97 protein-coding genes, 16 tRNA genes and 1 other RNA gene (2 of these 114 running past the window's edge) are annotated in these 114,673 nt (G+C 60.6%); 51 read left to right on the top strand and 63 right to left on the bottom strand.

Annotated features, from left to right (window positions below):
* From DFO48_RS25325 to DFO48_RS18805, 7 genes are all read left to right on the top strand, one after another.
* Window positions 1–272, top strand: partial view of a hypothetical protein gene (locus DFO48_RS25325; protein ID WP_158545682.1) — the 3' portion only. 82 nt of this gene lie to the left of the window's left edge; the window shows 272 of its 354 coding nt (coding positions 83–354); its start codon lies off the left edge, out of view; the stop codon is at window positions 270–272.
* Between the two features lie 113 nt (window positions 273–385).
* Window positions 386–1,645: a TolC family protein gene (locus DFO48_RS18830; protein ID WP_233506454.1), complete on the top strand. Its 1,260-nt coding sequence runs from the start codon at window positions 386–388 to the stop codon at window positions 1,643–1,645.
* Complete coding sequence (locus DFO48_RS18825) at window positions 1,642–2,253, top strand: hypothetical protein (protein ID WP_233506453.1); 612 nt, start codon at window positions 1,642–1,644, stop codon at window positions 2,251–2,253. Before DFO48_RS18830 ends, DFO48_RS18825 begins: the two co-directional genes overlap by 4 nt.
* Window positions 2,250–3,368 (top strand): efflux RND transporter periplasmic adaptor subunit, encoded by a 1,119-nt coding sequence (locus tag DFO48_RS18820; protein WP_114864423.1) that lies wholly within the window; start codon window positions 2,250–2,252, stop codon window positions 3,366–3,368. Before DFO48_RS18825 ends, DFO48_RS18820 begins: the two co-directional genes overlap by 4 nt.
* A 15-nt stretch (window positions 3,369–3,383) precedes the next feature.
* On the top strand, window positions 3,384–6,527 hold the full coding sequence (locus tag DFO48_RS18815; RefSeq protein ID WP_114864422.1) for an efflux RND transporter permease subunit: 3,144 nt from the start codon (window positions 3,384–3,386) through the stop codon (window positions 6,525–6,527).
* 59 nt (window positions 6,528–6,586) lie between these two features.
* On the top strand, window positions 6,587–6,958 hold the full coding sequence (locus tag DFO48_RS18810) for a hypothetical protein (protein ID WP_019042592.1): 372 nt from the start codon (window positions 6,587–6,589) through the stop codon (window positions 6,956–6,958).
* Between the two features lie 38 nt (window positions 6,959–6,996).
* A complete protein-coding gene (locus DFO48_RS18805) occupies window positions 6,997–8,046 on the top strand; it encodes a DMT family transporter (RefSeq protein ID WP_114864421.1) in 1,050 nt (349 codons plus the stop codon).
* Window positions 8,047–8,344: 298 nt separating this feature from the next.
* On the opposite strand, the gene DFO48_RS18800 is transcribed toward DFO48_RS18805, so the two are convergent.
* Window positions 8,345–9,298 carry a LysR family transcriptional regulator gene (locus DFO48_RS18800; RefSeq protein WP_158545681.1) on the bottom strand — a complete coding sequence of 318 codons (954 nt, stop codon included), beginning with the start codon at window positions 9,296–9,298 and terminating at the stop codon, window positions 8,345–8,347.
* A 105-nt stretch (window positions 9,299–9,403) separates the two neighbouring features.
* On the opposite strand from DFO48_RS18800, the gene DFO48_RS18795 reads away from it, so the two are divergent.
* Together DFO48_RS18795 and DFO48_RS18790 are read left to right on the top strand one after the other, a co-directional pair.
* The gene (locus tag DFO48_RS18795) at window positions 9,404–10,390 is read left to right on the top strand and encodes a tripartite tricarboxylate transporter substrate binding protein (RefSeq protein WP_158545680.1); all 987 of its coding nucleotides are present in this window, start codon (window positions 9,404–9,406) and stop codon (window positions 10,388–10,390) included.
* A 9-nt stretch (window positions 10,391–10,399) separates the two neighbouring features.
* On the top strand, window positions 10,400–11,587 hold the full coding sequence (locus DFO48_RS18790; protein ID WP_114864418.1) for a M20 aminoacylase family protein: 1,188 nt from the start codon (window positions 10,400–10,402) through the stop codon (window positions 11,585–11,587).
* Between the two features lie 959 nt (window positions 11,588–12,546).
* Here DFO48_RS18790 and DFO48_RS18785 read toward each other — a convergent pair.
* The 5 genes from DFO48_RS18785 to ompA form a co-directional block, all read right to left on the bottom strand.
* Window positions 12,547–13,791 (bottom strand): integrase arm-type DNA-binding domain-containing protein, encoded by a 1,245-nt coding sequence (locus DFO48_RS18785; protein ID WP_114864417.1) that lies wholly within the window; start codon window positions 13,789–13,791, stop codon window positions 12,547–12,549.
* Between the two features lie 283 nt (window positions 13,792–14,074).
* Window positions 14,075–14,451: a transfer-messenger RNA gene (gene ssrA / locus DFO48_RS18780) on the bottom strand.
* A 19-nt stretch (window positions 14,452–14,470) separates the two neighbouring features.
* Window positions 14,471–15,130 carry an HAD-IA family hydrolase gene (locus tag DFO48_RS18775; protein ID WP_003077023.1) on the bottom strand — a complete coding sequence of 220 codons (660 nt, stop codon included), beginning with the start codon at window positions 15,128–15,130 and terminating at the stop codon, window positions 14,471–14,473.
* A gap of 5 nt (window positions 15,131–15,135) precedes the next feature.
* Window positions 15,136–15,849: a bifunctional 2-polyprenyl-6-hydroxyphenol methylase/3-demethylubiquinol 3-O-methyltransferase UbiG gene (gene ubiG, locus DFO48_RS18770; protein WP_003077022.1), complete on the bottom strand. Its 714-nt coding sequence runs from the start codon at window positions 15,847–15,849 to the stop codon at window positions 15,136–15,138.
* A gap of 83 nt (window positions 15,850–15,932) precedes the next feature.
* On the bottom strand, window positions 15,933–16,577 hold the full coding sequence (gene ompA, locus DFO48_RS18765; RefSeq protein WP_003077020.1) for an outer membrane protein OmpA: 645 nt from the start codon (window positions 16,575–16,577) through the stop codon (window positions 15,933–15,935).
* A 229-nt stretch (window positions 16,578–16,806) separates the two neighbouring features.
* Between ompA and gyrA the strand changes: the two genes are divergently transcribed.
* From gyrA to lapB, 9 genes are all read left to right on the top strand, one after another.
* Window positions 16,807–19,506 carry a DNA gyrase subunit A gene (gene gyrA / locus DFO48_RS18760; RefSeq protein ID WP_003077016.1) on the top strand — a complete coding sequence of 900 codons (2,700 nt, stop codon included), beginning with the start codon at window positions 16,807–16,809 and terminating at the stop codon, window positions 19,504–19,506.
* A gap of 129 nt (window positions 19,507–19,635) precedes the next feature.
* The gene (gene serC / locus DFO48_RS18755; RefSeq protein WP_114864416.1) at window positions 19,636–20,745 is read left to right on the top strand and encodes a 3-phosphoserine/phosphohydroxythreonine transaminase; all 1,110 of its coding nucleotides are present in this window, start codon (window positions 19,636–19,638) and stop codon (window positions 20,743–20,745) included.
* Between the two features lie 122 nt (window positions 20,746–20,867).
* Window positions 20,868–21,968 (top strand): prephenate dehydratase, encoded by a 1,101-nt coding sequence (pheA, locus tag DFO48_RS18750; protein WP_114864415.1) that lies wholly within the window; start codon window positions 20,868–20,870, stop codon window positions 21,966–21,968.
* The gene (locus DFO48_RS18745; protein WP_003077012.1) at window positions 21,968–22,864 is read left to right on the top strand and encodes a prephenate dehydrogenase/arogenate dehydrogenase family protein; all 897 of its coding nucleotides are present in this window, start codon (window positions 21,968–21,970) and stop codon (window positions 22,862–22,864) included. The genes pheA and DFO48_RS18745 overlap by 1 nt, the downstream gene beginning before the upstream one ends.
* A 106-nt stretch (window positions 22,865–22,970) precedes the next feature.
* Window positions 22,971–25,031, top strand: a complete 2,061-nt coding sequence (locus DFO48_RS18740; protein ID WP_114864414.1) for a bifunctional 3-phosphoshikimate 1-carboxyvinyltransferase/cytidylate kinase — start codon at window positions 22,971–22,973, stop codon at window positions 25,029–25,031.
* Between the two features lie 199 nt (window positions 25,032–25,230).
* Window positions 25,231–26,913, top strand: a complete 1,683-nt coding sequence (gene rpsA, locus DFO48_RS18735; RefSeq protein WP_003057144.1) for a 30S ribosomal protein S1 — start codon at window positions 25,231–25,233, stop codon at window positions 26,911–26,913.
* A 109-nt stretch (window positions 26,914–27,022) separates the two neighbouring features.
* Window positions 27,023–27,343, top strand: a complete 321-nt coding sequence (locus DFO48_RS18730) for an integration host factor subunit beta (protein ID WP_003077008.1) — start codon at window positions 27,023–27,025, stop codon at window positions 27,341–27,343.
* A gap of 109 nt (window positions 27,344–27,452) precedes the next feature.
* Window positions 27,453–27,788: a lipopolysaccharide assembly LapA domain-containing protein gene (locus tag DFO48_RS18725; protein WP_003077005.1), complete on the top strand. Its 336-nt coding sequence runs from the start codon at window positions 27,453–27,455 to the stop codon at window positions 27,786–27,788.
* On the top strand, window positions 27,778–28,935 hold the full coding sequence (gene lapB, locus DFO48_RS18720; protein WP_003077003.1) for a lipopolysaccharide assembly protein LapB: 1,158 nt from the start codon (window positions 27,778–27,780) through the stop codon (window positions 28,933–28,935). Before DFO48_RS18725 ends, lapB begins: the two co-directional genes overlap by 11 nt.
* Before the next feature lie 63 nt (window positions 28,936–28,998).
* Here the strand turns inward: lapB and DFO48_RS18715 are convergent, their stop codons facing one another.
* From DFO48_RS18715 to DFO48_RS18685, 7 genes are all read right to left on the bottom strand, one after another.
* Window positions 28,999–30,192 (bottom strand): MFS transporter, encoded by a 1,194-nt coding sequence (locus DFO48_RS18715; protein WP_114864413.1) that lies wholly within the window; start codon window positions 30,190–30,192, stop codon window positions 28,999–29,001.
* Window positions 30,189–31,799: a DNA recombination protein RmuC gene (rmuC, locus tag DFO48_RS18710; RefSeq protein WP_199407032.1), complete on the bottom strand. Its 1,611-nt coding sequence runs from the start codon at window positions 31,797–31,799 to the stop codon at window positions 30,189–30,191. Before rmuC ends, DFO48_RS18715 begins: the two co-directional genes overlap by 4 nt.
* 276 nt (window positions 31,800–32,075) lie before the next feature.
* On the bottom strand, window positions 32,076–32,483 hold the full coding sequence (locus DFO48_RS18705) for a tautomerase family protein (RefSeq protein WP_003076998.1): 408 nt from the start codon (window positions 32,481–32,483) through the stop codon (window positions 32,076–32,078).
* Between the two features lie 136 nt (window positions 32,484–32,619).
* A complete protein-coding gene (locus DFO48_RS18700; protein ID WP_114864411.1) occupies window positions 32,620–33,597 on the bottom strand; it encodes a D-glycerate dehydrogenase in 978 nt (325 codons plus the stop codon).
* A 64-nt stretch (window positions 33,598–33,661) separates the two neighbouring features.
* Window positions 33,662–35,080, bottom strand: a complete 1,419-nt coding sequence (locus DFO48_RS18695; protein WP_114864410.1) for a sodium:proton antiporter — start codon at window positions 35,078–35,080, stop codon at window positions 33,662–33,664.
* A gap of 81 nt (window positions 35,081–35,161) precedes the next feature.
* Complete coding sequence (gene pncB, locus DFO48_RS18690; protein WP_114864409.1) at window positions 35,162–36,397, bottom strand: nicotinate phosphoribosyltransferase; 1,236 nt, start codon at window positions 36,395–36,397, stop codon at window positions 35,162–35,164.
* A 230-nt stretch (window positions 36,398–36,627) separates the two neighbouring features.
* On the bottom strand, window positions 36,628–37,107 hold the full coding sequence (locus tag DFO48_RS18685; RefSeq protein WP_114864408.1) for a thioesterase family protein: 480 nt from the start codon (window positions 37,105–37,107) through the stop codon (window positions 36,628–36,630).
* Window positions 37,108–37,116: 9 nt separating this feature from the next.
* Between DFO48_RS18685 and DFO48_RS18680 the strand changes: the two genes are divergently transcribed.
* From DFO48_RS18680 to DFO48_RS18670, 3 genes are all read left to right on the top strand, one after another.
* Window positions 37,117–37,389: a hypothetical protein gene (locus DFO48_RS18680; RefSeq protein WP_233506452.1), complete on the top strand. Its 273-nt coding sequence runs from the start codon at window positions 37,117–37,119 to the stop codon at window positions 37,387–37,389.
* 70 nt (window positions 37,390–37,459) lie between these two features.
* A complete protein-coding gene (locus DFO48_RS18675) occupies window positions 37,460–38,008 on the top strand; it encodes a phasin family protein (RefSeq protein WP_003076988.1) in 549 nt (182 codons plus the stop codon).
* A 272-nt stretch (window positions 38,009–38,280) separates the two neighbouring features.
* Complete coding sequence (locus DFO48_RS18670) at window positions 38,281–39,039, top strand: 3-hydroxyacyl-CoA dehydrogenase (protein WP_003057163.1); 759 nt, start codon at window positions 38,281–38,283, stop codon at window positions 39,037–39,039.
* Between the two features lie 95 nt (window positions 39,040–39,134).
* Here DFO48_RS18670 and DFO48_RS18665 read toward each other — a convergent pair.
* The 25 genes from DFO48_RS18665 to folC form a co-directional block, all read right to left on the bottom strand.
* A tRNA-Asp gene (locus tag DFO48_RS18665) sits at window positions 39,135–39,211 on the bottom strand.
* Between the two features lie 48 nt (window positions 39,212–39,259).
* Window positions 39,260–39,335, bottom strand: a tRNA-Glu gene (locus DFO48_RS18660).
* Window positions 39,336–39,377: 42 nt separating this feature from the next.
* Window positions 39,378–39,453, bottom strand: a tRNA-Ala gene (locus DFO48_RS18655).
* A gap of 149 nt (window positions 39,454–39,602) precedes the next feature.
* Entirely contained in the window at window positions 39,603–39,938 is a 336-nt protein-coding gene (locus DFO48_RS18650) for a P-II family nitrogen regulator (protein ID WP_003080347.1), read from the bottom strand.
* A 20-nt stretch (window positions 39,939–39,958) separates the two neighbouring features.
* On the bottom strand, window positions 39,959–43,048 hold the full coding sequence (locus DFO48_RS18645; protein WP_114864407.1) for an efflux RND transporter permease subunit: 3,090 nt from the start codon (window positions 43,046–43,048) through the stop codon (window positions 39,959–39,961).
* 4 nt (window positions 43,049–43,052) lie between these two features.
* Window positions 43,053–44,258: an efflux RND transporter periplasmic adaptor subunit gene (locus DFO48_RS18640; RefSeq protein ID WP_114864406.1), complete on the bottom strand. Its 1,206-nt coding sequence runs from the start codon at window positions 44,256–44,258 to the stop codon at window positions 43,053–43,055.
* 46 nt (window positions 44,259–44,304) lie between these two features.
* Window positions 44,305–45,591: a TolC family protein gene (locus tag DFO48_RS18635; RefSeq protein ID WP_003080341.1), complete on the bottom strand. Its 1,287-nt coding sequence runs from the start codon at window positions 45,589–45,591 to the stop codon at window positions 44,305–44,307.
* A gap of 331 nt (window positions 45,592–45,922) precedes the next feature.
* Complete coding sequence (locus DFO48_RS18630) at window positions 45,923–46,321, bottom strand: hypothetical protein (protein ID WP_003080339.1); 399 nt, start codon at window positions 46,319–46,321, stop codon at window positions 45,923–45,925.
* A gap of 277 nt (window positions 46,322–46,598) precedes the next feature.
* Window positions 46,599–46,675, bottom strand: a tRNA-Asp gene (locus DFO48_RS18625).
* Window positions 46,676–46,723: 48 nt separating this feature from the next.
* Window positions 46,724–46,799, bottom strand: a tRNA-Glu gene (locus tag DFO48_RS18620).
* Between the two features lie 42 nt (window positions 46,800–46,841).
* Window positions 46,842–46,917 (bottom strand) — tRNA-Ala (locus tag DFO48_RS18615).
* A gap of 9 nt (window positions 46,918–46,926) precedes the next feature.
* A tRNA-Asp gene (locus DFO48_RS18610) sits at window positions 46,927–47,003 on the bottom strand.
* Between the two features lie 48 nt (window positions 47,004–47,051).
* Window positions 47,052–47,127, bottom strand: a tRNA-Glu gene (locus DFO48_RS18605).
* Between the two features lie 46 nt (window positions 47,128–47,173).
* Window positions 47,174–47,249 (bottom strand) — tRNA-Ala (locus tag DFO48_RS18600).
* Window positions 47,250–47,258: 9 nt separating this feature from the next.
* A tRNA-Asp gene (locus DFO48_RS18595) sits at window positions 47,259–47,335 on the bottom strand.
* 48 nt (window positions 47,336–47,383) lie between these two features.
* Window positions 47,384–47,459 (bottom strand) — tRNA-Glu (locus DFO48_RS18590).
* Window positions 47,460–47,545: 86 nt separating this feature from the next.
* A tRNA-Asp gene (locus DFO48_RS18585) sits at window positions 47,546–47,622 on the bottom strand.
* A 48-nt stretch (window positions 47,623–47,670) separates the two neighbouring features.
* Window positions 47,671–47,746, bottom strand: a tRNA-Glu gene (locus DFO48_RS18580).
* A 46-nt stretch (window positions 47,747–47,792) separates the two neighbouring features.
* Window positions 47,793–47,868: transfer RNA gene (locus tag DFO48_RS18575), tRNA-Ala, on the bottom strand.
* A 68-nt stretch (window positions 47,869–47,936) separates the two neighbouring features.
* Window positions 47,937–49,343, bottom strand: coding sequence for a glutamate--tRNA ligase (gltX, locus tag DFO48_RS18570; protein ID WP_114864405.1), 1,407 nt, complete (start codon window positions 49,341–49,343; stop codon window positions 47,937–47,939).
* A gap of 147 nt (window positions 49,344–49,490) precedes the next feature.
* Window positions 49,491–50,702 (bottom strand): O-succinylhomoserine sulfhydrylase, encoded by a 1,212-nt coding sequence (locus tag DFO48_RS18565; protein ID WP_003061097.1) that lies wholly within the window; start codon window positions 50,700–50,702, stop codon window positions 49,491–49,493.
* Window positions 50,703–51,002: 300 nt separating this feature from the next.
* A complete protein-coding gene (gene purF, locus DFO48_RS18560; RefSeq protein ID WP_114864404.1) occupies window positions 51,003–52,511 on the bottom strand; it encodes an amidophosphoribosyltransferase in 1,509 nt (502 codons plus the stop codon).
* 196 nt (window positions 52,512–52,707) lie between these two features.
* Window positions 52,708–53,205, bottom strand: coding sequence for a CvpA family protein (locus DFO48_RS18555; RefSeq protein ID WP_114864403.1), 498 nt, complete (start codon window positions 53,203–53,205; stop codon window positions 52,708–52,710).
* A gap of 28 nt (window positions 53,206–53,233) precedes the next feature.
* Window positions 53,234–54,184 carry an SPOR domain-containing protein gene (locus DFO48_RS18550; protein ID WP_114864402.1) on the bottom strand — a complete coding sequence of 317 codons (951 nt, stop codon included), beginning with the start codon at window positions 54,182–54,184 and terminating at the stop codon, window positions 53,234–53,236.
* A gap of 58 nt (window positions 54,185–54,242) precedes the next feature.
* Window positions 54,243–55,568 (bottom strand): bifunctional tetrahydrofolate synthase/dihydrofolate synthase, encoded by a 1,326-nt coding sequence (gene folC / locus DFO48_RS18545; RefSeq protein ID WP_003078158.1) that lies wholly within the window; start codon window positions 55,566–55,568, stop codon window positions 54,243–54,245.
* Between the two features lie 100 nt (window positions 55,569–55,668).
* Here folC and DFO48_RS18540 point away from each other — a divergent pair, with 100 nt between their 5' ends.
* The 4 genes from DFO48_RS18540 to argG all read left to right on the top strand — a co-directional run bounded on the left by DFO48_RS18540 (window position 55,669) and on the right by argG (window position 58,823).
* Window positions 55,669–56,031 (top strand): ArsC family reductase, encoded by a 363-nt coding sequence (locus DFO48_RS18540; RefSeq protein WP_114864401.1) that lies wholly within the window; start codon window positions 55,669–55,671, stop codon window positions 56,029–56,031.
* Between the two features lie 125 nt (window positions 56,032–56,156).
* On the top strand, window positions 56,157–56,912 hold the full coding sequence (locus DFO48_RS18535) for a glycine zipper 2TM domain-containing protein (RefSeq protein WP_114864481.1): 756 nt from the start codon (window positions 56,157–56,159) through the stop codon (window positions 56,910–56,912).
* Window positions 56,913–57,061: 149 nt separating this feature from the next.
* Window positions 57,062–57,379, top strand: coding sequence for a pyrimidine/purine nucleoside phosphorylase (locus DFO48_RS18530; RefSeq protein WP_003057202.1), 318 nt, complete (start codon window positions 57,062–57,064; stop codon window positions 57,377–57,379).
* A gap of 106 nt (window positions 57,380–57,485) precedes the next feature.
* Window positions 57,486–58,823 carry an argininosuccinate synthase gene (argG, locus tag DFO48_RS18525; RefSeq protein ID WP_003057205.1) on the top strand — a complete coding sequence of 446 codons (1,338 nt, stop codon included), beginning with the start codon at window positions 57,486–57,488 and terminating at the stop codon, window positions 58,821–58,823.
* Between the two features lie 107 nt (window positions 58,824–58,930).
* Here the strand turns inward: argG and DFO48_RS18520 are convergent, their stop codons facing one another.
* Entirely contained in the window at window positions 58,931–59,386 is a 456-nt protein-coding gene (locus tag DFO48_RS18520) for a LapA family protein (RefSeq protein WP_114864400.1), read from the bottom strand.
* 141 nt (window positions 59,387–59,527) lie between these two features.
* The gene (acs, locus tag DFO48_RS18515; RefSeq protein ID WP_114864399.1) at window positions 59,528–61,522 is read right to left on the bottom strand and encodes an acetate--CoA ligase; all 1,995 of its coding nucleotides are present in this window, start codon (window positions 61,520–61,522) and stop codon (window positions 59,528–59,530) included.
* A 357-nt stretch (window positions 61,523–61,879) separates the two neighbouring features.
* Between acs and DFO48_RS18510 the strand changes: the two genes are divergently transcribed.
* The 6 genes from DFO48_RS18510 to proX (DFO48_RS18485) all read left to right on the top strand — a co-directional run bounded on the left by DFO48_RS18510 (window position 61,880) and on the right by proX (DFO48_RS18485) (window position 69,267).
* Complete coding sequence (locus tag DFO48_RS18510) at window positions 61,880–62,518, top strand: YqhA family protein (RefSeq protein ID WP_003078168.1); 639 nt, start codon at window positions 61,880–61,882, stop codon at window positions 62,516–62,518.
* Between the two features lie 719 nt (window positions 62,519–63,237).
* Entirely contained in the window at window positions 63,238–64,533 is a 1,296-nt protein-coding gene (proV, locus tag DFO48_RS18505) for a glycine betaine/L-proline ABC transporter ATP-binding protein ProV (RefSeq protein WP_147282756.1), read from the top strand.
* A gap of 15 nt (window positions 64,534–64,548) precedes the next feature.
* Entirely contained in the window at window positions 64,549–65,793 is a 1,245-nt protein-coding gene (gene proW / locus DFO48_RS18500) for a glycine betaine/L-proline ABC transporter permease ProW (protein WP_003078175.1), read from the top strand.
* A 20-nt stretch (window positions 65,794–65,813) separates the two neighbouring features.
* Window positions 65,814–66,869 carry a glycine betaine/L-proline ABC transporter substrate-binding protein ProX gene (gene proX, locus DFO48_RS18495; RefSeq protein WP_114864398.1) on the top strand — a complete coding sequence of 352 codons (1,056 nt, stop codon included), beginning with the start codon at window positions 65,814–65,816 and terminating at the stop codon, window positions 66,867–66,869.
* A gap of 173 nt (window positions 66,870–67,042) precedes the next feature.
* Entirely contained in the window at window positions 67,043–68,113 is a 1,071-nt protein-coding gene (gene proX / locus DFO48_RS18490) for a glycine betaine/L-proline ABC transporter substrate-binding protein ProX (protein ID WP_114864397.1), read from the top strand.
* 107 nt (window positions 68,114–68,220) lie between these two features.
* The gene (gene proX, locus DFO48_RS18485; RefSeq protein WP_114864396.1) at window positions 68,221–69,267 is read left to right on the top strand and encodes a glycine betaine/L-proline ABC transporter substrate-binding protein ProX; all 1,047 of its coding nucleotides are present in this window, start codon (window positions 68,221–68,223) and stop codon (window positions 69,265–69,267) included.
* A 76-nt stretch (window positions 69,268–69,343) separates the two neighbouring features.
* On the opposite strand, the gene DFO48_RS18480 is transcribed toward proX (DFO48_RS18485), so the two are convergent.
* A complete protein-coding gene (locus DFO48_RS18480) occupies window positions 69,344–69,856 on the bottom strand; it encodes a hypothetical protein (protein WP_114864395.1) in 513 nt (170 codons plus the stop codon).
* A 124-nt stretch (window positions 69,857–69,980) separates the two neighbouring features.
* Between DFO48_RS18480 and DFO48_RS18475 the strand changes: the two genes are divergently transcribed.
* Entirely contained in the window at window positions 69,981–70,679 is a 699-nt protein-coding gene (locus DFO48_RS18475; RefSeq protein ID WP_003078189.1) for a DUF3334 family protein, read from the top strand.
* Window positions 70,680–70,753: 74 nt separating this feature from the next.
* On the opposite strand, the gene DFO48_RS18470 is transcribed toward DFO48_RS18475, so the two are convergent.
* Window positions 70,754–72,817 carry a PQQ-dependent dehydrogenase, methanol/ethanol family gene (locus DFO48_RS18470; protein WP_233506450.1) on the bottom strand — a complete coding sequence of 688 codons (2,064 nt, stop codon included), beginning with the start codon at window positions 72,815–72,817 and terminating at the stop codon, window positions 70,754–70,756.
* Between the two features lie 307 nt (window positions 72,818–73,124).
* Here DFO48_RS18470 and DFO48_RS18465 point away from each other — a divergent pair, with 307 nt between their 5' ends.
* The 3 genes from DFO48_RS18465 to DFO48_RS18455 are packed head-to-tail and all read left to right on the top strand — an operon-like array spanning window position 73,125 to window position 75,488.
* Window positions 73,125–73,607, top strand: coding sequence for a MarR family winged helix-turn-helix transcriptional regulator (locus DFO48_RS18465; RefSeq protein ID WP_003078193.1), 483 nt, complete (start codon window positions 73,125–73,127; stop codon window positions 73,605–73,607).
* Between the two features lie 52 nt (window positions 73,608–73,659).
* Complete coding sequence (locus tag DFO48_RS18460) at window positions 73,660–74,856, top strand: multidrug effflux MFS transporter (RefSeq protein ID WP_114864394.1); 1,197 nt, start codon at window positions 73,660–73,662, stop codon at window positions 74,854–74,856.
* Between the two features lie 53 nt (window positions 74,857–74,909).
* Window positions 74,910–75,488, top strand: coding sequence for an SMI1/KNR4 family protein (locus DFO48_RS18455; protein WP_114864393.1), 579 nt, complete (start codon window positions 74,910–74,912; stop codon window positions 75,486–75,488).
* Here the strand turns inward: DFO48_RS18455 and DFO48_RS18450 are convergent.
* The 3 genes from DFO48_RS18450 to fumC all read right to left on the bottom strand — a co-directional run bounded on the left by DFO48_RS18450 (window position 75,443) and on the right by fumC (window position 79,248).
* Entirely contained in the window at window positions 75,443–77,110 is a 1,668-nt protein-coding gene (locus tag DFO48_RS18450) for a SulP family inorganic anion transporter (protein ID WP_114864392.1), read from the bottom strand. The two genes, DFO48_RS18455 and DFO48_RS18450, sit on opposite strands and share 46 nt — an antisense overlap.
* Window positions 77,107–77,751 carry a ParB-like protein gene (locus DFO48_RS18445; RefSeq protein WP_003078201.1) on the bottom strand — a complete coding sequence of 215 codons (645 nt, stop codon included), beginning with the start codon at window positions 77,749–77,751 and terminating at the stop codon, window positions 77,107–77,109. Before DFO48_RS18445 ends, DFO48_RS18450 begins: the two co-directional genes overlap by 4 nt.
* Before the next feature lie 105 nt (window positions 77,752–77,856).
* On the bottom strand, window positions 77,857–79,248 hold the full coding sequence (fumC, locus tag DFO48_RS18440; protein WP_114864391.1) for a class II fumarate hydratase: 1,392 nt from the start codon (window positions 79,246–79,248) through the stop codon (window positions 77,857–77,859).
* 245 nt (window positions 79,249–79,493) lie between these two features.
* On the opposite strand from fumC, the gene DFO48_RS18435 reads away from it, so the two are divergent.
* From DFO48_RS18435 to DFO48_RS18405, 7 genes are all read left to right on the top strand, one after another.
* Window positions 79,494–81,680 (top strand): bifunctional diguanylate cyclase/phosphodiesterase, encoded by a 2,187-nt coding sequence (locus DFO48_RS18435; RefSeq protein WP_233506449.1) that lies wholly within the window; start codon window positions 79,494–79,496, stop codon window positions 81,678–81,680.
* A gap of 135 nt (window positions 81,681–81,815) precedes the next feature.
* Window positions 81,816–83,369 carry a fumarate hydratase gene (locus tag DFO48_RS18430; protein WP_003061052.1) on the top strand — a complete coding sequence of 518 codons (1,554 nt, stop codon included), beginning with the start codon at window positions 81,816–81,818 and terminating at the stop codon, window positions 83,367–83,369.
* A 135-nt stretch (window positions 83,370–83,504) separates the two neighbouring features.
* A complete protein-coding gene (locus tag DFO48_RS18425) occupies window positions 83,505–84,005 on the top strand; it encodes a GNAT family N-acetyltransferase (protein ID WP_114864389.1) in 501 nt (166 codons plus the stop codon).
* 248 nt (window positions 84,006–84,253) lie between these two features.
* Window positions 84,254–84,973: a hypothetical protein gene (locus DFO48_RS18420; RefSeq protein ID WP_114864478.1), complete on the top strand. Its 720-nt coding sequence runs from the start codon at window positions 84,254–84,256 to the stop codon at window positions 84,971–84,973.
* A gap of 190 nt (window positions 84,974–85,163) precedes the next feature.
* Complete coding sequence (locus tag DFO48_RS18415) at window positions 85,164–85,748, top strand: hypothetical protein (protein WP_003078210.1); 585 nt, start codon at window positions 85,164–85,166, stop codon at window positions 85,746–85,748.
* 79 nt (window positions 85,749–85,827) lie between these two features.
* Window positions 85,828–86,460 (top strand): DUF938 domain-containing protein, encoded by a 633-nt coding sequence (locus DFO48_RS18410; RefSeq protein ID WP_003078211.1) that lies wholly within the window; start codon window positions 85,828–85,830, stop codon window positions 86,458–86,460.
* 11 nt (window positions 86,461–86,471) lie between these two features.
* The gene (locus DFO48_RS18405; protein ID WP_114864388.1) at window positions 86,472–86,993 is read left to right on the top strand and encodes a DUF2199 domain-containing protein; all 522 of its coding nucleotides are present in this window, start codon (window positions 86,472–86,474) and stop codon (window positions 86,991–86,993) included.
* A 122-nt stretch (window positions 86,994–87,115) separates the two neighbouring features.
* Here the strand turns inward: DFO48_RS18405 and DFO48_RS18400 are convergent, their stop codons facing one another.
* The 8 genes from DFO48_RS18400 to DFO48_RS18365 all read right to left on the bottom strand — a co-directional run bounded on the left by DFO48_RS18400 (window position 87,116) and on the right by DFO48_RS18365 (window position 95,009).
* Window positions 87,116–87,994 carry a TIGR00730 family Rossman fold protein gene (locus DFO48_RS18400; RefSeq protein ID WP_003078213.1) on the bottom strand — a complete coding sequence of 293 codons (879 nt, stop codon included), beginning with the start codon at window positions 87,992–87,994 and terminating at the stop codon, window positions 87,116–87,118.
* A 217-nt stretch (window positions 87,995–88,211) separates the two neighbouring features.
* Window positions 88,212–88,589, bottom strand: a complete 378-nt coding sequence (gene crcB, locus DFO48_RS18395; RefSeq protein ID WP_043005880.1) for a fluoride efflux transporter CrcB — start codon at window positions 88,587–88,589, stop codon at window positions 88,212–88,214.
* 53 nt (window positions 88,590–88,642) lie between these two features.
* Window positions 88,643–89,071: a monovalent cation/H(+) antiporter subunit G gene (gene mnhG, locus DFO48_RS18390; RefSeq protein WP_003078215.1), complete on the bottom strand. Its 429-nt coding sequence runs from the start codon at window positions 89,069–89,071 to the stop codon at window positions 88,643–88,645.
* Window positions 89,068–89,346, bottom strand: coding sequence for a K+/H+ antiporter subunit F (locus DFO48_RS18385; protein ID WP_003057255.1), 279 nt, complete (start codon window positions 89,344–89,346; stop codon window positions 89,068–89,070). The genes mnhG and DFO48_RS18385 overlap by 4 nt, the downstream gene beginning before the upstream one ends.
* Window positions 89,343–89,843 carry a Na+/H+ antiporter subunit E gene (locus DFO48_RS18380; protein ID WP_114864387.1) on the bottom strand — a complete coding sequence of 167 codons (501 nt, stop codon included), beginning with the start codon at window positions 89,841–89,843 and terminating at the stop codon, window positions 89,343–89,345. Before DFO48_RS18380 ends, DFO48_RS18385 begins: the two co-directional genes overlap by 4 nt.
* The gene (locus DFO48_RS18375; RefSeq protein WP_114864386.1) at window positions 89,840–91,672 is read right to left on the bottom strand and encodes a monovalent cation/H+ antiporter subunit D; all 1,833 of its coding nucleotides are present in this window, start codon (window positions 91,670–91,672) and stop codon (window positions 89,840–89,842) included. The genes DFO48_RS18380 and DFO48_RS18375 overlap by 4 nt, the downstream gene beginning before the upstream one ends.
* The gene (locus DFO48_RS18370) at window positions 91,669–92,034 is read right to left on the bottom strand and encodes a Na+/H+ antiporter subunit C (protein ID WP_003057261.1); all 366 of its coding nucleotides are present in this window, start codon (window positions 92,032–92,034) and stop codon (window positions 91,669–91,671) included. Before DFO48_RS18370 ends, DFO48_RS18375 begins: the two co-directional genes overlap by 4 nt.
* Complete coding sequence (locus DFO48_RS18365) at window positions 92,034–95,009, bottom strand: monovalent cation/H+ antiporter subunit A (RefSeq protein ID WP_034349476.1); 2,976 nt, start codon at window positions 95,007–95,009, stop codon at window positions 92,034–92,036. The genes DFO48_RS18370 and DFO48_RS18365 overlap by 1 nt, the downstream gene beginning before the upstream one ends.
* A 224-nt stretch (window positions 95,010–95,233) precedes the next feature.
* Between DFO48_RS18365 and DFO48_RS18360 the strand changes: the two genes are divergently transcribed.
* The 4 genes from DFO48_RS18360 to murI all read left to right on the top strand — a co-directional run bounded on the left by DFO48_RS18360 (window position 95,234) and on the right by murI (window position 97,950).
* Window positions 95,234–95,698 carry a GNAT family N-acetyltransferase gene (locus DFO48_RS18360; protein WP_114864385.1) on the top strand — a complete coding sequence of 155 codons (465 nt, stop codon included), beginning with the start codon at window positions 95,234–95,236 and terminating at the stop codon, window positions 95,696–95,698.
* Between the two features lie 49 nt (window positions 95,699–95,747).
* Window positions 95,748–96,338, top strand: a complete 591-nt coding sequence (locus DFO48_RS18355) for a hypothetical protein (RefSeq protein WP_114864384.1) — start codon at window positions 95,748–95,750, stop codon at window positions 96,336–96,338.
* Window positions 96,339–96,575: 237 nt separating this feature from the next.
* Window positions 96,576–96,968: a hypothetical protein gene (locus tag DFO48_RS18350; protein ID WP_233506448.1), complete on the top strand. Its 393-nt coding sequence runs from the start codon at window positions 96,576–96,578 to the stop codon at window positions 96,966–96,968.
* Window positions 96,969–97,053: 85 nt separating this feature from the next.
* A complete protein-coding gene (murI, locus tag DFO48_RS18345; RefSeq protein WP_114864382.1) occupies window positions 97,054–97,950 on the top strand; it encodes a glutamate racemase in 897 nt (298 codons plus the stop codon).
* Between the two features lie 9 nt (window positions 97,951–97,959).
* On the opposite strand, the gene DFO48_RS18340 is transcribed toward murI, so the two are convergent.
* The 9 genes from DFO48_RS18340 to DFO48_RS18300 form a co-directional block, all read right to left on the bottom strand.
* Window positions 97,960–98,577, bottom strand: coding sequence for a M48 family metallopeptidase (locus tag DFO48_RS18340; protein WP_199407028.1), 618 nt, complete (start codon window positions 98,575–98,577; stop codon window positions 97,960–97,962).
* Between the two features lie 73 nt (window positions 98,578–98,650).
* On the bottom strand, window positions 98,651–99,280 hold the full coding sequence (locus DFO48_RS18335; RefSeq protein WP_114864380.1) for a DUF6806 family protein: 630 nt from the start codon (window positions 99,278–99,280) through the stop codon (window positions 98,651–98,653).
* 226 nt (window positions 99,281–99,506) lie between these two features.
* Window positions 99,507–99,595, bottom strand: a tRNA-Leu gene (locus DFO48_RS18330).
* Between the two features lie 99 nt (window positions 99,596–99,694).
* Window positions 99,695–99,770, bottom strand: a tRNA-Gly gene (locus DFO48_RS18325).
* 99 nt (window positions 99,771–99,869) lie between these two features.
* On the bottom strand, window positions 99,870–101,492 hold the full coding sequence (locus DFO48_RS18320) for a FadD3 family acyl-CoA ligase (RefSeq protein ID WP_114864379.1): 1,623 nt from the start codon (window positions 101,490–101,492) through the stop codon (window positions 99,870–99,872).
* A gap of 3 nt (window positions 101,493–101,495) precedes the next feature.
* Window positions 101,496–102,563 (bottom strand): ferredoxin--NADP reductase, encoded by a 1,068-nt coding sequence (locus DFO48_RS18315; protein WP_114864378.1) that lies wholly within the window; start codon window positions 102,561–102,563, stop codon window positions 101,496–101,498.
* Between the two features lie 84 nt (window positions 102,564–102,647).
* The gene (locus DFO48_RS18310; RefSeq protein WP_114864377.1) at window positions 102,648–104,384 is read right to left on the bottom strand and encodes an FAD-binding protein; all 1,737 of its coding nucleotides are present in this window, start codon (window positions 104,382–104,384) and stop codon (window positions 102,648–102,650) included.
* Between the two features lie 15 nt (window positions 104,385–104,399).
* Window positions 104,400–106,130, bottom strand: a complete 1,731-nt coding sequence (locus tag DFO48_RS18305; protein ID WP_114864376.1) for an FAD-dependent oxidoreductase — start codon at window positions 106,128–106,130, stop codon at window positions 104,400–104,402.
* Between the two features lie 104 nt (window positions 106,131–106,234).
* A complete protein-coding gene (locus DFO48_RS18300; RefSeq protein ID WP_114864375.1) occupies window positions 106,235–107,422 on the bottom strand; it encodes an acyl-CoA dehydrogenase family protein in 1,188 nt (395 codons plus the stop codon).
* 288 nt (window positions 107,423–107,710) lie between these two features.
* Here DFO48_RS18300 and DFO48_RS18295 point away from each other — a divergent pair, with 288 nt between their 5' ends.
* The 5 genes from DFO48_RS18295 (at window position 107,711) to tesG (ending at window position 112,408) form a co-directional block, all read left to right on the top strand.
* Complete coding sequence (locus tag DFO48_RS18295; protein WP_114864374.1) at window positions 107,711–108,688, top strand: flavin reductase; 978 nt, start codon at window positions 107,711–107,713, stop codon at window positions 108,686–108,688.
* 79 nt (window positions 108,689–108,767) lie between these two features.
* The gene (locus DFO48_RS18290) at window positions 108,768–109,607 is read left to right on the top strand and encodes an alpha/beta fold hydrolase (RefSeq protein WP_114864373.1); all 840 of its coding nucleotides are present in this window, start codon (window positions 108,768–108,770) and stop codon (window positions 109,605–109,607) included.
* A 20-nt stretch (window positions 109,608–109,627) separates the two neighbouring features.
* Window positions 109,628–110,422 carry a 2-hydroxyhexa-2,4-dienoate hydratase TesE gene (gene tesE, locus DFO48_RS18285; RefSeq protein WP_114864372.1) on the top strand — a complete coding sequence of 265 codons (795 nt, stop codon included), beginning with the start codon at window positions 109,628–109,630 and terminating at the stop codon, window positions 110,420–110,422.
* Between the two features lie 6 nt (window positions 110,423–110,428).
* Window positions 110,429–111,352, top strand: coding sequence for an acetaldehyde dehydrogenase TesF (tesF, locus tag DFO48_RS18280; protein WP_114864371.1), 924 nt, complete (start codon window positions 110,429–110,431; stop codon window positions 111,350–111,352).
* A 15-nt stretch (window positions 111,353–111,367) separates the two neighbouring features.
* A complete protein-coding gene (tesG, locus tag DFO48_RS18275; RefSeq protein ID WP_114864370.1) occupies window positions 111,368–112,408 on the top strand; it encodes a 4-hydroxy-2-oxovalerate aldolase TesG in 1,041 nt (346 codons plus the stop codon).
* Window positions 112,409–112,586: 178 nt separating this feature from the next.
* Here the strand turns inward: tesG and DFO48_RS18270 are convergent, their stop codons facing one another.
* Window positions 112,587–114,673: the 3' portion of a TonB-dependent siderophore receptor gene (locus tag DFO48_RS18270; RefSeq protein WP_114864369.1), read on the bottom strand. 13 nt of this gene lie beyond the right edge of the window; only the last 2,087 of its 2,100 coding nucleotides appear in the window; its start codon lies beyond the right edge, outside the window; it ends in the stop codon at window positions 112,587–112,589.

Here is a 114,673-nt window from a genome sequence, read left to right as displayed (position 1 = left end):
TCTCGTCTCATGAAGAACTCGAGCACGCGGCGATGCATCTGCAAGAGGAAGGTCACCACCACCATGATGATGGTGTCGTGGAGCTCGATGACTCCTCTGACTCCAAACTGCACATGATGGCCGATGGAATGCCATCCGCAGCGCTCGAGGTGTTTGCCTTGAACGTTACTGCACCGGACTGGGGCAGCTCTCCGCCCAGCCCAACCCTCGATTCCATACTCCCATATCCCATCTTGGAAGGCCTTCGACGGCCTCCCAGACATACAGCCTAGCTCTCTTTAGGTCGGCTTCATTCGCCTGAAGCCATCCCTTCGTTCGTGCATGCCATGTCTGTCGCGGTACATAGCGACGGCGTTTCATTGCACTCAGAGCATCTAGAGGCTTTGTGAACCCCAAATTCAAATGGAGGCTCTGCATCCTTGCAGGGCTAACGTCGGCGTGCACTTCTTATGCACAGCCGGTGGAAGGCGTTGCTGCGTCCAGTTTGAGCAGCAACATTCAAAAAACAACCCTAGCATCCGCCGTTGAGGCGGCCTGGAATCGCGCCGTTGCCTCTGCGGAGGCAGCAGGCATTTCTCGGCAGGCCATTGCAGAAAAGACAGCATCAAGTGCTCTCTGGGCGGCGCCTCCCTCAGTGGAGTTGGGCCACCGAAACGATCGTCTGCAAAGCAACAACGGTGTCCGCGAGACGGAAGTCGCGTTGGCCGTCCCTCTTTGGCTGCCTGGGCAGAAAAGCGCCAAACAGCAGGCCGCGGACTCGCTGTCCTCTCTCTCACATTTGTCTGAAGCTGAGGGGAAACTGCGTGTTGCAGAGGTCGTCCGTGAGCTGCATTGGCAGATTGCGGAGCTGCAAGCCAACCAATCTTTGTCGAAGCAGCAGACCAGCACATTTGCGGCCATTGCAGCAGACGTGGATAAACGGGTCAAAGCTGGTGATCTAGCAAGAGCAGATGCCTTGGCAGCCAAGGGGGAGCTTTTAAGCGCACAAGCAGCTCAGTCCCAGGCAGAAACCCAGCTTGAAGCAGCAAAGCGACAGTGGACAGCCCTGACCGGACTGGCCCAAGCACCTGACGCTACGTCTGCGAGTGTTGAAAGCCCGTCTCCTCGCCAGTTGGTGGAGCATCCCGAGTTGTTACGCGCAGAACAACATGTAGACCTAGCACGTAAGCGTTTGGATTTGGTTGCCAAATCGAATCGCAGTGCTCCAGAGCTGATCACCAAGCTCAGGCAAGACATGCCAGGCCATGGCCAGGGTTCTGCCTACAGCCTGGGGCTTGCTGTTCGTATCCCGTTTGGCACAGACGATAGAAATGCGCCTCTGCAAGCTGCCGCCTTGACAGAGCTGGAAGTGGCTCAAAGCAAGGAGCAGCTGCTTCACGCTCAGTTGTCTGCTCGCCTGGAGAGCGCCAAGGCTGCAGCAGAGGCAAGCCAGTTGCAATTGCAGACCGAGCGTGAAAAGGCCACTTTGCTCAACGAGAGATCCAAGTTGATTCGCGCCTCATTCAACGCAGGCGAAACATCTCTCCCAGAGCTCCTGCGCGCAGCCAGTGCCGCAGCTCAAGCCGACTACAGCGCTGCTCGCCAGGAGGCCGCATTTGGCCTCTCACGTGCGCGTCTTCAACAAGCCTACGGACAACTGCCATGAATTCCCTGTTTTCAATTCCTCGCGTTGCCAAACGCATGCTCTTACTGGGTGGCTTCGCCCTTTCTTCGGGGATCGCCTTGGCATCCCCTGGTGCTCACGGTCCCAATGGAGAGCATCTAGACGCAGCCCCCACGGCAGGAGCCACCTCTTCTGCACCCAGGTTCGAGACTAAGTCTGAAAACTACGAGCTGGTCGGTCGCTTGCAAGGTGGCGAGTTTTCGATGTTCATCAACCGATTCGCTACCAATGAGCCTGTCGATCAGGCCAAGGTGGAAGTCGAGCTGGGCCAGCTGAAAGCCTCTGCGCCTTATCACTCGGACCAGGGCGACTATGCAGTCGCTGACGAGAAGTTTTTGGCGGAACTCGGCAAGAAAGGGTCACACGCGCTGGTGATCACGATTCTGGATGGCAAAGAGTCTGACCTGCTAGACGGCACTTTGGAAGTCGGCGCGACCCAGGCTGCGGCTGAGGCCACCCATGCCCATGGAGAAGAAAACGCTTTGCTGTTTGGCGCTTTGGCAATTGCGGCATTGGCCGCAGTGGGCGGATTGGGATGGCTCTTGGGCCGTGGCTCTAACAGCAAAGTAGCAAAGGGAGGCGCCCAATGAAGCGCATCATCATCATGTCTGCGGTCTTGGTAGTCACCATGGCTCAAGCCTCTCCGGGCGCTCACGGCCCCAACGGAGAGCATCTGGATACGGCCTCGGCCACTCCATCGGCAGCAGGATTGAGTCGCCTGCCTGATGGCAGCGTGAACGTACCCATGCTGTCACAGCGTCGATTGGCAATTCGCACGGAAATTGCCTTGATGTCCGAAGCAAGCACAACCACCGAACTGCCAGCCAAAGTCATTGCGGACCCCAATGCAAGTGGCCTGGTGCAGACGGTTGTGGGTGGAAAGATTGAGGCCGGAGCCCAAGGCTTGCCATTCGCTGGCAAGACTGTGCGCAAAGGGGAAGTCCTGGCGGTCGTAGCCCATCACGCAGAGCCACTTGCCTTGTCTGGACAGCGTGCCCAGTTGGCCGAGCTCAGAGGTGCCCGAGAAATCGCGCAAAAACGTGTGGAGCGACTCAAAGGACTTGAAGGCACTGTCCCACGCAAAGAGATCGAAGCAGCTCAGACAGAGCTTGCCAGTTTGAAAGCGCGTGAAAGCGCAATCGGTGGCGGCCTGGCTGCCAAGGAAAGCGTGGTGGCACCCGTCTCTGGTGTCATCGCCAGTGCCAATGTGGTGCTTGGCCAGGTTGTCGAATCCAAGGATGTCTTGTTTGAGATTACCGATCCATCCAAGGTCATGGTGGAGGCCACAACCGCAGATCCTGCTCTAGCAGCCAACATCAGTGCAGCAACGATCAAAGCGACGCCAGGTGTCCGTTTGGAACTCATTGGTGCTGGTCGAAGCCTGCGTGACGGCGTGCTGCCATTGACCTTCAAGGCGGTCGCAGCCGATGGTACTCAGCAACTGCCGATTGCCATCGGTCAGCCTGTCACCGTCATTGCTAACTCCAAGCAAAGTGTCAAGGGCTTTGTTCTGCCTGCACAGGCTGTCACTCGCAACCCTGCCAATGAGCCAGTCGTCTGGATCAAGTCAGGAGCGGAGCGCTATATCCCGCAACCCGTGCAGTACCAAGCGCTGGATGCGAACCGGATAGTCGTCACCAAAGGACTTGGCGATGAAAACCGAGTCGTGGTTCAAGGTGCGGCACTGATCGCACAAATCCGCTGAACTGTGAGGTGACACATGTTCAACTGGATTGTTCGCAACAGCCTGCATAACCGGCTGTTTGTATTAGCGTTCGCTGCGATATTGATGGTCTACGGGATCATCACGGCAGTCAAAACGCCTGTCGATGTCTTCCCGGACCTCAACAAACCTCTGATCACTGTTCTGACCGAAGCCGGGGGCATGGCCCCTGAAGAAGTCGAACAGCTTGTAACTTTCCCCATTGAAACAGCATTGAATGGCATGCCGGGGGTCACTCGCGTGCGCTCCATGTCTGGGGTCGGCTTGTCGATTCTCTATGCCGAGTTTGACTGGGGCACTGACATCTACCGTAATCGCCAGTTGGTGGCGGAGCGGCTTGCCCTTGTGCGAGAACGACTTCCCGCTGATGTGGTGCCTGTGATGGGACCTGTGTCCTCCATCATGGGTGAGGTCATGCTGCTGGCCTTGCCCTTGAATGTGAGCGAAAAAGGCGCATCGGCCGCAACCCCCATGCAGGCTCGGGAGTATGCGGACTTTGTGCTGCGCCCCCGCTTGCTGGCTGTCCAAGGTGTTTCGCAAGTCATTCCCATTGGGGGTGAGGTACGTCAATTGCGTGTGGAGCCTGACACCGCCCGGATGGCTCAGTTCGGCGTCACCCTTTCTCAACTGGAAACGGCTCTCAAGGGGTTTGCTGGCAACGCAGGCGGTGGTTTCATCGACCTCAATAGCAAGGAGTATCTGATCCGCCACATTGGGCGCACCAACAAGGTCGAGGACCTGCAGTCAGCTGCAGTGGCCTGGCGCGATGGCCGTCCGATCCGCCTGGAGCAAGTTGCCAATGTCCGGTTCGCTGCAGCCATGAAGCGCGGTGACGGTGGCTACAACGGCTCTCCTGCGGTCATCGTCAGCGTTCAGAAGCAGCCTGAAGCCGATACCGTTCGCGTGACTCGTGACATCGAGCAAGCGCTTCGTGAACTGAGTAAAGGTCGCCCCGAAGGAATTAGCGAACCCAGAGCCTTGTTCCGGCAGGCAGACTTCATTGAAGCCTCGATTGGCAATGTGACAGAAGCACTGCGTGACGGGGCCATCATGGTCGCCATCGTGCTGTTTGCCTTCCTGCTTTCAGCCAGAACCACGTTGATCTCACTGGTCGCGATCCCTCTGTCGCTGGCTGCCACGGCGCTGGTATTTCACTGGTTGGGCCAATCCATCAATGTGATGACCTTGGGTGGACTTGCCATTGCCATCGGAGAGCTGGTTGACGATGCCGTGGTGGACGTGGAAAACATTCTTCGCAGACTCAAGCAGAACCGGGAGCTGGAGCACCCGGCGCCTACTCTGGAGGTTGTCCGCAAAGCCAGCGTGGAGGTTCGCTCCGGCATCGTCTATGCCACGGCCATCGTGGTGCTGGTGTTCGTGCCGCTGTTTGCTCTGCCCGGGGTCGAAGGCCGCTTGTTCTCACCGCTGGGGATCGCCTACATCATCTCCATCCTGGCGTCCATGCTGGTGTCGATGACGGTGACGCCGGTGCTGTGCTCCTACCTGCTGCCAAGGATGAAGCGCATCGATCATGGGGACAGTCCCATCGTCAAACGCCTCAAGCACTGGGATGAAAAGCTGCTGGCCTGGTCTTTCCCAAGAAGCAAGGCGTTGATGGCTGCGGCCTTGGCCGCAGTAGTGATTGCAATGGCCAGCGTTCCCTTCTTCCCAAGGGCGTTCCTGCCAGCTTTCAATGAGGGCTCGCTGGTTCTGGGCATGGTGTTCAATCCGGGGACATCATTGGCAGAAGCCAATCGAATGGGTTCTTTGGCTGAGACCTTGATCATGGAGGTGCCCGAGGTCACCCAGGTTGGGCGCCGAACAGGTCGCGCAGAGCTGGATGAGCATGCCGAAGGGGTCCACTCCGCAGAGATCGACGTTGATCTGAAGCGCAGCGAGCGTGATCGTGAAGCCGTGATGGCCGATATTCGCGCAAAGCTGTCTGTGCTGCCCGCACAAGTCGCTGTAGGCCAGCCGATTTCTCACCGCCTGGATCACTTGCTGTCTGGTGTCCGCGCTCAGATCGCCCTGAAGATTTCCGGTGACGATACCGACACGCTGCGTGGTTTGGCCGAGCAGATGCGCCAAAGTCTTTCGAGCATCCCTGGCCTGGTTGACCTGACCGTTGAGAAGCAAGTGCTGATTCCCCAGATTACAGTGCGTCTTGACCATCAGAAGGCAGCTCAGATGGGCTTGGCTCCTGGAGAGGCGATCCGTGTGCTGCAAGCACTGACGGATGGTGCTCATGGTGCACAGATCGTGGATGGCCCGCGTCGTTATGAGCTGGTGTTGCGTTTGCCTGATGAAGGTCGTAGCCCACAAGACCTGGCTCGAACCCTGATCGACACACCGGCCGGCCGGATTCCCGTCTCAGCGATTGCGACGGTTTCAGAGACAGACGGACCCAACCAGATCGGACGGGAAAACGGTCGTCGTCGCATCGTGGTTTATGCCAACACGGACGGTTCAGACATGAGCCGTATTGTGCGTGACATCCGTATGGCTATAGATCGCACCCCGCTGCCGACAGGCAATTCCATCTCCCTAGAAGGTCAGTTCCAGGCGCAAGAGCAAGCTACACAGAAGATTGTGTGGCTCTCGCTGATGTCTCTGGCATTGGTGTTCCTGGTGCTATACACGCGCTATCGCTCGACAACGCTCGCCTTGATCATCATGGCAAACATACCCTTGGCACTGGTCGGCAGTGTGATTGCCATGTGGCTTTCAGGGATCACGCTTTCCGTTGCGTCCATGGTGGGCTTTATTACCTTAACAGGTATTGCGGTTCGCAACGGCATCCTCAAGGTGAGCCACTACATCAACCTCTGCAAGTTTGAAGGGGAGCAGTTCGGCCAGCCCATGGTTGTCCGAGGCTCGCTGGAGCGCTTGACGCCTGTGCTGATGACTGCGCTGGTAGCTGCGTTTGCCCTGACGCCTTTGCTGCTATCTGCAGATGCCGCAGGCAAGGAAATCTTGCACCCTGTCGCGGTGGTCATATTCGGTGGCTTGGTGAGCTCCACTCTCCTCGACACCTTGTTGACCCCCTTGATGTACCTAGCGTTTGGCAAAAAAGCCACCGAAAAGCTTCTGGCATCAAATCTAGATGCCGAGGGCACACCTGAGCAGCAAGAAGCGTTTTAAAGCAATGACGGGCTTTGAGGCGCAGCCCTTGATGCGCCTCGCTTTAGCTAGGAATAGTTATGAAAAAACTGCTGTCTGCAGCTGTACTGGGCCTCTCTCTGATCAGCATGAACGCCATGGCGCATGGCACTGCCAAGCCTCAGCACGGCGGCATTGTCCAATCGGCCAGCGATCTGTCCTTTGAGCTGGTTCCACAAGCCAATGGTGCTGCCATCTACGTAATCGATCACGACGATCCTGCTGACGTGAGCAAGATGGGCGGCAAACTGACTGCGCTCAATGGTGCGGAAAAATCTGAAGCCGACATCAAGCCTGCCGGTGGCAACAAACTTGAAGCAACGGGTATTAAGGTTGCCAAAGGCAGCAAAGTCGTTGCGACCATCACCGGCGTTGAGGGCCAAACTGTCACCGTGCGCTTTTCGGTGAAGTAATACCCAGCTCGACTAAGCATAGGTAAGACGAGGTAGTTATGAATGTTTTGGCAAACCGTGGAGTTGTCGCCGCACTCAGCGCAGCAGTTCTATTTGGAGCAGGTACACCAGCAGTCAAGATGCTGCTGGAGCATGCCAGTCCCTGGTTGATGGCAGGCATTCTCTACCTCGGCTCTGGCATCGGCTTGCTGATCTACAGGCTGGTGACGAACGCTCCTGCCGTAACCCTGAAACGTAGTGAGATGGGGTGGTTGGCCGGAGCCGTCGTAGCAGGCGGCATGATGGGTCCGCTGCTCTTGATGACAGGCTTGTCCGGGATGGCAGCGACCGACGCCTCTTTGCTGCTCAATGCAGAGGGGGTGCTGACGGCTGTTCTGGCCTGGTTTGTGTTCAAAGAAAACTTTGATCGCCGCATCGCCTTGGGTATGGTGGCAATCGTCGCGGGTGCCGTCGTGCTTAGCTGGCCGAGCCAAACGGGTTCCGCGAGTCTTTGGCCCACGCTTGCAGTGCTTGGGGCTTGCCTGTCTTGGGCCATTGACAACAATCTGACCCGCAAGGTGTCGATTGCAGATGCCTCGTTCATTGCAATGATGAAGGGCCTGGCTGCCGGTGCCACCAATTTGCTACTGGCTCTAGCGACGGGTGCAGTCTGGCCATCACCAGGAATCGTGGCCTTGGGTACGGTGATCGGCTTCCTGAGCTATGGAACGAGTCTGGTCTTGTTCGTGATCGCTTTGCGCTATCTGGGTACAGCTCGCACAGGTGCTTACTTCTCGATCGCACCATTTTTTGGAGCCTTGCTGGCCATCGTTTTCCTGGGAGAGCCTGCATCGCCTCGATTGCTCGTTGCAGGCGTTCTGATGGGGATCGGGGTTTGGCTACACCTTACTGAAACCCATCAGCACGAGCACACCCATGAATGGGTTGAACATAGTCATGAGCACGAGCATGATGAGCATCATCAGCATGTCCATGCGGATGGGCTGCCGGCAACCGGTAAGCACGCGCATTTGCACACTCATGAGCCCTTGACTCACACCCATGAGCATTTCCCGGACATTCATCATCAGCACGACCACAAACATTGACTATTGCACTCGTGCTCTTGAATGCACTTGGAGGATGATCCGCGGGAAGGTACGCAATCCTGCCCAATGCAGTCATTTACTTGAAATGCACCGACTTCCGCTTAGGGTCGTGAGCAGCCTTCGGTGGCTGGCTGCTACCGGCCAATAGCGGCCGGTCAATGCGATTATTTGGTGGGCGGCTTTAGATTGAAGAGGTCCTCAAGCTTTGACTGCTCAACGGCTCCTGTTGGCCAATAGTCACAAAAGAAAATGAGCCCTCTACGAGGCACAGCGCAATCGAAATAGGAAGACATGTTCCTTACCGCGATCTGTCCACCAAGTACTCAGTCAACAGATCCACGCCATGCTTTTCGGGTGTTTCTGGCACCAGCAAGCCAATTGCGGCCAGTGTGGAAGGAAACTGTAGCGCCAACACTTGCAGCCAGCCTGCCTGTACAAAGGGCTGAACCACGCTGAGCGGTGTTAGCGCCACCGCATCCGTGGTGCGCAGGTACTCCAGCAGCATGGGCAGAGAGCGTGTGATAAGAGGTGAGTGCTGAGGCAATTGCTCGCAGGCTTCGAACAAGCGCTCGAAAGCTTCATGCATCTGCGTGGACAGGGGAGCCAGAACCCATCGCTGCCCGAGCATCTGGTTTGCATGCAATACACGCTTGCGTTGCAACGGATGGGTGGGCCCGGCTACTGCAACCACCTTGTCCTCCAGCAGTGGCACAAAACGTGTTCCGCTGGCTAGCGTTGCGGGCTCGCGCACGAGCACCATATCGAGCGTGCGCGCCGCCAGCCCAGCTAGCAGAGCATGGTGACTGTCTTCCACCACCTCCACACGCAATTGCGGATTCTGTTGAAGGAATGGACCAAGCTCTCGGCCTAGAAAGCCCGACAAGGCGCCTGTAATGGCCCCCACGCTGAGCACACCTTGCGCGCCTTCCGCGGCCGCAGCCAACATCTCTGCGCAGCCAGTGAGTGAGCCCAGCATGCTGCGCAACAGCGGTAGTAGGTCGCGGCAGATCAACGTGGGACGCACTCCGCGTGCATGACGCTCGAAAAGCGGTAAACCCACCATCCGCTCAAGCTCCGACAAGGCTTTGGTTGCTGACGACTGTGTTTGCCCCACAACCTCGGCAGCGCGCTGGATGCTGCCCAGGTCGGCAATCAACACGAGCAGTTGCAACTGTCGCAGCCGCGTGCGTGCCAACAGACGATTGAGCAAGGCAGAAGAACGCCCGGCGCTGGGTGAGTGTGAGGTAGTCATGGATTGCATAGCTCAATGCAATTTAGCACTTAAAAGATGGATGTTCTGCCCCAGACTTCTCCTTACCCGCTATCGAGTTTCGCCATCAATAAAAGGAGACATGTCATGACCTCTGCGCCTCACTCATTGGCTCGTACCCTGATTCGCACTACAGCTACCGCCTGCACCGCATGGGCATTGGCTGCCTCTGCCATGGCGGAAAGCTTTCCAGAGAAGCCCATTACCTTGGTTGTTCCGTTCGCCTCGGGCGGCTCCATCGATGCTGCCATCCGTGTGGTGCAGCCCAGGCTGTCGGCTGAACTGGGCCAGCCTGTGGTCATTGAAAACCTGGGTGGCGCTGGCGGAGCTCTGGGCGCAGCCAAGGTAGCCAATGCCGCCAAGGATGGGTACACGCTGCTGGTTGGCTCCATCAACGATGTGGTGCTGGTGCCCATGCTCAATAAAAACGTGCGCTATGGCACCAAAGACTTCGCACCTGTCGGTCCTATCAGCTCGAACTCGCCGCTGCTGGTCGCCCGCAAGGATTTACCCGCGAATGACCTAGATGGCGTGATCTCTGCATTGCGAGCCAAGCCAGATTCGATCAGCTATGGCAGTCCCGGCATAGGCACCATGCAGCATCTGGTGATGGAGGATCTGCAGCAACGAGCCAATGTGCGGATGCTGCATGCGCCATACAAAGGCGCAGGCCCCCTGCTGACGGACTTGCTGGGTGGCCAGATCGACTTGGCCGTAATGGTGCCCGCTACGGCTCTGCCGCATATCGAAGCCGGGCGCATCAAGGTTCTGGGTGTGGCGAGTCTGCAGCGACAACCCATGATCAAGAATATTCCCACGCTCAACGAAGGCAAGGTCGTCAAGGGCCTGGAGATGAATGGCTGGATGGGGCTCTTGGCTCCCAAGGGCGTAGCACCAGATCGTCTCGCTCGTCTGAAGACGGCGTTGGAAGCTGCTCTTGCATCAAAAGGCGTTCCCGAGCAACTGACCGCCATGGGCATGCAAGTGGCGACAGTAGCGGAGCAGAGCCAGTTTGCCGATCAAATCGCGCGTGACCAGGCCAAGGCCCGTAGCTTGAGCTTGAAATTGCAATAAGAGCGCACCATGCCAATTATTCAAGCCATTGCCGACAATCCTGAATTCCGTCAGATCCGCCGTGACCTGCATGCCCATCCTGAGCTGGGCTTTCAAGAGGAGCGCACGAGCGCGCTGGTAGCCGACTACTTGCAGCACTGGGGCTATGAAGTCACACGCGGCGTGGGCGGCACGGGCGTAGTCGGCACACTCAGGCGCGGATCGGGAGGACGCAGCATAGGTCTGCGTGCCGACATGGATGCTCTGCCCATGCAGGAACTCAATACCTTCGAACACCGTTCGCAGCACGCAGGCCGTATGCATGCCTGTGGCCATGACGGTCACACGGCAACATTGTTGGCCGCTGCCTGGCATCTAGCCCAAAGCGGCAAGTTTGACGGCACGCTGCACTGCATATTCCAACCCGCTGAAGAAGGTGGGCAGGCCGGCGCCCGCGCCATGATTGAAGATGGCCTCTTTGAGCGCTTTGATTGTGATGCCGTCTTCGGGCTGCACAATGCACCAGGACGCGCTGTAGGTAGCTTTGGCGTGCGAGCGGGTCCGTTCATGAGCTCCAGCAATCGCTTTCGCATTGATGTCCAAGGCAAGGGAGCCCATGCCTCGCAGCCCGACACCGGTGTGGATCCGCTGATGTGTGCAGGCCAGATCCTTATCGGTTTGCAGACCATCATTTCGCGCAACCGCACACCTGACGACGCAGCCGTGCTATCCGTTACCCAGATTCACGGCGGTGATGCCGTCAACGTGATCCCAGACAGCGCCTGGCTGGGTGGCACCGTGCGCACGCAAAGCGCCAGTACATTGGACATGATCGAGCAGCGCATGATGGATATTGTGCAAGGCTCGGCCACGGCCTATGGCTGCGAAGCACAGCTGCACTTTGAGCGAAGCTATCCGGCGCTGGTCAATGACCCCGAGCAGACTGCGTTTGCGGTATCGGTCATGCAGGAGGTCGTGGGGACCGAGCGGGTGAACGCCCAGGCCCCCCGATTGACCAATTCCGAGGACTTTGCCTTCATGCTGCAGCAACGTCCCGGCTGCTATGTATTGCTGGGCAATGGCGAAGGCGGCCACCGCCTGCCCGGCCATGGTCCTGGTCCCTGCCAGGTGCACAACCCATCGTATGACTTCAACGATGCGCTGATTCCCGTTGGGGCCAGCTATTTTGTGCGACTGGTGGAGCGCTTCCTGAAGTGAAATGCTGCAAGGCAAACATTGATACTGAGATCAGTTGCTGGATCGTCGTCCGCGTCGGTACTTGGATGACTGCTGTGGAAGCATGACTAGGAAGTGACGATACAGTCACGACCGACTGCATTTGCTAAAAGCAGTCTTCGCTGGCCCAGAATCGAAGGACTGCAATGGGTCGAGACCGTCAGTTCGAATCTGCTAACAGCAGACATTCGACGATCAATCGACGGCATAACCACTGTCCGCCGGCGGAAAGACCGCTGCGCCTCCGAGACCTGTCATTGAAACCGGTGGCCGCTCGGATGATCCAATGACTGCTTCGTACCACGCACCGTGAACTCCGGTCCGGGATGCGAACAGCGGAAACCGCTTCCAAGCAGTCTTTGCACAGCAAGGTTTAAAGGCCCGCGATAAGTCGGTTGCCGACTCATGTGAAATTCGACCGCTCATCTAAAGCCAAGCCCTTCAGAGCAAAACATTGGCCAACTGCGCGCCAAGAGAGGGGGCACCAAGGGACACCCCTTGCGCTGCATTCCCTCACCTTCCGCTCGCATCCACCACTGGCCCCGCACCGAATGCTCGCGCCTAGGCAGCACCAGGCCGACCAGTGCAGCAGCTCTACGCCAGCGTTCTGTCGCAGTTTTCAAGACATAGCGATCACAAGTAAAAGACGGGCTGAAAGTAGAAAAGAGTTCTCAGTATTTCATATAGCGAAATATTTTTATATTGTTCCCAAAACGTTCCCACTTTGTTCCCAATTTGTTCCCACAACTTTTAGGAGCACCTAGCGCTCTACCCATAAGCGTTTGGAGACAATTCGGCTTCAAAAAATGCAGTGTTCCCACGTTCCCAAGAAAAATCATCTCCTGACTCGATTAGCTTGCACTTTCGCGCCCTCTTTCGGCTATGCGCCAGGCGCAAAAAAGCCGCCTCGGCGGGCGGCCGATGAGAGCGTTTGATGCGGCCTAGCTGCTGCGTTGATGCAGCTCGATCACATCGGCACCGCGGCGCAGCTTGTCCAGGTAGTCGGCCCACTGCTGAACCAGATCGAAGCGCTTGGACAGGTACTTGGTACGGTTGTAGCTGCGGCCGTTGGCATCTTTCACGGCATGGGCCAGGTTGGCCTCGATGGCCAGCGGGTCCAGATCCAACTGATCCACCAGCATGGTGCGGGCGCTGGCTCTGAAGCCATGCCAGCTTTGCTCCGTGCCAAAGCCCAGCCCATAGAGGGCGCTGCGCACGGAGTTGTCGGACAAGGGGCGGTCTTGGTTGCGCTGGCCGGGGAACACATAGCGACCGTGGCCTGTGAGTGAGTGCAGCTCACGCAGCAGATCCACCGCCTGCACGGGCAGGGGCACCACATGCGGTTCGCCGTTTTCTTTCTCCTGCCTGGTGCGCTTCATCTTTTCGCTGGGAATGGTCCACAGGCCGGCATCCAGATCCAGCTCGGCCCACTCCATCATGCGCAGGTTTCCGGGGCGCTGGTACAGCAAGGGCGCCAGCAGCAAGGCAGTGCGCACCAGCGGCCCGCCTTTGTAGGCGTGCATGGCCCGCAGCAGCTCGCCAAAGCGCTGCGGTTCGACGATGGCGGCAAAGTTCTTTGCATGGTACGGGGTGAGGCGGCTTTTCAGGCCTTCGGTAATGTCGCGCTGGCTGTTGCTGGCAGTGGGCAGCCAGTAGCGCCATATCTGGCGGGCCAGCATGAGTGCCCGGTCGGCCGTTTCCAGTGCGCCGCGCTCTTCCACCTTCTGCAAGACGGACAGCAGCTCCATGGGCTCGATGCCGGCCATGGGCCGTTGGCCCAGCCAGGGAAACAGGTCGCGCTCCAGCTGCCTCAAGGTGCGCTCAGCATGCCCGGCACTCCAGCCAGCTACCTGCTTGCCGTGCCAGTCCAGCGCCACGGCCTGGAAGCTATCCCCGCGATCAAGCCCGCCTTTGAGCTTTTCCAGCTTGCGGGCCTCGATAGGGTCGCTGCCCTGCGCACGTTGCATCTTGGCAACATCACGCGCTTTGCGGGCTGCCGTCAGCCCCACGGCGGGGTAACTGCCCAAAGCAAGCTGCTTTTCTTTTCCGTCGGTACGGTATTTGTAAAACCAGCGCTTGGAGCCGCTGGGGCTGACTTGCAGGTACAGCCCGCCAGCGTCGGTGAAGCGTGCCTGCTTACGATCAGGTGGGCAGATGGCGTTGCGGCAGTGGGCATCGGTCAGCATGGGGTACAGCCTTCCTAGGTGGGGGTACAAATTCCCGCTCTCGGCCCCAGGGTGGGGGTACAACGCATGGGCCGCCAGGCCCCATGGTTGCTGGGTTTGGCCTGAAAGTGGGGGTACAACTGAGCCAAAGTATAGGCTTTTGGCGAGTTGTACCCCCACTTGTACCCCCACTTGGCCTCGGATGCCCGCGAACCTTGGCGGACGACTACGGAAGGCAAGTCGTTGATTTACCAAAGAAAAAGGGCGTTCACTGGACTTCAGTGAACGCCCTTGGACGTTATGGTGGTGGAGCTGGCGGGAATTGAACCCGCGTCCGTAAGCCTTCGCCGGACAGATCTACATGTTTAGTGCTCTGTTTTAAATCTCGCCACCCAAACCCCGCAGGCACACGCTGCTTGGGTAGCCAGCTTCCTAAAATCTCGCCAAATACCAAGAAGCCCGGTATCCAGCCAGCTAATGAAAATTCCCTTGCAGCCGGGAGGTATTGCTACCCCCTTGCCCAGCCCACTAGCGTGCTGTTGCAAGGCTCACCGGATTAAGCGGCGAGTGCGAAACGTTCGTCGTTTGCAGTTAGTTTTTTGAATGGAGATTTACGAGCGTCACTCAAGCTCGACATGCACCGCACCGGTTCCGAACCCACGTCGAAACCAGGACAGCCCCTTAGTCGCCTATTCTAGCCTCATCCCAGCAACTTCAACAGCTCAAGTGGTGAATTGATATGCGCATCGGCACCCCAATGAACCGTATCTGCTGTCGCACCCAGGTAGCCATAGCGTGCAGCTACAGTTTTCATGCCCGCTGCTGCACCCGCCTGGATATCGCGCTCATCATCTCCGACATAGATGCAATGCTCGGGAGCAATCTGCATGCGTCGCGCGGCTTCAAACAGAGGCTCGGGGTGCGGCTTGGAATGCGGCGTCGTGTCCCCGCTCACCACGGCCGCAGCCTGAGCAAACAAGGGCATCTGACGGGTCAACGGGTCAGTGAAGCGCATGGACTTGTTGGTCACAACCCCCCACAACAACGGGCCAGCCTCCAATGCCTGGATCAGCTCCGGTACGCCCTCAAAAGCATAGGTGCGCTCGGTCATGCATTGCTCGTAATTGCGAAAGAACTCCTCGCGCATTTCCGCAAATCCTGCAGACTCTGGCGTCATACCGAACGCAATACCCAGCATTCCACGAGCCCCAGCCCCGGCCATATGGCGGTAGGCATGGAGCGGCAGCGACGGCATGCCGCGATCCACACGCATCTTGTCCGCTGCAGCACCCAGATCAGGAGCGCTGTCGATCAAAGTGCCATCCAGATCAAAAAGAACGGCTCTAACGTGCTTCCACATGGCTGTCACTCCTGAGGGCGGCGTGTTGCCAGCATGTAATTGACCGAGGTGTCATTGCTGAGCCAATAGCGGCCCGAGATTGGGTTGTGCTCCATGCCTTTGCTGCCTTGCACATCCAGGCCGGCTTCGCGCACAAAGCGAGCCAACTCGCTGGGGCGCAGCAACTTGGCGTACTCATGAGTGCCTTTGGGAATCATCTTGAGCATGTATTCGGCAGCCACGATCGCCAGCGCAAAAGCCTTGGCATTGCGATTGATGGTGGAAAAAAACACCCAGCCGCCAGGCTTGACCAGCTGTGCACATGCCCGCACGATGGACGCAGGATCGGGCACATGCTCCAGCATTTCCATACAGGTCACCACATCAAAACTGGCCGGCTGCTCCTGCGCCAGCTGCTCGACACTGACCTCATGGTATTGAATATTGGGCGTTCCCGCCTCCAGAGCATGCAACTGCGCGACGCGCAAAGCCTTGGTTGCCAGATCGATACCCACCACCTTGGCACCTTTGCGCGCCATGGAGTCCGCCAAAATGCCTCCGCCACAGCCCACATCCAGAACACGCTGGTTCGCCAGGGGCGCCTGGGCGTTGATCCAGTCCAGTCTCAGGGGGTTGATCTGATGCAGTGGCTTGAATTCACTCTCGGGATCCCACCAGCGATGGGCCAAGCTGGAGAATTTTTCCAGTTCTGCCGGGTCGGCATTGATAGTGTTGCTCATGGTGCAATTGTCCGCGATTACCGCGATGGATCAGGCATAAAAAAAGCCCCGTTACCGGGGCTTTTTGTGTAGCAATCGAAAGATTACTGAGCAGCCTTGGTGCCCACAACTTCGATTTCCACGCGACGGTTTTGAGCGCGACCAGCAGCAGTCTTGTTGTCTGCCACGGGTTGCTTCTTGCCCTTGCCTTCGGTGTACACGCGGCTCTTTTCGATGCCCTTGGACACCAGATAAGCCTTCACAGCTTCAGCGCGACGCACCGACAGCTTTTGGTTGTAAGCATCGGAACCGATGGAGTCGGTGTGACCCACGGCGATGATGACTTCCAGGTTGATGTCCTTGATCTTGCCGGTCAGGTCATCCAGCTTAGCCTTGCCTGCGGGCTTCAGCACGGACTTGTCGAAGTCGAAGAAAGCGTCAGCAGAGTAGGTAACCTTAGATGCCACTGCAGGCTGGGGAGCCACAGGAGCGGGAGGCACAACGGCGGGAGCGGGAGCAGCAACCTGGGCCTTCAGAGCACCGTCGCAATCAACAGCGGCAGTAGCAGGAGTCCAGTTGGCATCGCGCCAGCACAGTTCGTTCGTGCCGTTCTTCCACACCAGTTCGCTGGTGCCGTTTTGCCAGTTGTCGATAGTCTTGCCACCGTCAGCAGCCTTCACTTGTGCGCCAGCGGCTGTCACGAGGGCAGCAGAGGCAAACAACATCGCCACTTTGTTCAGTTTCTTCATGGTTCTCCTCTTGGGGAAAAAGCCGCAGCAGGGCTGCGAATCTGTGGACGTCATCAGTGACCATCACCAAAAACGTTGAAATGATTGTGCCATACGTAACATGCAAGAGTGTTGTCAACTAGGCACCAACAAGTAGGACAGCTATGTAATTCCTCAGTTATGTTGCTCTGCTGCCACACGCCATTCGACCTAAAATGGCTGTTTTCCAGCCGTCAAAGTATCACTAGACATGACCCAGTTTGCTAAAGAAACTCTGCCCATCAGCCTTGAAGAGGAGATGCGTCGCAGTTATCTCGATTACGCCATGAGCGTGATCGTGGGCCGGGCGCTTCCTGATGCGCGTGATGGCCTCAAGCCCGTGCACCGCCGCGTTCTGTACGCCATGCACGAACTCAATAACGACTGGAACCGCCCCTACAAGAAGTCGGCGCGTATCGTCGGTGACGTGATCGGTAAATACCACCCTCACGGCGACAGCGCGGTATATGACACCATCGTGCGTATGGCGCAGGACTTCTCGCTGCGCCACATGCTGGTCGATGGCCAGGGCAACTTCGGCTCGGTGGACGGCGACAGCGCCGCCGCCATGCGTTACACGGAAATCCGCCTCTCCAAGATCGCTCATGAAATGCTGGGCGACATCGACAAGGAGACCGTGGACTTCGGCCCTAACTACGACGGCTCCGAGAGCGAGCCACTGGTGCTGCCAAGCCGCCTGCCTAACCTGCTGGTCAACGGCTCCTCGGGTATTGCCGTGGGCATGGCCACGAATATCCCGCCGCACAACCTCAATGAGGTAGTGGACGGCTGCCTGCATTTGCTGCAGAACCCCGAGGCTTCCATCGACGAGCTGATGGAGATCATTCCCGCGCCCGACTTCCCCACGGCCGGCATCATCTACGGCATCAACGGCGTCAAGGAAGGCTACCGCACCGGCCGTGGCCGCGTGGTGATGCGTGCCAAGTGCCACTTCGAGGACATCGACAAGGGCCAGCGCCAGTCCATCATCGTTGACGAGCTGCCCTATCAGGTCAACAAGAAGACGCTGCAGGAGCGCATGGCCGAGCTGGTGCACGAAAAGAAGATCGAGGGCATCAGCCATATTCAGGACGAGTCGGACAAGTCCGGCATGCGCCTGGTGATCGAATTGAAGCGCGGCGAAGTGCCCGAGGTGGTGCTCAACAACCTCTACAAGCTGACCCAGCTGCAAGACACCTTCGGCATGAACATGGTGGCGCTGGTCAACGGCCAGCCCAAGCTGTGCAACCTGAAGGATCTGATCCAGGTCTTCCTGGAGCACCGCCGCGAAGTGGTGACCCGCCGCACCGTGTTCGAGCTGCGCAAGGCGCGCGACCGCGGCCATGTGCTGGAAGGTCTGGCCGTCGCACTGGCCAATATCGACGACTTCATCGCCATCATCCGCAACGCTCCCACACCTCCTGTGGCCAAGGCCGCGCTGATGGAAAAATCCTGGGACAGCAAGCTGGTGCGCGAGATGCTCACCCGCACGCGCACCGACGGCGGTGTGGTCAATGCCGACGACTATCGCCCCGAGGGCCTGGAAGTCGAATTCGGCATGCAGCAAAACGGCCTGTACCGCCTGTCCGAAACCCAGGCCCAGGAAATTCTGCAGATGCGTCTGCAACGCCTGACAGGCCTTGAGCAAGACAAGATCGTGGCCGAGTACAAGGACGTCATGTCGGTCATCGAAGACCTGCTGGACATCCTGGCCAAGCCCGAGCGCGTCTCCATCATCATTGGCGAAGAACTCAACGCCGTGAAGGCCGAGTTCGGTCAGTCCAAGAAGGGCGAGCGTCGCTCCACCGTGGAGTACAGCGCGCAGGACCTGTCCACCGAAGACCTGATCACGCCCACCGACATGGTGGTGACGCTCTCGCACACCGGCTACATCAAGAGCCAGCCCTTGTCCGAGTACCGCTCGCAAAAGCGCGGCGGCCGCGGCAAGCAGGCCACGGCCACCAAAGAAGACGACTGGATCGACCAGCTCTTCATTGCCAACACGCACGACTACCTGCTGTGCTTCTCCAACCGCGGCCGTATGTACTGGCTCAAGGTCTGGGAAGTGCCATCGGGCTCGCGTGGCTCGCGTGGTCGCCCCATCGTCAACATGTTCCCGCTGCAGGAAGGCGAGAAGATCAACGTGGTGCTGCCGCTGACCGGCGAAAACCGCAGCTTCCCCGAAGATCACTTCGTCTTCATGGCCACCAGCATGGGCACCGTCAAGAAGACGGCGCTGACCGAGTTCAGCAACCCGCGTAAGGCCGGCATCATTGCCGTGGGCCTGGACGAAGGCGACTACCTGATCGGCGCCGCACTGACCGACGGCAAGCACGATGTGATGCTGTTCAGCGACGGCGGCAAGGCCGTGCGCTTTGACGAGAACGATGTGCGCCCCATGGGCCGCAATGCGCGCGGCGTGCGTGGCATGAACATCGAAGAGCATCAGAACGTGATCGCCATGCTGGTTGCCGAGGCCGACGACGGCACGGGCAACGTGGTGGCGGGTTCGCAAAGCGTGCTGACCGCCACCGAAAACGGCTACGGCAAGCGCACTGCCATTAGCGAATACACCCGTCACGGCCGTGGCACCAAGGGCATGATTGCAATCCAGCAGTCCGAGCGCAACGGCAAGGTCGTGGCTGCCACCCTGGTGGCGCCCGAGGACGAGATCATGCTGATTACCGACACCGGCGTGCTGGTGCGTACCCGGGTTGCGGAAATCCGCGAGCTGGGCCGCGCCACACAGGGCGTGACGCTGATCAATCTGGACGAAGGTGCCAAGCTCATCGGTCTGCAGCGCATCGTCGAAAATGATGCCAACGACAGTGCCGGCGAGGATGGCGAAGCCGAGGACTCCGGCAGCGCCGGCTCCGAAGAAGGCACAGCCGAGTCCGGCGACGCATCCTGATCGGCCAACCCCGGGCTGCCCCGATACGGACCGGACGCCACGGGCATGATCCATGCCCGTGGCCCAATGTTTTGATAGCTGAAAGCGCAAGCTAGACAAGCGCTTTCACATGTTTTGAGCGTAAATCTGATGAACCGCCCTTTTAACTTCTCCGCAGGCCCCGCCGCCATCCCTGAAGAAGTGCTGCAAACCGCAGCCGCCGAAATGCTGGACTGGCACGGATCCGGCATGGGGGTGATGGAAATGAGCCACCGCGGCAAGGAATTCATCAGCATCTACGAAGCCGCCGAAGCCGATCTGCGCGAGCTGCTGGCCGTGCCCGCCCACTTCAAGATCCTGTTCATGCAGGGCGGCGGCATTGCCGAAAACGCCATCGTGCCCATGAATCTGTCGCGCGCCGGCGTGGTGGACTTTGTGGTGACCGGCAGTTGGAGCCAGAAGTCGGCCAAGGAAGCCGCCAAGTACGCCAGCGATGCCAATGTGGCCGCAAGCGCCAAGGACAGCGACTACACCACGATTCCCGCCGCAAGCAGCTGGAATCTGAGCCGCGGCGCCAGCTATGTGCACATTTGCAGCAACGAGACCATTCACGGCGTGGAGTTCCATGAGCTGCCCGACCTCCAGGCCCTGGGCTCGGATGCTCCGCTGGTCATCGACTTTTCCTCGCACGTAGCCTCGCGCTCCATCGACTGGAGCCGCGTGGGCCTGGCCTTTGGCGGCGCGCAGAAGAACATCGGCCCCGCAGGCCTGACCATCGTCATCGTGCGCGAAGACCTGCTGGGCCATGCCCTGCCCGTCTGCCCCTCGGCGTTTGATTACAAAACCGTGGCCGACAACGGCAGCATGTACAACACGCCTCCTACCTGGGGCATCTACATGGCCGGACTGACCTTCCAGTGGCTCAAGCGCCAGACCGAAGGCTGCCTCAGCGGCGTGGCCGCCATGGAAGCGCGCAACATCGCCAAGGCCAAGCTGTTCTATGACTATGTGGACCAGTCCTCGTTCTATGTGAACAAGGTGGCCGCGAACTGCCGCTCGCGCATGAACATTCCGTTCTTCCTTCATGATGAGTCGCGCAACGACGCCTTCCTGGCCGGCGCCAAGCAAGCCGGCCTGCTGCAGCTCAAGGGCCACAAGTCCGTGGGCGGCATGCGTGCCAGCATCTACAACGCCATGCCCATCGAAGGCGTGCAGGCGCTGGTCGACTACATGCGGGACTTCGAGCAACGTCAGGCCTGAGCCCCGCTCTTAGCCTTGTAAAAAGATGAGCTGCCAGCGCTTTATCTGCAAGTACTTCACCAAGGTTTTGGTCTGAAATCCTTGTACAGCTTGCGCTAGCAGCTACGAAATTTGAGAGATTCATGAGCCAAGAACCCCAAGCCAGCCCCGAGCTGTTGTCGCTGCGCAACCAGATCGATTCCCTGGACCGCCAGTTGCTGGAGCTGGTCAACCAGCGCGCCCATGTGGCCGAGCAGGTGGGCGAGCTCAAGAAAGCAGAAGGCTCGGCCTTCTTCCGCCCGGACCGGGTGGCCCAGGTGATCGAGAAGATCAAGTCCAACAACCCCGGCCCGCTCAAGGGCGCGCATGTGGCAGCCATCTGGCGCGAGATCATGTCGGCCTGCCTGGCGCTGGAATCGCCCCAGCGCGTGGCCGTGCTCGGCCCGGCCGGCACCTTCTGCGAGGAAGCCGCAATCCAGTACTTCGGCGGCGCGGCCGACCTGATGTACTGCAACAGTTTCGAGGAAGTCTTTCACGCCACGGCCGCCGGCAGCGCACAGTATGGCGTGGTGGGCGTGGAGAACTCCAACGAAGGCGTGGTCACGCGCTCGCTGGACATGTTCCTACACACGCCCTGCCATGTGGTGGGCGAAGTCAGCATGCTGATCCGCCACAACCTGATGCGCACCAGCAACACGCTGGACGGCATCGAGGTCGTGGCCGCCCACCCCCAGGCTCTGGCCCAATGCCAGGGCTGGCTGTCCAAGCATCTGCCCCATGCCGAACGCCGCCCCGTGGAGAGCAATGCCGAAGGCGCGCGCCTGGCGGCCCTGCACCCCAACTGGGCCGGCATTGCCGGCGAACGTGCCGCCCAGCAGTTCGGCCTGCACATCGTCAGCCACGCGATCCAGGACGACGCCTACAACCGCACGCGTTTTGCCGTCATCTGTCTGCCGCACACGCTGGCCACGGCCGCACCCAGCGGCAGCGACTGCACCAGCCTGGTGGTCTCGGTGCCCAACACGGCCGGCGCCGTGCATGACCTGCTGGTGCCGCTGAAGAAGCATGGCGTCTCTATGACGCGCTTTGAGTCGCGCCCGGCCCGCACCGGCCAATGGGAGTATTACTTCTACATCGACATCGAAGGCCACCCAGCCCAGGCCAATGTGGCCGCCGCCCTGCAGGAGTTGCAGGGCCTGTGTGCGTTCTACAAGGTGCTGGGCACCTACCCGGTGAGCAAGTGATGGCGACTCAGGAATTGCAGCCGTTCGAGCAGCTCGGCTTGATCGGCTGCGGATTGATGGGTGGCTCGTTCGCCCTGGCACTCAAGAAGGCCGGTCTCGTCAAGCGCGTGGTGGGCTACAGCAAATCGCCCTCGACTACCGAGCGCGCCCGCCAGATGGGCGTGATCGATGTGGAAGCGCCCTCCGCCCTGCTGGCGGCGGCCGGTGCCGATCTGGTGCTGCTGGCCGTGCCCGTGGCGGCCACCGAGGCCACGCTCAAGTCCATCAAGCATCTGGTCACGCCCCAGATGATGATCATGGACGTGGGCTCCACCAAGGTCGATGTGGTGCAGGCCGCGCGCTCCGCACTGCGCGACCAGATCGGCAGCTTTGTGCCGGCCCACCCCATCACCGGCAAGGAAGTGGCTGGCGTGGAGCATGCCGACGTCAACCTCTACCAGCGCGCCCAGGTCGTACTGACCCCGACGGAGCGTACGCTGACCGCGCATCTGGCCAAGGCTCAGGCGCTGTGGCAGGCCCTGGGCTGCAAGGTCACAGCCATGTCGCCCGAAGCCCATGACAGTGCACTCGCCACCGTCAGCCACCTGCCCCATCTGCTGGCATTCGCCATGATGCAAAGCGTGCTGAACCAGCCCGGTGCCGACGATATGCTGTCGCTGGCCGGACCAGGCTTTCGCGATTTCACCCGCATCGGCGCCGGTGACCCCAAGCTCTGGCGCGACGTGTTGCTGGCCAACCGCGATCAGGTGCTGGCCCAGTCGCGCCAGTTCCGCCAGGCGCTGGAGCAGCTCGAAGGGCTGATGCAGGCCAACGACGGCCAGGGCCTGCAGGACCGCCTGACCCTGGCCAGCGCCGCTCGCGCCGAATGGACCATGGGCGGCAAGCGGGGCTCTTAAACTAGCGGCGTCGATCTATTCACCCAACCGCCACGGACACCCGGCCACGCCCGCAGCGCAGCCCGGTGTCGAAGCAGCCAGGCTGCGCAGGGGCTACGAGAGTTTTATGTTCACCACTGAATTTCTGGATCTGCCCGCACTGGACTCCGCCAACGGCAGCGTCAGCTTGCCCGGCTCCAAAAGCATCTCCAATCGCGTGCTGCTGCTGGCGGCGCTGAGCCAGGGCACCACCACCATTCACGACCTGCTGGATTCGGACGACACCCGCGTCATGCTGGCCGGACTCAAGCAGCTGGGCTGCAGCATCACCCCCGATGCCGTCACACCCGGCCAGGCCATTGACGTCACCGGCATCGGTGGGCAACTGCCACCCGGCACTGCGGCGACGCTCTTCCTGGGCAATGCCGGCACGGCCATGCGCCCGCTGACTGCGGCGCTGTCGGTGCTGGGCGGCGACTTCGAGATGACGGGCGTTCCCCGCATGTACGAACGCCCTATCGGCGACCTGGTCGATGCGCTGCGCCAGCTGGGCTGCAAGATCGACTACCTGAAGGATGAAGGCTTTCCGCCCCTGAAGATCGGCCAGCCCGATTTCAGCCAGCTGAGCAGCGAATCCATCAAGGTGCGCGGAGATGTCTCCAGCCAGTTCCTGACCTCGCTGCTGATGGCCCTGCCCCTGCTGGCCAAGGAGCGCGACATCACCATCGAGGTGGTGGGCGAGCTGATCTCCAAGCCCTATATCCACATCACGCTGGAGCTGCTGGCGCGCTTCGGCATTGCCGTGAAAAACGACAACTGGCAACGTTTCGTGATTCCCGCAGGCTGCCGCTTCCAGTCGCCCGGAGCCATCCATGTGGAGGCAGACGCCTCGTCTGCCAGCTATTTCATCGCGCTGGGCGCGATTGCCACCGGCACGACCGATGAGGCAGATGCCGACAACGCGCCGCAGCCCAAGAGCATCCGCATTCTGGGTGTGGGCCAGGACTCGATCCAGGGCGATATCCGCTTCATCGAGGCCGCCCAGGCCATGGGCGCACAGATCGAAAGCGGCCCCAACTGGCTGCAGGTCAGCCGTGGCAGCTGGCCTCTGAAAGCCATCGACCTCGATTGCAACCATATTCCCGACGCGGCCATGACGCTGGGCACCATGGCGCTGTATGCCGACGGCGTGACCACGCTGCGCAACATCGCCAGCTGGCGCGTCAAGGAAACCGACCGCATTGCCGCCATGGCGATCGAGCTGCGCAAGCTCGGCGCCTCGGTAGAAGAAGGCGCGGACTACATCCGCATCACCCCCCCGGCCGGCAAGGCCGCCTGGAAAGCGGCCAGCATCCACACCTATGACGACCACCGCGTCGCCATGTGCTTCTCTCTGGCGGCCTTCAACCCGGCCAAGCTGCCCGTGCGCATCGAAGACCCCAAATGCGTGGCCAAGACCTTCCCCGACTATTTCGAGGCGCTGTTCTCCGTCAGCGAAGCCGAGCGCGAGCATATCCCCGTGATCTGCATCGACGGGCCCACGGCCTCCGGCAAGGGCACGATTGCCGCAGAAGTCGCCAGGGCCCTGGGCTACCAGCTGCTGGACTCCGGTGCGCTGTATCGCATCACCGGCCTGGCCGCATCGCGTGCCGGCATGACGCTTGACGAGTCGAACGAGGAAACCATTGCCGAGATGGCGCTGGACATGCCCGTGCGCTTCGATGCGCAGCAGCGTGTCTGGCTGGGCGACGAGGACATCAGCCTGGCCATTCGCAGCGAAGAAGCCGGCATGAACGCCTCGCGTGTTTCGGCCTTGCCCGCCGTGCGCACCGCGCTGGTGGATCTGCAGCTGTCCTTCCAGGCCCTGCCCGGGCTGGTTGCCGATGGCCGCGACATGGGTACGGTCATCTTCCCTCGCGCCCCGCTAAAGGTCTATTTATGGGCGTCTGCCCAGTGCCGCGCCGAGCGCCGATATAAACAGTTGATTTCCAAAGGAATTTCAGCTAATATGTCCACCCTTTTGGCAGACCTTGAGGCACGCGACGCCCGCGACATGAATCGCGCCACCGCTCCGCTCAAGCCCGCCGAGGATTCTTTGCAGCTCGACAGCTCCGAGATGACCATTGAAGAAGTGGTTGCCCAGGTGCTGTCGTGGTGGCAGGAACGCCAGCCGTTTGGCCGTCCTTGAAATTTCTCACTTGAAGTTTCCAGGGCAGCCCTGCATCTGGCTTGTTGGCCCTTGATGTCAGGCTTTCGCAGACCGCGAACCGGCAGCAAGGTTGTTAACCTTTAACCCCCGTGGGCCTCAAACCCACAACCTCCGCAGTCAGTCTTAAAAACGCTTGGCAATGGTGCCGACGGAAACCTGATTGCGGGCAAGGAACTACATGTCTGAATCTTTTGCCGCCCTTTTTGAAGAGTCGTTGACACGCACCGAAATGCGTCCTGGCGAAGTTATCACCGCTGAAGTCGTGCGCGTTGAGCACAACTTCGTGGTGGTGAACGCCGGCCTGAAGTCGGAAGCCTACGTGCCCCTCGACGAGTTCAAGAACGACCAGGGCGAAGTCGAAGTCCAAGTGGGTGACTTCGTGTCCGTGGCCATCGGCTCCATCGAAAACGGCTACGGCGACACCATCCTGTCCCGTGACACCGCCAAGCGTCTGGCTTCCTGGCTGTCGCTGGAAAAGGCTCTGGAATCCGGCGAATTCGTGACCGGCACCACTTCCGGCAAGGTCAAGGGCGGCCTGACCGTTCTGGTCAACGGCATCCGCGCTTTCCTGCCCGGTTCGCTGATCGACACACGTCCTATCAAGGACCTGACTCCCTACGAAAACAAGACCCTGGAATTCAAGGTCATCAAGCTGGATCGCAAGCGCAACAACGTGGTGCTGTCGCGCCGCGCTGTGGTGGAAGCCTCCATGGGCGAAGAGCGCGCCAAGCTGATGGAAACCCTGAAGGAAGGCGCTATCGTTCAGGGCGTGGTCAAGAACATCACCGAATACGGTGCGTTCGTGGACCTGGGCGGTATCGACGGCCTGCTGCACATCACCGACATGGCATGGCGCCGCGTGCGTCACCCCTCCGAAGTGGTGACTGCCGGCCAGGAAATCACTGCCAAGATCCTGAAGTTCGACACCGAAAAGAACCGCGTGTCGCTGGGTCTGAAGCAAATGGGCGACGATCCCTGGATGGGCGTGGCTCGCCGCTACCCCTCCGCTACCCGTCTGTTCGGCAAGGTCACCAACATTGCCGACTACGGCGCATTCGTGGAACTGGAACCCGGCATCGAAGGCCTGGTGCACGTTTCCGAAATGGACTGGACCAACAAGAACATTGCTCCCACCAAGCTCGTGTCCCTGGGCGACGAAGTGGAAGTCATGGTTCTGGAAATCGACGAAGACAAGCGTCGCATCTCCCTGGGCATGAAGCAGTGCAAGGCTAACCCCTGGCAAGAATTCGCCCAGAACACCAAGCGCGGCGACCGCGTGAAGGGCCCCATCAAGTCCATCACCGACTTCGGCGTGTTCGTGGGTCTGGCTGCCGGTATCGACGGCCTGGTGCACCTGTCCGACCTGTCTTGGAACGAAGCCGGCGAAGCCGCTGTTCGTAACTACAAGAAGGGTCAAGAAGTCGAAGCCATCGTGCTGGCCGTTGACGTTGAGCGCGAGCGCATCTCCCTGGGCATCAAGCAGCTGGACAGCGACCCCTTCACGACCTTCGTGACCGTGAACGACAAGGGCCAAGTTGTGACCGGCAAGGTCAAGACTGTGGACGCCAAGGGCGCTGAAATCGACCTGGGTGAAGACATCATCGGCTACCTGCGCGCTTCCGAAATCTCGCAAGACCGCGTGGAAGATGCTCGTTCCGTCCTGAAGGAAGGCGACGAAGTGACTGCCGTGGTGGTGAACGTGGATCGCAAGAGCCGCAACATCCAGCTGTCCATCAAGCAAAAGGATCACGCTGAACAGCAAGTCGCCATGGCTTCCCTGTCGGCTCAGTCCTCCAAGGAAAACGCTGGCACCACCAGCCTGGGCGCCCTGCTGCGCGCCAAGCTGGACGCTGACAAGTAAATCTTGCATCAGCCGGTCAGCCAGCTCGTCTGACTGACCGCCAAGCGTCAAAGACAACGGGCGCCCTGTGCGCCCGTTGTTGTTTTCAACCTAGAGCCTCCGCCACCCGATGACCCGATCCGATCTCGTCGAAGAACTTGCCGCCCAATTTGGCCAACTCAACCAACGTGATGCCGAGCAGGCCGTCAAAACCATTCTGGATGCCGTCAGCGATGCCCTGGTGCGCGGTCACCGTATTGAAATTCGCGGCTTTGGCAGCTTTGCCATCAATCACCGCCAGCCCCGCATAGGCCGAAACCCCCGCTCGGGCGAGTCCGTTCAGGTTCCTTCCAAGCGCGTTCCCCATTTCAAGCCAGGCAAGGCCCTGCGCGAAGCCGTGGACAATCTCAAGGCCGAAGACTCCGCCGCCCAGCAGCCGCAGACGGCCTGAAGTCCATGGGCACCGTCAGCCCAATCAGGGCTGAGCATGCCGCCGTTTGCCAGTCCGCGCATGGGCTGGCCTAAAATCTTCCCGTCACACAAGGCGCATAAAGGGAAGCATGAAATACCTGCTGTGGCTGCTCAAGGCAGCCATTTTTTTCACTCTGTTCGCATTCGCACTCAACAACCAGCAAGACGCCACCGTGCATTTCTTCTTTGGCACGGCCTGGACTGCACCTCTGGTGCTGGTGGTGCTGGCGGCCTTTGCGCTGGGTCTTTTTGTCGGGGTGCTGGGCATGGTGCCGCGCTGGCTCAAACATCGCAGCGCAGCGCGCGAGGCACAGGCCACTCAACAGGCACCGGACGCCGCAGACAAGGCCACTGCTGCCACGCCTGCGGCAAAGGAACAGAACTCTTCTTCGATCATTGCGCCGGGCGACGTGCATGGAATTTAATCTGACTTGGATTTTGCTGGGCCTACCTGCGGCCTTTGTGCTGGGCTGGCTGGCCTCCCGCTGGGATTTGCGTCAGGTGCGTGCCGACAACCGCCAAGCACCCAAGGCGTACTTCAAAGGCCTGAACTTTCTGCTCAACGAGCAGCAGGACAAGGCCATCGATGCCTTTATCGAGGCAGTGCAGAACGACCCCGATACCACCGAGCTGCACTTTGCCCTGGGCAATCTGTTCCGCCGCCGCGGCGAATACAACCGTGCGGTGCGCGTCCACGAGCATCTGCTCAGCCGCGCCGACCTCACCCGTCCCGATCGGGACCGTGCCCAGCATGCACTGGCACAGGACTTTCTCAAGGCCGGCCTGCTGGACCGCGCAGAAGAGGCACTGAACCGCCTGGAAGGCACACAGTACGAAGGCGAGGCACGCCTGGCACTGCTGGCCATTTACGAGCGCTCTCGCGACTGGGCCCAGGCAGCGGCCATCGTGCGCAAGATGCAGGCCGCAGGCCAGGGAGACTTCAGCACCCGGCTGGCCCATTACCTTTGCGAAGACGCGCAATCACAGGTGGCTCAAGGCCAGCTCGACAAGGCTTTTGCGCAGCTGCAGCAGGCTCTGGAGACTGCGCCGCAAGCTCCGCGCCCCCGACTGGAGCTGGCCCAGCTCCAGCATCGCCAGGGCCGGTCCGCGCAGGCATTGTCCAGCCTTCAGGCACTGGCACAGAACAGCCCTGCAGCCCTGCCCCTGGCGGCCAGCCTGCTGGTGGAAGTGGCCGAGGCAACGGGTGCGCTGAGCGAGGCACACAATCTGCTACTCAAGCACTATGAGCAAGCACCTTCGCTGGACCTGCTGCAGGCACTGGTCGCAGTCGATCAGAAAAGCGGAGATGCAGGAGCCCCCGGCCGCCAGCGCCTGGTGCAACATCTGGAGCATGAATCTTCCCTGGTGGCTGCCGCCCAATGGCTGGAAGGCGAGACTCTGACCGAAGAGCAGTACCATGCCACCGTGCAGAAGGCACTGAACCATGCCACCAAGCCGCTGACCCGCTACCGCTGTGCAGCCTGCGGCTTTGAAGCCCGCACCCATTTCTGGCATTGCCCCGGCTGCCAGAGCTGGGACAGCTACCCGGCACGCAGAGTCGAAGAGCTGTAAAGCACTTCCAGAAGAAAAAAGAGCGCCTTAGGCGCTCTTTTTTAATGCAAGCAGCCGGGCAGGCTAATGTGCCTCCCACTGATCCGTCGGCATATCCTGCTTGCCGATCAGCCAGGGCAGACGCGAGGACACGCCGACCAGCGCCCCCACCGCCCAGAACAGGGCCGAGACACCGACCACCGTGCCCAGCGAGCCGAACAGTACCGGCATCAGCACGCTGGAGCCGTTGATGGCCATCATGCGCAATCCCAGCGCCTCACCATGGCGCTCAGGTGGAGTGATCTGATGAATCATGCTCATCACCATGGGCTGCACCGATCCCAGCACCACGCCCAGCAAGACCGAGCAGGCACCCATGGTCCAGGCACCAGGCATGAAGGGATAGGCGATGAACAAGGCGCAGGCGGCAACCATGGCACCCAACACCACCTGTGATTCGGCCAGATGGCGCGTGATGATGGGCATCAGCATGCGGATCACGGCCGCAGCAATCGCAAAAGCACCCAGAATGCTGCCGATCACCGAGGCTGGCAGCCCGCGCTCGTGACCCAGAATGGGTACGACAAAGGTATGCACGTCCCAGCAGGAGGAAAGCGCCCAGTTCAGCAGCAACAAGCGCCTGAAGCCCCGGTTCTGAACCAGGTCCCAGGCCGTTGCCTTCTGGTTCGCACCCTCGGTCTGCAGCGCCGGCAGCTCCTGCACTGTCCTGGCCCAGAACCAGGCTGCCAAAGGCATCAGGGTCAGCAGCAGGAAGGCAGCCCTGAAGCCCGTAGTGCTGGCCGCTTCACCGCCTGCGTAGTCGATCAGCAGCCCGGCCGCAAATGGCCCCAGGAAGTTGGAAATGGCCGGGCCAATCGCCAGCCAGCTGAAGACCTTGCGCAGTTCGTCCTTGTTGTGCGCCATGCGCCCCACATGGCGCTGCAAGGCGATCAGTGCCATGCCGGCTGCACCTCCCGTCAGCAGCGCGCTCAGGCATAGCACCGGATAGATCGGAAACAGCACGGCCACTCCCGCTCCGGAACATGCGGCCACCACACTGATGATGAGCGGACGCTTGAGCCCGTGACGGTCCGCATAGCGCCCGGCGGGCAGCGACAGAAACACCTGGGTCAGCGCAAACAGCGCCAGCAGCATGCCGACTGCAGCCGCGCTGTATCCCTCCTTGAGCGCCAACAGTGGCGTGGCCATGCGCATTCCGGTCATGGTGCCGTGGATACAGACTTGCGCGAGGATCAGGCGCAGCAGGGCCGCATTCATTCGTCGTTCTCGCTGGCAGTCTGATCACTACCAGGTGATGCGGCCGGAAACAGGGGCTGCTCCTGCCCCGCTCCATTTGGCAGCTCCTGCACATTGCGCAAATGGCGCTGAATGGCGCGCGTGCGCACGCCCACCTGATCGAACTTGCGCGCAGCGGCATCGATGGACTTGCGCGTCGCCTCCACCACCTCGCCGAAACGGCCGAACTCGGTCTTGACCTGACCGAGCACGCCCCAGACTTCGGAGGAGCGCTTCTCGATCGCCAGCGTCTTGAAGCCCATCTGCAGGCTGCTGAGCATGGCGGCCAGATTCGCAGGACCGGTAATCACGATGCGATGCTCGTTCTGCAGCGCCTCGACCAGGCCCGGACGGCGCAGCACCTCGGCAAACAGCCCCTCGGTGGGCAGATACATGACGGCAAAGTCCGTGGTGTGCGGCGGGGCGATGTACTTGCTCGCAATCTTTCTGGCTTCGCCGCGAATCGATGTCTCGAAGGCATTGCCCGCCGCGACAATGGCCACCCTGTCGGCACTGTCCTGCGCATCCTGCAGGCGCTGGTAATGCTCGACCGGATATTTGGCGTCGATAGGCAGCCAGACGGGATGCTCGTCATTGCGACCCGGCAGCCGGATGGCGAACTCGACCAGCTCGTCGCTACCCGGCACGGTCTTGACGTTTCTGGCGTACTGCTCGGGCGTGAGCACATTATCGATGATGCTGCCCAGTTGCAGCTCGCCCCAGGTGCCGCGTGACTTCACATTGGTCATCACGCGCTTCAGATCGCCTACGCTGCCCGCCAGAGTCTGCATCTCGCCCAGCCCCTTGTGCACCTGCTCCAGCCGGTCGCTGACCAGCTTGAAGGATTCGCCCAGACGCTGCTCCAGCGTGGCATGCAGCTTCTCATCGACGGTGCGGCGCATCTCATCGAGCTTGAGGGCGTTGTCGCTCTGAATCGTGGCCAGTCTCTCGTTGAGCGTTGCGCGCAGCTGCTCCGCCGTGGTCTGCTGGCCCTGTGCTAACGCAGCCAGCTGCTGGCTCACCGCATCCTGCAGCACGGCAAACTGATGGCGCAGTTGCTCGCCATTGCTGCCCAGTTGATCCTTGAGCGCAGCCCCCATATTGGTACTCATATGCGTGAGCTGCTGCTGGATATCGCCCTTGAGCGAGTCCAGCGTGCCGCGCGTCGTCTCAGCCAGGGCCTCGAAGCGCTGCTGGACATGGACTGACTGCTCTGCACTGCTTTGGGCCAGTGCCGCGCGGGCTTGCTGGCTGTCGCCCGTCAGCCGCTGCGCAAGCTGGGCAACTTCTTCACGAAAGGACGCTAGTGCCGCCGCCTGCTCGCGCCGCGCGGCCAGTGCATCTTGCTGGGCCTGGGCCAACTGGGTCTGTACATGCTGGGTGACACGATCCAGGGCGCCATCACTCTTGGCCACCGTCATCTGCGTACTCTGGCTGCTGCGCTCGAGCTGCTGCAGCCTGACATCCAGCGCCTGCAATCCCTGCAGCAGCTGGGCTTGCAGCCTCATCGCATCAGGACCAAGAGCAAGCTCCGTCTGGCGGCGCAGCCCCTGCAGCCACCACAGAAGCACCAGGAGAAGGGCCACCATCAATACGGCCAGCGCCGCCAACCCAAGCCACCACGTAGTCACTGTCTTGCCACGCCTTTCGCACTCTTTTCCATAGCTGCAAGCGCTTATCAGCAAAGCGCTATAGGCTATTTTCCATTGAAATTTCGCGAATGGCACTGCAGACTGAAGTTTGCAAGCACTAGCGCGCTGGCAAATTATCAGCCCTCAGCGCCACGAAAAATTCAATGCAGGCAAAAGTGCGGCTTCCGGTTGCAGCCTTGGCGACAGCGAGACTGCAACCGGTTGACGCAAGAATCAGGCGTCAGGGCCGACCTGCTGGGCAATGGCCATGGCGAACTTACCGCCACCCACCGACCAGTCGGAGTAGTCGTTTTCGTGCGTGAAGATGAACACATCGCTGGGTGCCACGCCCGCCTCTTTTTCCAGATTGGCAGCGATATTGGCGTAGAGGGCACGCTTCATGGCATCGCTGCGCCCACGGCGCATGGTGATCTCAACCACGACCACGCGGTCCGAGCGCTTGTAGCCGTTGAAAGTGCGGCTGAAGAAGAACTTCTGCTCGTCATATTCCTCAACCATGTTGAACAGCTCATCGGCGGGCATGCCGATGCCGTCGATCAGGGCCTGATGAATCCCGTTGACGATGGCCTGGCGCTGGGCGGGCGTGGTGTCCTTGTGGACGCTGGTGCGGATAAAAGGCATTGCTGTCTCTCTTGATATAAAAAAGCCCGCTGTGCGCACAGACGCCAAGCGGGCAGAAATTATCAAAGCCGACAACGCACTCAGAGCATGTATTCGTCCTCAAACTGATATGACGTGATACGGCCTAATCGTGGCATCAGGTCAGCTGATTGACGGGTGTCAGCGGCCCCTTGCCTGCAAAGAAGGAGATCAGATTGTCTGCCGCCAGAGCGGCCATGGCCGTGCGCGTGCCCTTGGTGGCGCTGGCGATATGGGGGGTCAGCACCACATTGGGCACGGTCAGCAGATCGGGATGCACGACTGGCTCGCCTTCGAAAACATCCAGCCCCGCTGCGGCAATGCGCCCGTCTTTCAGTGCCTGGGCCAGGGCGGCATCATCGACGATGCCGCCGCGCGCAATATTGATCAGCGTGGCCGTGGGCTTCATCCGGGCAATTTCTGCCGCGCCGATGGTGTGGCGGTTTTCAGGGGTGAATGGCAGCACCAGCATCAGGTGGTCCGCACGTTCGAGCAACTCCTGCTTGCCGACATAGCTGGCCTTGCACTCGGCTTCCAGCGCAGCATCCAGACGCGAGCGATTGTGATAAATCACCTGCATGCCAAAGCCGTAAGCTGCACGACGCGCAATCGCCTGACCGATGCGACCCATGCCCAGGATGCCCAGCGTGCTGCCATGCACCTCGGCACCGGCGAACAGGTCGTAATGCCAGTCCTTCCAGAGCCCGGCACGCAGATAGTGCTCGCTCTCGGTAATGCGGCGCGCCGTGGCCATCAGCAGGGCAAAGCCGAAGTCGGCCGTGGTCTCGGTCAGTACATCGGGGGCATTCGTACCCTGCACGCCTGCGGCCGTCATCGCGGGCACGTCGAAATTGTTGTAACCCACCGCCATATTGGCCACGATCTTGAGCTGCGGACAGGCGGTCAGCAACTCGGCATCGATGCGCTGCGACCCCGTGGTCAGCACGCCATCCTTGCCCTGCAACTGCTGAGCCAGCTCCGCTGGCGACCAGACCACATCGTCCTGATTGGACTGCACCTCAAAGTGCTGCTGCAGCCGCTGCACCACCTCGGGTGAAATGGCACGGGCGATCAAAATGCGAGGCTTGTTGCTCATCATTGTTTCCTCTTCAAGTTATGGGTGATGGCGGCGCACCGCAGCCCGGAAAGCCATGCGTGGCTTACAGGAACCAAATCCAGGTAATCAAAGCCAGCAGCGGCACCAGCACGCAGACCGACCAGATCATGTAGCCGAAAAAGCCCGGCATCTTCACGCCACGATCTTCGGCAATCGCCTTGACCATGAGATTGGGCGCATTGCCAATATATGTGTTTGCCCCCATGAACACGGCGCCGGCAGAAATGGCGGTCAGCGTCAGCGCCATATCGGTCATCAGATGCCCTGGGTCGCCACCAGCGGTATTGAAGAACACCAGATAGGTCGGTGCGTTGTCCAGGAAGGAGGACAGCAGACCCGTAGCCCAGAAATACATGGCCGGATTGGGCGTGCCATCGGCATTGGTGACTGCACGTACCACGGCGCCGAACGGGCCGTCGACACCGGCCTTGAGCATGGCGATGACGGGAATGATGGTCAGGAAAATACCTGCAAACAGCTTGGCCACTTCCTGCATGGGGCCCCAGCCGAACTCATTGGCCTGATGCACACGGGCGGGAGTGAGCTTGAGTGAAAGCACAACCACGGCAAGCAAGCCCAGATCGCGCACCAGACCGGGCAGGCCCACATGCGTTCCGGCGATCTCGATACCCGCAGGAGTGCGCCAGATGCCGCTGACCAGCACCAGCGCCACCACCACTGCCAGCAGAACAAAGTTCACGCGGCCATCAAAGCCCAGATGGCTGGGTGCACCGGTCACGTCCATGCTGGGCGTGGGATCGGGCAGATCGGTCTCACCCTTTTCGCCCATCAGCTTGCGGTCTATCGCATAAAAAACGGCCAGCAGCGCCAGCGTGAGAAACAGCATTGGGCCCCAGATATTGCGTACGGTCCAGAAGAAATCCACCCCCTTCAGAAAGCCCAGGAACAGCGGCGGATCACCCAGTGGCGTCAGCGCGCCACCGGCGTTGGAGACGATAAAGATGAAAAACACCACCACATGGGCCTGATGGCGTCGGTTGTCGTTGGCGCGCAGCAAGGGGCGGATCAGCAGCATGGAAGCCCCCGTCGTACCCATGAAGCTGGCCAGCACCGCGCCGATTGCCAGGATGGCGGTATTCAACCCCGGTGAACCACGCAGATTGCCGCGCACATAGATGCCTCCAGCCACCGTGTACAAGGCGGTCAGCAGGATCACGAACGGCAGATACTCGGCCAGCAAGGCGTGCACCAGATTCACGCCCGCCGCACCCAAGCCGTAGACCAGCGCAAAAGGCAGCAGGAAGACCAACGCCCAGCCTGCGGTGACCTTGCCGAAATGGTGATGCCAGAATTGCGGCAACAGCAGCGGCATCAGCGCAATCGACAGCAGCATGCCCACAAACGGCAGGCCCCAGGCCACGGACATGGCTGCGCCGTCAATGTCTGCGGCTTGCGCGGTGGCTGCTGCCAGAGTCAGCAGCGTAGCCGCTGCGGCTTTCATACAAGATTTGCTGTTCAAACGCCCATCCTCTCTGCTCTTTGCCTGCAACAGGCACAACTCCTGCCAATGAGTTTTTTATTTCTATGCCTGCGAAACCGGCTCCGGCGGTGCAATGCTGAACACCTGACGCAGATAGGCCAGGTATTTTTCATCGTCACACATGCTCTTGCCCGGTGTGTCCGATAGCTTTGCCACGGGCTGGCCGTTGCAGCGCGTCATCTTGATCACGATCTGCAAGGGCACATGCTCGGGGGGATTGCCCAGATCGTTGGTCAGATTGGTGCCAATGCCGAATGCCAGCTGGCAGCGACCGTTGAAGCGCTCGAACAGCCCGATGGTTTTAGGGATGGTCAGCCCATCGCTGAAGATCAGCACCTTGCTCAGCGGATCGATCTTGTTGGCCTTGTAATGCGCTATCAGCCGCTCACCCCAGTCAAACGGGTCACCGCTGTCATGGCGCGCGCCGTCAAACAGCTTGCAGAAGTACAGATCGAAATCACGCAGAAACGCAGACATGCCATAGACGTCGGACAGCGCAATACCCAGATCGCCCCGATACTCGCGCGCCCAGGATTCGAAGCCGAAGATCTGGCTGTCACGCAGGCGCGGGCCCAGCGACTGGCAGGCCTGCAGATATTCATGGGCCAGCGTGCCCAGCGGAATCAGGCCCAGCTTCATTGCATAAAGCACATTGCTGGTACCCGCCAGCTGCCCCTTGCGCTGGCCGTTGATGCGTGCTGCCCCCGAGTGACCCAGCCTGGCGCAGAGCACCCGCAGCACCTCTTCATGCCAGGCCCTGGAAAAGCGCCTGCGGGTGCCGTAGTCGGCGATCTTGAGCGACTCCAGACTGGGTGCCTGCAGCAGCTCGATCTTCTCGTCCAGGCGTTTGCGTCCTTCCAGGAAATTGGGCACGGGCTGGGTATTGCGGAAATACACCTCGTTGACGATGGCCAGCACCGGGATCTCGAAAAGGATCGTGTGCAGCCAAGGGCCCTGGATGGTGATGTCGATCTCGCCGCTGGCCAGAGGCGTGACCGTGATGTATTTGTCGTTGAGCTGGAACAGGCTCAGGAAATCGACAAAATCGCTCTTGATAAAGCGCAGCGAACTCAGATAGGCCAGCTCGGCATCCTGAAAGCGCAGCTTGCACAGAGAGCGGATTTCTTCGCGGATTTCATTGACGTACGGAGCCAGCTGCACGCCAGGGTTGCGGCATTTGAAGCGGTACTCCACCTGCGCACCCGGAAACTGATGCAGCACCACCTGCATCATCGTGAATTTGTACAGGTCGGTGTCTAGCAGACTGGTGATGATCATGGACGACGGTGGGCCTGGCGGTCCGTTCAGTCATGGAACAAGGCTGGCTCAAAACACAGGCTGCGCCAACCTCAACAGAGACTGACGAGTGTAGGCGATTCCACACCCGGCACCGTGGTCGCTGCCCCTATGCGCTTCTTGCGGATGCCGGCTTTGAAAGCGCCACCGGATGCCTCATTCAAATGAGCCTTGAACGACTGATAGGTATACGCAAGAAACTATCTTTTTTGCTATTCGCCAACCGGCTCTGCACGCTGCAGCTGCAGCAGTGCCGCACGCAAGGGCTGGGGCAAAGCCACAGGCCGGCGCGTCTGCCTGTCGACATAGACATGTACAAAATGCCCGGCAGCGGCCGACTGGCTCTCGCCCTGCGCAAACAGCCCCACCTCGTAGCGCACGCTGGAGCTGCCCAGATGTGCCACGCGAATGCCTGCCTGTACGGCCTGCGGAAAGGCCAGCGAGGCAAAGTAATTGCACTGGGTCTCTATCACCAGGCCGATCGTCTGACCTTCATGAATATCCAGCGCGCCCTGCTCTATCAGATAGGCATTGACCGCAGTATCAAACCAGCTGTAGTAGATGACGTTGTTCACATGACCGTAGACATCGTTGTCGGACCAGCGCGTGCTGATGTCACGGAACACGGGATAGGAGTCGCGCGCCTGCGGCTGGGCGCGCAAGGGTTTGCCATGATTGGGGGATGCAGTCATGCAGGCATTTTGCAGAGCCGCTCCAGCGCCGCCAGCACCACCGCGACAGGGCCTGGAAGTCACCGCTCGCCAACGCTTGACGCAGCGCAGCAAAAAGCACATTCATGCATTTCTTTGTCAGTTATCAGACATAACAAAGTTTTTAAAAATCAAATACTTATCAAAAACAAAGAGTCATTAATCTTTTTGCTGCAACGCAACAAATTAAAGCTTGCATTGCCGCAAATTCTCTTCCACAATGCACCCATGCTGCACTGCAACATAGAACTGGCTCAGAGCTAGCGGTCATGTCAGAGCAGACGTTTCCTCCGGTCCGATCCCTTTGTTAGATCCGTAATTTTGGAGAATTGCCATGAGCCTGACCCCTGACCAAATCCTGAGCGCACAAAAAGCCCACTTCGAGACGCTGTTCGGCCTGACCAGCAAAGCTTTCGAAGGCGTGGAAAAGCTGGTGGAGCTGAACGTCACCGCTTCGCGTGCCGCCCTGACCGAAGCTGCCCAGCACACCCAAGCCGTGCTCAGCGTCAAGGACGCCCAGGAACTGCTGACTCTGCAAGCCGGCCTGTTCCAGCCTCTGGCTGAGAAGACCGCTTCCTACAGCCGCCATCTGTATGACATCGCCAGCAACACTGCCGGCGAATTCAACAAGGCCCTGGAAGTGCAATCCACCGAAGCTCGCAAGAGTTTCAACGCCCTGCTGGACAACTCCACCAAGAATGCGCCTGCCGGCTCCGAATCCGCTGTGGCCATGGTCAAGAGCGCAGTCTCTGCCGCCAACAACGCTTTCGAGTCCGTGCAAAAGGCTGTGAAGCAAGCATCCGACATGGCCGAAGCCAATTTCAACGCGGCCACCAAGACAGCAACCGAAGCTGTCAAGGCCACGACCACTGCCAAGCGTTAAGCACATGGTTATTGACATGCTTGGCAAAGATTAGGGGTTTACCCTATAATTGCCAGCATGTCAGGTCGGCATGCATTGATGTGGATGCCGGCCTTGCGCAAGTTGTCTCCTTGGATCCTCCTGAAACCCCCGTTTCATGGATCCCTTCAAAGCCCAATCTTTCCGATTGGGCTTTTTTTTATGCGCGCTTTCCTCAGGTCGCCAACTCCTCTGCTCTGTGCATAATTGACGTTTACGTCAACGTCAACAGAGATCGAACAAGGAGACAGTTCATGCAGATTCAGGATCGCGTATTCATCGTGACCGGTGGAGCTTCGGGCTTGGGTGAAGGCACGGCGCGCATGCTGGCCGCCAACGGCGGAAAGGTCGTCATTGCCGATATGAATGCAGAGCGCGGCGAGGCCGTGGCCAGCGAAATCGGCGGAGTCTATCTGCGCTGCGATGTCAGCAATGAGGCCGATGGTCAGGCCGTGGTCGCCAAAGCCACCAGCCTGGGCAAACTCGCCGGCCTGATCAACTGCGCCGGCATTGCACCGGCCGAGAAAACCGTAGGCAAGAGCGGCCCTCACAGCCTGGCCGTCTATACCAAGACCATCATGGTCAACCTGGTCGGCACTTTCAACATGATTCGCCTGGCAGCGGACGCCATGAGCAAGAATGAACCAGAGCCCACCGGCGAGCGCGGGGTTCTGATTTCCACCGCCAGCGTCGCTGCCTATGACGGCCAGATCGGACAGGCAGCCTACTCTGCATCCAAGGGCGGCGTGGTCGGCATGACGCTGCCTATTGCTCGCGACCTGGCTCGCAGCGGCATTCGCAATATGACGATTGCTCCCGGCATCTTCGGCACCCCCATGCTTTTCACCATGCCACAGGAAGTTCAGGATGCACTGGCCGCCAGTGTCCCCTTCCCCAGTCGCCTGGGCAAGCCCGAGGACTACGCCAAGCTGGTCAAGCAGATCCTGGAAAACGACATGCTCAATGGTGAAGTCATCCGCCTGGACGGCGCCATTCGCATGGCCCCGAAATAATGGGTAAATCAAAGGCCTTGCCGCAAGGCCTTTTTCTCCGGAGCCCGGGCAAAGAAAAAGCCGCAATCAATTGCTTGATTGCGGCTTTTTGAATCTGGCGGAGTGGACGGGACTCGAACCCGCGACCCCCGGCGTGACAGGCCGGTATTCTAACCAACTGAACTACCACTCCTGGCAGGAAGCTTTGCTACATATTATATAGCTTCAAGCGCTTCAAACTTGGCGACCCTACGGGGATTCGAACCCCGGTACTCACCGTGAAAGGGTGATGTCCTAGGCCTCTAGACGATAGGGTCAATCCTAGAACGATTCAAGTCTTGCGACTTGCCGTCAAATTTTGGTGGAGGTAAACGGGATCGAACCGATGACCTCTTGCATGCCATGCAAGCGCTCTCCCAGCTGAGCTATACCCCCTTGAAGCAATGAAACAGTGTTTCTCTGCTGCAATGCAAAAATTGTAGCACAGGGTTTTCGCCAGTTTTCCCAAACTTCCGAGATTTTGTCGAAAGCATGAAAAAAGGGATGCAGAAAGCATCCCTTTTTCTTTCAGTGCAAGGTCTGTATCAGCTCACGGCGCCGCCGTCACGGATGCGGTGCATCTCGCCGATATCCACCGTCCAGACCAGACCGTCGCCGATCTGCCCGGTGCGGCAGGCCGCGACAATTGCTTGGCGAATCGGCTCCACCATGGACTCCTCCACGATTACGCAGACCATGAGCTTGTCCGAAAAGTCGGTCAGCTCATCCTTGACCGTACGCTTGTCCACGGCAGCAGGGGCCGTAAAGCCCTCCGCCTTGAAAATCGTCACGCCGGGAAAATTCGGAATCGCACGCAGCTCGGTGCGCAGACGCTCCAACCGGCTGGGACGCACGATGGCGCGGATTTCTTTCATCGTCATCGGATCACTCCTTTCTCAAATCAAGCCTCGGTCGGCTTCTCGTCAAACCAGCGGTACAGCGTGGGCAGCACCACCAGCGTCAACAAAGTCGAGGTAATCAAACCACCGATCACCACGATAGCCAAGGGACGCTGAACTTCGGAGCCAGGACCCGTCGCAAACAGGAACGGCACCAGACCCAGCAAAGCCACGGTTGCGGTCATCATCACAGGGCGGAAGCGCTGAGTACAGCCTTCGCGCACAGCTTCGGCCACGTCCATGCCGTCCTGGCGCAGTTGGCGAATGCTGGATACAAGCACCACGCCGTTCAGCACAGCAATACCCCACAAGGCAATAAAGCCCACCGATGCCGGCACGCTCACATATTCGCCAGTGACAAACAGACCAATCAGGCCGCCAATCGAAGCAAAGGGCAGCACCAGAATGATCAGGCTTGCCAGCTTGATGGAGTTGAACAGCAGGAACAGCAGGAAGAAGATGGCCACGATGGTCAGCGGCACGATCACCTGCAGCGTGCCCATGGCGCGCTCCATGTTTTCGAACTGACCACCGAACTTGAAGTAATAGCCGTCGGGCAGCTTCACCTCCCTGTCCAGGCGCTGCTCGACCTCGGCCACAAAGCCAGCCAGGTCACGCCCTTCGACATTGGCGCCCACCACCACGCGGCGCTTGCCACCTTCGCGGCTGATCTGCGCAGGGCCATCGACCAGTTCGATCTTGGCCAGACTGCTCAGCGGCACTTGCGCGCCAGCCGCCGTGGTCAGCAACGTTGCACCAATGGCTTCGGGCGATCCACGATAGGACTCGGGGAAACGCACAACGACCGAGTAACGACGCTCTCCCTCATACAAGGTCGTCACGTCCTTGCCGCCAATGGCGGACTCCAGCAGACTTTGCACATCGGCAACGTTCAGGCCGTGACGAGCAATCGCCTTGCGGTCGATATCCACCGTCAGAGCCTGCTGACCCGAGAGTCGCTCGATACGGATGTCCGTACTGCCGGAGACGCTCTTTAGAATGCGTGCCACCTGCTCGGAGACTTCCTTGAGGTCTTCCAGCTCGTCCCCGAACACCTTCACGGCCAGTTGCGAGCGCACGCCGGTCACCATTTCATCCACCCGCTCGGAGATGGGCTGGGACAGAACAATCTGCACGCCGGGAATCTTAGACAGGCGCTGACGAATCTCTTCGTCGATCTCATCCTGGGTGCGCTCGGACTCGGGGTCCAGCAGCACGATGGGGTCAGACTCATTGGGGCCAGCAGGATCGGCCGGCGATTCACCACGCCCCAGCTTGGAGACCACGGACTTCACGCCAGGCACCTGCGCCACTTCCTTCATGGCAGCCATTTCCATGCGAATGGATTCATCCAGGGAAATGCTGGGCACACGGTTGATCTGCGGTGTCAGCGCACCTTCTTTCATGGTCGGCATGAAAGACTTGCCCAGGAACGGGAACAGGCCCAGCGATCCGATCAGCAAAGCCACGGCCACGGCCAGCGTCAGGCGGTTGCGTGCAGTCGCACCGTCAAGCAAACGCAGATAGTGGCGCTTGAGGAAGCCAATCAGCTTGGTATCGTGATCGGCGCCGCCCTTGAGGAAGTAGGAGCACAGCACGGGCGACAGGAACAGCGACACGGCCAGCGAGATCGCCAGAGCCATGGCGATGGTCAGCGCCAGCGGACCGAACATCTTGCCTTCAATGCCTTGCAGCGTCATCAGCGGCAGGAACACCAAGATGATGATGGCAATACCAAAGATGGTGGGTGTAGCGACTTCCACGGTGGCCGACAGCACGGTGCGAATGCGCTCGCCGCGCGAATTGCCCGCCTGCCCCAGCTTGTGGAATACGTTTTCAACCACCACCACGGTGGCATCCACCATCAGACCAATGGCAATCGCCAAGCCCCCCAAGGACATCAGGTTGGCCGAAATGCCGTACTTGTTCATCATGATGAAGGTGGTCAGCGGCGTGATGATCAGTGTCGCCACAACGATCAGGCTGGAACGCACATCGCCCAGGAAGATGAACAGTACCACCACCACCAGGAAGATGCCTTCAATCAGCACCTTGCCCACGGTCCACAGGGCCGAATCCACCAGGTCGGTTCGGTCGTAGTAGGGAACGATCTGCAGGCCGCCGGGCAGCATGCCCTTGGAGTTGATTTCCTCGACACGCTCTTTCACGCGGGTCACGACTTCCTTGGCATTTCCGCCACGCATCATCAGCACGATGCCGGACACGCCCTCGGTATAGCCCCCCTTGATAATGGCACCCTGTCGCACCTCGGCATCAATCTGCACCTTGGCCACATCACGCACATAGACCGGCACGCCCCCCTGCTCCTTGAGCACGATGTTGCCGATATCGTCCAGCGTACGGATCATGCCCACGCCACGAATCAGATACTGCTCGGTCACCTGCGGCAGGATCCCGCCACTGGCATTGGCATTGTTGTCCGCCACGGCTTGCACCACCTGACGCACGCTCAGGTTGTAGTGACGCAGGCGGGCAGGATCGACCAGCACCTGATACTGCTTGACATATCCGCCCTGAGAGTTGATTTCAGCCACACCGGGAATGGATCGCAGCAACGGGCGCGCCACCCAGTCCTGAATGGTGCGACGCTCTGTCAACTCGGCCTGGGTCAGCTCCCGCTTGCCATCATCGGGGTGGTCCAGCGTGTATTGGTAGACCTCACCCAGGCCGGTGGACACCGGCCCCAGTACCGGCACGATGCCTTCAGGCATGCGGGGCGTGACTTCGATCAGACGCTCCGTCACCAACTGCCGGGCAAAGTACACATCGGTCGCATCGGTAAACACCAACGTGATGATGGACAGACCGCTCTTGTTGAGCGAGCGCATCTCTGCCAGGCCGGGCAATCCCGTCATGGCGATTTCGAGAGGCACGGTCACAAAACGCTCGATCTCCTCGGGCGAACGGCCGGGTGCTTCAGTGGCAACCTGAACCTGCACATTGGTCACATCGGGGAAAGCATCCACCGACAGATTCATGGCGGCACGCAGGCCAAAGCCACACATCACCAGCGCCAGCACGACCACCACCAGCCGCTGCGATAGCGCGGCACGAATCATGGAGGCAATCATGGGCTTACTCCAGTTCTGCGCGCTTGCGCTCGTTGTTCAGGTGGAATGCACCTTCGACCACGATCTGCGTGCCTTCGCTCAGCCCCTTGACCACAGGCCGCAGACCACCGCTGGCCGCACCCAACTCCACCGGAGTCAGGCGATAGTGGTTTTCGGCTTTCTTGACGTAGACATGATCCTTGTCGTTCTCACGAACGACGGCCAGCGCCGGGATCGCCAGAGTCTTCTCCATGGCCCCCTGGATCTTCATGGTGGCCAGCATCTGCGGCTTCAGTGCCAGATCCTTGTTGTCAACCTGAGTGCGAATGGTCACGGTGCGGGTTTCGGGGGACACGGTGTCGCCCACGTAGATAATCTTGCCCGAGATGGGCGTCTCCTCGACGGTCAGCCCCAGCGCCGGCACATCGATCTGCACGTTCTGGCCAGTCTGCACGCTGCGTGCAATTTGCTCAGGCAGGGCGCCTACCACCCAGACGTTGGAGAGATCCGCCACAGTGAACAGAGGGTCCCCCGGCTGCGCCACCTGGCCCTGGCTGACCTGGCGCTCGATCACGATACCGGCGGCAGAAGCCGTGATGGCAGCATTCGGTGCCACATTGCCCTTGGCGCGCAAACTGCTCAGCGCATCGGCGGACAAGCCCATCAGCTTGAGCTGGTCGCCTGCCGCCCTCAACTCTGCGCGCGCAATCTGCACTTCTGATTCGCGACGCAGCAGTTCTGCAGAGCCGATCACATCGGCAGCAATCAGCTGACGTGCCCGCTCTACGGAGCGCTCGGCAAGAGTCGCCGTGGCGCTGGCACGCATATAAGCCAGTTGAGCCGTGGTCAGCTCGGGGCTGGCGACGCGCGCCAGGGTCTGACCAGCTTTGACGCGATCACCTGTTTCGGCCAGCACCTCGGTCACACGTCCTGTCACGGCCGCACCGATGCGAGTGACCTTGCGTTCGTTGGCCTCAATACGACCGGCAACTTCCTGCACCGATGCAACTTCGGCCTGCGTTACCGCTGCGGTCTTGAAGTTGGTTGCCATTTCGGCTGAGACAACCACTTCCATGGGATCAAGCTCGGCCTTGGTATCTGCTGCAGCAACTGCAGCAGCCGGCTCCTCCTTGCCGCAGCCAGTCAGGGTCAATGTTGTCAGCCCGGCCAGCGCCAGTGCCAGAACCAGAGAGGCGGGACGCGCAGTCCTGGAATGATGATGAGAAGACATAAAGCGAATTCAAAAAAAACGAAAACGTGGTCTTGACTTTGAAAGCTCAAAGCGAGGAAGGCTGGGCATAGCGGCCAGCCAGAAAATCCAGTTCAATCCGGGCGGATTGCAGCTGATAACGGGCTTCAAGCAAATCGGCGCGCACCGTGCGCAGCACGCGCTGGGCATCCAGCACATCCAGAATGCCGCGCTCGCCGAAGCGGTAAGCAGCCTCTGCTACGCGCAAGGCCGATTCGGCCTCGCGCACCGCTCCCTCGCTCAGCGCCTTGGTGCGTACCTGCGCCATTTCCATGACCTTCCAGGCCTGCAGCATCTGCTGCTCCAGTTCGGCCTTGCGACCTTCCATGCGCAGGCGAGCACGCTCGGCCTCCGAAGCAGCCTCATCAATGGGACCGCGTCGCTGGTCGAACAGTGGAATCTGCATGCTCACGCCGATGGTGTTATTGCGGATGTCGGGTTCGCGCGTCTGCGCGTAACGCAGCTCAAGGCCCGGCCAACGGCTGGCTTTGGCACCATTTTTCTGCGCTTCGGCCTTGTCCACCTCGGACTGCAGTTGCAGCAGCTCCGGATGGGACTGCCAGTTGATGTTCTGCAACTGCGCCTTCTCCACCGGATCCTGCAGAGACAGAGCCAGATCAAAGCGATTGGGCAACTGGCCTGCAGCCAGACGATTGAGCGTGAGCTGGGATTGCTCTGCCAACAAACGGGCAGATTGTTCCTGCTGACGCGCGTTGATCAGCTCGGCATCGGCCTTGATGATTTCGTAGCGCGCTGCCTCACCACTGGAAACACGCACGCGTACACGCTCGTGAGCCTGCTCCAGCAGCTTGACGGCGTCATAGGCGGCCTGTGCCTGAGCCTGCCGCAGCACCACCTCATAGGCCTTGAGCTTGACCTGAGCAACGAGCGCATTGCGCGATGTGGCAATCTGGTGCACCGATGCTCGCTGCCCGGCTTCTGCTGCTTCTATGCGCGCAGCACGCACGGATGGCATTTCTATGGGGACCGAGATCCCCATGGTCTGCACATTGCCAGGCGTGGCCGATGCCAGGCGCGCCTTGTTGTCGCCACGACTCCACTCCAGTTTGGGGTTGGGCAGAGCACCGGCACTGACCACAGCCGCCTGAGCTGTGACGCTCGACTGCTGAACTGAGCGCAGCTCTGGGTTGTTGTCCAGCACGGTCTGCACCAGCTGCGTCAGGGTCAGCTTGGGCTGCACCTGATCGGAAATCGTGCTGCTGGCTTGTGGTGCACCGCCGGCATTCTGAGCATGCGCAGCCAGAGCTGCAGCGAGACACAGGCCGAACACGGCCGAGCGCTTGAGGCTGAGCAATGGTGCAGGACCAGAAGAATTCTTGCTGGCCTTGGCCGGAAAAGAAGCCGGCACTCTCGATCTATTGAACATAGAACACAGCTGCCTTCTTGAGGGCAGATAAAGTGAGGAAAGGGTCGAAAACCCGTCATGCACATGCGGCAGCCGCCGCATGCAATGCAGGATCAGTTAAACCTGAGCAGGTGAAGCCGCCCCAGACCAGTCTCAGAGCCATGCTCTGCAGACAAGCACATTTCAAGCCAGCAGGCGCTGGAATGACGGGCAGCAGGTATCGGGGGTCTAAAAAGCCCAGCGCAAAGGTTCTGACGTGATAACGTCAGCTGAGCTGGAGCTAGCCTGCCAGCGGCAGGCCGAGACTTGGCGGACGCAACATGCTTTCCGGCCAGGGATAAGTCGGGTGCACCACATGCCCCTGAGGAGGCACCCGTACATCGGCCACACCGACAGCTACCGCTTCGGGAGGGCCAAACAATTCATTGCGATCGTCCTGCGCAGGATTGAGTTCGGCAGTGCGATGCGGACGATGAATGGAGAACTCAACGGTATCTTCTTCCACATCGTCCTCGAACTCCTGCAGCACATCAACACCGTACTCGTGCGGCTCTGCGTCGAGTACATAAGCCATGGCCACAACATCTTGCGAACCCGCGGGCCACATGGCGATGAGTTGCACTCCGATGATGGAGGCAAACATCAGCAGCGACAGCAGAAAGGAAGACGCCGGGCGCATGGATCGAAGGAGCTGTGGTTAAGCGAACAACAATGAAGGACTGAGACAGTCACTGGGAAGCAGGCCCAATGATGACAAGATGGTGTACCGATTGGCAGCAAAAGTTCCCGCATGGAAAACTTTTGTCAACATCTGTAAGGGTGAACGATAGCGTATCGCCATAGCACTTGCATGGCAAGGGTATCTTGCTAGAAAGTCAGGAGCACATCAGGTTCGCCAAAACATGAAAAGCAAGAAAAAAGCCGCAATCAATTGCTTGATTGCGGCTTTTTGAATCTGGCGGAGTGGACGGGACTCGAACCCGCGACCCCCGGCGTGACAGGCCGGTATTCTAACCAACTGAACTACCACTCCTGGCAGGAAGCTTTGCTACATATCATGCAGCTTCAAGCGCTTCAAACTTGGCGACCCTACGGGGATTCGAACCCCGGTACTCACCGTGAAAGGGTGATGTCCTAGGCCTCTAGACGATAGGGTCAATCCTAGAACGATTCAAGTCTTGCGACTTGCCGTCAAATTTTGGTGGAGGTAAACGGGATCGAACCGATGACCTCTTGCATGCCATGCAAGCGCTCTCCCAGCTGAGCTATACCCCCAAAAAACTGTGGCGGAGTGGACGGGACTCGAACCCGCGACCCCCGGCGTGACAGGCCGGTATTCTAACCAACTGAACTACCACTCCTGGCAGGAAGCTTTGCTACATATTATATAGCTTCAAGCGCTTCAAACTTGGCGACCCTACGGGGATTCGAACCCCGGTACTCACCGTGAAAGGGTGATGTCCTAGGCCTCTAGACGATAGGGTCAATTCCTAGAACGATTCGAGTCTTGCGACTCGCCGTCATTAAATTTTGGTGGAGGTAAACGGGATCGAACCGATGACCTCTTGCATGCCATGCAAGCGCTCTCCCAGCTGAGCTATACCCCCAAAAAACTGTGGCGGAGTGGACGGGACTCGAACCCGCGACCCCCGGCGTGACAGGCCGGTATTCTAACCAACTGAACTACCACTCCTGGCAGGAAGCTTTGCTACATATTATATAGCTGCAAGCGCTTCAAACTTGGCGACCCTACGGGGATTCGAACCCCGGTACTCACCGTGAAAGGGTGATGTCCTAGGCCTCTAGACGATAGGGTCATAACCTAGAATCTTTGCTTTCGCACCGATTAAAAAAGCGCCTTCTGAAAATAAAGGCGCTTTTTTAATCAAGCGACTAGCCAAACTGGCGGAGTGGACGGGACTCGAACCCGCGACCCCCGGCGTGACAGGCCGGTATTCTAACCAACTGAACTACCACTCCTGGCAGGAAGCTTTGCTACATATTATATAGCTACAAGCGCTTCAAACTTGGCGACCCTACGGGGATTCGAACCCCGGTACTCACCGTGAAAGGGTGATGTCCTAGGCCTCTAGACGATAGGGTCAATTCCTAGAACGATTCGAGTCTTGCGACTCGCCGTCATTAAATTTTGGTGGAGGTAAACGGGATCGAACCGATGACCTCTTGCATGCCATGCAAGCGCTCTCCCAGCTGAGCTATACCCCCAAAAACTCTCTGCAAGACAACCTTTTAATCAGTCGCGTTTTGCAGAGACTCGAATTATAGACAGGTTTTTAGCGATTTTTCAAACGCGCGATAACTTTTTCACGTCCAAGCAATTCCAGCACTGCATCGACCGATGGCGTATGGGCTGTGCCCACCGTCAAAACACGCACAGGCATGGCCAGCACAGGCATCTTCACACCCTGCGCCTTGAGCAGCTCCTTGATCGCAGCCGCAATGGCTTCCTTGGTCCATTCCACGTTTTCCACCACGGCAGCAAATGCATCCAGCACGGGGTTGGCCGCCTCGGTCACATGCTTGGCGTAGTCTTCCGCATTGCGCTCCACGCTGTCCACATAGAAGACCTTGGCCCAGTTGGCCAGATCCACCAAGGTCTCGCAACGATCCTTGAACAAGGCAGCAATGCGCACCAGACGGTCATCGGCATCGATCAGGCTCTCGGCCACGCCGGCCTTGATGACAAAGGGCTTGACCAACTGGGCCAGCCCGGCGTCGTCCATGGCCTTCAGATGCTGGGCATTGACCCAGCGCAGCTTGGCTTCGTCAAACTGACCGGCGCTGCGGCCCAGGTGATCCAGGTTGAACCACTCCAGGAACTGAGCACGGCTGAAGATTTCGTCGTCGCCGTGGCTCCAGCCCAGGCGGGCCAGATAGTTCACCATGGCGTCGGGCAGATAGCCCTCATCGCGGTACTGGGTCACCGCCTTGGCGCCGTTGCGCTTGCTCATCTTCTCGCCTTGCTCGTTGAGCACGGTGGGCAGATGGGCAAAGGTAGGCACGGTGGCACCCAGCGCTTCAAAGATGTGGATCTGGCGCGGCGTGTTGTTCACATGGTCGTCGCCACGGATGACATGGGTGATGTTCATGTCCATGTCGTCCACGCAGACGCAGAAGTTGTACGTGGGCGTGCCGTCGGGGCGTGCAATCACCAGATCGTCGAGCTCGGAGTTCTGGAACTCGATACGGCCCTTGCACTTGTCGTCCCAGCCCACCACACCAGTTTGCGGAGTCTTGAAGCGCAGCACGGGCTTCACGCCTTCGGGAATAGCAGGCAGCACTTTGCCCTCCTCGGGGCGCCATGTGCCGTCATAGCGGGGCTTTTCCTTGGCGGCCATCTGCTTTTCACGCAGCGCATCCAGTTCCTCCATGCTCATATAACAGGGGTAGACATAGCCCTTTTCCTGCAGCGTGGCCAGCACTTGCTTGTAGCGATCCATGCGCTGCATCTGGTAGAACGGACCTTCATCGTGGTCCAGTTGCAGCCACTCCATGCCCTCCAGGATCACGTCCACGGAAGCCTGGGTGGAACGCTCCAGATCGGTGTCTTCAATGCGCAGCACGAAGTCACCGCCATTGGCGCGCGCAAAGGCCCAGGGGTAGAGGGCCGAGCGAATATTGCCCAGATGGATGAAGCCCGTGGGCGAAGGGGCAAAGCGGGTGCGAATTTTGTTTGTCATATCAGAAATCCTTGTACGGCATTCCCTGTGCCAAGGCTGCGGCGCTTGATACGCACGCAATCTCGGTCAGAGATGCCGAGCAAGAGCCGCCTCGCAACGCAGGCACGCCCCTTGAGGGGGAAGGTGCGAAGCGACTCAGGGGGTGTTTCACAGCGTATCCAGTCCGCGAGCCAGGTCGACCTTGAGGTCCTCCAGATGCTCAAGACCCACGGAAATACGAATCAGACCCTGACCCACGCCAGCAGCCTGACGCTGGTCCTCGGTCAGACGACCATGCGAGGTGCTGGCGGGGTGGGTGATGGTGGTCTTCACATCACCAAGGTTGGCCGTGATCGAGCACAGACGCGTGCTGTCCACCACATGGAAGGCATTGGCACGCAGTTGCTCGGCCCCCTCGCCCACCACGTCGAACGCCAGCACGGCACCGCCCATGCCGTTTTGCTGGCGCATGGCCAGCTCGTGTTGAGGATGGCTCTTGAGGCCCGGGTAGTACACACGCGCCACCTTGGGGTGGGCTTCCAGCCAGGCGGCAAACTCCAGCGCCGCAGCGCTTTGCGCCTTGACGCGCAAAGCCAGGGTTTCCAGGCCCTTCATCACCGTCCAGGCGTTGTAGGGCGCGATGTTCAGACCGCCGCTGCGCAAGAAGGTGCCCATGACCTTGTCCACGAGGGCGATGGTGCCGCAGACCGCACCGGCCATAACGCGGCCCTGGCCGTCGAGGAACTTGGTGCCCGAGTGCACGACGAGGTCGGCACCGAACTTCACTGGCTGCTGCAGCACGGGAGTGGCGAAGCTGTTGTCCACGGCCAGCAGTGCGTTGTTGGCGTGTGCCAGCTCGGCCAATGCGGCGATGTCGCAGAGATCGGTCAACGGGTTGGTGGGCGTCTCGGCAAACAGCATGCGCGTGTTGGGCTTGATGGCCGCCTTCCAGGCTTCGATATCGGTCTGCGAGACAAACGTGGTTTCCACACCGAAGCGTGCCATCTCGGTTCCCAGCAACTTGATGGTGGAGCCGAACATGGACTGCGAGCAGATCACATGATCGCCTGTCTTGAGCGCCGTCAGCGCCACCAGCAAGATGGCCGACATGCCGGTGGAAGTCGCGACCGCACATTCCGTACCTTCCATGGCCGCCAGACGCTTTTCAAAACTGGTGACCGTGGGGTTGCCGGTGCGGCTATAGGTGAAGCCCGGCTCTTCATTGGCAAAGCGGCGCGCTGCGGTAGCCGCATCGGGCTGCACAAAGCTGCTGGTCATGTACAGGGCTTCGCAATGCTCGCCCCACTGGCTGCGCTCGACCGCTTCGCGCACGGCCAGAGTTTCAGGATGCAAACCTTCGGGTAATGTCTTGTTGGTCACAATCGTCAAATCCAGATGGTTGGTACTGGTCACGAGTTCGCTGCAGACCGCCAATCAGGCCTGCAGGCTTGCCGCTCCACCAGCTCGACCGGCGCAGCACAAGCCATGCCGGTCTTTGAATATGCTTTGCTTGCACATCATGAAATTGGAGTCAAATCAACCTCAAACGATTGATGTGCATACGTTGCCAGCTCACTTTTAAAGAGCATACCAACCGCATAGCTCTGCCATTGTCCTCCCGAATGAAAAGGGTTGCCTAAGCAACCCTTTCCGACTCGGTCATTCGCTGCGCTTTAACGCTCAGCTTTCCTGAGCATTGGGCAGGGACAGGCGCGAAGTGTCTTCGCTCTCCTCTTCGCTGCCGCGGTTGCGGCCTTCGTTGAGCGCCGTCACCTCTTCATCGGAAATATCGCCGGTGATGTAGATGCCGTCGAAACACGAGGCCTCGAAGCCGCTCACCTGAGCATTGATCTTGCCCACGGCCTGCTTCATGGCTTCCACGTCCTGATAGATCAGCGCGTCGCAGCCGATGACCTGTCGAATTTCCTCGACCGTACGGCCGTGAGCCACCAGCTCGGAGCGCGTGGGCATGTCGATGCCATACACGTTGGGGTGACGCACGGGAGGCGCAGCGGACGCCAGATACACCTTGTTGGCACCGGCATCACGCGCCATCTGCACGATTTCCTTGGAAGTGGTGCCGCGCACGATGGAGTCATCGACCAGCAGCACATTGCGGCCCTTGAACTCGCTGCTGATGGCATTGAGCTTCTGGCGCACCGACTTCTTGCGCGCGCCCTGGCCGGGCATGATGAAGGTACGGCCCACATAGCGGTTCTTCACAAAACCTTCGCGATAGGGCTTGCCCAACAACTGGGCCAGTTGCATGGCGCTGGGGCGGCTCGATTCGGGGATGGGAATCACCGCATCGATTTCATTGGGAGGCACCATGGAGATCACGCGCTTGGCCAGCGTCTCACCCATGTTCAGGCGAGCCTGATAGACCGAGATGCCGTCCATGGTGGAGTCGGGACGTGCCAGATACACATACTCGAACACGCAGGGATTGAGCTGGGTCTTTTCAGCGCATTGCTGGCTCTCGACGCGGCCGTCGTTGTGCACAAAGATCGCTTCGCCGGGAGCGATGTCGCGCTCGAACTGATGGGTCGTACCTTCCAGCGCCACGGACTCGCTGGCCAGCATGATGGTGCCATCATTGCCGCGGCCCATGCACAGCGGACGGATGCCAAAGGGATCGCGGAAGGCCAGCAGGCCGTAGCCGGCGATCAGCGCGATCACGGCGTAGGAGCCCTTGATGCGCTTGTGCACCGCACACACGGCCTTGAAGATTTCCTCGCTTTGCAGCGGAGCGCCGCTGGAGGCGCGCCCGATCTCGTGCGCCAGCACGTTGAGCAGGACTTCGGAGTCGCTTTCGGTGTTGGTGTGGCGGTGATCGGTATCCGCCAGTTCGCGGCGCAGCTGCTTGGCATTGGTGAGATTGCCGTTGTGCACCATGACGATACCGAAGGGCGCATTCACGTAGAAGGGCTGAGCCTCTTCCTCGCTGGAGGCATTGCCCGCCGTGGGGTAACGCACCTGACCCAGACCCACATCACCGGGCAGAGCACGCATATTGCGGGTGCGGAACACATCCTTCACCATGCCCTTGGCCTTGTGCATGAAGAACTTGCGTTCCTGCTGGGTCACGATGCCGGCTGCATCCTGCCCACGGTGCTGCAGCAGCAGCAAAGCGTCATAAATCAGCTGATTCACGGGTGTGGTGCTCACCACACCAACGATTCCACACATAGTTGCGTTCCATCTGTTCGCGAAAGTCACCCTTCGCCACACTCGCCTGCTTCGCCACCCATTGGCTAGCCTGCGCTTTGATATCCGGCATGGCGGATCACGCCAACACCAAACTCTCGTCGGCACCCACTGCGTTTTACAGCAAGCGCCTTAGCCACTTTCAACCCTTAGGTAAATTGCGGCGAAAAATTTCGCTTCAAGAGGAAGCCTTGGGCAGATACTGCCCCCACTCCTCTGGCAGAGCAGGCAGCACCCAGCTCAGCGCCTCGGTCAACCAGGGCGCCAGCACCGAGTCCTGCCACCACAAAGCCTTGTGCAATGGCGTGTACTGGATCACCAGAGCCAGCACCAGCAGCAGCAGGCCACCGCGCAGGACACCGAACAAGGCGCCCAGTGTGCGATCCACAGGCCTCAGACCCACGGCCTCAATCAGCTGCTTGGACAGCCAGGAGATCACACCCCAGGCAAACATGGACCCCACCAGCAGCAGCACAAAGCCCGCCGCATAACGCAGTTGCATGTCCCAGCCGTCCAGCGGCAGCCATACCGCCACCTCTTGCGCCCAGGTCCGCGCGACCACGAAGGCCACCAGCCAGCCCAGCAAAGACAGGACTTCATAGACCAGACCGCGCCAAGCCCCCAGCAACATGGAGCCCAGCACAACGACCACAAAAATCCAGTCAAGCGTGCTCATCAATCAAACCGTTGCCGGAAAACCGGACTCAAGCCTTGAACACCGATGCGGGCAAGCCCAGGGCCTTGGCCCTGGCTGCAGCCTTCTCGGCTTCCTCGCGGCTCTTGAAAGGCCCCATGCGAACACGGGTGCGCTTGCCGTCCTTGGTATCCACGGTCTGGGTAAAGGCTCCGGCCCCCAGCTTGCCCTTGATTTCATTGGCCTTGCCGACTTCAGCAAAGGCACCGATCTGAACGATGAAGCGCTCGTTAGTCGCTGCAGCCTCCTTGGCCGGAGCAGCTTCCGAGGTACTGCGCCCCTCCAGCAGTGCACGGGCACGGGCGGCCTCGTCCACCTTGGGTGCTTCAGGCTTGTGCTTGGGCTCGGGTTTGGCTTCCGGCTTCTTGATCTCGGGTTTGACCTCTGGCTTGACCTCCGCCTTGGGCTTTTCGGGCTTGGGCTCCGGCTTGCGCTCAGGCTTTACCTCAGGCTTGGGCTGAGGTTTGACTTCTGGTTTGGGCTCGGGCTTGACCTGAGATGCCACCGCAGCGGCTGTGCCGACGGCAGCCGCAGTGACCGCAGCCCCGACCACCGGAGCAGCAGGCGCCACAGTCGCCGTCGCTGGAGCTGCAGGCCTGGCCGAGGGCGCGAGCACTTCTTCGCCGTCATCGAGAGACGCATTGGCAGCAACACGCCCTGATGTTGCAGCCGTCTGGCTCGCCACCTGGGTGCCAGGCACGACCTCGGGGGCCGAATTGGCCTGGTCGGGAATTTCAATCGGGATATTGACCGGAATAGGACGTGGCTGCGTGTCGAACAGCAGCGGGAAGCCCACCACACCGATCAGCACCAGCACGGCCGCCCCGATGAGGCGATGACGCGCGCGGCGGCGCATGGCTTCCACGCTTTCGCCCTGGGCCAGGCGACTGGGGCGCTTGGCCCCAGCCACGGACTCGGCTTCGTCTTTTTTGCCAGGCCAACGGAAATTGAAAAATGCCATGAGTGAGGACTTGTTGAGGCCTGCCACCAGGCAAAAACCAGGGCGGCAAGCCGCTGACTCAGTGAGCCAGGTGTTTGGCGTTCAGACGAGGCGTGCCGTTTTGCAACACTCCGCCCACGGTGAAGAACGATCCAAAGACCACGATTCTATCAGCCGCCTCCGTTGCCGCGACTGCGGCATCCAGGGCCTGCTGGGGATTGGCAAAGGTCTGCATGCTCACATCTTTGCGGATCACGCCTTGGGCCTGCAACTGCTGCAGCTTGGCCTTGAGGTTTTCCGCAGAATCCGCACGCGGCGTAGGCAGATCGGTGAAATACCAGCGGTCGACCAGCGGCCCCACCTTGGTGAGCATGGGCTCCCAGTCCTTGTCAGCCATGGCGCCGAATACGGCATGCGTAGTCGGGAAGTAGCCCATGGCATCGAGATTCGCCGTGAGCGCCGCCACCGAGTGCGGGTTGTGCGCCACATCCAGCACCAGCGTGGGCTGACCGGGAACGATCTGGAAGCGACCGGGCAGCTCCACCATGGACAAGCCCGTGCGCACGGCCTGCGCCGTCACCGGCAGCTTGCCGCGAATGGCTTCATAGGCGGCCAGCACACCGGAGGCATTCATCAGCTGATTGGCGCCACGCAGCGCCGGATAGGCCAGCCCCGCATAACGGCGACCACGACCGGCCCAGCCCCATTGCTGCTTGTCTCCGTCGTAGTTGAAATCCTTGCCGAAGCGCCAGAGGTCGGCACCGATTTCGGCCGCGTGATCGATCACGCTTTGCGGCGGCACCGGGTCGCTGACGATGACGGGACGACCGGCGCGCATGATGCCGGCTTTTTCTCGGCCAATGCTTTCACGGTCCGGCCCCAGCAGCTCCATGTGATCGAGATCGATGCTGGTGATGATGGCGCAGTCGGCATCGATGATGTTGGTGGCATCGAGCCGGCCTCCCAGACCCACTTCCAGAATCGCCACATCCAGCCTGGACAGGCTCATGAGGCGCAATATCGCCAGCGTGGTGAACTCGAAGTAAGTGAGTGCAACCTCTTTACCGTCCTTGACCCTGGCCTGCTCCACCGCCTCGAAATGCGGGATCAGTTCTTCGGCCTTGACGATCTCGCCGCCCACACGGCAGCGCTCTTCAAAGTGAACCAGATGCGGCGAGGTATATACACCGGGGCGAAAGCCGGACTGCAGTGCCACGGCCTCCAGCATGGCACAGGTCGAACCCTTGCCATTAGTGCCGGCCACCGTGATGACGGGGCAGTCGAATTGCAGGCCCATGCGCTGTGCGACTTCACGCACGCGATCCAGACCCAGGGCGATGTTCTGGGGATGCAGGCGCTCGCAATAAGCCAGCCAAGCATCCAAGGTGGGAAATATGGTGTGCATACTGGGCGCTATTGTCGCCCACTGTCAGAGGCCCTATGGCTGCCGGCACTTGGCAAATGCGTTACATCTGACTCCAACCGTTTCACCGATACCGAACACCATGAGCAAGATCACCACCGTCTACGGCATCCCCAACTGCGACACTGTCAAGAAAGCACGCAGCTGGCTCAGTGAGCAAGGTATTACTTACCAGTTCCACGACTTCAAGAAGCAAGGCGTTCCCGCCGAGCGCCTGCCCCAGTGGATGCAGGCCGTGGGCTGGGAAAAGCTGCTCAACCGCCAGGGCACAACCTGGCGCAAGCTCGATGAAGAAACCAGGAATAGTGCCGTGGATGCGCCCAGTGCTGCCGCCGTAATGCAGGAGCACGCCAGCACCATCAAGCGCCCCGTGGTGGAGTGGGCCGATGGGACAATCACCGTTGGCTTCAAGGCCGATGACTGGAATGCGACGCGAAGCGCCTGAGCAACCGCTCACATTCACACATTGCTTTACCTAGTTTTACGGAGCTGAGCGCTGGTATTTACGCTGATCCCCTAAACTTTTTGGTGATCTGATGCGTTAAAGCTTCAGAGACAGGAGAGATGTTGATGAAAACTCTGGCAGTTTTGACTTTGACCGCCGTGGCCGCCACCGGGGCCTATGCCCAGGAGCGAGGCCGCGTGCTGTCCTCGACCCCCATTACCCAGCAGGTCGCCGTGCCGCAGCAGGTCTGCAGCGACCAGCCGGTGGCGGTCGCTCCTCGCCCCACCGGTGCAGGTGCCGTGGTCGGAGCCATTGCCGGCGGCTTGATCGGCAATGCCATCGGCGGCGGCGGCGGCCGTGCAGCGGCCACAGCCGCCGGTGTGGTCGGCGGTGCCATGCTGGGCAATCAGGCAGAAGCCTCGGGCCCCGTGCAGTACCAGAACATGCGCCAGTGCAGCACGCAGACCGTCTACCAGAACCGCACCGTGGGCTACAACGTGACCTACGAGTACAACGGTCGCAGCTACACCACGCAGACCGCCAGCCCGCCCGGCCAATGGATTGCACTGAATGTGCAGCCCGTGGCCAACGACCCGGTCTACAGCAACGACGGGTACTACAGCACCCAGACGGCTCCTCAGGGCGCCTACAGCACCAGCTACCCGCAGAATTACGACAGCGGCTACTACGCCCCTCAGCCCGTGGCGCCCACTTATTCAGTAGGCTCGACCTATTCGGCCTCTGACTATGTGGCACCGCTGCTGATCGGCGCCGCCATCGGTGCAGGCGCCTACTACGCCACCCGTCCCAGCCACTACTACCGACCCGGCTACCGTCCGGGTTGGCACGGCGGACATGGCGGCCACGGCTGGCGCCGCTGATCCGAGTCGATCCGGCCTTGCGAGCCGCTCAGGAGCCCCGTCACGGGGCTCTTGTTTTTCCTGCCTTTGCCGGGCATTCGCGCAGGTGCAAATCCCGTGGCCTAAAATCAATGCTTTTGATCTTCGACCACGCACAGCGTATCTCCTCCATGACCACCGAAACCATCGCAGGCGTCAGCCTCACCACCAAGGCCAATGTTTACTTTGACGGCAAGTGCGTCAGCCACAGCTTCACGCTGGCCGACGGCACCAAGAAGTCGGTGGGCGTGGTGCTGCCTGCAACGCTGACCTTTGGCACCGCAGCTGCAGAAATCATGGAATGCGTGGGCGGCTCCTGCGAATACAAGCTCGACGGCAGCGACGAGTGGAAGAAGTCCTCGGCCGGCGAGAGCTTCCAGATCCCCGCGAACTCCAAGTTCGACATCCGCGTGACCGAGGCTTACCACTACATCTGCCACTACGCCTGATCCGCGCCTGGCCCGGCTTTGGGCCAGACCCGAGAATTTCAAGCCTTTTCAGCCCCAATCGCTTACCCATCAAGCGCTTGCAGCTATCACTTTGAAGAGAAATCTCATGGAAACCATTCTGCAACATGTTCCCGTCGGCCAGAAGGTCGGCATCGCCTTCTCCGGCGGCCTGGACACCTCTGCCGCTCTGCGCTGGATGAAGAACAAGGGTGCCCTGCCCTACGCCTACACGGCCAACCTGGGCCAACCCGACGAAGCCGATTACGACGAAATTCCCCGCAAGGCGATGGAATATGGCGCAGAAAAGGCTCGTCTGATCGACTGCCGCCCCCAGCTGGCCAATGAGGGCATTGCCGCCATCCAGTCCGGCGCCTTCCACATTTCCACCGGCGGTATCACCTACTTCAACACCACGCCCCTGGGCCGTGCAGTGACCGGCACCATGCTGGTGGCCGCCATGAAGGAAGACGACGTCAACATCTGGGGCGACGGCTCGACCTTCAAGGGCAACGACATCGAGCGCTTCTACCGCTACGGTCTGCTCACCAACCCCGCACTGAAGATCTACAAGCCCTGGCTGGACAGCAACTTCATCGACGAACTGGGCGGCCGTGCCGAAATGTCGGCCTTCATGACCAAGGAAGGTTTCGGCTACAAGATGTCGGCCGAGAAGGCCTACTCCACCGACTCCAACATGCTGGGCGCCACCCACGAAGCCAAGGATCTGGAGTTCCTGAACTCCGGCATCCGCATCGTGAACCCCATCATGGGCGTGGCTTTCTGGAAGCCCGAAGTTGAAGTCAAGGCAGAAGAAGTCTCCATCACCTTCGAAGAAGGCCGCCCCGTGGCCATCAACGGCAAGGAATACACCGATGCCGTGGAAGTCTTCCTGGAGCTGAACCGCATCGGCGGTCGCCACGGCCTGGGCATGAGCGACCAGATCGAAAACCGCATCATTGAAGCCAAGAGCCGCGGCATCTACGAAGCCCCCGGCATGGCCCTGCTGCACATTGCCTACGAGCGCCTGGTGACCGGCATCCACAACGAAGACACCATTGAGCAGTACCGCATCAACGGCCTGCGCCTGGGCCGTCTGCTGTACCAGGGCCGCTGGTTCGACCCTCAGGCCATCATGCTGCGCGAATCCTCGCAGCGCTGGGTGGCCCGTGCCGTGACCGGCACCGTGACGCTGGAACTGCGCCGCGGCAACGACTACTCCATCCTGAACACCGAGTCGCCCAACCTGACCTACGCCCCCGAGCGTCTGTCCATGGAAAAGGTCGAAGACGCGCCTTTCAGCCCCATCGACCGCATCGGCCAGCTGACCATGCGCAACCTGGATCTGATCGACACCCGCGCCAAACTGGCCATCTACTCGCAAGCCGGCCTGCTGAGCGTGAGCAGCGCCAACGCTCTGCCACAGCTGGGCAACGACAAGAAGTAATTCGGTCCGCGCCCACGAAAAAGCCGCTGCAGTGCAGCGGCTTTTTTCATGCCGAACATGCCTTAATCACCTGTGGAAAAAGGCTTACAGCTATCAATACTGCAGCATCAGCGATTGATCTGATGCACTTGCTGCTCCAGCTGCCCCACATAGGCGGCCGTGCTGTTGTCCGACTCCTGGGCGCGCTGCACCAGATGCACTTCCAGCACGTCGAGCCGGGCCATCACCTCTTCCTTGTCCCTGGCATGCAAGGCTTCGAGCACGCTGCGCAGCTCGGTGAAACGCGAAGCCTCGGCCTTGTCGGCCAGATCGCGCTGGGCCTGCATCTCCTTGGCGTGGCGGCGTGCCTCCAGCAGCACCGAGCCCTGCATCCACAGCACATAGGCGATGAAGAACACGCTCAGCAAAATCGTCAGCGCCAGCATGAGCACGCCCAACGGCGCCTGGATTTCGGTCAGGCCCAGCGAAACCGTTGCAGGCGTGGACAGCGCCGTCCAGTTGAAGGCGGCCAACACGGCAATCAGGGCCACGATGATGGCAATGCAGATGGTGCGAAAGTTCATGCTCTTCTCCTTGTACTCCGAGATGCCTTGTTTTAACCCAAGATCGCATCGGCTTGCGTCAGCAAGCGCCAGAAATGACAAAGCCGCTGTTACCAGCGGCCCTGTCGTCTTCATGCGTTCAGATCAGCGGCATTTGCCGGCTCAATTGGTCTCCGACAATTGCTCGAGGATCGCGGGATTCTCCAGAGTGCTGGTGTCCTGGGTAATCGCTTCCCCCTTGGCCAGCGAACGCAGCAGGCGGCGCATGATCTTGCCGCTGCGGGTCTTGGGCAGGTTGTCGCCGAAGCGGATGTCCTTGGGCTTGGCAATGGGGCCGATCTCCTTGGCCACCCAGTTGCGCAGCTCAGTCGCGATCTGCCTGGCCTCTTCGCCCGTGGGCTTGCCGCGCTTGAGCACCACAAAGGCGCAGATGGCTTCCCCGGTCAGGTCATCGGGACGGCCGACCACGGCGGCTTCGGCCACCAGATCGGTCTTGGCCACCAGGGCCGACTCGATTTCCATGGTGCCCATGCGGTGGCCCGAGACATTGAGCACATCGTCGATACGGCCCGTGATACGGAAGTAGCCACGGTCTTCGCTGCGCACGGCGCCGTCGCCGGCCAGGTAGTAGCCCTTGAGTTCATCGGGGAAGTAGCTCTTCTTGAAGCGCTCGGGGTCACCCCAGATGGTGCGAATCATCGACGGCCAGGGCTTTTTCACCACCAGGATGCCGCCTGCTCCATTGGGGATCTCATTGCCGGCCTCATCGACGATGGCCGCCGTGATGCCAGGCAGAGGCAGAGTGCAGGAGCCGGGCACCAGAGGCGTGGCACCGGGCAGCGGCGTAATCATGTGGCCGCCGTTCTCGGTCTGCCAGAAAGTGTCCACGATGGGGCAGCGCTCGCCGCCCACATGCTTGTGATACCACATCCAGGCTTCGGGATTGATGGGCTCGCCCACCGAGCCCAGCAGACGCAGGCTGGACAGATTCCAGTTCTTCGGGTGCACGCTGGGGTCGGAGTCTGCCGCCTTGATCAGCGAGCGGATGGCTGTGGGCGCCGTGTAGAAGATGCTGCACTGGTGGCGCTCTATCATCTGCCAGAAGCGGCCCGCATTGGGGAAGGTCGGCACGCCTTCGAAGACGATCTGCGTAGCACCGGCAGCCAGCGGGCCATAGGCCACATAGCTGTGGCCGGTGATCCAGCCGATGTCGGCCGTGCACCAGAAGACATCGCTGTCTCTGGCATCGAAAGTCCACTCAAAGGTCTGCTTGGCCCACAGCACATAGCCGCCGGTGGCGTGCTGCACGCCCTTGGGCTTGCCGGTGGAGCCGCTGGTGTAGAGGATGAAGAGCGGATGCTCGGCGTTGACGGGCACGGCTTCGCACTCGGCGGACTGACCGGCCAGCGCATCGGTGAAGCTGATGTCGCGGCCCGCGACCATATTGCAGGCGCTGGCCGTGCGCTCGTAGACCAGCACGCTCTTGACGGCTTCGCAGCCGCCCAGCGCAAGCGCATCGTCGACGATGGCCTTGAGCGGCAACTCCTTGCCGCCACGCATCTGGTAGTTGGAAGTGACGACCAGGCTGGCGCCCACGTCCACGATACGCTCCTGCACGGCCTTGGCCGAGAAGCCGCCGAACACCACGGAATGCGTGGCACCGATACGTGCGCAGGCCTGCATGGCCACCACACCCTCGATGGTCATGGGCATGTAGATCAGCACGCGATCGCCCTTTTGCACGCCGCGTGCCTTCAGCGCATTGGCGAACTGGCTCACGCGGGCAAGCAACTCTTTGTAAGTGACCTTGGTGACTTCGCCGCCGTCGGCTTCAAAGATGATGGCCGTCTTGTTCTCCACGGGCGTACCCATGTGCTTGTCCAGACAGTTGGCGCTGGCGTTGAGTTCGCCGTCGGCAAACCATTTGTAGAACGGCGGGTTGCTCTGGTCCAGCACCTGGGTGAAGGGCTTGGTCCACTGCACGTTCTCACGGGCCAGACGTGCCCAATAGCCTTCATAGTCGCGTTCGGCTTCATCGCACAAGGCTTGGTACTGCGCCATGCCCGAGATGCGGGCCTTGGCGGCGAAATCCGCAGGGGGCGGGAACACACGGTTTTCCACCAGTACGGATTCGATGGTTGATGTCGCAGCGCTCATCGTTTTGTCTCCTGATGCATAAGCAATGAAATAATTGTGGGTGTACTGTCAAGGCTCGGTCTTACACCCCACTGACTGAAATTGATAAGCGGCTTTTGCGCGCCGTCAAGCCCGTCATTCGCTCCCATTTTTGCAGCAGAAAGCGCCTGCTTGGTGTTGATTTGCTTGCACTTTTCTCAAAACACCCCGGAACAAACCCTTAGAATCGCGCACCTGCTGCTGCAGAGGCCGGGGCCCACGTTGCGGCCTGCTCTCGAAGGCGCAGGCAGTCCGGGACGCGGCCCCAGCAAAACCAGTCTTACAAGGTGGCGGCATCCCGTTGCCCCCATCGCATCCAGTCCGCCCCAAACACACATCATGAGCCGCATCCCTTCCGACGAAGCAGGCAACTCCACCCACCACACGCCGCATGGCGGCTACCAGCCCTCCGGCGCATTGCGCCCCCTGCCCTCGCTGATCTTTGCCAGCCGCTGGCTGCAGCTGCCGCTGTACCTGGGTCTGATTGCCGCCCAGGGTGTCTATGTCTGGCACTTTCTGGTGGAACTCTGGCATCTGGTGGAGGCGGTCTTCGGCAATCAGGAAGCCCTGCATGCCCTGATCACCAATATTGGCTACAAAAGCGATGTCCAGATCACCCATCTGAACGAAACCATCATCATGCTGGTGGTACTGGCCCTGATCGATGTGGTCATGATCTCCAACCTGCTGATCATGGTCATCGTGGGTGGCTACGAAACCTTTGTCAGCCGCATGGGCCTGGAATCCCACCCCGACCAGCCCGAGTGGCTGAGTCATGTGAATGCCTCGGTGCTCAAGGTCAAGCTGGCGCTGTCCATCATCGGCATCAGCTCCATCCACCTGCTCAAGAGCTTTATCAACGCCGGCAGCTATGAAGTGCAGGTGCTGATGTGGCAGACCATCATCCACGTGGTCTTCCTGCTCAGCGCCCTGGCCATTGCGCTGACGGACAAGCTCACCCAAAGCGCTCACCACTGAAGCCGCCCTCCTCCCCCCAAAAAGCCCCGCATGGTCGTCCATGAAGGGGCTTTTTTCATGCCTGCACAGAACGCAAGGCTCGTCAAAAGCTGACAACCGTCAAAAAAATTCCGTCAATTCGACACAAGTCCTTATCTATCAAGGACTTGCATCAGCAATTTTTACGTATGCGAATGTTTCAGGAGCGCCATTTCCGGCGGATGCGGGCGGCAAAGCTTACAGCTCGATTTGACGCATAAAACTCAATTCGATATATTAAAAAGTCATTTACAACCTGCCGTGCAGGTCGTCACTGCATTGTTGAGATGCGGTTGACTCACTTCCCGGCGGATCGTTGTGTCAATTCACGAGCGCTTGCCGCTCTTTGGCGCAGCCCCGTCAACCGGGCCGAAACACGGCCCTGATGTAGGGGGCTCTCCCCGGCCGATGTGCCGGGGTTGGCCTGACAAGAAGCCGTGCAGATGCGTGCCAGTCGGTACCTGATCTGCCAGCCAGCTGCTTCTTCCAATTTGCCAGCTCTTGCGCACACCTGGCTGTGCCATCCGGGCTGAAAACTCGGCGCCATCGCTGCGCCATCTGCATTGCGCAGTCCCGCCCACAAGGCCGGGCTGGGCTGCGGCATCAGGGCTTTTATTTTGGCTTGTGCGCCAGCGCCCACCGGCATTACCGGTCGTGGGCGCTGGACTGTGTTCCATCCCATCAAAAAGGAGAACGCCACAGTGGCCAAGCAAATCGCTATCGATCATGTCTTCAAGGTCTTCGGCAACGATCCGAAAACCGCTCTCAGCCTGGTGAAACAGGGCCTGAGCAAGCAGGAGATCCTCGCCCAGACCGGGCAATCCATCGGCGTGTTCGACGCCGACTTCACCATCGAAGCCGGTGAAATTTTCGTGGTCATGGGCCTGTCAGGCTCGGGCAAGTCCACCCTGGTGCGAATGCTCAATCGCCTGATCGAGCCCACCAGCGGCCGCATCCTGGTCGACGGCCAGGACATCAATGCGCTCAAAGACAAGGAACTGCGCGCACTGCGCCGCAAGGACATCTCCATGGTGTTCCAGTCCTTTGCCCTCATGCCCCACCTCACGGTGCTGGACAACACGGCCTTTGGCCTGGAGTTGGCCGGCGTGGACCGCGCCACGCGCCAGCAGCAAGCGCAAGATGCCCTGGAGCAGGTGGGCCTGGGCGCCTGGGGCGCCAGCTACCCCGACGAGCTCTCCGGCGGCATGCAGCAGCGCGTGGGTCTGGCCCGCGCACTGGCGTCCGACCCCTCCATCCTGCTGATGGACGAGGCCTTCTCGGCGCTGGACCCCATCATCCGCACCGAAATGCAGTCCGAGCTTCTGCGCCTGCAGGAGATCAAGCGCCGCACCATCGTCTTCATCTCTCACGATCTGGACGAAGCCATGCGCATTGGCGACCGCATCGCCATCATGAAGGACGGCATGGTGCAGCAGGTGGGCACGCCCGATGAGATTCTGCGCAACCCGGCCAACGACTATGTGCGCACCTTCATTCAGGGCGTGGATGCGGCAGCCGTGTTCAAGGCCTCCGACATCGCCCGCCAGGCGCTGACCGTGATTTCAGAGCACAGCGACCGCGGCTGCCGCGCCGCGCTTCGCCTGCTGGAGGACTCCGACCGCGATTACGCCTATGTGCTCAATGCACGCAAACGCTTTCTGGGCGTGGTCTCGTCGCAGTCGCTTCGCGATGCGCTGCACGGCCACGAGGGAATGCTGGGCCTCAAGCACGCCTTCATATCCGATGTGCAGCCTATCGCCAGCAGCACGCCGGTGGCCGAGCTGTTCGGCACCGTGGCCACTCCGGCTTACCCGCTGCCTGTAGTAGATGAAGAGGGCAAATACCTGGGCGTTATCAGTCGCACCACCATGCTCAAGTTCCTGGATCGCGCCACCCCACCGGTGCCACCACCTCAGAAGGAAATTCCGCCCATCAAGCTGGATCAGCACTTCCAGCCCAAGCCCAATACGCAAGCTGCCCAGCACGCAGCGCATTAAAAGAAGGGAGCCGATTTGAACGATAACGCACTGAACAATCCCAACACAGAAACCACTAGCGCGGCTTTTGACGACCCGTGGGCTGCAGCTTCTGCGCCCGCCACCGAGCCGGCCAGCGCCAATGTCACTAGCTCGGCGGCAGATGCCGATCCCTGGGCTGCCTCCTATGCCGATGCGAATGCCGGCTCAAGTACCGATGCCTGGAGCAGCGGAGATGCTGCCAGCCAGGCCAGCAGCACCGATTGGCTCAGCGCCCCCTCGCCCACCGATGTGCCCGAGCATGACGGCGGCATAGGCCAGCTCTGGCACCAGATCACCACCGAAGGCCTGCCTGTGCAGGACTCGATCAACAACGGCCTGACCTGGGTGGTCGATCATTTCCGCCCCTTCTTCCAGGCTGTTCGCACCCCCATCGACGCCACGCTCAACGGCGTGACCGATGTGCTGCAGACCATCCCCATGCCCGCGCTGGTGCTGCTGATTGCTCTGCTGGCCTGGCAGTTTGCTGGCCGCAAGCTGGCCATTGGCTCGGCAGTTTCGCTGCTGATTGTGGCCCTGCTGGGCATCTGGTCCGAAGCCATGGTCACGCTGGCCCTGGTGCTGACCTCGCTGTTCTTCTGCATCGTGATCGGCCTGCCCGTGGGCATCTTGCTGGCCAGCAGCGACCGGGCCCAGCGCTGGACGCGCCCCCTGCTGGACGCCATGCAGACCACACCGGCCTTCGTCTATCTGGTGCCGGTGGTCATGCTGTTCGGTATCGGCAACGTGCCCGGAGTGATCGTAACGATTGTGTTTGCGCTGCCGCCGCTGATCCGACTGACCAATCTGGGCATTCGCCAGGTGCGCCCCGACCTGATCGAGGCCAGCCGTGCCTACGGTGCATCGCCTGCCCAGTTGCTGTGGAAGGTGCAGCTGCCGCTGGCCATGCCCTCCATCATGGCCGGTATCAACCAGGCGCTGATGCTGTCGCTGTCCATGGTGGTGATCGCCTCCATGATCGCCGTCGGCGGTCTGGGTCAGATGGTGCTGCGCGGCATCGGCCGTCTGGACATGGGTCTGGCCACCGTCGGCGGCCTGGGCATCGTGCTGCTGGCCATCGTGCTGGACCGCATCACCCAGGCCATGGGCGAGCCCAAGCGCGGCAGTGCCCGCTGGTGGGCCACGGGCCCAGCTGGCCTGGTCATGCGCCTGCTCGACAACAAGCGCTCTGCGCCGGCCCCCAAGCCCGGCAGCGAGGCCGCCAAGCCCGCGACGATCTGAATCAAGAACAAGGAGAACGCATGAATACAGTCAACCACACTGCCAGCATCCGCCATGGTCTGGGCCACTGGCTGCTTGCCAGCACGGCCGCAGCCTCCATGGCCTTGTCCATGGTCAGCACAGGCGCCTTTGCCGCCGACGAGCTGCCGGGCAAGGGCATCAAGGTCCAGCCGCTCAAGAGCTCGATTGCCGAGGAAAGTTTCCAGACCCAGCTCGTCATGAAGGCCCTGGAAAAGCTGGGCTACGAGGTCCAGCCCATGAAGGAAGTGGAATATCCCACGGCCCATATTGCCCTGGCCAACGGCGACGCCACCTTCATGGCCAATCACTGGAACCCGCTGCACGCCGACTACTACAGGAATGCAGGCGGCGACGCCAAGCTCTACCGCAAGGGTGTGTTCTCGGCGAATGCCGCTCAGGGCTATCTGATCGACAAGAAGACGGCCGATGCGCACAAGATCACGAATCTGGGCCAGCTCAAGGACCCCGAAATTGCCAAGCTGTTCGACACCGACGGTGACGGCAAGGCCGACCTGACGGGCTGCACGCCCGGCTGGGGCTGCGAGGCCATGATCGAGCACCAGCTTGGCGCCTACAAGCTGCGCGACACGGTCACCCACAAGCAGGGCACCTATTCGGCGCTGATGGCCGACACCATCACGCGCTACAAGGCCGGCAAGCCCATCCTCTACTACACCTGGACGCCCTACTGGGTGAGCAATGTGCTCAAGCCCGGCAGGGATGTGGTGTGGCTGGAGGTTCCGTTCTCCGCGCTGCCCGGCGAGCAGTCCGGCACGGACACCAAGCTGGCTAATGGCAAGAACTACGGCTTCATTGCCAACAACCAGCAAATCGTGGCCAACAAGGCCTGGGCCGAGCAGAACCCTGCAGCAGCCAAGCTGTTTGAAGTCATCAAGCTGCCCGTGGGCGACATCAACGCCCAGAACTACATGATGAGCCAGGGCCAGAACAAGGCCTCCGACATCGAGCGTCACACCGACGGCTGGATCAAGGCCCATCAGAAGACTTTCGACGGCTGGATCAGCCAGGCACTGGCCGCTGCCAAGAAGTCCTGATCACAATCCCCGAATCACGGCGACCGCTTGCGCGGCCGCCGTTTTTTATCGCCGGGCCGCCCCAAGATAAAACGCCCCTCCTGGAGGGGCAGCGAACCGCACGCAGTGGGGTGCGTGGGGTGTCATTTTCAATCGGGCCGCAAGCCCACCCCAACCAAGGAGAGACAAGAACAATGAGCAAGTCTGTACAGACCCCGGCCCCAAGCCAACACACCAGGCGCCAGCTGCTGCTGGGCACGGCCGGCGCTGCGGCGCTGGGCCTGGGTCAGTCACCGAGCTGGGCGGCCGGACAGAATGCGCCTGGTGATGCGCTTCCGGGCAAGGGCATTACGGTGTTGCCCGTCAAGAGCGCTCTGGCCGAGGAGAACTTCCAGACGCTGCTGGTGATGAAGGCGCTGCAGCAGCTGGGCTACACGGTCAAGCCCTGGGAAGAGCTGGACTACCCGTTGATCCATGTGGCCGTGGCCAATGGCGACGCCAGCTTCATGGCCAACCACTGGAACCCCCACCATGCCGAGTTCTATCAGCAGGCCGGCGGCGACGCCAAGCTCTCGCGCAAGGGCGTGTATGCAGCCGGCGCCGCACAGGGCTACATGATCGACAAGAAGACGGCTGACAAACACCAAATCACCCATCTCGACCAGCTCAAGGATCCCGCACTGGCGGCCCTGTTCGATATCGACGGCGACGGCAAGGCCAATCTGATCGGCCCCAACGCCGGCTGGGGTGGCGAGGCCGTGGTAGCCCACCAGATCAAGGCTTTCGGTCTGGAAAACACCGTCAGCTACACCCAGGGCAACTATCCGGCACTGATTGCCGACACGCTGGCGCGCTTCAAGGCCGGCAAGCCTGTGCTGTATTACGCGTGGACGCCCTACTGGCTCAGCAATGTGCTGCGCCCGGGCCAGGAAGTGGTGTGGCTGCAGGTGTCGCGCTCTTCCATGCCCGGGGTGCAGGCCGGCACCGACACCAAGCTGCCCAATGGCCGCAACTACGGGTTTCCGCTCAACAACGAGTACATCGTGGCCAACAAGCTCTGGGTCGAACAGAACCCGGCCGCCGGCAAGCTGTTCGAGATCATGCAGATTCCCATCAACGACATCAGCCGCCAGAACCAGTTGCTGCGCGAAGGGGAAAGCAAGCCCGCCGATATCCAGCGCCATGTGGACGCGTGGATCAAGGCTCACCAGAAGACTTTTGATGCCTGGATTGCCCAGGCCAAGGCCGCAGCCCTGAAATCCTGATTCACCAACGGCGCACCGGACCTGATCCGGGCGCCGTTTCCTTCATCAACCCTTTCGCTTTTTTCATGCCGATTTCGGGGTAGGCACCCAGCATCCAAGGAGTATTCATGCACAGCAATAAGCCCGCACATTCGCCTTTCCCAACCCTGCAGCTCCAATACCGCTGTCTCGCTGCCATCGCCTTGCTGAGCTTTGGCGCCGCTGCCGCACAAGCGCAGACGAGCGCTGGCGAGCTGCCCGGCAAAGGCGTCTCGGTGCAGCCGCTCAAGGGCACGGTGGATGAGGAAATGTTCCAGACCCTGCTGGTTTCGCGCGCTCTGGAGAAGCTGGGCTACCGGGTTCAACCCGTCAAGAGTCTCGAAAACGGCACCCAGCATGTGGCCGTGGCCCAGGGCGACGCCACCTTTACCGCCACTCACTGGATGCCGCTGCACCGTGCCTTCTATGAGAACAATGGCGCAGACAAGGCTTTCTATCGAGCCGGTACCTATTCACGCAATGCGGTGCAGGGCTATCTGATCGACAAGGCCACGGCCGAGAAGTACGGCATCACCAGCATCACGCAACTCAAGGACCCCAAGCTGGCAGCGCTGTTCGACACCGATGGCGACGGCAAGGCCGATCTGACGGGCTGCAACCCTGGCTGGGGCTGCGAGCTGGCCATCAACAAACATCTCAAGGGACTGGATCTGGAGTCCAGCATCACCCACAGGCAAGGCAACTACCAGGCCTTGATTGCCGACACCATCACCCGCTACAAAAACGGCAAGCCCATTCTGTATTACGTCTGGACCCCGTTCTGGGTGAACACCGTGCTGCGCCCGGGCAAGGAGGTCAGCTGGCTGGAGGTACCCAATATCCCCGGTGCCCAGGGCGAAGACCAGACCCAGCTGCCCAATGGCAAGAACTACGGCTTCAAGCTCAATCAGCAATACATCCTGGCCAACAAGGCCTGGGCCGAGAAAAATCCGGCAGCAGCCAAGCTGTTTGCCGTGATGCAGCTGCCCATAGAGGACATCAACGCCCAGAACATGCGCATGCGCCAGGGCGAGAGCAGCGAGGCCGATGTCGGCCGCCATGTGGATGGCTGGATCAAGGCCCATCAGCAAACTTTTGACGGCTGGCTGGAGCAGGCGCGCGCTGCTGCCAAATAAGTATCAAAAACGGCTCCAGCGCATGAAGAGAAAGCGCTGGCAGCTATCAAAAATGCTTTGAACAGCGGGCCACTGCCTACCAGTTGGCCTTGGCATTGCGGCAGGCCGCCTGGCTGGACAGGGCGACAAAGCGCTCCACCCGCAGCGCCAGCATCTTGCGCCCCTGCCGGGCCAGCACCGGATCGGCCACGGCTCGCTCCACCACCTGGCCCTGCACCTCGGCCAGCATGGCGATGGTGGCGCTGCTGCGCGTGTTCAGATAGGCCTGCTCCAGCAGCACGCTGTCGCCCTCGGGCAGCACGCTGATGACCTGGCCGGTTTCGCATTCCTGAAAGCGCGCTGTCTCGCCATCCAGGCTGTACAGTCCCTGCCAGCGCCCTCTTTCCTGGCTGGGCTTGAGGCCCTCGGATACCGGCCTGGCCTGCTTGACGGCTGCCTGGGTCTGGGCCTGCTTCTTGCCCGTGAGACCGGTCCAGGTCTTGTCCCAGGTCTGGGAAACCTTGTCCGTCATGCCGGACAAGCTCGAACAGGCGGTCAAACCCGTCACCACAATGACACTGGCCGCCAGGCGCCACAGCTTGCTCTGCATGAATACCTCTGATTTTGCAAAAGCAGGCACGTTAACAGACAGCGGCAGCCTGCAATTGCTGCAGATATCTCGATGCAACAAAGTGTTGCATACATAATCAGCCATCTCTTGAACCAATGCAGCCATGAGCCAACCCAACGCCCCCATCGTCCACGGCACCGAAGATGTGCTGATTGCCCTGTGCAACTCCGTCTCGCGCGTGCTGCAGGTGGCCACCCAGTGCCCAATCCAATACTCGGGCATGGTGCAACGCATCACAAAGACCAGTCTCAAACCCGATATCGGCTGCTTCGTGCTGATCGATGGCGGCTTTTCGGCACTCATCATCATCAATTTCTCGGCCGATGCGGCCATGGAGCTCTACCGCAGCTATCTGCTGTCCATGGGCATGGCCGAGAGTGATCTGGCCAATTCCTATACCTCGGACGATGTGAGCAACGTCATGGGCGAGCTGATGAACCAGGTCGTTGGCGACTTCACCAGCAAGGTGCAGCGCGAGTTGCAGACCCATATCGCGCAAAGCCAGCCCAAGATGATTCGCCTGAACAAGCAGGTCAATCTGAGCGTGGATGCCAACCTCGATGCCCCGGAAGCGCGCCGCGTGACCTTCTACACGGGCAACAACAACATCTTCTATCTGGAGATGGCGGTGGATCACATGGAATTCATCAAGATCAAGGACTTCGAGGCCCAGGAGAAGCCCGACCCCGATCTGGTCATGGCCCAGACCCGTGAAGCCCAGACCGGCCAAGCGCCTGCCGCTATCCATACTGCTGCAGCCTCCAACGATACCGAGGACTTGCTCAAGTCGCTGGGGCTGTAAGCTGTCAATCCTTGCATGCCAAAGGCGACCCCAGAGGTCGCCTTTTTACGCAATGGGTCTTCCGACAAGTGCGCTTACCGGCCTTTTTCTGCCTGCGGGCCCGGCCTTACCGCATCTGCCATTGCGAGAATGAAGGCGCGCAGCTTTTGCACATCGTCTTCGCTGAGCTTGCCCGCAAAATCGGGCATGCCGCGCGAGGTGGCCGGGCCGTTGATGATGAAGCTGCCGAGATTGTCAACCATGGCTGCGGGCAGATAGGTCAGGCTGGGCAGGGCTCCGCCCTTGCTGACGCCCGGGTAGCCGTGACAGGCAATGCAGTTGCTGTTGTAGAGTGCGGCACCGGCCGGCACCAGCTGCGGGTCGTACTTGAGCCCACCAATCAAGGCATTCATCTGGTAGGCCACACGCTCCGGCATGGGAGCCTTGCCTCCCAACGCAAAGGTATAGACCGTGCCGGGGCTCCTGAAGTCGGCCACGCGGTCACCCAGGCCGAAAGCACCACCCCAGCCCACGGCAATCGAGACATATTGCCTGCCATCGAGTTCATAGCTCACCGGTGCCGCAATCACGCCGCTGCCCATGGGTGCATCCCAGAGCTTTTTGCCACTTCTGGCGTGATAGGCCACCAGCCGTGCATCGGCCGTGCCCTGAAAGACCAGGTCACCGGCTGTCACCAGCGTGCCGCCATTCCAGGGCGAGACATGTTTTTGATGCCAGGCCTCTTTTTGCCGCACCGGGTCCCAGGCGATCAATCTGCCAAAGGGCAGGCTGCGGGGCTCCAGCATCACGCGTCCTGTGTTCCAGCCGGTATTGCTCATGAGCTGGCCCGGCGTATTGCTGTTGAAGCCGGCCCAGTCCGGATCGTCGGCCATCGCCGTGGGAATATGCTGGGCTGGAATATAGGCCAGCCCCGTCTGCGGGCTATAGGCCATGGAGTGCCAGTTGTGCGCTCCCAGCGGGCCGGGGATGATCTCGGCCTTGCCCGCGACGCGCACGGCTTCCTCCATGATGGGGCGGCCCTTGGCGTCATAGCCTCTGGCCCAGTTCACGGGTACGAAGTTCCTTGCGGAGATGAATTTGCCGTTCTGGCGATCGATCACAAAAAAGTAGCCATTCTTGGGCGCATGCAGCAGCACCTTGCGCAGCTTGCCGTCAATCCTGATGTCTGCCTGCACGATATCCTGGGCGGAAGTGAAATCCCAGTTATCGCCCGGTGTTTCCTGGTAATGCCATTTGTAGGCACCCGTGTCCGGATCCAGCGCCACGATTGAGCCCAGATAGAGGTTGTCTCCCCCGGCAGGACTTCGCTTGCGGTGCGCCCAGGGTGAGCCATTGCCCACGCCGATATACATCTGATCGAGTTCGGGATCGAACACCAGCGAGTTCCAGACCGTTCCGCCACCGCCGCTCTCCCAATACCTGCCTGCCGGGTCCCAGGTTTTGGCTGCCTCCTCCAGCGCCTTGCTCTCATAAGCCTGAGCTGGATCGCCTGGCACTGTATAAAAGCGCCAAACCTGCTTGCCGGTCTCGGCGTCATAGGCCGTCACATAACCGCGAGCACCATATTCGGCGCCGCCATTGCCGATATAGACCTTGCCCTTGAATACGCGCGGGGCGCCCGTGATGGTGTATGAGAAATTCTTGTTGTCTATGGTGTCCGTGGACCAGACCTGCCGGCCCGTGGCAGCGTCCAGCGCAATCAGCCGCCCGTCGAAGGCAGCCACAAACACTTTGCCCTTGTAGACGGCCACACCGCGGTTGACCACATCGCAGCAGCCCTTGTAGGCCATCTCGCGGGGCACCTGTGGGTCGTAGGTCCACAGCGCCTTGCCCGTGCGCGCATCCACCGCATGTACCACGCTCCAGGGAGCGGAGACATACATCACGCCATTCACCACGATAGGGGTGGCTTCCACGCCACGCGACGAGTCGAGCTTGTACGACCAGACCAGGCCCAACTGGTCCACATTGCCACCGTGGATCTGCTTGAGCGGGCTGAAGCGATTTTCCTGATAGTTCAGCCCATGGCTGGGCCAGTCCCTGCCAGTCCTGGCATTGGCTTCGATATGAGCGTCATCCACATGCTCCGCAGCCAGTGCCGGTATGGACAGCCAGCCCAGCAATCCTGCAACGGCCATGGTCACCAAACGCCGGTTTGCCCTGTGGTGGGATCGAATACACGCAGGGCTTTGCATAGAGTCTTCTCCTGTGGTGAGTTGTCGTTTTGCTGCATCTGTCCCGTCAGCAATCAGGAAATTCTTGAGCAAGCAGGAGCTGTTCACATCACAGGCAAATCCGCACTCCATTTGGACGATGCACTGCACATTCGACAAAGTGCCATGTCTGACGACTGTGAGGCCACCTCATCTTTGCCTAAAACCCTGTTAACAAGATAAATACTGTTTGCGCAATAATTTGAATGCCAACCATTTAAATGCATTCGCAATGTCCAGCACCGCCTCACTGTCCAGCCGTCAGCGTCAGCTCATGTTCGTCATGGCGCAGGTCAACAAGCAATGGCGCCGCACGCTGGACAAGGTCCTGGCACCCTTGGGTCTGACGCAGGCGCTGTGGCTGCCCCTGGTCCACCTGGAGCGCAGTGCGGGTGCCATGCGGCAAAAGGACCTTGCTCTGGCGCTGGCACTGGACAGCTCTTCCATCGTGCGCCTGATCGACGGCCTTCAGGCCCAAGGCTGGGTGGAACGCATCGACGATGCAGATCGGCGCGTCAAGCGCATACAGCTCACGGCGGCCGGGCTACTTCAGGTCGAGACCGTCAAGACAATCGTGGCGGATGTCCGCAGCGAAGTCATGCAGGAGCTTCCCCCCGATCTGCTGGATTCCACACTGGATGCACTGGAAACCATGCTGCAAAAGATGGCTGCTCTGGAAGCGAGCGCCAGCGCGGGCTCCCAGCCCGAGAGCTGAACTAGCGCCACACGCAACAGAACCCTCACAGCCAGTTTCGGATTTCACTTGTATGCAAAGTCCTGTCACCCCTGTACGCAAAGCGCCGCTCTGGCTGCTGGTCATGGTCACCATTGCTGGCACCATGGCCATGCATATGTTCATCCCGGCTCTGCCCGATGCAGCTCGCCACTTCGGCGCCAGCAGCGCACAGATGCAGCAAACCATCACCGTCTACATCCTCGGCCTGGCACTGGGCCAGCTGATCTACGGCCCCATGTCGGATGCACTGGGCCGCCGGCCCCTGCTGCTCGTCGGCCTGTGTCTCTACACCATCGCCAGCCTTGCTGCCTTTCTGGCTCCCAGCGCGAATATGCTGATTGGCGCGCGCCTGATCCAGGCTCTGGGCGGCTGCGCAGGCCTGGCCCTGGGACGCGCCATTGCCCGCGACACTGCGACACCTGAAACCGCCGTGGGCAGCCTGGCCTTGCTCAATCTCATGATGATGATCGGCCCGGGCATCGCCCCCTCCATAGGCTCAGGGCTGGATGCCCTGTTCGGCTGGCGCATCATTTTTGCGGTGCTGGCGCTCATGGGGGCGTTAACGGCCATCGGAGTCTGGCGCCTGCTTCCAGAGACCGGTCACCCCACCGGCAAGCTCAACTGGAGCACCGTGCGCAATGACTATCGAACCTTGCTGGGTTCACCCCAGTTTCTGGGCTTCGCCATAGGCGGTGGTAGCGCCACCACATCCATGTACGCCTTTATTGCTGCAGCGCCGTTCATCTTCATCGAGCAGTTGCACACCAGCAAGGCGCAGCTTGGCATCTACCTGGGGGTGCTGATGGCCGGCATGGCAGCAGGCAATGCGCTGGCACGCCAGCTCATCAAACGCTGGCCACTGGAGCGGCTGATACTGGGCGGTAATATGCTGAGCCTGGGCTGCGCGGCAGCACTGGTAGTCCTGACACTGCTGCAGCAGATCAACGTGCCTGCTGTAGTGACATTGATGCTGCTGTTTACCTTGGGCTCAGGCATGACCAGCCCCGCCGCACTCTCCAAGGCTCTGGGCGTACACAGCGATTTGACGGGATCGGCCGCCGGAGTCTATGGCTTCACGCAAATGGCCGTGGGCGGTCTGTGCACCTTTGGCGCCAGCCTGGGCGGCAGCCCGGCGCTATCGGCTTTTACAGTGCTGCTGATTGCCTGCATCGTGGGTCAGCTGGGCTTTCGCAGCGCGCTCAAGATGAAACCGGCCTCTAGCGCCTGATGGAAAATCGTATACAGCTATATATTCAGTAGCAAACAGATTCAAGGAGCACCATGTCATCCATCGCCCAAAGCTGGCAGCGCATCAGCGCCTGGTATGCCCAGAACACACCCAAAGACACTCTGGTCCTGGCCGATGGCGCCAGCGAGACAGAAATTGCCGAGCTGGAAGCCGCCCTGGGTCAGCGTCTGCCGGACGATGTGCGTGAATCACTGGCCCTGCACAACGGCGCGGCCAATGAGGCCTATCTGCTGTACTTTGGCGAGCTGCTGTCCACACAGCGCATGCTGGAGGTCTGGCAGATGTATGCGGACATGCAAAAGAGCGAAGGGTGGGGGCTTGGCCCGGACTACAACCCTGACTATCTGCAAGGCCCCCTGCGCCCCGTGTACTGGGATCCACTGCGTATTCCCCTGACCGACAACTGCGGCGATGGTGCCATGCTGGACCTTGCGCCAGCGGCTGGTGGCCATGCGGGCCAGATCATCGAGTTTGATCACGAGGCAGGCCCCAAGGGCGTGTTTGCACCCAGCTTCTCGGCCTGGCTGGCGCTGCTGGCCGACGAGCTGGAGCAAGGCAAGCATGTCTATATCGAAGACGCAGGCTGCGTGGCACCGCCGGGCACCTGGTGAAAATGGGCGGTCAAGGTCTGCACGGCATCGTCCACGCTCCAGGCTGAATAGCAGTCGGGGTTGAGCCCCGGCATCTGCACGCGCTGCAGCAGCTCGCGCAGACTGTCCTTGACGCGGGCCAGCCGCAGCAGCACCCCGGCTTGCTGCAGCTGACGTGCCAGCTCGCCCAGTGCCTCAATGCCGGTGCTGTCCAGATCAGGGCTTTCTTCCAGACTCAGCACCACGGCATGCACATCTGCAGCTTGCGCCACGCGCGCGCGGATATCGCTCATCACGGCCTCGGCATTGCCAAAGAACAGGCTTTCCTCGGGCCGCAAAATCAGCAGACTTGGCACAGGTTGCGCTTCTGGGTGGCGCTGGCGGTCCACAAAATCATGGCTGCCCACCAGCCGCCCCAGCTCGCTGACATGGGACTGGGCCATGCGCTTGAGCAGCATCACAATGCTGACCACCATAGCCAGCAGCAGGCCATCAAGCACACCCAGCGCAATCACGGCAGCAAAAGCTGTGAGCGCCACGGCGCGATCACGCTGCCAGATGAAATAAGGCTGCAGCGTGCGCCAGTTGAGCGAATGCGCCACCGCATGAATGACGATGGCGGCCAGCAAGGGCTCAGGGATTCGCTCCATCCAGGGCAGCAACTGCCACACCAGCACCGCCACCACGGCGCAGGCAATCAGGCCTGCAGCCTTGGTCTGCGCGCCAGCCACCTCATTGGCCGAGCTGGCCGAAAACCCCGCACCCACAGGCAGGCCCTGAAACAGGGCCGAGGCCATATTGGCGCCGCCCAGCGCCAGCAGATCGCGGTTGCTGTTCACCCCGTCGCCATGGCGCAGCGCCAGCGAGCGGATGGAGCTGTATGACTCGGCATACAGAATCAAGGCCAGCGCCACAGCCAGCTGCCCCACGCGCAGCCAATCGGCCCAGTCAAGCTCAGGCAGGGCCAGATGCGCAGCACCCAGTTGCAGCGAACCCACAGGCGCTATGCCCCAGCTCCTGCAAAAGCCCAGTGCATCCAGCGCAATGCCCGCCGCAATCACCAGCAAAGCACCAGGCACGACCTTCCACCGCGCCAGAAGGCGCAGCGCCAGCAAGGCCACAACCAGCATGGTCAGGCCATACCAGTTCCAGTGCGGAAGCAGCGCGATAAAGTCCCTGCTGAAATGCAGAAAGTCGCTGTGCGCGGGATGCACGCCCACAGCCAATGGCAGTTGCTTGACCACAATGGTCAGCGCCAGACCAATGGCAAAGCCGCGCAGCACGGGCTTGGCAATGAATTGCGAGATGCCGCCCAGCCGCAGCAGGCCCGCCAGCACAAACATCACCCCAGCCACCAGCACCATGGCCACACCCATGAGCGCGCGATGATCGGCCGAGACATGCAGCACCGAGCCCGTGGCCGCCAGCAGCACAGCCGCTGAGGATGAGGTCGACGACACAATCGCAAAGCGGCTGGTACCGAGCAGCCCATAGACCAGCAAGCCCGCAAACAGCGCAATCACCCCTGCCTGGGGCGGCGCACCGGCAATGCCGGAATAGGCCACGGCCTCGGGCAGCAGAAGCCCCGCGATAGACAGGCCCGCAATCCAGTCCGCGCCGGCAGGCATCCAGCGCGCAGTCATAAAGGCTTGTGCAGATTGCTGGTCACACCTGACCAGCCGGGCAAAAACTGCGCCTTGGGGTTGCGCGCCAGTGCCACAGCCTCGGTCACCAGCGATTCAGGCAGGCCTTGCCCACCGCTGCTGCGCAGATCGCTTTTGCGAAACAGCGGGCGAAAGAAATCGGCCCAGAGAAATTCGACATAGGGTGCGGCCTCTTTGGCATAACCACCGGCCTTGCGCACCTCTCCGGCCAGGCTGCGATAGGGGTCGTCCTTGAGTCGCTCTAGCTGCTTGGGAATAGCCGAGAACTCGCAGCGCTCGCCCTTGTCGTTGTACGGATGGGCCCACTGGTGAAACTCCATGAGCCGCCAGAACATACCCATCTCCATGGCGCTGAAGTCCGCCAGATGCATGACCCAGACCGATGTCACCTGCTCCTGCCACAACGCTTGCCCCAGATGATGGTGGTCGACGATGTAGTACAGCCCCTTGGGGCCTTTGACCGCCGGAAACCAGTGGCTGAGCAGCAGTTTGCCCCGCGTCTTGGGTTTGAGCCTGGCCCACTCGGCGCGTTTGAGCGCCACCTCCGCCGCGCCCACCGTCATCTGCGTAGGGCGCAGATCGGAAAGCGAAACCTGCTCCAGGTGCTGCTGCGCGCGCATGCTGACTCCCTTGATTGAGATCAGCCATTGTGGGCAGACGCATGGCAAAAGAAAAGAGCCCGACTTGCGGGCTCTTTTTCAACAACAGTCAGCGCTCACCGATCTTCAGAGATTACCCACCATATTCGCAGGCACCACCCACTGGTCAAACTGCTCGCCCGTCACATGGCCGCTGGCAATGGCGGCTTCGCGCAGGCTCGTACCCTCTTTGTGCGCCTTCTTGGCGATATAGGCAGCCTTGTCGTAGCCGATATGTGTGTTGAGCGCCGTCACCAGCATCAGCGAACGGCCCACCAGCTCTTCGATGCGCGCGCGGTTAGGCTCAATGCCCACGGCGCAGTGATCGTTGAAACTGACCATTCCGTCGGCCAGCAGGCGCACGCTTTGCAGGAAGTTATGCGCCACCATGGGGCGGAACACATTGAGTTCGAAATTGCCCGAGGCTCCGCCGAAATTGATGGCCACATCGTTACCGAACACCTGGGCACACAGCATGGTCACGGCTTCGGACTGCGTGGGATTGACCTTGCCCGGCATGATGGACGAACCCGGCTCGTTCTCCGGGATAGAGATTTCGCCCAGGCCGCTGCGCGGCCCGGAGGCCAGCCAGCGCACGTCGTTGGCGATTTTCATCAAGCTTGCGGCCAGTGTCTTGAGAGCGCCATGTGCATAGACCAGGCCGTCGCAGCTCGCCAGAGACTCAAACTTGTTGGGCGAGGTGACAAACGGGGAGCCCGTCAGTCTGGCCAGTTCCGCCGCCACGCCTTCGGCGTAGCCCTTGGGGGCATTCAGCCCTGTACCCACGGCCGTCCCCCCCAGGGCCAGCTCATACAGATGCGGCAATGCGGCACGCACATGGGCTTCGCCATGGGCCAGCTGAGCCACCCAGCCGGATATCTCCTGACCCAGCGTCAGCGGCGTGGCATCCTGCAAATGCGTGCGACCGATCTTGACGATATCGGCAAAGGCTTCGCTCTTGGCCAGCAACGTGACACGCAGCTTGGCGATGGCAGGCAGCAGCTTGTGTTCGATGGACGTCACTGCCGCCACATGCATCGCCGTGGGATAGACATCGTTGCTGGACTGGCTTTTGTTCACATCGTCATTCGGGTGCACCAGGCGCGCCTCGCCGCGCTCGCCGCCCATCAGCTCGCTCGCGCGGTTGGCCAGCACCTCGTTGACGTTCATATTGGTCTGCGTGCCGGAGCCGGTCTGCCAGACCACCAGGGGGAACTCATCGGGGTGCTTGCCCGCAAGCACCTCATCGGCGGCCGAATTGATGGCTCTGGCTTTTCTCTCGTCCAGCAGACCCAGCGTATGGTTGACGCTGGCGGAGGCCTTTTTGACCTGCGCCAGCGCAGCAATGATTTCACGCGGTTGCTGCTCGCCGCTGATGTCGAAATTCTGCAGCGAGCGCTGCGTCTGCGCGCCCCAGAGCTTGTCGGCGGGTACATCAATCAAGCCAAAAGTGTCTTTTTCCTGGCGGGTGACTGTCATGGAATCGCTCCTTGCAATACAACTCGGCGCAGCTGGCTGAAGAAATCTGGCTGCCGTTGGCCGCAAACGGAAGTCGACCCACCGCCAGGCAGGCCACTTCCACAACCAGTCCATGCTAGCTCAGCCCGGCAGGCTGCAAGCACAATCGAGGCAACACCCCTGCGCCGGCAAGGCCAGAAATACATAGTTACATTAAATCAATGTCGGACAGAGAATCCGACCGGCCTTGCTGGCCCGCCACATCAATGTTCACTGATCTTTCCACCCCCATCGCCACCACCGTCATGACATCAAGTTACAGCACGATGATGGTGTGTGTCTCCATCGTCATCGCGGTATTTGCCTCTTTTGTGACGCTGGGTCTGGCCCGTCGCATGCGCATGGCCTCGGGCAGAATCGGACGCATCTGGTGGGCCATCGGCGCCATGGTGATGGGCACAGGGGTCTGGGCCATGCACTTCATCGGCATGCAGGCGTTTGAGCTGCCCATCACACTGGGCTACGGCGGTGCTCTGACGCTGGCCTCCTGGGTCGCGGCAGTAGCGGCATCGGCATTGGCCTTTGGTGTGGCAACCAGGGTCGAATACCGCTGGCCCCATTTTCTGGGCGCCTCGCTTCTCATGGGCGGCGGTATCTGCGCCATGCACTACCTGGGCATGCTCGCCATCGAAATGTCCATCCCGATTGCCTGGGACTGGCCGCTGGTGGCGGCCTCCGCCCTGATCGCAGTACTGGCCTCGGCCACGGCGCTGAATCTGTTTCGCGCGCTGTTTTCGCTCTCCGGCAAGCGGCTGTTGCTGTTCCAGACATTGGCGGCACTGGTCATGGGCTTTGCCATCTGCGGCATGCACTACACCGGGATGTCGGCTGCCAGCTTTGCCAGCGGCTCGGTCTGCCTGAGTGCGGAAGCCCTGAGCGGCCCCGAGCTCACCACCATCATCATCATCACCACGGTCATGCTGCTGATTGCGGCGATGTTCAGCACCTTGCTCGATGCGCGCCTGCAAAGCACTGCCTTCAAGCTCAATCAATCGCTGCAGGAAACCAATGCCAAGCTGCAGCTGGCCAATACTGAGTTGCGCCAGCGCGCTTTTGCCGACCCGCTGACCAATCTGCCCAACCGCCTGCTGTTTGAAGATCGTCTCATCCACGCCCTGCTGCGCCTGGAGCGCGCCAACCGTTCACGAATCAAGGAGCGGCTGGGAATCTTGTTTGTGGATCTGGACGGATTCAAACCCATCAATGACTCCTTTGGCCACGCCGCAGGTGATCAGATCCTCATCAGCGCCGCCGAGCGGCTGATGGCGGAAGCCCGCAGCAGCGATACCGTGGCCCGCGTGGGCGGGGATGAATTCCTGGTCCTGCTGGAAGACACCCAGGACGTGGCCGCCTGCATGGCGGTAGCCAACCGAATTCTCAAGGCGCTTAGTCAGCCCTTTCGCCTAGGCAACAAGGAGCTGCAGATCACCTGCTCCATCGGCATCGTGGCCTTTCCCGACCATGGTGACCGCGACCACCTGATCGCCAACGCCGATGCCGCCATGTACGCAGCCAAACGCAATGGCGGCAACGGTTTTGCAGTGTTCGAGCCGCACATGGGCAGCGATGCATCGGAGCAGCTGGAACTTCAAAACGATCTGCGCCACGCCATTCAGCGCGGTCAGATGGAGCTGCATTACCAGCCCAAGATCGACAGCGAGCGCGGCAACATCATCGGGGTAGAGGCACTGCTGCGCTGGGCTCATCCCGAACGCGGCATGATTGCCCCGGACATCTTCATCCCCCTGGCCGAGCGCTTCGGCATCATCAACAGCCTGGGCAACTGGGTGATCGAAGAAGCCTGCCACCAGCTGGCCCTGTGGCGCAATATGGGACTGCAGATGCGGGTGGCGATCAATCTGTCCGTACACCAGCTGCGCGAAAGCGGCCTTGCAGATCGCATCACCCAGACGCTGGCGCGCCACGATGTACAGGCCAGCCAGCTACTGTGCGAGATCACCGAATCCGTGGCCATGGAAGACACCCAGGCCACGCAGCGCGCCATCGAGGAATTGCGCGACATCGGCATCTTTCTCTCGATCGATGACTTCGGCACCGGCTACTCCAGCCTCAACTATCTGCGTCAGTTGCCCGCGCAGCAACTGAAGATCGACCGCAGCTTCATCCGCGACCTGGAAACCGAGGAAGATGCCCGCGCCGTGGTCCATGCCGTCGTGCGCCTGGCCCATGCCCTGGGGCTGCGCGTGGTGGCCGAAGGTGTGGAGACCGCGGGCCAGCGGGATATTCTGATCGACATGCAATGCGATGAGCTTCAGGGCTACTTCTACGCGCGCCCCATGCCGGCGGACAGCCTTCTGGCCTGGGCAAGAGACGATCGCCGAGGCGGTCAGGCCGATTTCTCGGCCTCCATCCTCGGCGCACTGACAGGCTGAACGCCGCACAGCACCCACCAGTCATATATAAGACTGGTGGGTTATGGCTGCAGGAATTGTCGTCTGGACCGATAATCGATGGGTTTACCGTGCGCGCCCCACGCGTACAGATTGCAACCCCCGAGAAGCTTCACGATGACCACCTCCATCCGCCAGCAGGACCTGATCGATTCGATCGCAGGTGCCCTCCAGTACATCAGCTACTACCACACGCCGGATTTCATCCAGCATCTGGCCCGCGCCTATGAGCGCGAGCAAAGCCCTGCGGCCAAGGATGCGATGGCACAGATCCTCACAAACTCCAAGATGGCGGCCACCGGCCAGCGCCCCATCTGCCAGGACACCGGCATCGTCAACGTGTTCCTGAAAGTGGGCATGGACGTCAAGTGGGAAGGCTTCACCATGGGCCTGGAAGACGCCATCAACGAAGGCGTGCGCCGTGGCTACAACCACCCCGACAACACGCTGCGAGCCTCCGTCGTTGCCGACCCCCAGTTCAAGCGCAAGAACACCAAGGACAACACTCCCGCCGTGATCAATGTGCAGATCGTGCCCGGCGACAAGGTGGACGTGACCGTGGCCGCCAAGGGCGGCGGCTCCGAGAACAAGTCCAAGATGATCATGATGAACCCCAGCGACAACATCGTGGACTGGGTTCTGAAGACCGTCCCCACCATGGGCGCGGGCTGGTGCCCGCCCGGCATGCTGGGCATCGGCATCGGCGGCACGGCTGAAAAGGCAGTCCTGCTGGCCAAGGAAAGCCTGATGGAAGACCTCAACATGTACGAGCTGCAGCAAAAAGCTGCCAGCGGTGCAGAGCTCGACGACGTAGAAAAGCTGCGTCTGGAGCTGTTCGAAAAGATCAACGCCCTGGGTATCGGCGCCCAAGGCCTGGGCGGCCTGACCACGGTGCTGGACGTCAAGATCAACATGTACCCCACGCACGCGGCCTCCAAGCCCGTGGCCATGATTCCCAACTGTGCAGCCACCCGCCACGCCCACTTTGTGATGGACGGCTCCGGCCCCGTGCACCTGGATGCCCCCTCGCTGGACACCTGGCCCAAGATCGACTGGCACCCCGACTACAACAAGTCCAAGAAGGTCGATTTGAACAATCTGACCAAGGAAGAAGTGGCCAGCTGGAAGCCCGGCGACACCCTGCTGCTCAACGGCAAGATGCTGACCGGCCGTGATGCTGCCCACAAGCGCATCCAGGACATGCTGGCCAAGGGCGAAAAGCTGCCCGTGGACTTCACCAACCGCGTGATCTACTACGTCGGCCCCGTGGACCCCGTTCGCGACGAAGTGGTTGGCCCTGCTGGCCCCACCACGGCCACCCGCATGGACAAGTTCACCGACATGATGCTGTCGCAGACCGGCCTGATCTCGATGATCGGCAAGTCCGAGCGCGGCCCTGTCGCCATCGAGGCCATCAAGAAGCACAAGAGCGCTTACCTGATGGCCGTGGGCGGCGCCGCCTACCTGGTCTCCAAGGCCATCAAGCAAGCCAAGGTGGTGGGCTTTGAAGACCTGGGCATGGAAGCCATCTATGAATTCGACGTGGTCGACATGCCTGTCACGGTGGCCGTGGATGCCGGTGGCACCAGCGCCCATATCACCGGCCCCGCCATCTGGAAGGAAAAGATTGCGACCGGGGAATTCAAGGGCATTGAAGTGGCTGGTGTGTAATTACCCAGCAGGCCCCGCCACAAAGAACCGCCTTCGGGCGGTTTTTTTGTTCCGCCGCTTAAAGAAAGCAGTTGCAATAGGCTGATGGGCCGAACTGGCCTTTTCCCAGGATTTTTCTAGAACCCAATCCAACCCATGCACATCCGAGCAGAACTGCCCGCCGATGCCAAGGCCATCGAGCAGGTGACGATCCAGGCCTTCAAGGACGCACCGCATACCGATCACACCGAGCAATTCATCGTGCGTGAGTTGCGCGCAGCCGGGGCTCTTGCCCTGTCCCTGGTCGCAGAGATTGACGGGCAAATCGTCGGGCATGTCGCCATCTCTCCCGTCCACATCAGCGACGGCAGCCAGCACTGGTTCGGCCTGGGGCCCATCTCCGTCATTCCCCAAAGACAGCGACAGGGTATTGGCAGTGCACTCATGCGGGCAGCCATCAGCGCTCTGCAAGCGCAGTCTGCGCAAGGATGCGTGCTGCTTGGCGAACCTGACTACTACCGGCGCTTTGGTTTCCGGACGGTGCCGGGCCTGGAGCTGCCGGGAGTGCCTGCCGAGTACTTTCAAGCCCTGTCTTTCGAAGGCCCGCCGCCACAAGGCCAGGTGAGTTATCACAGGGCCTTCAACGCCCGGGACTGAGCCTGCCGGTTTTGACGGTCAGTCGGCAAAGCCGATGCCGGCTAGACCGGCATTGGGCATATCGCCCCCATCAGCAAGCAAAGCTTTTGGGCTTTACGGCAACGCGATACCTCGTCTTCATTGAAATCAGGACTTCTTGGTAAATACGAGACACAGATACCGAGCATGCTATTTAAGATATGCGACAGAGTGGGTATTTGCCTGACACCGTCCAGAATGATTTGCATCGCAAGCACAAGGAGTTCAGCATGAGCCATGTCGCAGCAAAGATGGTGACCGGTGCGCTGGTGGCGCTCTCGGGCTTTGCTTCCGCACAGACTCAGCAGCCATCGGCTGGGCCCAAGCCACTGCCTTCCCCTGCGACTCAGGTATTGGTCCCCCAGGGAGTCTATGCACAGATCGACACCAGGCTGGGGCAGGAGGCTCTTCGCTTGCTGTCGCAGGGTACGCCTCAGCAGCAGCAAGCCGTGCTCGAGCGCGTACGTGCCACGCCCGAGCGCTTTCAACCGCCCGTGTTCTATGTGCTGTCGCAAACACTGTTCAAGGCCGGTCTGCGGGACGAGGCTGCCTTCTGGTTCTACGCAGGCCAACTGCGTGCCCGCTTCGACGCCAATCGCTGTGCCGACGTCACTGCCAGACAAGCGGTCGATGTGATGAATCAGAGTTATGGAGCTCCCATCAATCGCCATCTGTTTCAGGATCTGGACAAGGCTCAGGAGTTGATCGCCAAGGTTGTGGACTGGGATCGCCGCACACCCCACGCCTACGACCCGCACTGGATCAATCTCCACGGCATGCAGGCGGTTCAGGCCTCCCGGGACCCGCAACTGGCCGCCAGGCTGACGATGGAATCGCTGAGCCTGCCAGCCGCGCAGTGGCCTGTTCTGGCCGAGCAGACGCGCACCAAGTATCTGCAGGGCTTTCAGGACGCCATCAGCCAGCTCAAAGCCGAGTCAAAATCCAAGTGAAAGATCGCTACCGCCCCAGGTCTCCATCCCTTATGTAGAAATCGCTTTCGGCTACTCTTTTTGAATATTCTTCCGGCAAGACTCCGCGCTACCTTGATGGCAGCCCCTATTGGCACATGCCCTGTTTGCTCTACGATGACTCAGACCTCTGCCCCCTGAGCCACTGCAATGCCGCTCAAAAGGAGTCCTCATGCACAAGCTCTTTGCGCTGTTGACGACCACCGCCCTCGTCGCCTTGCTGACCGCCTGCCTGGTGCCCGAGCGCTTCTCCGCCAGCGTGGAAGTGCAGGCCGATGGCAGCTACAGCTACCACTTTGACGGCACGGTGGTCAATGCCATGGCAGTGATGAAGCTCAGAAAACAAGGCGTGCTGAGCGAGAAAGACCATCAGGAGCTGGCGGCGCAAGCGCAGCAACTGAGCCGCGAACCCGAGGTCAGGAAAGCCGTCTACAAAGGCAATGCGCGCTATGCGCTGGAGATTGCCGGCCAGCGAAAACCCGGTGAAGGTCTGCGATTGCTGGACATGTTCACCGTGCAGACCGACAGAAACGGCGTGATGACGATTGCCGCCAAACCGCTCAAGGACAAGGAAAAGAGAGACTTCGCGCAACTGGGCATCACCATGAACGGCAGCCTGAGAGTCAGCCTGCCCGGCAATGCCGAGGTACTCTCGCAAAACGCCAGCTCCACGCCCACGCTGGGCCTGGGCGCGTACAGCTGGAAAATCGGCAGCCTGAATGTACGACCCGAGATCAGGCTGCGCTTCAGGCCGTGAAGGCTGTCGCAGTGCTCGGACTTGGCATTTTGGGAGAAGATGTCTGCACGATTTCCCGTGCCTGCCCGCCAAGTCCCTCATGACCCCAAACCTTCCATCGACAGCCCCGCAACTGCCTTTCTCCCAGGCCTGCGAAAACAATCAGGCCGCCATTTTCGAGGTGCTGAAGTCCGCTTTTCAGCACAGCCGGCATGTGCTGGAGATAGGCTCCGGCACCGGGCAGCACAGCGTGTACTTCGCACCGCGCCTGCCGCAGCTGCTCTGGCAGACCAGCGACCTGGCCGGCAGTCATGCAGGCATCCAGGCCTGGCACGCCGCCCATGGCGCGCCCAATCTGCGTGCTCCGCTGGAGTTTGACCTGGCGACCGGTACCTGGCCGGCAACCGCAGACTCATCCGGCTTCGATGCCGTCTTTACCAGCAATACCTGTCATATCGTGGCCTGGCCGCTGGTGCAGCGCATGTTCGAGATGGTTGGAGTGCATCTGCCCGAAGGCGGCGTGTTTGCCATTTATGGCCCGTTCAACTATGGTGGCCATTTCACCAGCGACAGCAACCGCGCCTTCGACGCCTGGCTGCGCCAGCGCGATACGCGCAGCGGCCTGCGCGACTTTGAAGCCATCGTGGCCCTGGCCGGTCAGCACGGCCTGCAGCTTGAACTCGATCAGGCCATGCCGGCCAACAACCGCACGCTGGTCTTTCACAAACGCTGAACTCTTACACCATGGCCGCCATCTTTGCCTACCAATGCAGCAAATGCGATGAGATTCACGAAGGATCGCCGAGCTTTGCTTTCGATGCCCCTGCACCCTACCGACGCCTGACCGAGCAAGAACGCGAGGAATGGGCGGAGCTGAGCGACGACCTCTGCGTCATCGCCCACCCCGAAGGCACGCAATACTATGTGCGAGCCATTCTGGAAGTGCCGATTCATGGCGTGGACGAGCCCTTTCTCTGGGGCATCTGGGTGTCGGCCAGTGAAGCCAGCTTTCACCGCTATCTGGACTCCTACGACAAACCGCCCGAAGACCCGATTTTCTTTGGCTGGCTGTCCAATCTGATTGCTGTCTACCCCACGCAAAAGTCACGTCCGGCCGATGTGCATATCCAAGCCGACGGTACACGCCCTCGCGTGGTGCTTCACCGCAGCGATGAGGAAAGCGATGCGCTGGTCGTCGACCAGCACGAAGGCATTTCGATCGCGCGCGCCCAGCAACTGGCCGAGCAATCGCTGCATGGCGTTTAAGCCAAACAAGGCCCAGGCACTGGCTCATCAAGAGCTACCGGCAAGCATTGATGAGCAACAAAAAACCGCCAGAGGAAAATCTTCTGGCGGCTTCCGGTCTTTTGGGGATCAGGCGTGACCGCTTATCCGTTGTTCCAGCCAGTCTGGTAGAACTGCTGAATGAAGGACCAGGCCTCAGCCGGATCGTCGGTGTAGCGGAACAGGTTCAGATCCTTGGCGGAAATGGTTCCCTCTTCCACCAGCACATCGAAGTTCAGCACCCGCTTCCAGAACTCCGTGCCGAACAGGATCACGGGCACGGGCTTGCTCTTGTGGGTCTGCACCAGCGTCAGCACTTCAAACAGCTCGTCCATGGTGCCGAAGCCGCCAGGAAAGGCCACCAGCGCCTTGGCACGCATCATGAAATGCATTTTGCGCAGCGCAAAGTAGTGGAACTTGAAGCTCAGCCCCGGTGTGATGTAGGGGTTGCCATGCTGCTCGTGCGGCAGATAGATGTTCAGCCCCACATTGGGAGCACCCGCATCATGGGCGCCACGGTTGGCCGCCTCCATGATGCCGGGACCACCGCCCGTGCAGATGTAGAAGCGCTCGCTGGGCGCCTGCTTCATGCCTTCGGTCGCCACGATGCGTGCAAAGGCGCGTGCCGCCTCATAGCGCTCGGCATTGCGCATGCCCCGCTCAGCCAGCGCCATGCGCTGGGTATCGCCGCTGGCCTTGGCTTGCGCAAGCTGCTCGCGCGCCTGCTCCATATCGACAAAGCGCGCGCTGCCGTAGACAACCACCGTGTGCTCGATGCCGCGCTCGATCTGGGTCAGATCGGGCTTGAGCATTTCCAGCTGCATGCGGATGCCACGCGTTTCACGGCGGAACATGAACTCCGGATCGGCGAATGCAAGGCGGTTGGATTGAGGTTCCAGCTCTTTGCCGTTATGGGCCTGGTTGTGCAGCTCGGCCCAGGCATTGGCCAGATCGGTATCGGACAGGGGAGATGAAATTTGCATGGACCCTCGGTTCTTAGAATGCTGAGTGGCACGGGCTACAGCCATCCCTAAAGATTTCGTAGCGCTGACCGCCCATCCGTCAAGTACTTCAAGCTCAAATGCACCTGTAGTGCAGATGATGCTTGCACTATACGCTCACAAAGCTATAGCCAAGGAGAGTATTTCGCCTCTAAACGCTGAAGCAGTTTGCCTCAATAGTTGCAAATGGTCTGCCAGCTTAACGGCTGAACCAGATGCTCCAGCTGAGCATGCCCATGTAGGTCATGAACAGTGAGCCGACCAGGTGCACGCTGGTCCAGCCCAGAGCCGCAGCCAGACGTTGCTGCTGCAGCAGGCCGATGACCTCGGCCGAATAGCTGGAGAACGTGGTCAGGGCTCCGAGAAAGCCGGTGATGATGGCCAGTTTCCAGGCCGGATCCAGCTGGGGCATGGCCTGAAACAGCGCGATGAAGACACCGATCAGATAGCCGCCGATCAGATTGGCGGCCAGGGTGCCCCAGGGCAGGCTGGCTCCGGCACTCAGCCATAGCCCCAACCCCCAGCGCGACAGAGCGCCCAGGCAGGCACCGATGCAGATGGCAAAAATATTGAGCATGGCTGCCAATCTAGCGCAAGACGGCGGCCCTGAAAGCCTTGGGCGGCAGGATTTCAGGCTTTATGCGCCGCAGGCTTTTCATCGGCCTCGGCGGCCTCTTCCTCGTCCAGGGGTTCGTTGCGCACCAGATTGCTGAGCGTGGGCGGCACGCTCTCTCCTGCCCGGCGCGAGCGGAACAGCGCTGCGCGCATGAGGAAGATGGTGGTGATGGGCACAGTCACGGCAATAAAGATGGCAATCAGCACCGAGTGCATGACAAAGCCCTGGCCGCTGACGGAAAAATAGATCCAGGTGGCATGCATGATGAGCCAGCAGCCCATGGTGGCGATGATGGAGGGCGCGTGCACGCGCTCGAAATAGCTTTTGAGCCTCAGCAAGCCCACGGAGCCCATGAGCGCAATCAACGAGCCTGCGAACACCAGGGCCGCCACCAAAATCTGGGCCCACAGCGGCAGATCCACGCCAATGACCTCGGTACTCATTCGATCACCTCGCCGCGCAGCAGGAACTTGGCCATGGCCGTGGAGCCCACGCAGCCGAACAGAGCCACCAGCAAGGCCGCCTCGAAATAGTTGGTGCTGTCGTACAGAATGCCCATGACCAGCATGGCCAGCATGCCGTTGAGATACATGCAGTCCAGCGCCAGCACGCGATCTTGCGCATGCGGCCCCTTGAGCAGGCGCAGCACCGAGCAGCCCATGGCCGCCAGCAGCATGACCAGAGATGCCATCAGCACCCAATAAAACCAGGGGTTCATTCAAAAATCTCCATCAGCAGGCTCTCGTAGCGGGACTTCACAAAGTCGGCCATCTGCCTGGCATCCTCCACCTCCAGTGCATGCAGCAGCAGCATGGAGCGGTCGCGCGAGATTTCGGCCCAGGAAGTGCCGGGCGTCAGGCAGACGATCATGGCCAGGACGGCCAGCCCGTTGGGATCGCGCAGCTCGAGCGGAATATGGACAAAGGCCGCTGGGTGCTTGCGCATGCGCGGCAACAACAGAAAGCGCACCACGTTGAAGTTGGAGATCGAGGTGTCGCAGACCACCCGAAAGGCCAGCTTGAGAATGCTCAGCGGATGGCTGACCCGCACCGGCAAGGGGCGCAGGCCGCGCAGCAGCACGGGGATCAGCAGGCCCAGGATCAGGCCCAGCAAGATCTGGCCGGCACTGACCGAGCGGTTGAGCAGCAGCCACAGCACCAGCAGAGCTACCGACAGCAGCGGTGCCGGGAAGATGGATTTCATGATGTTCTTCATGGGCGGCCCTCCTCTTTCTGAGCCGAGGCAGCGGTCTGAGTTGCGGCATCTTGCGCAGTTTCGCCTTCATCGCCAATACCAGGGGCGGGCTCTGCCTGCATTTCCAGCGCTGCAGCGCGTGCTGCAGCCTCGGGCCCTGCGGCCTCCTGAGCCTTCTTTTCCTTGGGCGCTGGTACCGGAGCCAGACCCAGGACGGTACGCACATAGACATCGGGCGAGTGCAGTGCATTGGCCGCTCGCTGGGTATAGCGCATCACATCATCGGCCTTGACCGTCAACACCACACAGCACAGCAGCAGTGCGACGATGGGCAGGCCTTCCGCCACCTTGAGTGACGGCGCGCTCTGCTCCGGATTGGCCCAGAAATGCCGGATGCCGGCGCGCGTGAGTGCCACCAACGCCATCAGACCAGTGATGATGAGCAGGGCCACCATGCTCCAGCCCAGCGGACCGGCCTTCACACCACTGGATGTCCCCATGCCCAGCGGATTGAGCAGGCTGGTCAGCATGGCGAATTTGCCGAGAAAGCCGGACAGTGGCGGCAGGCCCGAGATCAGCAAGGTGCAGGCCATGAAGCTCAGACCCAGAAAAGCCGCCGCTGCCGGGAAGGCCCGGCCGATCATGAGCTCTTCATCATCGTCGAGATTGAAGCCTTCGGTGGGCAACAGCTCTGCATTGAGGAATGGCGCTTCATCGTCCTCATAGGGCTCGCCCGCATCGTCATCCACGCGCCAGCGGTCCACCACATCGGCAATCAGGAACAGGGCCGCCACGGCCAGCGTGGAGCCCGGCAGGTAATACAGCAGGCCCGCGGTCAGCAGGTTCTGGCCAAAGCCCGTCGCGGCCAGCAGGGTGCCGGACGAAAGAATGGCAGCAAAGCCCGCCAGATGGGTCAACCGTTGCGAGCCCAGCATGCCGATGGCGCCAAAGGCCATGGTCAGCATGCCGCCCACGATCAGCCAGGTACTGCCAAACAGGGCCGATGCCCCGGCTTCCGAACTGAACAGCAAGGTCCACAGTCGCAAGATGACATAGACCCCCACCTTGGTCATGAGTGCAAACAAGGCTCCCACGGGCGCAGTCGCCGCGCTGTAGCCCGGCACCAGCCAGAAGTTCAGCGGCCATAGCGCCGCCTTGATCAGAAAGGCCGTGCCCAGCACGCCTGCTGCCGCATGCAGCAAGCCGCGATCGGCATCCTGCACCAGCGGAATGGCCCGGGCCAGATCGGCCATATTGAGCGTACCGGTGATGCCATAGAGCATGGACACGCCGATCAGGAACAGCGAAGACGCTGCCAGATTGATGGCAATGTAGTGAAGACCGGCCTGAATGCGTGTGCTGCCGGAGCCATGCAGCAGCAAACCGTAAGAGGCTGCCAGCATGATCTCGAAGAACACGAACAGATTGAACAGGTCCGCCGTGATGAAGGCACCGCTGAGCCCCATCAGCTGCAACTGGAACAAGGGGTGGAAGTGCACGCCGGCCTTGTGCCAGCGCGCCGCGGAAAACACCAGTGCGGCCAGTGCCACCACATAGGTGACCAGCAGCATCAGGGCCGTGAGCCGATCCAGCGCCAGCGCGATGCCGAAGGGCGCAGGCCAGTTGCCTGGCATATAGACCGACATGGTGACGGCAGAGCCCGCCTGGTTGGTCCAGCTCAGCAGCATGACCACGATCACCAGGCTGATCGTGGTGGACAGGATGTTCATGCCCAGCTTCAGGCGCTGGCGCTCCTCGCGCAGGAACAGCATCAGCGCTGCCGTCAGCATGGGCAGCATGATGGGGGCCAGCATCAGGTGCGGCATCAGACGCTCAATCCACTCGCTCATAGCATTTCCTGTTCGGTTCGCGAGTGCGCGCCATCCACATGGTCATTACCCGAAGCGCCGCGCGACGCCAGCAGCACGACCAGGAACAGCGCCGTCATGGCAAATCCGATGACGATGGCGGTCAGCACCAGCGCCTGCGGCATGGGGTCGGCGTAATGCGACAAATCGGTGGGCACGCCGTTTTGCAGAACCGGCACCTTGTTGATCGACAGGCCCTGACGCCCCATCGAGAAGATGAACAGGTTGACGGCATATGACAGCAGCGCCAATCCCATGATGACCTGGTAGCTACGCGGACGCAGCAGCAGCCAGACGCCCGAGCCGGTGAGCACACCGATGGCAATGGCCAGAACGATTTCCATTACATACCTCCCCTTGCCAGTGCAGCAGCTGTGGCAGCCTGCACCTCGGCCTCGGCCTTCTTGGCCTCTTGTTCCTGCTCTTCCAGCAAGCGCGCATGGAAGCGGTGTCCGCGTACCGATTGGTGGGCAATCGCTGTCAGGATCAGCATAGTGGAGCCCACCACCAGCGCAAACACGCCGATATCGAAGAAGGTGGCGCTGGCGAAATGCACATGTCCCACCAAGGGCAGCGAAAAGTCAAAGCTGTGACTGGTCAGGAAGGGGTAGCCCACGGCCACCGAGCCCAGGCCCGTGCCCAGCGCAAACAGCAGGCCCGCCGCAATCCAGCGGCGCGGATACAGCGGCAGATGCGCCTCCACCCAATGCGTGCCCGAGATGATGTACTGCATCAGCAAGGCGACCGAGAACACCAGCCCGGCCACGAAACCGCCGCCCGGCTGGTTGTGGCCGCGCACGAAGATATAGGCAGCCACCAGCGTCGCAAACGGCAGCAGCAGTCGCACCAGCACGGCAGGCACCATCAGGTAGCCCACGGCCGTATCGCTGGCATTGCGCGGGTTGAGCAGGTCGGTCTGCAAATCGCCGGGCACATAGCGCTGCTGCTCAGGAATGTCCATGGCCTCGCGCGCCGGGCGGAAGCGGCGCAGCAGCGCATAGATGACTACGGCCACAATACCCAGCACCACGATCTCGCCGAAGGTGTCGAAGCCACGGAAGTCGACCAGCGTCACATTCACCACATTGGTGCCGCCGCCGCCGCCCAGCGCGTTCTCGAGGAAGAAGGTGGAGGTGCTTTCGTAGAAGGGCCGGCTCATCATGGCAAAGGCCAGCCAGGCCATGCCGCCACCGGCAATCAGCGACAGCACCAGGTCGCGCAGGCGGCGTGCCTTGGCCCGCGCATCGGCACTATCGGCGGTACGCATGTTCTTGTCCCGCTTGGGCAGCCAGCGCAGCCCCAGCAGGATCAGCACCGTGGTGGCGACTTCCACCACCAGTTGGGTCAGCGCTAGATCGGGCGCCGAGAACCAGAGGAAGGTCAGCACCGTGCACAGGCCCGTGCCGCCGAGCATGATCAATGCGGTCATCCGGTGGTACTTGGCTTTCCAGGCCGTACCCAGCGCACATAGGCAGCCAATCGCCCAGAGCAGTACAAAGGCAGAAGACACCGGCAAAGTGCCGCGGTCACCCAGTTTCATGCCCCATAGCCAGAGCGGCAGAGCCGCTGCGACCAGAGCAACGCAGACCAGCCACAGCATCTGCCACTGCAGGCGGCGTGTGGACAGATTGCGGCGCCCCGCCCGGCCCAGCCAGGTGATGCGGGCCAGCAGATTTTCAAAAATCTTGCGACCGCTGACACGGCCCAGCACGGGCGTGGTGTCGAAATGCCCGACCGTGCGCTGCCAGCGCAGCATGGTGTAGAGCACGATACCGCCGGCCAGTGCCACCAGGCTCATGATGAGCGGCATATTCCAGCCATGCCAGATGGCCAGACTGTACTGCGGCAAGTCACCGCCTACGACTGGAGTTGCAGCGACAGCCAGAAAACCACCCACTGCCCAGGCAGGGAAGATGCCGACGATCAGGCAAGCCAGCACGAGCAATTCCACCGGTACACGCATCCAGTGCGGCGGCTCGTGCGGCTCGTGAGGGAGATCGTTTGCCTGGGGCCCAAAAAAGACATCGAACGTGAAGCGCAGCGAATAGGCCACGCTGAACATGCCCGCCACGGTCGCAACCACGGGAAGCACGGTCTTGACCCAGGGGGCTGCATCCAGATAGACGGTCTCGGCAAAGAACATTTCCTTGGAGATGAATCCGTTGAGCAGCGGCACACCAGCCATGGCAGCACTGGCCACACAGGCCAGCGTGGCCGTGATCGGCATCATGAAACGCAGACCCGACAGACGCCGGATGTCACGCGTGCCGCTTTCATGGTCCACAATGCCCGCCGCCATGAACAGCGAAGCCTTGAAGGTCGCATGGTTCATGATGTGAAACACCGCCGCCACGGCAGCCAGCTTGCTGTTCAGGCCCAACAGCAAGGTAATCAGCCCCAGATGCGAGATCGTTGAATAAGCCAGCAAACCCTTGAGATCGTGCTGGAACATCGCGCAATAGCCGCCAATCAGCAGCGTCATGGCACCAGCGCCCCCCACCAGCCAGAACCATGCATCGGTGTCCGCCAACACCGGCCACAGCCGCGCCAGCAGAAACACACCAGCCTTGACCATGGTGGCCGAGTGCAGATAGGCCGACACGGGCGTAGGTGCAGCCATAGCATTGGGCAGCCAGAACTGGAACGGAAATTGAGCACTTTTGGTGAGCGCACCAAGCAAAATCAGCACCAATGCCAGCAGATAGAGGTGGCTGTCGCGAATCTGCTGACCAGCTGCCAGAACATTGTCGAGGTCATAGCTGCCTACGATATGACCCAGCACCAGCATGCCCACCAGCATGGCCAGCCCGCCCGTGCCCGTGACCGTCAACGCCATGCGCGCACCACGGCGCGCATCCTTGCGGTGATACCAGTAGCCGATCAGCAGGAACGAGAAAAGACTGGTCAGTTCCCAGAAAAACACCAGCTGAATGATGTTTCCCGAGAGCACCACCCCCGCCATCGCCCCCATAAAGGCCAGAAAAAACGAGAAAAAGCGCGGCACAGGATCAGTGGGCGACATGTAGTAGCGCGCGTACAGCACCACCAGCGCACCAATGCCGAAAACCAGCATGGAGAACAGCCAGGCAAACCCGTCCATGCGAATCACCAGATTCAGCCCCAACGCCGGCAGCCAGGAAATCTCCTGCCTGAGCACCGCTCCATCGGCCATCTCCGGGAACAGCATCCCCACCTGAATTGCGCATATCAGCGCAATCACACCCGCTAGTGTTGATTCAGTATTGCGCGCATTCGCAGGCAATAAAGCAGCCAAAAGGCTGCCTGCAAAAGGTAGGAGGATGAGGTATATCAGGGGCATGGGCGGATCATTCTAGAGGTTGGCGTTATTTTTTCCGCTATAAAAACCTGAGCATTTCACAGACTTTAGACCACCGTTCACCTTCAGTTGATGACAGAAAATTCATCAAAACAGCGGGTTGCATGCAGATAAAGAAGTGCTTCCACAACCGCCCTTGCACGCTGCACCGATGTCATACATCTGCTGCAAACCATTTTTGCCAAACTCAATCCATCTGCCAACCCATGCATGTACGCAGCTATCGTCCCGGAGATGAAATCGCGCTATGGCAGGTGTTTCACGATGCTGTTCATCAGCTGGCAGTGAATCACTACAGCCAGGTGCAACTTGACGCCTGGTCGCCGCAGCAACCGGACTGGACACAGTGGCGTCAGCGCATTCAAGCGCTCCAGCCCTTTGTCGCCATTGGCGACAATGATCAAGCCATAGCCTATGCAGATCTGCAAGCCAATGGCTATATCGATCACTTTTTTGTGGCCCCACAATATGCCCGCCAGGGCGTGGGCCGGCGACTGCTCGCGCATATCGAGCAGACGGCGCGGCAAAACGGCCTGCATGAGCTGAGTGCCGATGTCAGTCTCAATGCCCAGGCTTTCTTCATACATTTCGGCTTTGAGCTACAGCGCCAGCAAATCCCCGTCGTACATGGCATCGCCCTGAGCAACGCGCGTATGCGAAAAACTCTTTGAACCTGGCTCAGATCAAACTACCGGCACCACCTCAACCGATGCAACGAGCATGAACTGGCTCTGGAAACCTGAAACCTCCAATCCGCAGAAATGGCTGATCGTCGTTTTCATGGCGGTGATGATGGGCGCCCTCGCCCCCATTTTCTGGCGCAGCTTCATACCCGATGCGCATTGGCAGCTGCTCGCGCTGTATCTGGCGCTGGCACTTACGGCAGCCGCCGGCATCTGGCTGCTGCGACTCCATAGGCTGGGACTTTGGCAACCGGCAGGCCCCTGGCTCAGCTACGGCCCCATCAAGCGCTGGCTGATGGCCTTGCTATGCACCGCTTTCATGGCTTTCATGCTCTGGCTCAACCTGGCTGCCACCCTGCCCATGGTCTATACGGCGGTCCTGGGAAGCAATACCAGCATGCAGACCATTGCCGAGAAAAAACGGGGCTCGGGCCGCCACGCCTGCCGCCATCAGCTCAAGCTGCCCGAAGTCAACTACCTGTTTTTCGAGTTCTGCATTGATGAAGATGGCTACGACAGCCTGCCATCCGCCCCATTGCCCGCCTCGCTATCCATGCGCGAAAGCTACTTTGGCAGGCTTGTGGACAGCATTCGCCTAGCGACTTCACAGCAAAAAGATGAGCATTAATCGCTGTGCCACAATAGAAAAACATCTTATTTACTGCTGAAACCATCAATAAATAAGCGCTTTCAGCTCCTTTTTTCTTCTCAAGCCGCCATGCAAATTCTTCTGCCACCACTGATGATGATTTCCGCAATGGGCTTTGTGCTCAGTGCAATCACACATTTGGCAGCACTTGCAGGGCAGATCAACGCGCTTGAAACACATTTGCCTCAAGATGCCCTGAAGATATTCACAAGCGTCATGACCATCGGGATTTTTGCCGTCTGGATGCCTGCGGCACTGATTGCTCAGCGCATCAACAACGGCAATCGCCTGCAGTTTTCCTGGAAGAAGGTGCTCGCAGGCTGCCCCACCTGGATGCGCAACACCGCCTATGCGGTCTTCATTTACGCTTTTGCCAACTTTTTTCTCGGCATTGCGGGCGGCATGACGGCCCAGCAACACGGCTTGCGCGTGTTCTCGGGCCACTGGATGATCTTCTACGGCATGGCGTTTTGCATCTTCTTCTCGAGCTGGAACCTGCCTTCCATGCTCAAGACACGCCGCTGCCCGGCCGGGCACGAAGTCGGTCATGGTGATAATTTCTGTCCGGTCTGCGGCTTGCCTGCAGCCCAGGACAGCCCGAATTCCTGATAGACCATAGCCCTGGACGCGCCGCCGGCGCGCAAAGCGGCGCATACTGGCGGCCGCATCATCGCCTCCACCTACCTCTTGCACCATGCCCACTCCTCACTCCCCCATCGGTATTTTTGATAGCGGCGTGGGTGGCCTCAGCGTGCTGCAGGCACTGCGCCACGAGCTGCCGCACGAGCAGTTTGTCTATCTGGCCGACAGCGGCAATGCCCCCTATGGCGACGCACGCGGCGATGCGTTTGTGCAGGAGCGCAGCCTGGCCATTGCGCAGTATCTGCTGGAGCAGCACGACATCAAGATTCTCGTGGTTGCCTGCAACACCGCCACCGCTGCAGCCGTGGAACTGTTGCGCGAGCGACTTCCGCAACTGCCCGTCATTGGCGTGGAACCAGCCATCAAACCCTCCTCTTTTTCCAGCCAGACCCATCATGTGGGAGTGATGGCCACGCGGGGCACCATCTACAGCCAGCGCGTGGCGCGCCTGGTGTCGGAGCATGGCCAGCGCGCCGAGTTTCACCTCCAAGCCTGCGACGGTCTGGCCAGGGCGATCGAGCAAAGCACCGAGCAGGCATTGCCCGAGGATGCAGGCGCCACGGAGATCAGAGCGCTGTGCGCAAAGTACACAAGCGCTTTGGGGAGTTTCGGCCTCAAGACAGGGCAGATGGATACGCTGGTGCTGGGCTGTACCCACTACGTCTTCGTCAAGGACGATCTGCGCGCGCTGCTGGGGCCCGATATCCAGTTCCTGGACACGGGAGCCCCCGTGGCACGCCAGACCCGGCGCATGCTGGAGCAGCGCAACCTGCTGGGAGCCGAGACCGATGGATCGCTGCAGCTGGCCCAGGCCGATCAGATTCAGCTCATGACAACCGGCCGCCTGACGGCCATGCAAGCCGCAGCCCAGCGCTGGCTGGATCTGCCTGCCGCTTGCAGCCAGGCCGTCAACGTGTGCTCGCCAAGCGCCGTGGCCACACCCGCCTGAGCTGCGTCATCAGACCCAGAGCGGCTGGCCGCCCTGATCCAGATAGCTGAGGTAAAAGCGCACATCGAACTCCAACTGATGGTAATCAGGCTCCATATGCGTGCATAACTGATAGAAGGCCTTGTCGTGATCCATGATGCGGATATGCGCCAACTCATGCACACAGATCATGCGCAAGAAGGCATCGGGCGCCTGCTTGAACATGGCTGCCACATGAATCTCGTGCCGCGCATTGTGCCGGCCTCCATGCGCAATCGCGCGCCGCGTATGCAGACCCAGGGCATTGCGCACCACATGAATCCTGCTGTCGTAGGCCACCTTGTGCAACTGCCCTGCATTGCGCAGATACTGCGCCTTGAGCGCATCGACGTAGTCATAAAGCGCCCTGTCCGTGCGAACCGCATGGGCCTGCGGATATTTGCGCAGCAGCCAGTCGCCGGCCTTGCCCGCAAGGAGCCAGTCGCGCACCTGATTCTGCAGCGATGGCGTGTAGCCCGAGAGATAGGGCAATGCCAGCGGCACGCATGCATTCGCCCCTTTTTCGCCCATGCTGGCGCGCGCAGCCCTGTCCTTGCGCAGTTGCTCAGTCACGGCTCCTGAATACTTGGGTGTGGGAATGGGCTTCATGGCAAAAGACAAGCCCTCCGCCACAGTCCCGGGACTGCAGCACAGAGGGCTTTGACGGCAAATGAGCGAAGAATCAATGCAGATGGCGCGGGCGGCGATTGCCGCCATGACCCGAGGCCGAGCCCCCCGATCCGCCACGCGGCGGCTTGCCCAGCTCCAGCGAGCTGACCAGGGCTTCGAAGCGCTGCGAGAACAGCTTGTCGATTTCCTGCACCACGCCGCCGAGCTCTGCGCCGTCAAAGTGACGCTCCATCATGTTGATGACATCCTGCACCAGCAAATCGCGCTGCACCTGCATGATGGCTGCGGGATTGGGACCGACAAACAGCATCTGGAAGTCATCGCGGCTCTGGGCCTCGGCAGGAGCCTCTTCCTCGTCGAACTCGGTGTCGTAGAAGGTCACTTCGATCGGCGATCCCTGCTCGGCCAGCTCGTTCAGGCCCATGCACATATCGTCCAGGGCCTGGCGGAAGTCATCGTCACCACGCACGGTCCAGCACATCTGCAGAAGATGCTCCTTGGCATCGAACTGAATGCCGGGCTCTTCTTCATAGAGACTTCCCTCGCCATCCGTCAATGAGCGCGCGCCGGCATAGGCCCACAAGGGACGCAATGCATCTTGCAGCTGCTCATACGTAACGTCAGCACGGAGCAGAACCTGTCCGTGGACATGAATTTCAAAAGCAGCGTTGTAACTAGACATCTTTTCTCTCTAGGAGTGCAGACCCCGTCAGCATGACAGAACTGCAAGCCATATTGCATCGAAGCCAGGACTATTCCAAGCGACTTGGCCAAGCCCTGACGCCCACAGCACTACGGCATCGCAGTGGCTGAATTTTCCCACCTTCAGCAAGACTGCGGGCAGCAATGGCTACTCAAGTCACAAATAAAAAAGCCCGCTACACAAGATATAGCAGGCTTTTCAATTCTGGTGCCCCGAACCGGAATCGAACCGGTACGCTTCGTTAAAAGCGGCAGATTTTAAGTCTGCAGTGTCTACCAATTTCACCATCGGGGCCCACTTCACCACCGGCGCCGGGCGCCAGCGGGAAGTATTGCATCAGCCAGGCGACCAACGCAATAAAAAAGGGAAGCTTTTGCTTCCCTTTTCAAAATCTGGAGCGGGAAAACGGGTTCGAACCGTCGACCTATACCTTGGCAAGGTATCGCTCTACCAACTGAGCTATTCCCGCATTTCTGAAAAGCTGTGCGCCTTACAGAGCAGACTCGAATTATAGCCACGATTTTCAGCCGCTTTCCGAAAACCGCCTGTCTTTTTCAGATAGTCCTGATCAGGCCGGCTGTGAAACAGGTGCGAGCCTGCTCTTGACGATCTGCAGCAGATCGCGCTTTTGCACCTTGTTGGAGGCATTGACGGGCAGACCATCGAGTTGCAGCACAAAGCGCGGCACCTTGTAGTTGGCCATATTGGCGCGGCACCAGGCGATGAAGGCTTCCTGGTCCAGTGCCACGCCGTTGCGCGCCACCACGCAGGCACAGCCGACCTCGCCCATGCGCTCGTCGGCCACGCCGACCACCGCAACCTGCGCCACCTCGGGGTGGTTGGACAGCATGCGCTCGATTTCTGCAGGGTAGCAGTTGAAGCCTCCCACGATGAACATGTCCTTGAGGCGGTCGGTGATGCGCAGATAGCCGCGCTCGTCAAGCACGCCCACATCGCCGGTATGCAACCAGCCATCGGCATCAATGGTCTCGGCCGTGGCCTTTTCATCCTCGAAGTAGCCCTGCATGATGTGATAGCCACGCAGCAGCACCTCGCCGGCTTCGCCGGGAGCCACGGGCTGCCCTTGCTCGTTGACGCAGCGCACCTCGGTCCCGGGCAGGGCCTTGCCACAGGTATTGGCCACGGTTTCCACATTGTCGGAGGGCTCGCAGAGAGTGGCACAACCGCCGCACTCCGTCAGGCCGTAGGCCGTGGTGACATTCTGGATGCCCAGCTCTTCGCGCATGCGCTTGATGAGAATGGGGGGGACGGTGGAGGCACCAGTCACCGAGGACTTCAGCGAACTCAGATCGAAATCCTTGAGCCCCGGATGCGCCAGCATGGACAGGAACAAGGTGGGCGGCCCGGGCAGGAAGCTGATGCGGTCGCTCTCGATGCGCTGCAAGATGGCCTGCGCATCAAATACCTGCTCGGGATAGACGGTGGAGCCCTGCAGCAAGGCAGCCACCCAGCCTGCCTTGTAGCCGAAGGTGTGGAAGAACGGGTTGACGATCAGGTAGCGGCTGCCCTCGGTCAAACCCACCACCTCCGACCAGGCCTTGAAAGCCAGGATCGTCGGGCGGTGAGCGCACATCACGCCCTTGGGGCGGCCTGTAGTGCCGGAGGTGAACATCAGATCGGCCGTATCGTCAGGCTTGATCCCGGCTTCACGCTGCTGCTGTGCTTCGGCAGTCGTGCCATCGGCCCTGGCCATAAACTGCGCCCAGCTCAGGTCTGCGCTGGGCAACACCTTGTCACCGAGCACCACCACCTGCTGCAGCGTGGCAGGACGTAGACCCTGCAGCAGATCGGGGTAGTAGTTGTTCAGGAAGTCACCCACGCACACCAGCACCCTGGCGCGGCTGCGCTCGAGAATATCGGCAGCCTCGGCACCCTTCATGCGGGTGTTCAGGGGCACCAGCACGCCGCCGGCAGCATGCACACCGCAGGCGGCAACGATCCACTCGCTGAGATTCGGCGCCCACAGAGCCACACGGTCGCCAGCCTGCACACCCAGACTCATCAAGGCACGGGCGGCCAGGCGGCTAAGCTGCTGCAACTGGGCATAGCTGATGGACTTGCCGTTTTCGACAATCGCCGCGCGACCGGCAAAGCGGCTGACCACGTCAGCCAGCATGCCGGGCAAGGTCAGCGAAGACTCGGGCATCGCGTTCTGGTTGGGTTTCGACATAAGTTACTCCGGAAATTTGACGCGCAGCTTTTCGCTGGTGGGCACGGATTGACAGGCAAGCGTCCACTTCTTGGACAGATCCTTGGCATCCAGCACTTCGTTGTGGCGCAGATGTACGCTGCCGTCCTGCACCTGGCACATGCAGGATGCGCACATGCCGGCCTGGCAGGAGTAGGGCACATTGATGCCGGCGCGCAGTCCGGCCTCCAGAATGGTCTCCGTGCCACTGCAGTTGAATTCATATTCCTCGCCGTCCAGACGCAGCTGCACCAGGGCTTGCTCAACAGCGGCCTCCACGGGAGCAGTTGCCTCCTGCATCAGCTGCAGAGCCTCCTCATCAGGCAGGGAGACAAAGCGCTCCACATGCACCTGATCGGCAGGCATGCCGGCCTCGATCACCGCGGCCTGTGCGGCATCCATGAAGGGGCCCGGCCCGCAGATAAAGGCCTGGCCTGCATCAGCCACCCAGGGCGTGGCCCAGGCAGCTAGCTGCTTCTGCGAAGGCACGCCTTGCACGGAGTCCAGCCAGTGAATGACCTGCAGGCGATCCGGATACTCAGCCGCCAGCTGCTGCAGGTCCTTCCTGAAGATGACCGAGCGCTCATCGCGGTTGGCATAGAACAGCACCACATTGCCCTGATGCTGCTTGAGGACAGCGCGCAAGATGGAGAACACCGGTGTAATTCCGCTGCCACCGGCCAGCAGCAAAAAGTTCTGCGACAGATTCCGGGGCGAGAACAGGCCCGAGGGAGGCATCAGCTCGATGGAATCACCCACCTGAACCCTGTCGCAAACCCAGTTGGAACCTCGTCCCTTGTCGACGCGCTTGACGGTCACCCGCAAGGCATCGTCGAGCATCGGGGCACTGGACATGGAGTAGCAGCGAGGCACATAACGGCCCTCGATAAGCAGTCGCAGAGTCAGAAACTGGCCGGGGCGATAGCTGAATTGCTCAGCCAGCGCCTCTGGCACCTCAAACACAATTGACTTGGTATCGTGCGTCTCGTCAATCACCGCGCGCACGCGCAGAGGGTGATACCGCGATGCGGCTGTTGTGGCTTCACTGCTCATTTCTTCTTACCCCTTACTCACTCACTCTTTTTGTGCGACCTTGCACTGGCGCCCCGGCACAAGACAGCCCCCCAATCCACGGGGTCAGGAACTGACGCTCTCCACAGCGCTTGCCTGCGGACACACTTCCTGGGCAGCAAGGGACTCGCCCCCTTCCAGTGCAGCCGCCTTGCCCGCTCGGCGGCCCGAGAACACACAGTCGGCCAGAGACAAGCCGCTCACATAACGCGAGGAAGCCACACCAATGGCGGTGCGTCCCGCGGCATACAGCCCGGGAATGTCATAGCCGGCACCGTCAATCACTGCACCGTTGTCCTCGTTGACCTTGAGCCCGCCCAGGCTCAGGACGGCCAGAGGGAACATCTTCTGGCTGATGGAGATATCGATGGCAAACAGCGAGCCGCCCTGGAACTCATGGCGCATGTCCTGCGACTTGCCCAACGGGTCTTCGATCTCACCGCGTGCAGCGGCATTGGCGCGATCGAACTGGAGCTGCAGCACTGCTGCATCCATGCGAAGCTTTTTGGCCAAGTCTGCAACAGATTTGCCCTTGATCGCGACCTTGTACATCAGCGCCAGCGCGGGCATGGACTGGAAGCCCCACAAACCGCCAAACAGGCACTGCCAGGCAGCCTGCCTGCGCAGCTTGCTATCAATGATGAGCCAAGCCTTCCCCCCCTGCTTTTCCATCAGTTCGTAGCCGAGCTTGGCGCCGTAGACCTGTTCATTGCAGAAACGCTCGCCTTTGGTGTTGACCACCAGACCCTTGGGCCAGACCGAGGGTGGCGTGATGAAGCGCCAGGCCGAGATATTGTTCAGATCCTGAGCGATCCCTCCCACGGATTGCCCCAGTCGCAGACCAGAGCCATCGCAGCCCGCAGCACCGGTCAGCCAGCCGGGCTTGTAAGCCGGAGCATGCCGCTCCAGCAGCTCCGAATTGAAGATATAGCCGCCAGTGGACAGCACCACACCTTTGCGGGCACGGATGTAGCGCTTCTCGCCAATCTCGCTCTCGATCTGCGCAGCTTCACGACGACCCGCCTGGGCACGTGGCGCCTGATACAGGCGCCACTTGGCCACCAGCTCATCGAGCTTCTTGTGGCGCTCGGTGCGCGGATCGCCTTCGGGCAACACCATCACTTCCACGCCCAATACACGGCCGCTGTCCTTCTCGCGCACCAGGCGCTGGACGCGTGCCTGCGTCAATGTACGGGCACCGTGCGCCAATGTGGATTTTTGCAGCGCGGCAAAAAACGTCGCCCCCGACTGCCCCTTGGCCACCACGCGATGACCGCGCGGTGCTGGCTTCTTGGCCAGCTGCGGGTTGCCGTAGGCGGGCACCACTTCGTTGCCCGAGTAGTACAGATACATGCCATCGGCCGGATAGGAAGTCTTGTACGCAGGCATGGTCGATGCAAAGGTAGCGCCCTGTTTTTCCAGCCAATTCAGGTTGGCCACGCTGTCGCGGCTGAAGCGAGCCAGAGTCTCGTCACTGACCACACCATTGACCTCATGCTTGAGGTAGGCAGTCATGGCTTCGGGTGAATCCTCAAAGCCGGCTTCCTTCTGGTACCGGGTACCGCCACCGGCATAGACCACACCACCCGACAGCACACTGGCACCACCGCCGCTGAAGCGGTCGATCACCAGAACTTCGGCCCCCTGCTCGCGCGCCTCAATCGCTGCGCTGGCACCTGCCCCTCCCCAGCCGACCACCACCACATCGCTGGCATCGGACCACAGAACCTCATCGACCGACCCCACATCCAAGACTGCCCCCACAGGATTGATGGTGCTGACATGCTTTTTGAAATTGGACATCTCTGCGCCTCTTGGTCAAACCGTCTTGCCCAGCAGATGCGGGTTCTCGATGGGCAAGGGTTTACCCACCATGTCAGCCACGGCGCGAAAGGCAAAAGTCATGGCCGGACCGAGGGTGGAACCAGCGCCAGCGTAGGCCGGCCCCATGACGGAGGCGGAGTTGTTGCCCACACAGTACAGCCCATCGATGATCCGGCCTTGCGTGTCGAGCACACGCCCCTCTCTATCGGTGAGCAGCCCCCCCTTGGTGCCGATCTCTCCGGGCCACAGGCGCATGGCGTAGAACGGACCTTTCTCGATGGGACCGAGGTTGGGATTCTTGAGACGCGGATCGCCGTAGTAGCGGTCAAACACATTGCCGCCCCGGTCAAAGTCCAGGTCCTTGCCAGCTCTGGCGTATTCGGTCATGCGACGTGCACTGTCCTGCAGGCCAGCGGCATCCACGCCGATCTGGCGCGCCAGATCTTCCAGCGTCTCGCCTTTCCAGTAGACATTGTTCAGCCAGCTCTTGCGCACCTTGCTGTCCGGCACGGCCGAGCCTGGCATCAGCGGCCCCATGGGGTTCTGCGCGCGGAAGCTGGCGTCGAACACAATCCATGCAGGCACGCCGCCATTGCCCTTGGCATGTTCGGCCAGCATGGCCTGCTGGAATTCCGGATAAGGGCCGGACTCGTTGAGGAAGCGCTGCCCCTTGCTGTTGACCACCATGCACCCCGGCAGTGAGCGCTCCACAAAAATGCCGCGAAAGGCCGGCTCCTTGGGAACATCCATGGTGGGCACGCCCCAGGACCAGTCCATCAGCGCCAGCTGCGCGCCCACGGCCTGACCGGCCCGGTGAGCATCACCGGTATTGCCTCCCACTGGAGTTGCCGTCCACTCTGCCTTGGTGGGCTTGTTGAGATACTGCTCACGCATCTCCTGATTGCGCTCAAAACCGCCAGCACCCAACAACACGCCACGTCTGGCGTTGATCTGCTTGCGCTGACCATTCCTCTCGACGATGACACCCGTCACACGGCCCGATGCGTCCTGCACCAGCTCCTTGAGCGGGGAGTTGCGCCACATCTCGACGCCGGCCTTGTTGGCGGCAGTCAGCAGGCCTGCCACCAGCGCCTGGCCGCCCGTCATGCGACGATCGCGCCTGGTCTTGTTGCGCCAGGGGTAGTCCAGAAAATACTTGAGCATGATGCCCAGGATGGTGAAGCGCGACTTGAGCTCGCGCGAGAGCATGGAATGCGCCTCGAAGGCACTGATGCTCATGCGGCCGAACAACTGATTGCCGGGAGGACCGGGGCGCATGGTTTCCAGCGCCTCCAGGCCCAGCCTGGCGGCGTTGAAGTCAACCGGATCCATGGTGCGGCCGCCGGGCCTGGAGCCTTCGATATGGGGGTAGTAATCCGCATACTTGGCCATGGCACGATAAGGAATGCCGATCTGGCGCAGGTACTCGGCCATCTTGCTGGCGGTTTCCACATAGGCCAGCACGCGGTCGTCCGTCGCCATGCCGCGCACACAGCGCTTCATATAGCCAAATGCGGTTTCCAGATCGTCTTTGATGCCGGCGGTCTTCTGATCGTAATTGACCGGAATCCAGATACCGCCGCCCGACAGGGCCGAAGTGCCGCCGAACAGCTCGGTCTTCTCCACCACCAGAGTCTTGAGGCCCTGCTCCTGCGCGCGAATGGCGCCCAACATGGCACCTGCCCCCGACCCCACGACGATCAGGTCATATTCTTGTTCTGCCATACCTTGTCTCCGTCAATCTTTTGTTTTATGGATGGACTGTCGCAAATACACGCTGGCGGCAGCCTCCTTTGTGAGAGCGCTGCCGCAGCTTGGCCTGAATTCAATCAGACAAAGGGTTCCTGGTTGGGAATGCCCAGCACATGCGAGCCATAGGCGCGCACGTAGGCATCCGTGTTGTTCGCAATGTGGGTACGTCCCTGATGGATGTCGCGGAAGATGCGCTCGATGGGATTGTTCTTGAAAGTGCCGCTGGCTGCGCAGGCACGCATCAGCTCATTGGCATGAAAGCCCGTCAGCTTGGGAACGTATGACGCCTGAGCACGCTGCAGCAGACGCTCTTCCAGCGTCAGCTGAATACCAGTCTTGGCCGCATCCACAATGCGTGCGTAATTGCGGAACAGAACCATCTTGAGCTGGTCCAGCGCAATCGTGGCTTCGGTCACGGCCGTCTGGGCGTTAACGTCCTCGGCCATCCTGTTGCCATGCTTTCCAACGTGCGCCGTCGCACGCTCGGTGAACGATGCGATGGCGCTTTCCAGCGCGCCCAGACAGGCGGTGGACACCGCACGCTGGAACACATGGGTAAAGGGGATGCGGAACAGCCAGCTGGTGTTCTCCGTGCGGCCGGGGCAGCCCACATCGCTGTGGTCGTTGGTGTACTGGATGCGATGTGCGGGGACAAACGCGTTCTCCACCACGATGTCATGACTGCCTGTGCCGCGCAGGCCCAGCACATCCCAGTTGTCCTCAATGCGGTAGTCCGCCTTGGGCACCAGAAAAGTCACATGCTCCAGGCCAGGCGTGCCATCACGCTTGGGCAGCAGACCGCCGAGAAACAGCCAGTCGCAATGCTTGGAGCCGGTGGAAAAGCTCCAGCGGCCGTTGAACCTGAATCCGCTTTCCACGGGCTCGGCCTTGCCAGTAGGCATATAGGTCGATGCGATGCGCACGCCGTTATCCTTGCCCCACACATCTTGCTGGGCCTGGTCGGGGAAAAGCGCCAGCTGCCAGGGGTGAACGCCGACCACCCCGTAAATCCAGGCCGTGGACATGCAACCCTTGGCCAGCTCCATCTGCACGCTGTAGAACACACGAGGATCCATTTCATAGCCACCCCAGCGCTTGGGCTGCAGCACGCGAAACAGACCCGCCTCAGCCATCTCCTGAACGGTTTCATCGCTGATCTTTCCTTCGCGATCCGCCTGCTGTGCGCGTGCCGCCAGCTTGGGCGCCAGGGCCTTGGCACGCTCGATCACTGCCAGCGCATCAGGGGTGAGGTAGTTATCTGTCATTGTGTTCATTCAGGTCTCCAGTTGCCGCTCCACCGGACGGCTTGTGGTGTGGTGGGCAAGGCTTTTTCGCCTATGACAGAAATGCTCTCACCATGCAATTTTCCGTTCATCGTCCGATCAGACTAACGATGAAGCAGGCGTTTCCGGTCTTCTGCAAAGCCTGATCCTGCACAGCAAAAACACTGAACCTAGGACAAACACCAAGCCCTGTTTTGCGCCGCTAGTCCATGTGAAGGATTCATAAAAGCCCTGTTCGCAGCACTCTTGCACCAAGGAGACATTCACCCCATGCAAAGCACTGCAGCAACCTTCGACCCCAAAGACTTCCGCCGCGCCCTGGGCATGTTTGGCACCGGAGTCACCATCGTCACAACCCGTGCCGAGAATGGCGAGCCTGTAGGAATCACCGCCAACAGCTTCAACTCGGTTTCGCTGGAGCCCCCCATGGTTTTGTGGAGCCTGGCCAAGAACGCCCGCAGCCTGCCTGTGTTCCAGAACGCTGACACCTGGAATGTGCACATCCTCTCCAACGAACAAGAAGCCCTGTCGAACCGCTTTGCCCGTGCTGGCGAAGACAAGTTCTCCGGCCTGCAGCTGGACTCCGAGGCAGCCCATGCCCCTTTGCTGCAGGACTGCAGCGCGCGCTTCAGGTGCAAGACGGCGTTCCAGTACGACGGCGGCGACCACATCATCTTTGTGGGCGAGGTGACCGACTACGACGCCAACCCGCACCCACCCCTGCTCTACGTAACTGGCGGTTACGCCCTGGCTTCACGCAAGGCCAACGCCGTGGCCAGCGAACCTGCCGCAGACACCAATACCGTCTACTCGGAAAACCTGATCGGATATTTGATGGGCCGCGCGCACTTTCAATTCCTGAGCGGCTTGCGCAAGCCCATGGCGGCTTACGGCATGACCGATGCCGATTTTTACGTGCTCTCGCTGCTGAGCATCCAGCAGCCCCAGTCGCCTGCCGAAATTGCCTCTCACATGGCCTACACCGGCACCGACATCGGAGCCGTGGCCCTGCAGTCGCTGATCAGCAAAGGCTGGGTGGAGGAAAGCCGCGAGCGCGCCGAGTCGCTGCAGCTCACGCCCCTGGGCAACGAAGCCATCTTGCATGTACTGGCCGCAGCCAAGGCCGTGGAAACCGATTTGATAGCGAGCCTTGGCGAGATGGAAGCAGCCACGCTGCGCAATCTGCTCAAAAAGGCGATCGCCGCCACCGACCCCGGCCTGCCCAAGCTCTGGCAAGCCAGGGCTTGATAAACCCCGTCATCCAAGATTTCTCACCCGAAGGCCGGAGACAGCCTTCGTCTATCCACTCCAAGCATAAAGAACAGAGATGAACATTTTTTCCATCCCAGAAGGCAAATATGTGGACATCGGCAACGTGGCCAGCCATCCCCAGCGCGTGCACTACCACGAACAGGGATCGGGTGACCCGGTAATCTTCCTGCACGGAGCTGGCACCGGTGCCAGCGGCTACAGCAACTTCAAGGGCAACTACCCCGAGTTTGCAGCGGCCGGCTTTCGCTCCATCGTTCCCGATCTGCTCGGCTACGGCCTCTCGTCCAAGACCGAGGAGCCCAGGCAGTACGACATGGATTTCTTCATCGCCGGCGTCAAGGGACTGGTGGATCAGCTGGGTCTGAAGAACATCACCCTGCTGGGCAACTCGCTTGGCGGTGCCGTGGCTCTGGGCTATGCGCTCAAGTACCCGGAAGACATCAAGAGCCTGATCCTCATGGCACCCGGTGGCGTCGAAGAGTTCGAAGCCTATATGGCCATGCCCGGCATTGCCAATATGTTCAATGTCTACAAGTCGGGCAAGACGGGCCCAGAAGCCATGCGCGCCGTCATGAGCATGCAGGTGGTGGACCAGGCCCTTCTGACCGACGAGATCATCAATGAGCGTGCGCCCATTGCTCTGACCCAGACCGAAGCCTCGCGCCAGCGTCTGTACATCCCCAATATGACAGAGCAACTGCCCGATCTGAAGTGCAATGTGCTGGGCTTCTGGGGCATGCAGGACGCCTTCAACCCCGTGGGCGGTGCCGACAAGCTGGCCAAGGGCATCAAGAACTGCCGCGTGGTGCTGGTCAACCAGTGCGGCCACTGGGTGCAGGTCGAACATCGAGAGATGTTCAACCGTACCTGCATCGACTTCATGAAGAACGGTTGAAGCCACCGCGAGCGACAAATATGAGTGACAAGCAATTCATCGAACAGCAAGGCCAGCGCCTGTATGACGCGCTGCGCACCGCCAGGACACTGGCACCGCTGACCGACAGCCACCCCGAAATGACGGTGGAAGACGCCTATCACATCTCCCTGCACATGCTGCGCCTGCGCGAAGCATCGGGCGAACGTGTGATCGGCAAGAAGATCGGCGTGACCTCCAAGCCCGTGCAGGACATGCTGAACGTGCACCAGCCCGACTTCGGCTTTCTGACCGACAGCATGGAATACGAGGACGGTGCAGCCGTCTCGCTCAAGGCATCCGGCCTGATCCAGCCCCGCGCCGAGGGCGAGATCGCCTTCATGCTCAAGAAGGATCTGCAAGGCCCAGGGGTCACCAAGGAAGACGTGCTGGCAGCCACCGAGTGGGTAGCGCCCTGCTTCGAGATCGTCGATTCGCGCATCAACGACTGGAAGATCAAGATCCAGGATACCGTGGCCGACAACGCGTCCTGCGGCGTCTTTGTCATCGGCACGCAGCACACCGATCCTGCGTCCTTAGATCTGGCCGCCGCCGCCATGCAGATGCACAAGAACGGGCAGCCCGCAGGCTCGGGCCTTGGCAGTGCCGTGCAAGGTCACCCCGCCGAAGCCGTGGCCTGGCTGGCCAACACGCTTGGCGCTTTTGGCATTCCCTTCAAGGCCGGCGAGGTGATTCTTTCTGGCTCCCTCGCCCCCCTGGTGCCCGCCGCTGCCGGTGACCGCTTCGAGATGGTCATTGAGGGCATGGGCAGCTGTTCCATTCAATTCACGGAGTAAGACACCATGACGCAAAAGAAAATCAAGTGCGCACTGATCGGGCCCGGCAATATCGGCACCGATCTGCTCATGAAACTGCAGCGCTCTCCCCTGCTGGAGCCTGTGTGGATGGTCGGCATCGACCCTGAATCCGATGGTTTGAAGCGTGCCCGCGAGATGGGCATCAAGACCACGGCCGACGGTGTGGACGGCCTGCTGCCCTTTGTCAAGGAGGACGGCATCCAGATTGCTTTTGACGCCACCAGCGCCTATGTCCACGCCGAAAACAGCCGCAAGCTCAACGAGCTGGGCGTGCTGATGATCGACCTGACGCCCGCTGCCATCGGCCCCTATTGCGTTCCCAGCGTGAATCTGGCCGAGAAGGTTGCAGAAAAGGCCATGAACGTGAACATGGTCACCTGCGGCGGCCAGGCCACCATCCCCATGGTGGCGGCGGTTTCGCGCGTGCAGGCCGTGAGCTACGGCGAAATCGTGGCCACGGTATCGAGCCGCTCGGTTGGCCCCGGCACGCGCAAGAACATTGACGAGTTCACTCGCACCACCTCTGGCGCGGTCGAGAAAATTGGCGGCGCCCAAAAAGGCAAGGCCATCATCGTCATCAACCCCGCCGAGCCGCCGCTGATCATGCGCGACACCATCCACTGCCTGACCGTAGATACGCCAAAGAAGGAAGAGATCGAGGCCTCGGTGCAGGACATGATCAAGGAAGTGCAGAAATACGTGCCCGGCTACAAGCTGGTCAACGGCCCCGTGATCGACGGCAACCGCGTCTCCATCTACATGGAAGTCGAAGGCCTGGGCGACTACCTGCCCAAGTACGCCGGCAATCTGGACATCATGACCGCCGCCGCTGCGCGCACGGCCGAGATGTTTGCCGAAGAAATCCTCGCCGGCCGCTTCGAGCTGGCTGACGCCGCAGTTGCCGCCTGACAATAGGAGAAACACATGTCCCTCAAAGGCAAGAAAATCACCGTTCACGACATGACGCTGCGTGACGGCATGCACCCCAAGCGCCACCAGATGACGCTCGCGCAAATGAAGTCCGTGGCCACGGGACTGGACGCCGCCGGCGTGCCCCTGATTGAAGTGACCCACGGCGACGGCCTGGGCGGCAGCTCGGTCAACTATGGCTTCCCCGCGCACACCGACGAGGAATACCTGTCCACCGTCATCCCCCTGATGAAGCAGGCCAAGGTCTCGGCCCTGCTGCTGCCCGGCATCGGCACCGTCGACCACCTGAAGATGGCCCATGCGCTGGGCGTGTCCACCATCCGCGTGGCCACCCATTGCACCGAGGCCGATGTCTCCGAGCAGCACATCGCCATGGCCCGCAAGATGGGCATGGACACCGTGGGATTTTTGATGATGGCCCACATGAACAGCGCCGAAGGCCTGGTCAAGCAAGCCAAGCTGATGGAAAGCTACGGCGCCAACTGCATCTACATCACCGACTCAGCCGGCTATATGCTGCCCGATGACGTGAAGGAACGCCTCGCCGCCGTGCGCCAGGCCCTCAGTCCCGAGACCGAACTGGGCTTTCACGGCCACCACAACCTAGCCATGGGCATCGCCAACTCGCTGGCCGCCATCGAAGTCGGAGCCAACCGCATTGATGCCGCTGCCGCAGGTCTGGGCGCCGGTGCCGGCAATACGCCCATGGAAGTGCTGGTCGCCGTGTGCGCGCGCATGGGCATTGAAACCGGCGTGGACGTGTTCAAGATCCAGGACGTGGCCGAAGATCTGGTCGTGCCGCTGATGGACTTTCCCATCCGCATCGACCGCGACGCGCTGACCCTAGGCTATGCAGGCGTCTACGGCAGCTTCCTGCTGTTTGCCAAGCGTGCCGAAGCCAAGTACGGCATCCCCGCGCGCGAGCTGCTGCTGGAGTTGGGCCGCCGCGGCATGGTCGGCGGCCAGGAGGACATGATCGAGGACACGGCACTGACCATGGTGCGCGAGCGCCAGCAGCAGGCTATGGCGGCCTGATACGTCTGACTTCAGGCTCTCTTTGCCACTTTGATCGGGTTCAGCGGCTGCTTGGGGCGGCCGTTGAACCTTTTTTTATGGCATCGGTCTGAGCATCAGGCCTCTATGCATCCAGGCTGCCACCCCTGGCAGCAGCTGGGTCCAGGCCAGTCAGCCCGTGCCACATGGCACACCTTTTTTAGAAGCGATAGCGCGCCACCACCTGGGCCGAGCGCGGTGCGCCCGGCAGATTGAGGTTGGGCGAGCTGCCATGACCGGCCACGATGTAGCGACGATTCAGCAGATTGTTGAGCTTGAGCTGCACATCCCAGGGGCCCATGCGGTAGTAGGCCATGGCATCCACCGTGGTGTAACCTGGCAAGGTCACGGTATTGCCGGGATTGGCAAACCGGGCGCCGACATAGTTCAGCCCCCCGCCCAGGCCGAAGCCGTGGCCCAGTGCCTTGGTCACCCAGAAGTTGGCGCTTTGCCTGGGCGTCAGCGTGGGGCGTTTGCCCTGCACCGGCTGGCCGGAGTCGACGGCAGGCGATGTGGTCATCTCACCATCGAGGAATGCATAGCCGGCCCAGACCTGCCAGCTCGGTGCAATCTCTCCGGCAAACGTCAGCTCCAGCCCGTTGGTGCGCTGCACGCCCAGAGGCACGACGGTGTTGGTTGTGGGGTCGACGCTCTTGATATTGGTGCGCTCGAGCTTGAACAGCGAGGCCGTGACCGACGCTTTGCCATCAGGCAGATCCCATTTGACGCCGACTTCCTGACTGGTAGTTTTCTCCGGCGCCAGCTGTGCATTGTTGGCTGCCAATGCAAAGGTTTCGCCCGACGGCTGGAAGGACTTGCTCCAAGAAGCATAGTAAGACCAGGCAGACGATGGCTGATAGACCAGCCCGACGCGCGGGCTCCAGGCGGTGTCCGTGCGGCCCAGATCCGGCTTGCCCGGCTGGCGCTCATGCGTTTCCTGCTGGAAACGGTCGTAACGCACGCCGGCCAGAGCCTTCCATTGAGAGTTGATGCTGACCAGATCCTGCAGATACAGGCTGGCCACCTTGAAGACGCTGTGGTTGTCCGCCGCAGGCTTGCCGTTGATGCGCAGCGGCAAAGTCGGCAGCACCGGATTGAACAGCGAGACCGTCGCCACATTGGCCTGGCTGTATGACAGCAGGTCCTTGCTCTGGCGACCGAATTCGAAGCCGTACAGCAGCTGATGCTTCATCCCCGCCAGCTCAAGCTTCTGGGTCAGTTCGGTCTGGTTGAAAAAGCCGCTCTCATCACGCTGGACATTGCCCCGGGTCAGCGATGCGGTCAGGGCCTTTTCGTTGACCGAGCCCACGAGCGTGTTGTTTCTATCCAGCGAGTAATCGTAGAAGCGCAAGGCATTGCGCAACGACAGGCTGTCGCTGATACGGTGATTCAGCGTCGCACCCAGCGATGCGACCTCGGCACGGCTGACATCCACATCCCTGGCATTGGCCGCGCCGTAGTAAGTGCCGGGCGACACATTGACAGGTCGGCCCTGGTACGCGGGGATACCGAAGTCTGTCAGGCGGCTGTCCTTCAGATAGTCGGCCTGCAGCAGCACGCTGGTGTCCGAGCTGGGCTTGATCAGCACCGATGCCGCAAGCGCCTTGCGATCGAGAAACTGCTGGTCGCGGTAGCTGTCGGCGCGCTCTATGGCGCCAGTCAGGCGATAGGAGACCACACCGCCTTCGGGTGCGCGGGCCAGGTCGAACTCACCGCGGCGCTGGTTCCAGCGCCCCAGAGTCAAGCCCACTTCGCTGAGATTGACGCCGGGCTTCTTGGTGATGCGATTGATCAGGCCGCCAGACGAGCCGCGTCCGTACAGCACCGATGCAGGGCCCTTGAGCACTTCGATCTGCTCGATATTGGACAGATCGCGGAAATACAGCGCGTCATCGCGTAGGCCGTCCACGAACTGGTCGGCAATCGCCGAGAAGCCGCGAATGGTGACCTGGTCGCGCTGACCGTCACCATGAGAAAATCCCACGCCGGGCACGGCCTTGAGAGCATCCTGCATGGATTGCGCGACCTGATCGCGCAGCAGGCTCTGAGGCACCACATTCACGGTCTGAGGAATATCACGCAACGGGGCCTCGATCTTGGTGGCGCTCGTTGCCGTGGGTGGGTTGTAGCCGGAATCGGGCTGACGATCACTGCGGACCTGTACTTCGTCCAGCACCACCTCTGAAGCTTGCTGCGCCCACGCCGCGCCGGAAAAAGCCAGCCCCAATGCCGCTGCCAGCGGCGAAT

Source organism: Comamonas sp. AG1104, from assembly GCF_003350425.1.
GTDB lineage: Bacteria > Pseudomonadota > Gammaproteobacteria > Burkholderiales > Burkholderiaceae_C > Comamonas > Comamonas testosteroni.
The sequence above is the reverse complement of the archived record's forward strand: the minus strand, read 5'-3'. Positions and strand labels throughout refer to the sequence as shown.

Bases quoted from the DNA above. Each gene is read 5' to 3' on its own strand.
- DFO48_RS18825 (WP_233506453.1), top strand. From the start codon at position 1,642: ATGAATTCCCTGTTTTCAATTCCTCGCGTTGCCAAACGCATGCTCTTA.
- DFO48_RS18820 (WP_114864423.1), top strand. From the start codon at position 2,250: ATGAAGCGCATCATCATCATGTCTGCGGTCTTGGTAGTCACCATGGCT.
- DFO48_RS18815 (WP_114864422.1), top strand. From the start codon at position 3,384: ATGTTCAACTGGATTGTTCGCAACAGCCTGCATAACCGGCTGTTTGTA.
- DFO48_RS18810 (WP_019042592.1), top strand. From the start codon at position 6,587: ATGAAAAAACTGCTGTCTGCAGCTGTACTGGGCCTCTCTCTGATCAGC.
- DFO48_RS18805 (WP_114864421.1), top strand. From the start codon at position 6,997: ATGAATGTTTTGGCAAACCGTGGAGTTGTCGCCGCACTCAGCGCAGCA.
- DFO48_RS18800 (WP_158545681.1), bottom strand. From the start codon at position 9,298: ATGACTACCTCACACTCACCCAGCGCCGGGCGTTCTTCTGCCTTGCTC.
- DFO48_RS18795 (WP_158545680.1), top strand. From the start codon at position 9,404: ATGACCTCTGCGCCTCACTCATTGGCTCGTACCCTGATTCGCACTACA.
- DFO48_RS18790 (WP_114864418.1), top strand. From the start codon at position 10,400: ATGCCAATTATTCAAGCCATTGCCGACAATCCTGAATTCCGTCAGATC.
- DFO48_RS18785 (WP_114864417.1), bottom strand. From the start codon at position 13,791: ATGCTGACCGATGCCCACTGCCGCAACGCCATCTGCCCACCTGATCGT.
- DFO48_RS18775 (WP_003077023.1), bottom strand. From the start codon at position 15,130: ATGTGGAAGCACGTTAGAGCCGTTCTTTTTGATCTGGATGGCACTTTG.
- ubiG (WP_003077022.1), bottom strand. From the start codon at position 15,849: ATGAGCAACACTATCAATGCCGACCCGGCAGAACTGGAAAAATTCTCC.
- ompA (WP_003077020.1), bottom strand. From the start codon at position 16,577: ATGAAGAAACTGAACAAAGTGGCGATGTTGTTTGCCTCTGCTGCCCTC.
- gyrA (WP_003077016.1), top strand. From the start codon at position 16,807: ATGACCCAGTTTGCTAAAGAAACTCTGCCCATCAGCCTTGAAGAGGAG.
- serC (WP_114864416.1), top strand. From the start codon at position 19,636: ATGAACCGCCCTTTTAACTTCTCCGCAGGCCCCGCCGCCATCCCTGAA.
- pheA (WP_114864415.1), top strand. From the start codon at position 20,868: ATGAGCCAAGAACCCCAAGCCAGCCCCGAGCTGTTGTCGCTGCGCAAC.
- DFO48_RS18745 (WP_003077012.1), top strand. From the start codon at position 21,968: ATGGCGACTCAGGAATTGCAGCCGTTCGAGCAGCTCGGCTTGATCGGC.
- DFO48_RS18740 (WP_114864414.1), top strand. From the start codon at position 22,971: ATGTTCACCACTGAATTTCTGGATCTGCCCGCACTGGACTCCGCCAAC.
- rpsA (WP_003057144.1), top strand. From the start codon at position 25,231: ATGTCTGAATCTTTTGCCGCCCTTTTTGAAGAGTCGTTGACACGCACC.
- DFO48_RS18730 (WP_003077008.1), top strand. From the start codon at position 27,023: ATGACCCGATCCGATCTCGTCGAAGAACTTGCCGCCCAATTTGGCCAA.
- DFO48_RS18725 (WP_003077005.1), top strand. From the start codon at position 27,453: ATGAAATACCTGCTGTGGCTGCTCAAGGCAGCCATTTTTTTCACTCTG.
- lapB (WP_003077003.1), top strand. From the start codon at position 27,778: ATGGAATTTAATCTGACTTGGATTTTGCTGGGCCTACCTGCGGCCTTT.
- DFO48_RS18715 (WP_114864413.1), bottom strand. From the start codon at position 30,192: ATGAATGCGGCCCTGCTGCGCCTGATCCTCGCGCAAGTCTGTATCCAC.
- rmuC (WP_199407032.1), bottom strand. From the start codon at position 31,799: ATGGTGGCCCTTCTCCTGGTGCTTCTGTGGTGGCTGCAGGGGCTGCGC.
- DFO48_RS18705 (WP_003076998.1), bottom strand. From the start codon at position 32,483: ATGCCTTTTATCCGCACCAGCGTCCACAAGGACACCACGCCCGCCCAG.
- DFO48_RS18700 (WP_114864411.1), bottom strand. From the start codon at position 33,597: ATGAGCAACAAGCCTCGCATTTTGATCGCCCGTGCCATTTCACCCGAG.
- DFO48_RS18695 (WP_114864410.1), bottom strand. From the start codon at position 35,080: ATGAAAGCCGCAGCGGCTACGCTGCTGACTCTGGCAGCAGCCACCGCG.
- pncB (WP_114864409.1), bottom strand. From the start codon at position 36,397: ATGATCATCACCAGTCTGCTAGACACCGACCTGTACAAATTCACGATG.
- DFO48_RS18685 (WP_114864408.1), bottom strand. From the start codon at position 37,107: ATGACTGCATCCCCCAATCATGGCAAACCCTTGCGCGCCCAGCCGCAG.
- DFO48_RS18675 (WP_003076988.1), top strand. From the start codon at position 37,460: ATGAGCCTGACCCCTGACCAAATCCTGAGCGCACAAAAAGCCCACTTC.
- DFO48_RS18670 (WP_003057163.1), top strand. From the start codon at position 38,281: ATGCAGATTCAGGATCGCGTATTCATCGTGACCGGTGGAGCTTCGGGC.
- DFO48_RS18650 (WP_003080347.1), bottom strand. From the start codon at position 39,938: ATGACGATGAAAGAAATCCGCGCCATCGTGCGTCCCAGCCGGTTGGAG.
- DFO48_RS18645 (WP_114864407.1), bottom strand. From the start codon at position 43,048: ATGATTGCCTCCATGATTCGTGCCGCGCTATCGCAGCGGCTGGTGGTG.
- DFO48_RS18640 (WP_114864406.1), bottom strand. From the start codon at position 44,258: ATGTCTTCTCATCATCATTCCAGGACTGCGCGTCCCGCCTCTCTGGTT.
- DFO48_RS18630 (WP_003080339.1), bottom strand. From the start codon at position 46,321: ATGCGCCCGGCGTCTTCCTTTCTGCTGTCGCTGCTGATGTTTGCCTCC.
- gltX (WP_114864405.1), bottom strand. From the start codon at position 49,343: ATGACAAACAAAATTCGCACCCGCTTTGCCCCTTCGCCCACGGGCTTC.
- purF (WP_114864404.1), bottom strand. From the start codon at position 52,511: ATGTGTGGAATCGTTGGTGTGGTGAGCACCACACCCGTGAATCAGCTG.
- DFO48_RS18555 (WP_114864403.1), bottom strand. From the start codon at position 53,205: ATGAGCACGCTTGACTGGATTTTTGTGGTCGTTGTGCTGGGCTCCATG.
- DFO48_RS18550 (WP_114864402.1), bottom strand. From the start codon at position 54,184: ATGGCATTTTTCAATTTCCGTTGGCCTGGCAAAAAAGACGAAGCCGAG.
- folC (WP_003078158.1), bottom strand. From the start codon at position 55,568: ATGCACACCATATTTCCCACCTTGGATGCTTGGCTGGCTTATTGCGAG.
- DFO48_RS18540 (WP_114864401.1), top strand. From the start codon at position 55,669: ATGAGCAAGATCACCACCGTCTACGGCATCCCCAACTGCGACACTGTC.
- DFO48_RS18535 (WP_114864481.1), top strand. From the start codon at position 56,157: ATGAAAACTCTGGCAGTTTTGACTTTGACCGCCGTGGCCGCCACCGGG.
- DFO48_RS18530 (WP_003057202.1), top strand. From the start codon at position 57,062: ATGACCACCGAAACCATCGCAGGCGTCAGCCTCACCACCAAGGCCAAT.
- argG (WP_003057205.1), top strand. From the start codon at position 57,486: ATGGAAACCATTCTGCAACATGTTCCCGTCGGCCAGAAGGTCGGCATC.
- DFO48_RS18520 (WP_114864400.1), bottom strand. From the start codon at position 59,386: ATGAACTTTCGCACCATCTGCATTGCCATCATCGTGGCCCTGATTGCC.
- acs (WP_114864399.1), bottom strand. From the start codon at position 61,522: ATGAGCGCTGCGACATCAACCATCGAATCCGTACTGGTGGAAAACCGT.
- DFO48_RS18510 (WP_003078168.1), top strand. From the start codon at position 61,880: ATGAGCCGCATCCCTTCCGACGAAGCAGGCAACTCCACCCACCACACG.
- proX (WP_114864398.1), top strand. From the start codon at position 65,814: ATGAATACAGTCAACCACACTGCCAGCATCCGCCATGGTCTGGGCCAC.
- proX (WP_114864397.1), top strand. From the start codon at position 67,043: ATGAGCAAGTCTGTACAGACCCCGGCCCCAAGCCAACACACCAGGCGC.
- proX (WP_114864396.1), top strand. From the start codon at position 68,221: ATGCACAGCAATAAGCCCGCACATTCGCCTTTCCCAACCCTGCAGCTC.
- DFO48_RS18480 (WP_114864395.1), bottom strand. From the start codon at position 69,856: ATGCAGAGCAAGCTGTGGCGCCTGGCGGCCAGTGTCATTGTGGTGACG.
- DFO48_RS18475 (WP_003078189.1), top strand. From the start codon at position 69,981: ATGAGCCAACCCAACGCCCCCATCGTCCACGGCACCGAAGATGTGCTG.
- DFO48_RS18470 (WP_233506450.1), bottom strand. From the start codon at position 72,817: ATGGCCGTTGCAGGATTGCTGGGCTGGCTGTCCATACCGGCACTGGCT.
- DFO48_RS18465 (WP_003078193.1), top strand. From the start codon at position 73,125: ATGTCCAGCACCGCCTCACTGTCCAGCCGTCAGCGTCAGCTCATGTTC.
- DFO48_RS18460 (WP_114864394.1), top strand. From the start codon at position 73,660: ATGCAAAGTCCTGTCACCCCTGTACGCAAAGCGCCGCTCTGGCTGCTG.
- DFO48_RS18455 (WP_114864393.1), top strand. From the start codon at position 74,910: ATGTCATCCATCGCCCAAAGCTGGCAGCGCATCAGCGCCTGGTATGCC.
- DFO48_RS18450 (WP_114864392.1), bottom strand. From the start codon at position 77,110: ATGACTGCGCGCTGGATGCCTGCCGGCGCGGACTGGATTGCGGGCCTG.
- DFO48_RS18445 (WP_003078201.1), bottom strand. From the start codon at position 77,751: ATGCGCGCGCAGCAGCACCTGGAGCAGGTTTCGCTTTCCGATCTGCGC.
- fumC (WP_114864391.1), bottom strand. From the start codon at position 79,248: ATGACAGTCACCCGCCAGGAAAAAGACACTTTTGGCTTGATTGATGTA.
- DFO48_RS18435 (WP_233506449.1), top strand. From the start codon at position 79,494: ATGTTCACTGATCTTTCCACCCCCATCGCCACCACCGTCATGACATCA.
- DFO48_RS18430 (WP_003061052.1), top strand. From the start codon at position 81,816: ATGACCACCTCCATCCGCCAGCAGGACCTGATCGATTCGATCGCAGGT.
- DFO48_RS18425 (WP_114864389.1), top strand. From the start codon at position 83,505: ATGCACATCCGAGCAGAACTGCCCGCCGATGCCAAGGCCATCGAGCAG.
- DFO48_RS18420 (WP_114864478.1), top strand. From the start codon at position 84,254: ATGAGCCATGTCGCAGCAAAGATGGTGACCGGTGCGCTGGTGGCGCTC.
- DFO48_RS18415 (WP_003078210.1), top strand. From the start codon at position 85,164: ATGCACAAGCTCTTTGCGCTGTTGACGACCACCGCCCTCGTCGCCTTG.
- DFO48_RS18410 (WP_003078211.1), top strand. From the start codon at position 85,828: ATGACCCCAAACCTTCCATCGACAGCCCCGCAACTGCCTTTCTCCCAG.
- DFO48_RS18405 (WP_114864388.1), top strand. From the start codon at position 86,472: ATGGCCGCCATCTTTGCCTACCAATGCAGCAAATGCGATGAGATTCAC.
- DFO48_RS18400 (WP_003078213.1), bottom strand. From the start codon at position 87,994: ATGCAAATTTCATCTCCCCTGTCCGATACCGATCTGGCCAATGCCTGG.
- crcB (WP_043005880.1), bottom strand. From the start codon at position 88,589: ATGCTCAATATTTTTGCCATCTGCATCGGTGCCTGCCTGGGCGCTCTG.
- mnhG (WP_003078215.1), bottom strand. From the start codon at position 89,071: ATGAGTACCGAGGTCATTGGCGTGGATCTGCCGCTGTGGGCCCAGATT.
- DFO48_RS18385 (WP_003057255.1), bottom strand. From the start codon at position 89,346: ATGAACCCCTGGTTTTATTGGGTGCTGATGGCATCTCTGGTCATGCTG.
- DFO48_RS18380 (WP_114864387.1), bottom strand. From the start codon at position 89,843: ATGAAGAACATCATGAAATCCATCTTCCCGGCACCGCTGCTGTCGGTA.
- DFO48_RS18375 (WP_114864386.1), bottom strand. From the start codon at position 91,672: ATGAGCGAGTGGATTGAGCGTCTGATGCCGCACCTGATGCTGGCCCCC.
- DFO48_RS18370 (WP_003057261.1), bottom strand. From the start codon at position 92,034: ATGGAAATCGTTCTGGCCATTGCCATCGGTGTGCTCACCGGCTCGGGC.
- DFO48_RS18365 (WP_034349476.1), bottom strand. From the start codon at position 95,009: ATGCCCCTGATATACCTCATCCTCCTACCTTTTGCAGGCAGCCTTTTG.
- DFO48_RS18360 (WP_114864385.1), top strand. From the start codon at position 95,234: ATGCATGTACGCAGCTATCGTCCCGGAGATGAAATCGCGCTATGGCAG.
- DFO48_RS18355 (WP_114864384.1), top strand. From the start codon at position 95,748: ATGAACTGGCTCTGGAAACCTGAAACCTCCAATCCGCAGAAATGGCTG.
- DFO48_RS18350 (WP_233506448.1), top strand. From the start codon at position 96,576: ATGACCATCGGGATTTTTGCCGTCTGGATGCCTGCGGCACTGATTGCT.
- murI (WP_114864382.1), top strand. From the start codon at position 97,054: ATGCCCACTCCTCACTCCCCCATCGGTATTTTTGATAGCGGCGTGGGT.
- DFO48_RS18340 (WP_199407028.1), bottom strand. From the start codon at position 98,577: ATGAAGCCCATTCCCACACCCAAGTATTCAGGAGCCGTGACTGAGCAA.
- DFO48_RS18335 (WP_114864380.1), bottom strand. From the start codon at position 99,280: ATGTCTAGTTACAACGCTGCTTTTGAAATTCATGTCCACGGACAGGTT.
- DFO48_RS18320 (WP_114864379.1), bottom strand. From the start codon at position 101,492: ATGTCGAAACCCAACCAGAACGCGATGCCCGAGTCTTCGCTGACCTTG.
- DFO48_RS18315 (WP_114864378.1), bottom strand. From the start codon at position 102,563: ATGAGCAGTGAAGCCACAACAGCCGCATCGCGGTATCACCCTCTGCGC.
- DFO48_RS18310 (WP_114864377.1), bottom strand. From the start codon at position 104,384: ATGTCCAATTTCAAAAAGCATGTCAGCACCATCAATCCTGTGGGGGCA.
- DFO48_RS18305 (WP_114864376.1), bottom strand. From the start codon at position 106,130: ATGGCAGAACAAGAATATGACCTGATCGTCGTGGGGTCGGGGGCAGGT.
- DFO48_RS18300 (WP_114864375.1), bottom strand. From the start codon at position 107,422: ATGACAGATAACTACCTCACCCCTGATGCGCTGGCAGTGATCGAGCGT.
- DFO48_RS18295 (WP_114864374.1), top strand. From the start codon at position 107,711: ATGCAAAGCACTGCAGCAACCTTCGACCCCAAAGACTTCCGCCGCGCC.
- DFO48_RS18290 (WP_114864373.1), top strand. From the start codon at position 108,768: ATGAACATTTTTTCCATCCCAGAAGGCAAATATGTGGACATCGGCAAC.
- tesE (WP_114864372.1), top strand. From the start codon at position 109,628: ATGAGTGACAAGCAATTCATCGAACAGCAAGGCCAGCGCCTGTATGAC.
- tesF (WP_114864371.1), top strand. From the start codon at position 110,429: ATGACGCAAAAGAAAATCAAGTGCGCACTGATCGGGCCCGGCAATATC.
- tesG (WP_114864370.1), top strand. From the start codon at position 111,368: ATGTCCCTCAAAGGCAAGAAAATCACCGTTCACGACATGACGCTGCGT.